The sequence below is a fragment of the Noviherbaspirillum pedocola genome, assembly GCF_016632335.1.
Classification (GTDB): Bacteria; Pseudomonadota; Gammaproteobacteria; order Burkholderiales; family Burkholderiaceae_D; genus Noviherbaspirillum_A; species Noviherbaspirillum_A pedocola.
Map to the genome: position 1 here is coordinate 1 of NZ_JAEPBG010000020.1, position 88,019 is coordinate 88,019.

At 61.4% G+C, this 88,019-nt stretch carries 74 protein-coding genes and 2 pseudogenes; 21 read left to right on the plus strand and 55 right to left on the minus strand.

The annotated features are described in order from the left end of the window. Positions 1-388: 388 nt before the first annotated feature. The 14 genes from JJB74_RS27290 to JJB74_RS27355 form a co-directional block, all read right to left on the minus strand. Positions 389-1,960, minus strand: coding sequence for a sensor domain-containing diguanylate cyclase (locus JJB74_RS27290; RefSeq protein WP_200597484.1), 1,572 nt, complete (start codon positions 1,958-1,960; stop codon positions 389-391). Between the two features lie 146 nt (positions 1,961-2,106). Then, positions 2,107-3,405 carry an HD-GYP domain-containing protein gene (locus JJB74_RS27295; RefSeq protein ID WP_200597486.1) on the minus strand — a complete coding sequence of 433 codons (1,299 nt, stop codon included), beginning with the start codon at positions 3,403-3,405 and terminating at the stop codon, positions 2,107-2,109. 300 nt (positions 3,406-3,705) lie between these two features. Continuing rightward, complete coding sequence (locus tag JJB74_RS27300; protein ID WP_200597488.1) at positions 3,706-4,461, minus strand: class I SAM-dependent methyltransferase; 756 nt, start codon at positions 4,459-4,461, stop codon at positions 3,706-3,708. Positions 4,462-4,533: 72 nt separating this feature from the next. Next, the gene (locus JJB74_RS27305; protein ID WP_200597490.1) at positions 4,534-5,343 is read right to left on the minus strand and encodes a helix-turn-helix domain-containing protein; all 810 of its coding nucleotides are present in this window, start codon (positions 5,341-5,343) and stop codon (positions 4,534-4,536) included. Positions 5,344-5,528: 185 nt separating this feature from the next. Continuing rightward, positions 5,529-7,841, minus strand: coding sequence for a DUF6351 family protein (locus tag JJB74_RS27310; protein ID WP_200597492.1), 2,313 nt, complete (start codon positions 7,839-7,841; stop codon positions 5,529-5,531). Between the two features lie 845 nt (positions 7,842-8,686). Further along, positions 8,687-9,508, minus strand: a complete 822-nt coding sequence (locus JJB74_RS27315) for a phosphate/phosphite/phosphonate ABC transporter substrate-binding protein (RefSeq protein WP_234484907.1) — start codon at positions 9,506-9,508, stop codon at positions 8,687-8,689. Positions 9,509-9,710: 202 nt separating this feature from the next. Continuing rightward, positions 9,711-10,868, minus strand: a complete 1,158-nt coding sequence (locus JJB74_RS27320) for an MFS transporter (protein ID WP_234484908.1) — start codon at positions 10,866-10,868, stop codon at positions 9,711-9,713. Positions 10,869-11,131: 263 nt separating this feature from the next. Then, positions 11,132-11,542 (minus strand): KGG domain-containing protein, encoded by a 411-nt coding sequence (locus JJB74_RS27325; protein WP_325170185.1) that lies wholly within the window; start codon positions 11,540-11,542, stop codon positions 11,132-11,134. Between the two features lie 169 nt (positions 11,543-11,711). After that, the gene (locus tag JJB74_RS27330) at positions 11,712-12,266 is read right to left on the minus strand and encodes a hypothetical protein (RefSeq protein WP_200597496.1); all 555 of its coding nucleotides are present in this window, start codon (positions 12,264-12,266) and stop codon (positions 11,712-11,714) included. 127 nt (positions 12,267-12,393) lie between these two features. Then, a complete protein-coding gene (locus JJB74_RS27335; protein WP_234484909.1) occupies positions 12,394-13,281 on the minus strand; it encodes a 2-hydroxy-3-oxopropionate reductase in 888 nt (295 codons plus the stop codon). A 10-nt stretch (positions 13,282-13,291) separates the two neighbouring features. Beyond that, positions 13,292-13,678 (minus strand): 4-carboxymuconolactone decarboxylase, encoded by a 387-nt coding sequence (gene pcaC, locus JJB74_RS27340; RefSeq protein WP_234484910.1) that lies wholly within the window; start codon positions 13,676-13,678, stop codon positions 13,292-13,294. 277 nt (positions 13,679-13,955) lie between these two features. Next, positions 13,956-15,161 carry an MFS transporter gene (locus tag JJB74_RS27345; RefSeq protein WP_200597502.1) on the minus strand — a complete coding sequence of 402 codons (1,206 nt, stop codon included), beginning with the start codon at positions 15,159-15,161 and terminating at the stop codon, positions 13,956-13,958. A 29-nt stretch (positions 15,162-15,190) separates the two neighbouring features. Next, positions 15,191-16,189: an asparaginase gene (locus tag JJB74_RS27350; RefSeq protein ID WP_200597504.1), complete on the minus strand. Its 999-nt coding sequence runs from the start codon at positions 16,187-16,189 to the stop codon at positions 15,191-15,193. Positions 16,190-16,212: 23 nt separating this feature from the next. Next, positions 16,213-17,112: a polysaccharide deacetylase family protein gene (locus JJB74_RS27355; RefSeq protein WP_200597506.1), complete on the minus strand. Its 900-nt coding sequence runs from the start codon at positions 17,110-17,112 to the stop codon at positions 16,213-16,215. Positions 17,113-17,273: 161 nt separating this feature from the next. On the opposite strand from JJB74_RS27355, the gene JJB74_RS27360 reads away from it, so the two are divergent. Next, the gene (locus JJB74_RS27360; RefSeq protein ID WP_200597508.1) at positions 17,274-18,047 is read left to right on the plus strand and encodes an IclR family transcriptional regulator; all 774 of its coding nucleotides are present in this window, start codon (positions 17,274-17,276) and stop codon (positions 18,045-18,047) included. 216 nt (positions 18,048-18,263) lie between these two features. Here the strand turns inward: JJB74_RS27360 and JJB74_RS27365 are convergent, their stop codons facing one another. From JJB74_RS27365 to JJB74_RS27390, 6 genes are all read right to left on the minus strand, one after another. Next, positions 18,264-19,577, minus strand: a complete 1,314-nt coding sequence (locus JJB74_RS27365) for a PQQ-dependent sugar dehydrogenase (RefSeq protein WP_200597510.1) — start codon at positions 19,575-19,577, stop codon at positions 18,264-18,266. Next, on the minus strand, positions 19,570-20,064 hold the full coding sequence (locus tag JJB74_RS27370) for a DUF2231 domain-containing protein (RefSeq protein ID WP_325170186.1): 495 nt from the start codon (positions 20,062-20,064) through the stop codon (positions 19,570-19,572). Before JJB74_RS27370 ends, JJB74_RS27365 begins: the two co-directional genes overlap by 8 nt. A 248-nt stretch (positions 20,065-20,312) precedes the next feature. Further along, on the minus strand, positions 20,313-20,708 hold the full coding sequence (locus JJB74_RS27375; protein ID WP_200597512.1) for a hypothetical protein: 396 nt from the start codon (positions 20,706-20,708) through the stop codon (positions 20,313-20,315). Positions 20,709-20,868: 160 nt separating this feature from the next. Further along, positions 20,869-21,885, minus strand: coding sequence for an alpha/beta hydrolase (locus tag JJB74_RS27380; protein ID WP_234484911.1), 1,017 nt, complete (start codon positions 21,883-21,885; stop codon positions 20,869-20,871). An 82-nt stretch (positions 21,886-21,967) separates the two neighbouring features. Beyond that, positions 21,968-22,711, minus strand: a complete 744-nt coding sequence (locus JJB74_RS27385; protein ID WP_200597514.1) for a hypothetical protein — start codon at positions 22,709-22,711, stop codon at positions 21,968-21,970. A 69-nt stretch (positions 22,712-22,780) separates the two neighbouring features. Continuing rightward, entirely contained in the window at positions 22,781-23,386 is a 606-nt protein-coding gene (locus JJB74_RS27390; RefSeq protein WP_200597516.1) for a PEP-CTERM sorting domain-containing protein, read from the minus strand. 285 nt (positions 23,387-23,671) lie between these two features. Between JJB74_RS27390 and JJB74_RS27395 the strand changes: the two genes are divergently transcribed. Then, entirely contained in the window at positions 23,672-24,358 is a 687-nt protein-coding gene (locus tag JJB74_RS27395) for a hypothetical protein (RefSeq protein WP_200597518.1), read from the plus strand. Between the two features lie 261 nt (positions 24,359-24,619). Here JJB74_RS27395 and JJB74_RS27400 read toward each other — a convergent pair whose 3' ends face one another. The 3 genes from JJB74_RS27400 to JJB74_RS27410 form a co-directional block, all read right to left on the minus strand. Further along, positions 24,620-26,245 carry a rhodanese-related sulfurtransferase gene (locus JJB74_RS27400; protein WP_200597520.1) on the minus strand — a complete coding sequence of 542 codons (1,626 nt, stop codon included), beginning with the start codon at positions 26,243-26,245 and terminating at the stop codon, positions 24,620-24,622. After that, positions 26,218-26,805 (minus strand): cysteine dioxygenase family protein, encoded by a 588-nt coding sequence (locus JJB74_RS27405; RefSeq protein WP_200597522.1) that lies wholly within the window; start codon positions 26,803-26,805, stop codon positions 26,218-26,220. The genes JJB74_RS27400 and JJB74_RS27405 overlap by 28 nt, the downstream gene beginning before the upstream one ends. Positions 26,806-26,896: 91 nt before the next feature. Beyond that, positions 26,897-28,075, minus strand: coding sequence for an MFS transporter (locus tag JJB74_RS27410; protein ID WP_200597524.1), 1,179 nt, complete (start codon positions 28,073-28,075; stop codon positions 26,897-26,899). A 112-nt stretch (positions 28,076-28,187) separates the two neighbouring features. On the opposite strand from JJB74_RS27410, the gene JJB74_RS27415 reads away from it, so the two are divergent. Next, the gene (locus JJB74_RS27415; protein ID WP_200597526.1) at positions 28,188-29,090 is read left to right on the plus strand and encodes a LysR family transcriptional regulator; all 903 of its coding nucleotides are present in this window, start codon (positions 28,188-28,190) and stop codon (positions 29,088-29,090) included. Between the two features lie 256 nt (positions 29,091-29,346). Here JJB74_RS27415 and JJB74_RS27420 read toward each other — a convergent pair whose 3' ends face one another. Further along, positions 29,347-30,180: an SDR family NAD(P)-dependent oxidoreductase gene (locus tag JJB74_RS27420; RefSeq protein ID WP_200597527.1), complete on the minus strand. Its 834-nt coding sequence runs from the start codon at positions 30,178-30,180 to the stop codon at positions 29,347-29,349. 228 nt (positions 30,181-30,408) lie between these two features. Next, positions 30,409-31,335 carry a LysR family transcriptional regulator gene (locus JJB74_RS27425; protein ID WP_200597530.1) on the minus strand — a complete coding sequence of 309 codons (927 nt, stop codon included), beginning with the start codon at positions 31,333-31,335 and terminating at the stop codon, positions 30,409-30,411. 152 nt (positions 31,336-31,487) lie between these two features. On the opposite strand from JJB74_RS27425, the gene JJB74_RS27430 reads away from it, so the two are divergent. Then, positions 31,488-32,489 carry a zinc-dependent alcohol dehydrogenase family protein gene (locus tag JJB74_RS27430; RefSeq protein WP_200597532.1) on the plus strand — a complete coding sequence of 334 codons (1,002 nt, stop codon included), beginning with the start codon at positions 31,488-31,490 and terminating at the stop codon, positions 32,487-32,489. Here JJB74_RS27430 and JJB74_RS34230 read toward each other — a convergent pair. The 9 genes and pseudogenes from JJB74_RS34230 to JJB74_RS27475 all read right to left on the minus strand — a co-directional run bounded on the left by JJB74_RS34230 (position 32,443) and on the right by JJB74_RS27475 (position 42,675). Continuing rightward, positions 32,443-32,841 carry a DeoR family transcriptional regulator gene (locus tag JJB74_RS34230; protein ID WP_200597534.1) on the minus strand — a complete coding sequence of 133 codons (399 nt, stop codon included), beginning with the start codon at positions 32,839-32,841 and terminating at the stop codon, positions 32,443-32,445. The genes JJB74_RS27430 and JJB74_RS34230 overlap by 47 nt on opposite strands. A gap of 198 nt (positions 32,842-33,039) precedes the next feature. Further along, positions 33,040-33,189 (minus strand): annotated as a pseudogene (locus tag JJB74_RS27440) (4-hydroxythreonine-4-phosphate dehydrogenase PdxA); the annotation flags it as partial. 75 nt (positions 33,190-33,264) lie between these two features. Then, positions 33,265-34,548 carry a phosphopyruvate hydratase gene (eno, locus tag JJB74_RS27445; RefSeq protein WP_200597536.1) on the minus strand — a complete coding sequence of 428 codons (1,284 nt, stop codon included), beginning with the start codon at positions 34,546-34,548 and terminating at the stop codon, positions 33,265-33,267. A gap of 43 nt (positions 34,549-34,591) precedes the next feature. After that, positions 34,592-36,010 (minus strand): pyruvate kinase, encoded by a 1,419-nt coding sequence (gene pyk, locus JJB74_RS27450; RefSeq protein WP_200597538.1) that lies wholly within the window; start codon positions 36,008-36,010, stop codon positions 34,592-34,594. A 249-nt stretch (positions 36,011-36,259) separates the two neighbouring features. After that, complete coding sequence (locus JJB74_RS27455; RefSeq protein ID WP_200597623.1) at positions 36,260-37,036, minus strand: SDR family NAD(P)-dependent oxidoreductase; 777 nt, start codon at positions 37,034-37,036, stop codon at positions 36,260-36,262. 14 nt (positions 37,037-37,050) lie between these two features. Continuing rightward, positions 37,051-38,925, minus strand: a complete 1,875-nt coding sequence (locus JJB74_RS27460; protein ID WP_200597540.1) for a TRAP transporter large permease — start codon at positions 38,923-38,925, stop codon at positions 37,051-37,053. A gap of 3 nt (positions 38,926-38,928) precedes the next feature. Further along, entirely contained in the window at positions 38,929-39,948 is a 1,020-nt protein-coding gene (locus JJB74_RS27465) for a TRAP transporter substrate-binding protein (RefSeq protein ID WP_200597542.1), read from the minus strand. Positions 39,949-39,990: 42 nt separating this feature from the next. Beyond that, complete coding sequence (locus tag JJB74_RS27470) at positions 39,991-41,391, minus strand: four-carbon acid sugar kinase family protein (protein WP_200597544.1); 1,401 nt, start codon at positions 41,389-41,391, stop codon at positions 39,991-39,993. 3 nt (positions 41,392-41,394) lie between these two features. Further along, positions 41,395-42,675, minus strand: a complete 1,281-nt coding sequence (locus JJB74_RS27475) for a ribulose-bisphosphate carboxylase large subunit family protein (protein ID WP_200597546.1) — start codon at positions 42,673-42,675, stop codon at positions 41,395-41,397. Positions 42,676-42,859: 184 nt separating this feature from the next. On the opposite strand from JJB74_RS27475, the gene JJB74_RS27480 reads away from it, so the two are divergent. Next, on the plus strand, positions 42,860-43,759 hold the full coding sequence (locus JJB74_RS27480; protein ID WP_200597548.1) for a LysR substrate-binding domain-containing protein: 900 nt from the start codon (positions 42,860-42,862) through the stop codon (positions 43,757-43,759). A 1,082-nt stretch (positions 43,760-44,841) separates the two neighbouring features. Here JJB74_RS27480 and JJB74_RS27485 read toward each other — a convergent pair. After that, entirely contained in the window at positions 44,842-45,129 is a 288-nt protein-coding gene (locus JJB74_RS27485) for a c-type cytochrome (RefSeq protein ID WP_234484914.1), read from the minus strand. 534 nt (positions 45,130-45,663) lie between these two features. Here JJB74_RS27485 and JJB74_RS27490 point away from each other — a divergent pair. Beyond that, positions 45,664-46,848: a thiolase family protein gene (locus tag JJB74_RS27490; RefSeq protein WP_200597550.1), complete on the plus strand. Its 1,185-nt coding sequence runs from the start codon at positions 45,664-45,666 to the stop codon at positions 46,846-46,848. A 29-nt stretch (positions 46,849-46,877) separates the two neighbouring features. On the opposite strand, the gene JJB74_RS27495 is transcribed toward JJB74_RS27490, so the two are convergent. From JJB74_RS27495 to JJB74_RS27500, 3 genes and pseudogenes are all read right to left on the minus strand, one after another. Next, positions 46,878-47,690: a crotonase/enoyl-CoA hydratase family protein gene (locus tag JJB74_RS27495; RefSeq protein ID WP_200597552.1), complete on the minus strand. Its 813-nt coding sequence runs from the start codon at positions 47,688-47,690 to the stop codon at positions 46,878-46,880. Positions 47,691-47,763: 73 nt separating this feature from the next. Beyond that, a complete protein-coding gene (locus JJB74_RS33510; RefSeq protein ID WP_325170187.1) occupies positions 47,764-48,207 on the minus strand; it encodes a nuclear transport factor 2 family protein in 444 nt (147 codons plus the stop codon). A gap of 24 nt (positions 48,208-48,231) precedes the next feature. Beyond that, a pseudogene (locus JJB74_RS27500) lies at positions 48,232-50,250 on the minus strand (oxidoreductase); the annotation flags it as partial. 133 nt (positions 50,251-50,383) lie between these two features. On the opposite strand from JJB74_RS27500, the gene JJB74_RS27505 reads away from it, so the two are divergent. The 3 genes from JJB74_RS27505 to JJB74_RS27515 all read left to right on the plus strand — a co-directional run bounded on the left by JJB74_RS27505 (position 50,384) and on the right by JJB74_RS27515 (position 53,273). Next, the gene (locus tag JJB74_RS27505; protein ID WP_200597556.1) at positions 50,384-50,914 is read left to right on the plus strand and encodes a PadR family transcriptional regulator; all 531 of its coding nucleotides are present in this window, start codon (positions 50,384-50,386) and stop codon (positions 50,912-50,914) included. Between the two features lie 477 nt (positions 50,915-51,391). Continuing rightward, the gene (locus tag JJB74_RS27510; RefSeq protein ID WP_200597558.1) at positions 51,392-52,858 is read left to right on the plus strand and encodes an ATPase domain-containing protein; all 1,467 of its coding nucleotides are present in this window, start codon (positions 51,392-51,394) and stop codon (positions 52,856-52,858) included. A 4-nt stretch (positions 52,859-52,862) separates the two neighbouring features. After that, positions 52,863-53,273 (plus strand): response regulator, encoded by a 411-nt coding sequence (locus JJB74_RS27515; protein WP_200597560.1) that lies wholly within the window; start codon positions 52,863-52,865, stop codon positions 53,271-53,273. Between the two features lie 193 nt (positions 53,274-53,466). Here JJB74_RS27515 and JJB74_RS27520 read toward each other — a convergent pair whose 3' ends face one another. Both JJB74_RS27520 and JJB74_RS27525 read right to left on the minus strand, forming a co-directional pair. Further along, positions 53,467-54,858: a hybrid sensor histidine kinase/response regulator gene (locus JJB74_RS27520; protein ID WP_234484915.1), complete on the minus strand. Its 1,392-nt coding sequence runs from the start codon at positions 54,856-54,858 to the stop codon at positions 53,467-53,469. Positions 54,859-55,002: 144 nt separating this feature from the next. Then, positions 55,003-56,508, minus strand: coding sequence for an ATPase domain-containing protein (locus tag JJB74_RS27525; RefSeq protein ID WP_200597564.1), 1,506 nt, complete (start codon positions 56,506-56,508; stop codon positions 55,003-55,005). A gap of 493 nt (positions 56,509-57,001) precedes the next feature. Here JJB74_RS27525 and JJB74_RS27530 point away from each other — a divergent pair, with 493 nt between their 5' ends. Both JJB74_RS27530 and JJB74_RS27535 read left to right on the plus strand, forming a co-directional pair. Beyond that, positions 57,002-57,814 (plus strand): cache domain-containing protein, encoded by an 813-nt coding sequence (locus tag JJB74_RS27530; protein WP_200597566.1) that lies wholly within the window; start codon positions 57,002-57,004, stop codon positions 57,812-57,814. A gap of 83 nt (positions 57,815-57,897) precedes the next feature. Next, positions 57,898-59,730 (plus strand): ATP-binding response regulator, encoded by a 1,833-nt coding sequence (locus JJB74_RS27535; protein ID WP_200597567.1) that lies wholly within the window; start codon positions 57,898-57,900, stop codon positions 59,728-59,730. Between the two features lie 90 nt (positions 59,731-59,820). Here the strand turns inward: JJB74_RS27535 and JJB74_RS27540 are convergent, their stop codons facing one another. Together JJB74_RS27540 and JJB74_RS27545 are read right to left on the minus strand one after the other, a co-directional pair. Continuing rightward, complete coding sequence (locus JJB74_RS27540) at positions 59,821-60,606, minus strand: SDR family NAD(P)-dependent oxidoreductase (RefSeq protein WP_200597569.1); 786 nt, start codon at positions 60,604-60,606, stop codon at positions 59,821-59,823. A gap of 137 nt (positions 60,607-60,743) precedes the next feature. Further along, complete coding sequence (locus tag JJB74_RS27545; RefSeq protein WP_200597571.1) at positions 60,744-61,286, minus strand: H-NS family nucleoid-associated regulatory protein; 543 nt, start codon at positions 61,284-61,286, stop codon at positions 60,744-60,746. A 266-nt stretch (positions 61,287-61,552) separates the two neighbouring features. Here JJB74_RS27545 and JJB74_RS27550 point away from each other — a divergent pair, with 266 nt between their 5' ends. The 3 genes from JJB74_RS27550 to JJB74_RS27560 all read left to right on the plus strand — a co-directional run bounded on the left by JJB74_RS27550 (position 61,553) and on the right by JJB74_RS27560 (position 64,713). Beyond that, positions 61,553-62,872 carry an ABC transporter substrate-binding protein gene (locus JJB74_RS27550; RefSeq protein ID WP_200597573.1) on the plus strand — a complete coding sequence of 440 codons (1,320 nt, stop codon included), beginning with the start codon at positions 61,553-61,555 and terminating at the stop codon, positions 62,870-62,872. A gap of 324 nt (positions 62,873-63,196) precedes the next feature. Next, positions 63,197-64,084 (plus strand): glutathione-dependent disulfide-bond oxidoreductase, encoded by an 888-nt coding sequence (gene yghU, locus JJB74_RS27555; protein WP_200597627.1) that lies wholly within the window; start codon positions 63,197-63,199, stop codon positions 64,082-64,084. Then, positions 64,081-64,713, plus strand: a complete 633-nt coding sequence (locus JJB74_RS27560) for a glutathione S-transferase family protein (protein WP_200597575.1) — start codon at positions 64,081-64,083, stop codon at positions 64,711-64,713. The genes yghU and JJB74_RS27560 overlap by 4 nt, the downstream gene beginning before the upstream one ends. 143 nt (positions 64,714-64,856) lie before the next feature. On the opposite strand, the gene JJB74_RS27565 is transcribed toward JJB74_RS27560, so the two are convergent. From JJB74_RS27565 to JJB74_RS27590, 6 genes are all read right to left on the minus strand, one after another. Continuing rightward, positions 64,857-65,435 (minus strand): peroxidase-related enzyme, encoded by a 579-nt coding sequence (locus JJB74_RS27565; RefSeq protein ID WP_200597577.1) that lies wholly within the window; start codon positions 65,433-65,435, stop codon positions 64,857-64,859. A gap of 571 nt (positions 65,436-66,006) precedes the next feature. Then, the gene (locus tag JJB74_RS27570; RefSeq protein ID WP_200597579.1) at positions 66,007-66,831 is read right to left on the minus strand and encodes an SDR family oxidoreductase; all 825 of its coding nucleotides are present in this window, start codon (positions 66,829-66,831) and stop codon (positions 66,007-66,009) included. Between the two features lie 30 nt (positions 66,832-66,861). Then, positions 66,862-67,446 (minus strand): NAD(P)H-binding protein, encoded by a 585-nt coding sequence (locus JJB74_RS27575; protein WP_200597580.1) that lies wholly within the window; start codon positions 67,444-67,446, stop codon positions 66,862-66,864. Between the two features lie 35 nt (positions 67,447-67,481). Next, positions 67,482-68,465, minus strand: coding sequence for an aldo/keto reductase (locus tag JJB74_RS27580; protein WP_200597582.1), 984 nt, complete (start codon positions 68,463-68,465; stop codon positions 67,482-67,484). An 18-nt stretch (positions 68,466-68,483) separates the two neighbouring features. Further along, on the minus strand, positions 68,484-69,476 hold the full coding sequence (locus tag JJB74_RS27585) for an aldo/keto reductase (protein ID WP_200597584.1): 993 nt from the start codon (positions 69,474-69,476) through the stop codon (positions 68,484-68,486). A gap of 11 nt (positions 69,477-69,487) precedes the next feature. After that, a complete protein-coding gene (locus JJB74_RS27590; protein WP_200597587.1) occupies positions 69,488-69,901 on the minus strand; it encodes a (R)-mandelonitrile lyase in 414 nt (137 codons plus the stop codon). 101 nt (positions 69,902-70,002) lie between these two features. Here JJB74_RS27590 and JJB74_RS27595 point away from each other — a divergent pair, with 101 nt between their 5' ends. Further along, a complete protein-coding gene (locus JJB74_RS27595; protein WP_200597589.1) occupies positions 70,003-70,896 on the plus strand; it encodes a LysR family transcriptional regulator in 894 nt (297 codons plus the stop codon). 288 nt (positions 70,897-71,184) lie between these two features. On the opposite strand, the gene JJB74_RS27600 is transcribed toward JJB74_RS27595, so the two are convergent. Further along, on the minus strand, positions 71,185-72,516 hold the full coding sequence (locus JJB74_RS27600) for an amidohydrolase (protein ID WP_200597591.1): 1,332 nt from the start codon (positions 72,514-72,516) through the stop codon (positions 71,185-71,187). A gap of 359 nt (positions 72,517-72,875) precedes the next feature. Here JJB74_RS27600 and JJB74_RS27605 point away from each other — a divergent pair, with 359 nt between their 5' ends. Both JJB74_RS27605 and JJB74_RS27610 read left to right on the plus strand, forming a co-directional pair. Beyond that, complete coding sequence (locus JJB74_RS27605) at positions 72,876-75,548, plus strand: PAS domain-containing hybrid sensor histidine kinase/response regulator (RefSeq protein WP_200597593.1); 2,673 nt, start codon at positions 72,876-72,878, stop codon at positions 75,546-75,548. Positions 75,549-75,550: 2 nt separating this feature from the next. Beyond that, on the plus strand, positions 75,551-77,701 hold the full coding sequence (locus tag JJB74_RS27610) for a sensor histidine kinase (protein ID WP_200597595.1): 2,151 nt from the start codon (positions 75,551-75,553) through the stop codon (positions 77,699-77,701). Between the two features lie 142 nt (positions 77,702-77,843). Here JJB74_RS27610 and JJB74_RS27615 read toward each other — a convergent pair whose 3' ends face one another. After that, positions 77,844-79,466: an MFS transporter gene (locus tag JJB74_RS27615; RefSeq protein WP_200597597.1), complete on the minus strand. Its 1,623-nt coding sequence runs from the start codon at positions 79,464-79,466 to the stop codon at positions 77,844-77,846. Positions 79,467-79,727: 261 nt separating this feature from the next. On the opposite strand from JJB74_RS27615, the gene JJB74_RS27620 reads away from it, so the two are divergent. Next, positions 79,728-80,192: a YaiI/YqxD family protein gene (locus tag JJB74_RS27620; protein ID WP_200597599.1), complete on the plus strand. Its 465-nt coding sequence runs from the start codon at positions 79,728-79,730 to the stop codon at positions 80,190-80,192. A gap of 176 nt (positions 80,193-80,368) precedes the next feature. Beyond that, the gene (locus JJB74_RS27625; RefSeq protein WP_200597601.1) at positions 80,369-81,064 is read left to right on the plus strand and encodes a class I SAM-dependent methyltransferase; all 696 of its coding nucleotides are present in this window, start codon (positions 80,369-80,371) and stop codon (positions 81,062-81,064) included. On the opposite strand, the gene JJB74_RS27630 is transcribed toward JJB74_RS27625, so the two are convergent. Continuing rightward, the gene (locus tag JJB74_RS27630; protein WP_200597603.1) at positions 81,061-81,933 is read right to left on the minus strand and encodes an NAD(P)-dependent oxidoreductase; all 873 of its coding nucleotides are present in this window, start codon (positions 81,931-81,933) and stop codon (positions 81,061-81,063) included. The two genes, JJB74_RS27625 and JJB74_RS27630, sit on opposite strands and share 4 nt — an antisense overlap. 274 nt (positions 81,934-82,207) lie before the next feature. On the opposite strand from JJB74_RS27630, the gene JJB74_RS27635 reads away from it, so the two are divergent. Both JJB74_RS27635 and JJB74_RS27640 read left to right on the plus strand, forming a co-directional pair. After that, a complete protein-coding gene (locus tag JJB74_RS27635; protein WP_200597628.1) occupies positions 82,208-83,131 on the plus strand; it encodes a DedA family protein/thiosulfate sulfurtransferase GlpE in 924 nt (307 codons plus the stop codon). Positions 83,132-83,237: 106 nt separating this feature from the next. After that, positions 83,238-83,903, plus strand: a complete 666-nt coding sequence (locus JJB74_RS27640) for an endonuclease III domain-containing protein (protein ID WP_200597605.1) — start codon at positions 83,238-83,240, stop codon at positions 83,901-83,903. A 227-nt stretch (positions 83,904-84,130) separates the two neighbouring features. On the opposite strand, the gene JJB74_RS27645 is transcribed toward JJB74_RS27640, so the two are convergent. The 4 genes from JJB74_RS27645 to JJB74_RS27660 form a co-directional block, all read right to left on the minus strand. Continuing rightward, positions 84,131-84,946 (minus strand): molybdate ABC transporter substrate-binding protein, encoded by an 816-nt coding sequence (locus tag JJB74_RS27645; RefSeq protein WP_200597607.1) that lies wholly within the window; start codon positions 84,944-84,946, stop codon positions 84,131-84,133. Next, the gene (locus JJB74_RS27650; protein ID WP_200597609.1) at positions 84,943-87,207 is read right to left on the minus strand and encodes a xanthine dehydrogenase family protein molybdopterin-binding subunit; all 2,265 of its coding nucleotides are present in this window, start codon (positions 87,205-87,207) and stop codon (positions 84,943-84,945) included. Before JJB74_RS27650 ends, JJB74_RS27645 begins: the two co-directional genes overlap by 4 nt. Further along, positions 87,204-87,710, minus strand: a complete 507-nt coding sequence (locus tag JJB74_RS27655; protein ID WP_200597611.1) for a (2Fe-2S)-binding protein — start codon at positions 87,708-87,710, stop codon at positions 87,204-87,206. The genes JJB74_RS27650 and JJB74_RS27655 overlap by 4 nt, the downstream gene beginning before the upstream one ends. 90 nt (positions 87,711-87,800) lie before the next feature. Next, a partial coding sequence (locus JJB74_RS27660; RefSeq protein ID WP_200597613.1) for a hypothetical protein occupies positions 87,801-88,019 on the minus strand: 219 nt, incomplete at its 5' end.

Genomic DNA, 88,019 nt, shown 5'->3' on the forward strand with positions numbered 1-88,019 from the left:
GTGCCGTCGATGCCCGGAGCGGGGCGCGGCTAAACTCGCTACGCTGCGCTTCGCTCAGACAGACGCCGCACCTTTTCCCGCTCCGGGCATCGCCGTCACGGCGCAATCAACGGGGGTTAAAGGCAACAGCAACTGCAACTACAACGACAACTACAAAGGCAACGGCAACGGCAACGGCAACGGCAACGGCAACGGCAACGGCAACGGCAACGGCAACGGCAACGGCAACGGCAACGGCAACGGCAACGGCAACAATCAGACTATCCGCCCTTATCTCGTCACGCCCGCAATCAACACGCGTGCGCAACGGAAGCTACCGCACGCCTGCGATCCGCGCGAGTCACCGCATCACGAGCGCCCTGCCAGGCGCCCAGGCTCCAAAACTGTTTCAGCCAGCCGCCTTCATGCCGGACGAACAGATCACCCTGCCCTTGCCCGCCGCCTTGGCCAGATACATCGCGGTATCGGCCAGCTGGAGTATGTTCACGCCCATCTGGTTGGCGTCCTCGCATCCGGCGATGCCAATGCTGGCCGAGATCCGCGCCGTTCCGCCTTCGATGTCATACGGCGCCGAGAGTACGGCAATGAGCTTGTCGGCAAGCTTTCTGGCGGCTTCGCCCGTTGTGTTGACCAGGACCACGGCGAACTCGTCCCCGCCCAGCCGCGCCGCCACATCGGATTCACGCAAGCTCGCGCGCAACCTGCGACCGACCGCGCACAGCACCGCGTCGCCGGCCGCATGCCCGTGGATGTCATTGACCGGCTTGAAGCCGTCGAGGTCGATGTACAGGATGGAAAAGTCGCTCCGGTAACGCTTCGCATGCGCTGCCTGCTTGGCGACGAAATCATTGAAGAAACTGCGGTTCGGCAGCTCAGTCAACGCATCGTGCGTCGCCTGGTACTGCGCGCGGGCCAGCATGGAGGATGCCTGCGTCAGCGCGACCGCCACTTCATCGGCTTCGAGCAAATTCAGCCGCGGTATCGTCAGCTCCCGGCCATGGCCCAGCGCCAGCGCGGGCGCGACCAGACCATGCACCGCCTGCGAAATGCTCCTGCCGATGACGTGCGCCACGACGACGCTGGCGCCCAGCAGCAAAAGAATCGTGCAGGCAAGCCAGCCCAGTTTCTGCGCCGCTGGCGCCGCGATCGACGCAGCCGGAATGCCGATGGCGATATACCAGTTCGACAGCGTCGACCGGCTGAACGCAGCAAGCACCGGGATGCCTTCGCTGGTCTTGCCCTCGAACCAGCCTTCGTTATCGAAAGACAGCGCTTCCTGCAGGTCACGCGACGCGGGCATGCCCAGATAGCGCGCCATGTCATGGCTGCGCGCGATCATTCGGCCGCCGCTGTTGAGCACGGCGACGATCCAGTCCGCCGGCAACTGCTGCTGATGCAGAAGCTGCGCGAACTGCTCGGCCGGCTGCACTGCACACAGGCTGTAGATGTGCTTGCCCTTATCGTGGATCGGAACACAGATCGCCACCTGCGGTTTGCCGGTGACTGCGCCAAGGATGAGGCCGGATATGACCGGGCCGTCGCCACGCGCCAGCGGCCGCAGCATTGCAGAGTCCGCCACGCGCGGCAGGCGCTCGCCGAAGGGCCGCAGCGTGTTGAGCAATTGCTGGCCTTCCGGGTCCATCAGCATCAGGTTCTGTATCGGCTGGCTCGGCAACACCTGCAGCGCCTGGCCATAGAAAGTCTTCAGGTTGCGGCTGGACAGCGCCGGCGACGTAGCCAACGCGCCCAGCGTCGCATTGATGCCGGAAAACTGCTGGTCGACCAGGGAAGCAATCGTGCGCGCGGTAATGACAGCACTGTCGCGCAGCGCCTCGCGGTTGCGGTAGTAGTCGTAGGAAAGCAGCGCTACCGCGATCAGCGAAGCGGGAATAAGGCATGCCGCGACGAGCAGGGCAAGACGCGATCGTATCGATGAAAGGAAACGGAACCGGTTGAGCATGGCATGGCCGAAACGGCAGAATTTCCGCAAGGATACACTGCCGCCACGCCGTCAGCGAGAAGAACAGACAGGCGATTCCCTGCCAATTGCAGTACACGGTCCCGGCGGCGCAGCGATCGTCTCCTGTTTGGCTCTTTCTTTGCGCCTCAGCCGTGCACCCACAGGTTTTCCAGGTTCTTGAACTCCCACTTCTCCGGGTCTTCCCAGTCGACGATCTTGTCGCGGGCATGCGGCACGCCGAGGTCGACCACCTCGGGCGGGATATGCGTCATCGATTTCGTCGAGAAAAACACGCGCACCCGCGGCTGCAGCAGCGATCTACCCAGCTGCTGCAGCACCACGCCGAGCCGGCCCGATTCGAGGCGCACCAGGGTGCCGACCGGATAGATGCCGACGCTCTTGACGAAGGCCTGGAACACCGCCGCATCGAAATGTCCTTTCCAGGTTGCCATGAGGCGGATTGCCTTCGTCGGGCACCAGCCTTCCTTGTACGGGCGGTTCGAAGTCAGCGCATCGTAGACATCGCAGACCGCGCCCATGCGTGCCAGGCGGCTGATCTGCGCGTCCGCCAAGCCATGCGGATAGCCGGAACCATCGATCTTTTCATGGTGATGCAGCACCACGTCCAGCGCACTGGCGGGCACGCCGCTGCCCTTGGACAGAATCCGATGGCCGGCGACCGGATGCGACTTGATCACCCGAAATTCCTCGTCGGTCAGCGTGCCGGGCTTGTCCAGGATGCCGTTGGGCACGGCCATCTTGCCGATGTCGTGCAACAGGCCGGCCAGACCGGCGTCGCGCACCTCGTCCTCCGGCATGCCGAGCTGGCGCGCCAGCGCCACCATCAGCGCGCACACCGCGACCGAATGCATGTAGGTGTAATCGTTCTTGGTCTTGAGCCGAACCAGGCCGAGCAAGGCATCCGAGTTGCGCAGCACCGACTGGGAAATCTCGTCGACCACCGGCAGCATGCGTTCCGCATCCACCGCCTGGCCCATGCGCAGTTCCTGGAACATTTCCACCATGGCGCGCCGCGCCTTGCCGCAAATCGCGGCGGCGCGGGCGCGCTCGGTTTCCAGCGGCGCCGGACGCGGCTCGTTGGGCGCAACCGGCAGCGGGTCGCCGAAGCCGTAGGACTCGGCGCGGCTCCTGGTTTCGATGTCGGGATTGGCAGACTGGGCGCTTGGCGCTTCAGCGGCCCGGCCCGACGCGGAAGCGGCGCTTTCGGCTTCCGTCTCTGGCCCGTTTGCAATCTCATCGGGATCCAGGCCCTTGCTGGTGTCGATCCAGACGCTGGTAAAGCCGTGATCGAGCAGCGTCTGGATATCCTTGTCCTTCGTCAGCAGGAAGGATGGGCGCCAGAAAGGCGATTCGAACCATTTTTCGCTGATTTTCGCGATGTACATACCGAGATGCAACTCGGTGGTTTCAATCTGCTTCAGCACGGAAAAACCGCTCTTTCACTGTTGTTGTGTCGCTCATCGGGCGCATGGAGCCGCGGCGAGCTGTTGCAGGATAGGCGGTGGCAATGCGTTTCCTGCCTCACTTCGTGCACTCTCCGGAGGTCATTCTTGCGTCATTCGTGCGTTTTCGCACCTCTTATAAGATATATATCCTAATGGAAATATTGATTACAGACAACTTGTTGGCGACAGGAAGGAGGGCGTTGTGGTATCGGCGTAACCGCGCGCGGGCGCCAGGGTGCCCGCGCCCGCCCGGCGGCGCGGTTTTACGCTTCATACAGGTTACCTGACCGCCTCGAAACGAGCGGCCTCGATCACGAAGGAGTCGTCCGCCTCAACCGCGAAGGCGCCGCGCACTTCCTCGGCGGCGGCGGCGAACACGCTGCGGATCGCCGCTACGCGCTCGGCCGGCGTGCGCATGCGCGCGATCCAGTCGTCGAAGGCCATGCGCAGCGGCCAGCGCGCCTCGCAACGCTGCGCGAATCCGGCGTCGGCGAGCATGACTTCCCATTCCGAGACGCGGTAGTCGCGCACATGCGAAGCGTCGCGCAACAGTTCCACTGTCTGCAGCACGGTATCGAACAACGGGTTTTCCGGAGCGACGATGTCGATGACCACCAGCGTGCCGCCCGGCTTGAGCACCCGATGCGCCTCGCGCAGCGCTGCGGGCACATCGCTCCAGTGATGCGCGGAAAAGCGGGTGGCGACGATATCGAAGCGCGCGTCGTCGAAAGGCAGGGCTTCCGCTGCGCCCGGCACGGTGACGATGTTGGCCAGGTTCCGTCCACGCGCCGCGGCTGCCACCGCCTGCAGCATGTTTTCGGACAGGTCGAAAGCCGTGACCGACCGGGCATGAGGCGCGGCCGCAAAGCTCAGGTGCCCGGCGCCGCAACCCAGATCCAGCACCTCGGCCCCGGCATGCCGCGCGGTCAGCGCGGCGACTGCCTGGAGATCAGCGCCGCTGGCATGGACGCTGCTGGAGAGATAGGCCGCGGCCGTGCCGCCAAACTGCCGCTCTGCGATTGCACTCTGTTTCATCATCGACTCCGGATGCTGTTGAAAAGGAGCACACAGCATAGCCAGGCGGGATGAGGCCAACCAGACCGTGTTTTATCCCGGTATGTTTTCTACCAGCGAGCCGTCCCGGTGCTCGTCTTCCAGCAGCACGGTTACCTTCAGATCCGGCCAGCCCTGCAACTGCAGCGTGACCTGCCGGAACACCAGGCGCCCTTGCCGCGGATGCAGAAAGCCGCGCATGCCGCCTTCCCTGGCCAGCACTTCCTGCGCTCGCCACCAGCGCGCGAAATCCGCGCTTTCCCGTTGCAGCAAAGCGATCAGATCGGCGAGCGGCGCGTCCTCGCCTGCCTTGCCGCATTCCGCGCGAAACTCGGCCACCAGCCGCCGCGCCCGATCCGGCCAGTCGTCGACGAAGCTGCGCGCCGACGGCTGCAGGAACATGAAACGCAGCAGGTTGCGCTGCGCCTCGCCGGTCTCGCCCAGCCAGTCCTCGAACAGCCATGCCGCCCGCGCATTCCAGGCGACGGCGTTCCATTGGCGGTCCAGCGCATAAGCCGGCGCGGCAATGGCATCGAGCAGTTGCGACACCTCGTCGATCACCGATACCGCCGGCGCGGCAGTCTTCGCTTCGGGATCGACCTTGTTGGCGAGCCTGAACAGATAGCCGCGCTCGGCGGCGGTCAGGCGCATCGCTTCGGCCAGGCGCGCAATGGTTTTCGCCGAGGCCGACACCGGCCGCCCCTGCTCGAGCCAGGTGACCCAGGTGACGCTGACGCCGCACAGCAGCGCCAGCTCTTCGCGGCGCAGGCCCGGCGTGCGTCGCCTCAGGCCGGGGGGCAGGCCGAGGGATGCCGGATCGATCCGCTCCCGGTGCGCGCGGACGAATTTGCCAAGCTCGCTCATCGACTTTCCTGCGGGATGTGAAGGAGGGAGCGTTATATCAGGACAGGAGAAAAAAACGAATCCTCGACGCCGATGGCGCAGCGCGTGACGAAAGCGAGCGCGCCCGGCGCAGCCTGCGCTGCAGCCGGGCGCGCCATGCCGCTTGCCTTCCCTTCACTCTGAAAGAAGCGAAGGCAAGCAGCGCGTTACTGCACCGCGTTCACATCAAAGATTTGATGCACCGGCGACGGGCCGACCGACGGCCAGGGCACCAGCCGGGTCTGGCTCACGCCCGGTTTGCTCCAGTCGCAGGTGCCGCTCGGGAAAATTCGGCGCAGGCGCGCCATTTCCGCCGGCGTAAAGGCGACCTGGTAGTCCGCCGCAGAGATTGCCTTCAACTCGCACTTGAACACATTCGCCGCCAGCGGGCCGCCGGCCTGGATGCGCGCATTGCTGTAGGACGGGAACATCGTATTGCAGGTCGAATTGTTCACGCCCAGCGTCTGCGTCTCGGGAATGAAGCGCATCGATGCATCGAAGCAGCCATCCACCGCCGCGGACGGCTTGTCGCGCAGCACCTTGTCGCGCGCCGAGCCGGGGCCGGTGTCGGCCAGGATCTTCTCCATCCATTGCTCGAAGGTTGCAATGGCCAGCGGCGTGCCGGTGGACACCGGCGCACTGACAGGGCCGCCGCGCCACATCACCTGGTTGTCCGCATTGCCATTGGCCTCGACCAGCCGAGCGCGCACTGCGAAATGCTCCCATTGCATGTGGTAGTTGGAATTGTTCTCGCCATAGATAGCGGTCGTATCCATGATCGGCAGCGAGGCCAGGCCGCCGCCGCCGGACAGCATCACGCCGGCCTGATACACCCGGCGCATCGCGCTCGTATTGCCGATGCTGCGCGTAGGCACCGGGTTGGCGTCGGTGTCGAAGCCGCCGACCGACTCGTTCAGGTCAAGGAACTGCGTGGTCGTGATCCGGCCGGCGTTGAGCGCGGCCAGGCCATACTGCACGCCGGCGTTGTCGAACGGACGCAATGCATAGGTCGAAGACTGCGAAGGATCGAGCGGATTCTTCGCGCGGCCGTAGACGTTGACGTTCTCGTCGAACACCGTGGGCCGGGCGCCAGCGAAATTCGGCGTCGGGCCGTTCGGGTTGTAGCGCAGCGAGGCCGGCACTGCCGCATTGAATACCGCCGGGTTGTAGTTGGCGATGCCTGGATACGTCGGCGCAAGGCGACCCGGCACCGGGTCGGTGCGGCCCATCTGGTTGCCGTTGGCGACCAATGCCATCGTGTTTGCATAGCCGGACACCGCGGCCTGCTGCGCCGGCGTGAAGCTCGCCGCGCTCGCAGAAGCCCCTAGAAAGTAATTCGACAGCAGGTGCGCATCCATGCCCGACATCGCGATGGCCAATGCATCCGGGAAGGTCGCGTCGATGAACACGCCGTCGAACAGGCCGGGGAAGGCATCCGCCACCTGCAGACTGGTATAGGCGCCGCCGGAGGTGCCGACGGTCATCGTGTAGGCCGGCACGCCATAGCGCTTGATGAAGTATTCCTTCGTCATCGACGTCACTTCGCCGGCCACGACCGGATTGCAGCTGTTGGTCGGATGGTTCAGCGTGTTGGTCGCCACTGCATAGCCGCGCGAGAGCCAGGTGTCGTTCAGCGGGCTGTAGCCGAAACCGGCGCCGGAGATGTACCAGCCGCCGACGCAGCCGGTGCCATGGCCATAGACCAGGCGCCCGTTCCAGTTGCGCGGGCGCGCGGTCGGCGACGGTTCGGCATCCCGGCTCGGATCGAACAGCATCGTCATCTGGCTCACGCCACGGTCGATGGTGGTGGTTTCCACGCGCACGATGTAGGGCACCTTTTCGCCGGAAGGCTTGGTGATCATCGCCAGATCGGCGGGAAGGCTTTTCGGATCGCGCAGCGCGACAAAGCTGCCCTTGGTGCTGCGGTAGACAAACTGCACATTGGTCGCGGCCGAGCAGTTCGGATCGTTCGGCGTGGTTTGCAACTTGCTGCCGTCCGGCAGGGAGAGCGAGCCGGTCTGGCAGATGAAGGGTTGGATCGGCGGCCCGGAGAACATCGGGCCGCTGATGGGATAGTTCGTCACCGTCAGCGACGTGGTCAGGCCGCGGCCAGTGCTGGGCGTAAGCACGATGGTGTTGGCGCCTTCGGTCAGGCCCTTCACGAGGCCGATGTATTCACCGTCGCCGACCGCGGTGAAGGCCGAGGTGACATCGTTCCTGCCGGCCATGATGGTGAAGCCCTGCTTCGCAATGCCGGGCGGCAGCGTGGCCTTGATCAGGGCGCTGCCGCCGCTGACGTATTCCGGTTTCGAGGAAAGGACCTGCAAGGATACGGAATCCCGTTCGGCGGCGGCCGATGCGGCCGAGGCCGCCGAAGCCGGCGCAGTCAGCGCAAGCGCGGACGCGCCGGTTGCGGCGAGAAGGATGGTGAAGGATGCAGAGGCTGCACGGCCGGCAAGGGCCGCAAGGGGGAATCGCATGAGTTGTCTCCGAATGTTGTAGATTGTGTGCCCGCTTATTGGTGCGGGGCATCAGGGACGAGGCCGTGACCAGGACCGTCAGCGTGAGAAGTGGCAACGCCGCTGGATGGCGTCGGCTCTTGCGACCGGCTTGCGGTAGGTCCGAGCGCGACGATGCTGTCTGTCGCTTACGGCTGGCCGCCTTGGCGCTTGCGCTGTGTTCCGCCTGTTGTGGCAACCGGCCGACCATGGTTGCGCGCACCGGAAACGAGCATGAAGCACTGAGCCCCCTTTTCTTCGCTTAACAAATTCTGCTCAGTAAGCGAACGCGAAGGATTGAACTTGCGCAAACTTTCCCGGTGCAATCTGATTGCGTGGTCAATTACCCCCTTGCGCCTGTGAAAGAGCGCCGGCGCAATCCCGGCGTCGGTTATTGCGCTGACGTCACCTGGAGGTGGCGCATGAAAAAGTGCGCGATGCGTGCGTTGAGTTCGGGAATCGAAGTTTCGCGGTCGAATCCCGGGGGGATTGCGCAACAGCTTATCGGCAATGCTGCCGAAGGAGCCCTTCCGCCGCAAGGTTGCCAAGCTGGTTCGACAAGCTGGTTCGACAATCTGGTGCGGGCACGATGCATGTTCGCGTCGCGCCGCCCATCAGCAAAGCGTGGAGTGTAATGCCCGCGCGGCAGCATGGGACTGCCGGCGGCGCAGTCCGAGCGGATGCTGCCCGCCCAAACTACGCAACGGCGCGAGCGAGCCACATCGACTCCGCTTGGCCACAAAGGCTGCAACACGCGAGGACCGGGGCCGGCCTGGTCCGATGCGCGTCAGGGCGTCGGGGCGTCAGGGTTTCAGGGCCTCAGAGCCTCAGAGCCCCAGTTCCGCCGTCGCCTCGTTCATTGCGCCGGCATCCCAGGGCGCGAACCCGGCGATGCCGATCTTCGCCAGGGCCGACCGGCCCTCGTCGCTGCCGGACAAACCGAGCAGCACCGCTCCTACCCGGCTGCGATCGGCATCGGCAAGCTGCTTCGACACGAGGAACTGCTTGATGGCGATGGGCCGGGTTTCACCGAGGATGCGGCCGCCGCCGCGCTTCCATTCATTGGCAACCGCGGCCGATCCGGTCACGCCGGCATCGACGAATCCCTGCGTGACCATGAAGGGCACCGCATCCTGGTAGCGGGTGGCGGTGAGCTGTTTCTCCGGCTGCGGCAGGTGCATCTGGCGCAGACTGGCGACGAACATGACCGTCGTAATCGATTCCATGCTCGGCACGCCGAGCTTCTTGCCGCGCAGGTCCGCCATGGTTTTCAGCGGCGAATCTTTTGCCACCAGCACGCGGGCGCGGTAATCGGTGTAGCCCTTCGCGGTACCGACGCCCTGGTAGGCGCCGCTCTTCACCGCGCGCAGCGCAATGTGCGCGGGATGAACGAACGCCATGTCGTATTGCTCTTCGGCCAGCCCTTTTTCGAGCCGGTCGTATTTGTCGACCTGCACCACCTTCACCGGCCGCTTCAGCTCCCTGGACAGCAGATCGGCCAAGCCCTGGTAGCGCACATGAAACGGTGCGCTATCCGGATCCTGGTAAGTCGTGCCCTCGTTAACGGCCAGCACCGTGTCGCGTGCGTATACCGGGCCAATCAGCATGGCCGCGGCGCTGGCCAGTAATAGTCTCCTTCCCCACTGCATGTTTTCTCCAAGGATGGCTATGGAATCTTGTGCGAAATACTTGATTTCGTGCGAATGGCGTATCGTCCCACTTTTTCTTTGCGGCAACAACGATTTTGACGTATTGCAACTTTGTTTGTACTGCGGGCGCTACGTCGGGCGGCGGATGCAGATACTGGCAAGGCGCGCGAGCGCGGCTGAAGCGCTTGCCGCTTTCGAACGCTTACTTCAGCAGCGCGGCACGCCCCGCGACGAAGGTAATTGCCATGCTGAGCAGGCCGACGAAGCCGATCGCCGCCGGCATACCGAAGTGATGCGCCACCGAGCCGATCACTGGAGGGCCCATCAGGCTGCCGCTGTAACCCATCGTCGCCACGCCGGCCAGGGCCATCGGACCCTGCCTGCCGGCCGCGCTGAACACGAACGGGAATACCAGCGCCAGACCAAGGCCGGCGGCGGCAAAGCCAATCAGCGCGAAATACGCATTCGGCGAAAACACCGCGAAGAACAGGCCGGCCGCGGAGACGATGCCGCCGGTCGACACCAGGCGCTGCGCGCTGTGCATTTCCTTCAAGCGGTCGCCGGCCAGCCGGGCGACGAGCATCATCACCGAGAACGAGGACAAGGCCAGCGGCGCGAAGCTATCGCCGACCGCGAAATGCTCCTTCAGGAATAGTCCGCTCCAGTCGGCAATGCTGCCTTCGGACATCGCGCTGAAAAAACCGAGCGCGCCCAGGAGGGCCAGCGGACCGCGCGGCAGGCAGAAGGTCCGCTTCTCGAGCTTTGCCGCTTCGTCGGCCACATCCAGCGATTCGCAAGCCAGCCACAACAGGCAGGCCAGCGGCATGGCCAGCATCATGAAATGGTGCGCCGGGGTGGTATGCATGCCGGCCATCAAGCTGCCCAGCGTCGCGCCGGCCAGGCCACCGGCACAGCCCCAGGCATGCAGCCGGGCCATCTGCGACTTGCCGCTGTCCTTCTCGAAGCGGGTCGCCACCGAGTTCAGCGCCACGTCCAGCGTGCTGGCAGTAATGCCCAGACCGAGCACAGCCAGCATCAGCAGCGGCACGTTCGGCGCCAGGCCGATTGCCACCAGGTCGGCCAGCAGCGCCAGGCCGGCAATAAGGGTGGTGCGCCGGCCGCCAAAGCGGGTCATCAGGCTCGATGACAGCGGGAAGGAGGTCACCGCGCCAAGGCCGCCACACAGCAGCACTAGGGACAGCGCGGAATGCGACACATGCATGCCATCGCGCAGCGCCGGGATGCGGCTGGCCCACGAACCCATGATGAGGCCGAACAACGCGAAGATGGCGGGAAGAGCGAGCGTCTGCGCGGAAACGAAAGACAGGGGCAGGCGCCGGCTGGAAACAGTAACTTGCATCTCTGAGGAAATAGGTTGGTCTTTGGAAACAGACGCATCCTACATTCCACAGATAAATAATTCGTTGGGGAAACGGAAAGCTTGTGTTGCTGCGACGATTTTGTTTCGTGATATCGCTTATTGCGTTGCGTCATTGCATCAGGGAAAGATGCTAAGTACGCAGGGGACGGATATGCCGAAAATGGCGTATCCGTCCCCTGTCCGATCAAACCATGCCAGCACCGCACGGCATGTTGCCGCTCGGGCCTCGTTACCGATCGGTCTTACTTCTGGTTCTTGTGGCTCTGGCTGCCGGCCTTCGCATGCTGCTCGCTCGAGCCGCCGCGCATGCCGGTCGATTCATTGCCGCGGCTGCCGGACTGCTGGTTGCCGCTGTTCTTGTGGCTCTGACGGCCGGCCTCGGCATGCTGCTCGCTGGAGCCGCCACGGGTGTTCGAGGTTTCATTGCCGCGATTGCCCGACGAACCGCTGCCGCCATCGTTCTTGTGGCTCAGCTGGCCCGCGGCACGTGCCTCTTCGGAAGTGAACTCATGGGCATTGCCGCTGCGGTGCGCCGCGCGGCCGCCTTCGCTGGCAATCTCGCGTTGCTTGTTCGGGTCCATCGACGCGAAACCGCGTTTGTCCTGACCGTTACCGCCTTGTTGATTGTTTGCCATGATGATTCTCCTTTTCATCCATCGTTGATTGAAACTGCTGCTGCCGTCGCCGCGATGGAGGTGCGGCGTCGACGTGGATGAAAGCTTATGACGGGCTGGCGATGCCCAGTATCGGACAACACCTCAACAATGTGTCGGAGAAGACGAGCACCGACGAAACACTTTTTCTGACACGAAATCAGCGCAGTCAGAAACGATATGTGCCCTGAATGAAGACGAAGGAAACGATTCTGCGATCGTCATAGCGTATCGACGGCGTGCCGGTCAGGTTGAATCCGAGCCCGGTTCTTGTGTCTTCCACCGACAGCACGGGCATGGGCAGGAAGGTCAGCTTGCGCGTGGCGGTCCAGTCAAGCGCGCGCCACGCGAGAAACGCGCCCAACCCCAGGCGGGCGCGGATACGCGCATCGTTCAGACGGTACTGGCGCACGATGCCGGCATAGGGCCCGACGACGCCATAGGAATCCTTTATCTCGCCAACCGACATCGTGGTAGACCAGCGCGTTGTCGCATCCTCGCGTATGTCGTACTGCAGACCGATACCGGTGTTGACGCTGTTCCACGAAGGATGGGCGCGATTATGCGTGCCTTGGAAATGATGCGTGAAACCGGAAACCTGCAATGCCCAGCGCGAACGCACACCCTCTTCGGCCGCCGCTAAGCGCGCCGCGCCGATGAGCGATATGCCGAGAATGAGGCCGCGCGCCATGCGGCCTCGTGGTGCTTGGCGCCAGCCAGTCATGCGGGCTCCGGAAATCGGGACATTGGCAACGAAGCCGTCGATTATCCGGACGCGTCATCCACCGTTTTCAGCCTAAATCAAGTGGCATGACGCGCGAGCCGCCGCGCGGCCCGCGATTTGACGCAGCTCAGTTGGCCGAGCCGATCTCGAAGTTGGCCAAAATCTCCAGCGCCCGGATCAGCGCCGAATGGTCCCAGGCCTGGCCGCCATGCGCGGCGCAGGCATTGAACATTTCCAGCGCGGTCGCGGTATTGGGCAAGGCCACGCCGAGTTCCTTCGCCCCGGCCAGCGCCAGGTTCAGGTCCTTCTGATGCAGCTCGATGCGAAAGCCCGGATCGAAAGTGCGCCGGATCATGCGCTCGCCATGCACTTCCAGGATGCGCGAGGCCGCGAAGCCGCCCATGAGCGCCTGCCGCACCCGGGCCGGATCGGCGCCTGCCTTCGCCGCGAATACCAGCGCCTCGGCCACGGCCTGGATGTTGAGCGCCACGATGATCTGGTTCGCCACCTTGGTCGTCTGGCCATCACCGTTGCCGCCGACCAGCGTGATGTTCTTGCCCATCAACTGCAGCAGCGGCAATGCCTTATCGAATGCTGCCTGCTCGCCGCCAACCATGATAGTGAGCGACGCAGCCTTCGCGCCGACTTCGCCGCCGGACACCGGCGCATCGAGGTAGTCGCAGCCCAGCGCCCGAATTTTCTCGGCAAAAGCCTTGGTGGCCATCGGCGAGATCGAACTCATGTCGATGACGATCTTGCCCGGCGACAGCCCCTCGGCCACGCCATCCTTGCCGAACAGCACCGCTTCGACCTGCGGCGTGTCCGGCACCATGGTGATGATGAATTCCGCCTGCCGCGCCACGTCGGCAAACGAGGCGCACGGCGTCGCGCCGCTCTGGAGGTCCGCCGGCAGGGGCTTGGAAGAATGCACGTATAACGCATGCCCGGCCTTGACGAGATGCGCCGCCATCGGCGCGCCCATGGTGCCCAGTCCAATGAAACCGATCTTGCTCATACCGTTCTCCTCATGCGGCCTGACTGGCGTCCCAGTCGCGGATGACTTCCTGCGCGATGCGAAACGCATTCACCGCCATCGGCGCGCCGCAATACACTGCGGCCTGCAGCAGGACTTCGCGTAGTTCTTCCTTCTTCGCGCCATTGTTGAGCGCGCCGCGCAGATGGCCCTTCAACTCATGGGTGCTGCCCAGCGCGGTCAGCATCGCCACCGTGACCAGGCTGCGGCTCTTCATGTCGAGCCCGTCGCGGCACCATACCGTGCCCCAGGCATTGCGCGTGATGAATTCCTGCAGCGGCATCGTGAACTCGTCGGCGCCGGCGAATGCCCGCTCGACAAAGTCCTCGCCCATCACCTGCTTGCGTTTCTGCAAGCCGTCCTCGTATTGCTGGTCCATGGATATCTCCGGTCGGTCCATGTTGATCGAGCTGATGATTATAAGGATTGGAACATTTCGCGCAGCACTGACAGCCACGCAAGAAAATTCTTACGCGGATTGGAGAGTTCGTCCGATGCGCCGACCGGCGACGCTCGGATATGCTAGAACCTGTCTCCTCCTCCTCACCTCTCCCATGAGGATGGATTAAGCCCGCCGAGCATGGCGGGCTTTTTTTCGGCCTTGCGCCGGCTTGCAGAAAACGGTCGAAGCCGGATCGCGGGATAGGACGCGACGCTTAGGCGTAAGCCATCTTGCGCCGCTGCCCTGCCGCAGCCGCCAGCGACAACAGCGCGGCAATGCACGCGCATCCCGCCACCTGCACCACGCCAGCGGTGGACCAGCCGAAGCTTTCCTTCAAGGTGCCCAGCAGATAGCCCGCGAATGCCGCAGGAATGTACAGGCTTGCCACGAACAGTCCCGAAGCATAGGAAGCCTTCGCGCGCATGACCGATTTGATGATGCCGGCCGACAGGTTCGCATACACCATGCCGCTGATGGCGCCGCCGAAAACAAAGGAAAACAGGATATGCATCGCCAGGGACTTGCCGAGCCCGGCGAACAGAATGCCGCCGCTGATTGCCGACACCACCAGCGACAGCACCAGCAGCCTGCGATAGTCATAGCGATCGCCAAGCCAGCCGCCGAACAGCGACAGCAAGGCGCCAAAACCGTAGAAGCTCACGGCCAGGCCCGCCTCCTTGGGCGTAAAGCCGAGCGCTTCCCGCAGATACGTGGGATAGAGACCGAGGTAGCCGTAGATCGCCAGTCCGGCGAAAACTGTGGCCAGCGCCAGCGTCATCGGCGTTCTTGCCCAGATGGTCTCGGCCACGCCCTCTTCCGCTGCCTGCGCCGCGGGCTGGTCATCGGCACGCACTTCGGTGAACCAGGGTTTGACGAACAGGAAGATCAGCACCAGCGCTACCACGCCCAGCAGGCCGAACACGATGAAAGGCGTCTGCCAGCGCGTTGCGCCCAGAATCGCAGCGCCGAGGTTGGGGCCAATCACCGCGCCGATGCCGAAGGTGAAATTCAGCGAACTGGCTGCCACCGCGCGGTGGTCCAGAAAGTAGGTGGTGCCTATGGCCAGCAGCGCAGTCAGCTGCATTGCTTCGCCGAGGCCGGAGATGAAGCGGTAGACCAGCAGTTCCGGCATGCCGCTGGCATAGGCCGTCAGATAGGTCGCCGCGGAAAAGATCACAAGACCGAGTATGACCACGCTACGGCGCGACATGCGCGACAGCAGGTAGCCCGTCGGTATGCCGGCCAGGCCCATGCCGAGCGTAAACACCGTCGCTGCCAGCCCGACCTGCGGCAGCGTCAGACCCAGCGCCTTGCGCACATCCGGCGCCAGCACCGAAAACAGCTGCCTGTCCATCGCATTGACGACATAGGACAGCAGCAGGATGACGAACATCCCCAGCGCGGCTTTGTTGCGATTCATGGTTGTCTCTCTCTTGTTATCAATTCTTGTCAGGCCAGCGCGGCGCGGCTGCGCATCACATAAGCCGAGCGCAGCGCTTCACCGCGCAATCCGCCGGCGATCAGCAGTCGCAGCAGCAGGCAGGCCTTGGGGCCGGGAAGGTAGCCGCCAGGAATCGCGCCGCGCGCGATCAGATCGGTCTCAGAACCGGTGAAGCCGTAGGTCCTTTCAAACACCGGGCCGGACGCGACCCGCGTGGCCAGCACCACCGGCATGGCCTGCGCCAAGCGCTGCAGGCGCTCGGCGCAATGCGCGGGAAGATGGCCGGCGCCCATGGCCTGTATCACCGCGCCGCGATAGCCCACGCCGGGCAAGGCATCGAACAGGCGGCCGTCGTCGCCGAGTGCCAGCGCAATCAGTGCAACCGGCGCCTCTTCCACCGCGTCCGGGCGCGCCATGGCCGGCAGGCGCGGCAGGCGCGCGTACAGATGCAGCGCGCCTTCGATGACGCGTCCGACCGGCGCGAAGCCCGGCGAGGCGAAGGCCGAAGGCGCGCCGGTATGCGCCTTCTGCACATGGCGCGCGGCATGGACTTCATCGTTGAGCACCACCAGCGCGCCCAGGCCGCGCGCGGCTTCGCTGCCGGCTACGGTCGCCGCAGCCAGCAGATTGGCCGGGCCGTCCGCGCCGGGCGCGCCGGCGCCGCGCATTGCGCCCGTCACGACCACTGGCCTGTCGGTCGCGACCACGGTGTCCAGCACGAAGGCGGTTTCCTCGATGGTGTCGGTGCCCTGCACCACGATGGCGCCGGCGAACGCCCCGTCCATGCCGTCGATGCGCTCGGCAATCGCGAGCAGATCGGAAAGCGTGAGCGATGCGCCGGGCTTGGTCGAATACGTCACCACATCGAGTTCGGCGCGCGCAGCCAGCTCCGGCACGGCGCGCAGCAGGTCCTCGCCGGTCAGCGTGGGAGCGATACCCGAGCCGGCGCCGGGGGTCATCGTAATCGTGCCGCCGGTGGAGATCAGCAGGATGCGCGGAAGCGTCATGATGGTTTTTCCTCGAGCCGCGCTCAAACCGCCGGGTTCTGATTGTTGAAGATATCGAGGATCTCTTCGCCAGTGCAAAGATGCACGCCGCTATGCGACAGGATGTGGTCGTAAAGCGCCTCGAGATAGCGGATGCGATGCGGCGCGCCGGTCAGGTAGGGATGGATGGAAATCGCCATCACTCGCGGTATCGTCGCGCCTTCCTTGTACAGCTGGTCGAACTGATCGCGGCCGCGGCGCAGGATTTCATCCGAAGGCTGCTGCTGTATCGCCGACATCACGACGTCGTTGATCTCGACCGTGTAAGGCACCGACACCATGCGCCCAGCCCTCGTCTTCAGCGCGACCGGCTGATCGTCGAGCACCCAGTCGGCGACGTATTCAATGCCGGCTTCGGCCAGCAGGTCCAGGGTTTCGCCGGTCTCGGTCAGGCCCGGACTTTCCCAGCCGCGCGGCGCCTTGCCGGTGAAGTCGCGTATGGCGTCCACGGTTTGCCGTATCGCGCCGGCCTGGTCCTCGACGCGATGCATCGGCTTCTGGACATAACCGTGGCCCATGAATTCCCAGCCGGCCTTCAGCGCGGCCGCGCAGGCCGGCGCATATTCAGTAATGGTGGAACCGTTCAATGCCAGCGTCGCGCGCAGCCCGCGCGCGGACAGCACATCGAGGAAGCGCCAGAAGCCCACACGCATGCCGTATTCATGCCAGGCCCAGTTCGGCACATCCGGCAGCAGTGGCTGACCCATCGGCGGCGGCAGCACCGTGCGCGGCATTGGATTTTCCGGAAGCCAGTTCTCGACATTGACGATGGTCCATACCGCCACGCGCGCATTGCCGGGCAAGGAGAAACGGCGAGCCGCGGTGATTGGTTGATAGTCGAGCCGGTCGCGCGCGGAAGTGGGCTTCGGTGTTTGTTCGCTCATGGTTGCTCTCATGTTTAAGCCTGTTCCACTATCTGGAACAAAAACGCTTGCACCACGCTCGGAACGAACAGGCGTGCAGGCAAATTCTTCAGGCCATGCTATTTTTCGGCGCACTGCAGTGTCAATCAGATCCACAATCATTCCATTATTTGGAACTTTTCATGAATTCCTTACCCGCTGTAGCCGGCGCACAGACCATCACGCGCGCGATCCGCGCATTGAAGCTGCTGGCCGAAGGCGCGCCGCGCGGCCTGCGCCTGGTGGAGCTGGCACAGGCGCTGGAACTGGAGCGGCCCACCGCGCATCGGCTGCTCAAGGCGCTGATGGCCGAAGGCATGCTGGTGCGCGATGACACCACGCGCCGCTACAGCCTCGGACCTTTGGTGTTCGAGCTGGGGCTGGCTTCGGCGCATCAATTCAATCTCAGCGAACTGTGCCAGCCGGCCCTGATGAGCCTGGCCAGCAAGACCGGCGACACCAGTTTCCTGTTCGTGCGCAGCGGCAATGACGCGGTCTGCCTTGCGCGGGTGCAGGGCACGTATCCGATCCAGACGCCGGCGGTGCCGGTCGGAAGCCGCCAGCCGCTGGGTGTCTCCGCTGGCGGCCTGGCTCTGTTCGCCAGCCTGTCCGACGAGGAAGCCAGGCGCGTGCTGGATGCGATCGCGCCGCGGCTATCGGTCTACAACCATTTCGATAGCGAAGACCTGCTGCAGCACCGGGCACGCGCGCAGGCCAAAGGCTACGCATGGATTGCGAATCATGCGGTGCCGGGCATCAGCGCGGTCGGCATGCCGATACGCAGCCGCACCGGCGCAGCAATCGCAGCGGTCACCGTAGCGGCGACGCAGGCGCGCATGAGCGAGAAGCGGGTACAGGACATCCTGCCGCTGCTGAGGGAGTCCGCGGAGATGATAGGAGGACTGTTGAAACAATAGGCGGCAAGCATGCGAGCGCAGGACGAGGGCTCGCATGCTTGCAAGTGCGATGGACTACCTCTTGAGGAAGTCGAGCCAGGCCATCGATCGAATGACAGGTTTTCATACCGACGGACTCTGCCGGCGCAAGCCATGCCCGGATGGGAGAAATCGACTCCCCGGCGGCTCAAGCGGCAGCGCGGTGCATCCCGCGCTGCGCAGAGGTACCCGGCGCGCCTATTGCGCCGTCACCCGCCACACCGCATCGCCCACGTCGTCGGCGATGAGCAGCGCGCCCTGCTTGTCCTGCGCCAGACCGACCGGCGCGCCGTACAGCGACTTCTCGTCTTCGGAGTGGAAACCGCTAACGACGACCTGAGGTTCGCCCGTCGGCTTGCCCTGTCCATCGAAATGCACGAATACCACCGCATACCCGCTGAGCGGCGAGCGATCCCAGCTGCCGTGTTCGCTGACGAAGGCGCCCTCGTGATACGCCGCCGGCAGCGCATTGTTCCCCGAGAACAGCAGTCCGAGCGCGGCCACATGCGAGCCGATGGCGTAATCCGGCTTCAAGGCCTTGGCAACGAGCTCCGGCCGCTGCGGCACGACCCGATGATCCACGTGCTGGCCGTAATAGCTGTAGGGCCAGCCGTAGAAGCCGCCTTGCTGCACCGAGGTCATGTAGTCCGGCACCAGGTCAGCACCGATCTCGTCGCGCTCATTAACGATGGCCCAGAGCTTGCCGCTGTGCGGCTCCCACTGCAAACCGGTCGGATTGCGCAGTCCCGCGGCATAGATGCGGCTGCCGCCGGTAGCCACGTCCACCTCCAGCACATCCGCGCGCCGGTATTCGATGTCCATCCCGTTCTCGGTGATGTTGCTGTTGGAGCCGACGCCGACATACAGCTTCTTGCCGTCAGGGCTGGCCAGCAGCGCCTTGGTCCAGTGATGGTTGACCGTATCCGGCAGGTCGGTGAATTCCACACCCGGCGCAGTGATCTGCGTGTCCCCGACGTGATAGGGGAACTTGACGATGTCGCCGGTGTTGGCAACGTACAGCGTGTCGCCGATCAATTGCACGCCGAAGGGTGAATGCAGATGCTCGATCAGCACATGCTTTTCCCACTCGCCGCCGCCGGGCTTCGGACGCAGCAGCGTGATCCGGTTGCCACCCTTGCCGGCCTTGCCGGAGCGGTTCTTGATCTTGCCGGCGATGAGCTGCTTCGGCGTCGTGACCGCTTCCTCTCCCGGGCCGTTGGATTCAACCACCAGCACATCGCCGTTGGGCAAAGCAAGCAATTGGCGCGGATGCTGCAGACCCGCGGCAACCTTCTCGATCTTCAGGCCTGCCGCCACCTTGGGGCTTTGCCCGGCTTTCCAGCCGGTCCCATCGGGAACCTGCATCGGCGGCATCAGGAAATCCTTCGCGCTCGGCAGCGGCGGATTGGCGCCCGACTGCTGTGCCGGATCGATGTTGGCTTTACCGCTGCAGCCGGCCAGTATCGCGGCCAGGCCCAGCGCCGAAGCGCTGCAAAGGACGATCTTATTCATGGACGAGCCCTCCAACGGAAGAACGCTGCACGGCCACGCCTATGCGGCCGATGGCCATGAGAAAGACGGTGAGGGCCGAAAGCAAGGCGCCGGTGGGCATGGATGCATAGGCGTCGCGGCTATGGACGAAGGCATTCACGATCGCGACGATGATGGCGACCAGGTTGAGCCAGAAGTCGATGCGGTCGGCGCGCAGCGCACCGCGTCGCGACGTGATCCAGACCTGGAACAGATTGACGAGACGCGGAATGATCGCAAACACCAGGCCGATGGCGATCAGCCACGCAGCGCCCTTGTCCCACTGCATCACGGCCGTGCGCAGATAAAGGACGTCGAACACAAGCGCAGCAACAAAGAATCCGAAGGGTATGGGATTGAGGACGCCATAAATGGCGTTGGCAACGGCTGAGCGCCGTACGGGGGCAGGGATACTCATGGAGACTCTCTCGTTCAAGGATGAAACGGTGTCGCTGAACGCGAGCGGCACTTGGGGGTGCGACCACGTTCAGCCCTATGTCCATGAGTTTAAGGTCCGTGAACGGCTACGCTGCTCGCTATGTGGAAAGCCTTATCTTTGAATCAAGCATCGTGGCATGGATAAGCTTGCAGGCCGGGTCCGCAATGCCGATGCATGAAGATCACCCATAAAGCCTTGCCCGCTTTGCCGCATACCGCAGACCGCTTGAGCCACGTGCGTTTCGATGCGGTCAACCGCCCGCCAGAGAATGCTCCCCGTCAGGCGTATCTGTGTTCAGCCTGCAGGAACCGGATGATGGAGCGGTATTCCCAATCGGTTGGCGCTCGTTGCTGCAGGCGCAAACCCGTGCTGTACAAGGCAATTGCCGCATTACTCTCCGCCCACAGGACCAGCATGGTGGCCTGCTGCGGCGTGATGTAGCTGAACAGCAGCCACTGGCCGTCATTGGTCAGATAGAGCAGATACATGATGTTGCCGATGAGGATGACGACACAGGCTGGTGCCGTGAAAAAGTCCCTTCCAAAGGCGATTCCGGCAATCGAGATCGGAAAAACCAGGACGACCATGACAAGCTGGCGCAGGATTGCGGCTCGTGCCTGGCGGATCTGGGCTGTCGAAGGCGGCCCCTTGCAGATGTCGAAGCTGAGTTTCATCGTCTCCTCCGCTTTGTTCTTTATGGCTGTGCTGCGGTGCTGAGCATACGCCAGGATGCGCGAACGAGGGCGCGCACGTCTTCACCCGCCCCGGCATTGCGCCTGCAGCCATGGGAGCAGGCACCTGCAGCAGGACGAGCAGGCTCATGATTGCAGGATTTCAATGTGATGGCGTATTGCCGAGCCGCTGCAGCTTTTTCACCGCGTCCACGGCTTGCGCCAATCCGGTCGGCTCCAGGGTGAGCGGGATGTGTCCGAGGCGCGGCACCATGTGCACTGGCCAGTTCTTGCCCTGTGCCCTGAACGCTTGCTCGAAGCGAGTCGCATCAAACACCTCGTCCGCCTCGCCGACCAGCACGGCGCATGGCAGCTGCGTCGATCGGATATCCGCCGTGTAATCGCGGTGCGGCCGGAAATTGCTCATGAGGGCGAAGGAATATGCCGGCGTCAGGAATGCCCTGGCTTTCTCGTTCAAAGCGAACGCTGTGACGGGCAGCTGATTGAACGCCGCGATGCCGATACGGTTGAGCAGATCGATGGCAATGACGCGCGCCATGCCAACGCTGACCCAGCCACCGCTCCCCGGACGATAGGTCGGCGCGTCCTGCCCGAGAAAAGGCGACAGCAGCAGGCAGCTCTGGAACTGATTCTGGCGCTGACTGCCCGCAACCCGCAGCACGAATCCGCCGCCCGCTGAAAACCCGGCCAGCGTGGATGGCTGCTCTGGCGAAGTCGCTCGGACGAAGTCTTCAAGATCGTCTTCGAGTTGCCCGACATACGAGATCGTGCCCTTGGGCCCCGAGGCGCCATGGCCGCGCATATCCAGCGCATAGACGGCGTAGCCCTTGCCGGCAAAGGCTTTGGCCAGCGGATGCATGCTGGCGCTGCTCGCCGATGAGCCATGGATCAGGATCACGCTGCCCACGGGCGCCGCGCCGGACCCGGCATATCTTCTGTATCGAAGCGCTGAGCCATCCCGTGCGATGAAGCTGGACAGCGGCGGCAGGTCGGTGAAGTCGACGTACCGGAAGGGATCGTTGATGCTGGCCATCGGCGCTACTGCCTTCGGGCCGCCGAATGCGAGCGCAATGCCGAGCATCACAATCGGTGCGAGCACCGCGATGAAAAGCAGCGCCATGGCGCTACCGAACTTGCTCCTGGCGCTGGATGTGTACATGCCACCCTCCGAAGACCTGACTGATTGCGCCACCGTACGTGGCCGGCGCTGTGGAGGCAAACGGCGTGCGACAGGATGCGGCTTACATGGAGCCAGCTGTCGGTTTCCTCAACCGGGCAGGAAGAGCATGCTTGCCGCGCGCCACAGCAGCGACGATGACTCCCAGCCCCAGCAGGCCGACAACGGGCGGCTCGGAGATAGGCGTGCCATCCGCAAAGGACACCGAGGTGACACGTGAGCTCGCGACAGCAACATCGGTCGCGGTATTGCGCACATCCTTTGCGATACCGAGGAAGAACACCCTGAAGCCAAAATCGCTCGCAGCGAGATCCGATGCACTCGGCAAAGAGGAATCAACAAATGGTGTCGTTCCCTGATACAAGCCCAGGAATAAATCGGCGACAGGGAGCGGGCTGCCGGACGAGGTCAGATTGTTGCCAAGGGCAGACGCATCGAATTCCAGGGAATTGAATGCGCCGCTGCCTACCCTGATGTTGATCGAGTCGGCAGTGGCGGCAATGCCGTTCACGGCAAGGAAAACCCCGGTGCCGCGATAAGTCTTCAGCAGGATGGTTCCCCCCGTTGAACCTTCGATGACGGAAGTGCTTGAGAGCGCCTGCGCTGTCGAGTCGTACTGAATGGAGCCGGAGAGAATCGATCCTGACGGGATCAGGCTATCAACCTGATCACGAATGGAAGACACGGCAGTTCCACCGAAGCCGGGAATCTCCGCAGTGAAGCGGATCTCAACTGCACGGGCAAGCGTGGAACAGAACGCAAGCGCCCACAGGACGATCAACAGTTTCATCGGGTCGGCAGATTTCATTTCGGGAATTCCTGGATGCCAGTCGTCCTTATCGGAGTGAGGGCCGAACATCGCGGGTTGCTGGACTCATCAAGGCATCCTGCGCCTTGTGCGCCATGCCCGGGTCGCCAGTGCCAACGCCGCAATGCCGAACAGCATCGATGACGAAGGCTCAGGCACCTGGCGAACGAGCCAGTGGTCGGCTGGCTGGGTGTTTCTCAGATTGACGAGCTGTGTGTCGAAGTCGACCAGCTGTGCATCCGTAAAGCGTGTGAGGTGCCAGAACTCTCCATAGACCATCGGAGTCTGCCCTTCGACAAACATGGGCTGAAACAAGCCGACCTGGTCGAAGGACTTGCCGAAGCGGTCCATGAATGCCAGCACCGGGCCGACATCCGTCGTATTCCCGGTATAGAGACATCCGCTCCGACCCAACTGGGGCGCGAACAGGCCGCAGGTGAGTTCAGTGACGGTGGCATAGCGATAGCCTTGCAGCAGTCCTCCGGGAGCAATCTGCGCAAAGACCTGATCAGGCGTTTCGCCGTCGGTTGCCGACAGCTTGAGCCATTCGAGTCCAGTGGAGGTGTCAAGCACCGCGGTGGACTGGCCCAGCGGGGAGCCGACGTCGACTAACGCTGCCCGCGCGGCAGAGAGCGGAACCAGCGCGGCGAAAAGGATAGTGGCGAATTGCTTCATCAGCTTGTCGTCCTTTGCTTGTTCAGCAGGGTATTGAAGGGCATTTGTTCTTGATACTGGAACGATCTTTCCCGCGCATTTCTGATCAAGGACAAATCCTGGAAGCGATGCTTCACGAAAAAGACCGCTTCACTGCAAGAACATGCATCTCCGTATTCGCAGCTCGGCTCCAGACCCGCGCCAGTCGTTTAAGACACATCAAAAACGATTTTCCCGGCCTTGGATTCCGAATAGCGAAGGCGCGTAGCCTGAACAAGGCCGATTCACGGCGTGAAGGAGACAGAAGTGGCTACGCAGATCATGAAAGGAATGGCCGCAACCATGTTGCTCGCAACGGCGCAAATGGCATGGAGCCAGAGCGGTATGCCGGCGCAGGGCTTGGTCCAGGCGAATACGTCATCCTCCGCGGCATCCGACCGAGACAGGAGCGCGGCTCAGGACACCCCGGTCAGGAGCGGCGTCGTGCCGGATAAAGTCTACGGAAACGGATCGGCCCGGCGCGGCAATGCCAGGCTGCGCCCGGCGGTCCTGGTGGACGCAAACGGCGAGCTCGTCGGTCGCTTCGTGGAGAACGCGGCACTGCTGGAGTATCAGGGCGATGCCATGGCGGTTCCACTGTCCTGGGATGCACGAGATCCGAATACTCAGTCGGGATACTTCACCTGGGGCAGTGTCGCCATCGTGTTCCTTACGGCGGATTGCTCGGGAAAGGCTTATGGCTATCCCAATTACCTCACCTACGGCACCCGGTATGTCGCGCAGGGCGTGTATGACCCCAATGCGAAAAGCTGGTCCGCCTATGTTTTCGACCACAACAACATGGAAGTCGTCACCATCGGAAGCAGGCTTCAGTACGACCAGTGGGCCAAGACCATGACCTGCTACACCAGCAGCGGGACCATGCTCTATATGCCCGCTGTCGACACCATTGCTTTGGATCCGATCGCGAAAATGCCGATGAAAGTCGAATGAGCAGGTGCAGGCGTTTCAAGCGCACGCAGCAAGCGCATCGTTTCCACAGCAGCCACGGAAGCGGCTACAGGCTGATGCGCTTGCTTGCTGACCGAATGCTTCGCCATTGAAGAAGCGGGCCGAGACATGCAAACGGCCATTCATCTCGGCTTCGCAAACCACCGTTACTGCCCGGCTCCCGCGGCATTTGAAACTGCAAGGAGAGAACAAATCCCTCGGACACGCTGGCAGTACCTGCATGCGCCATCAGTTGCATCGAGCTCAGGCCACCTTGAAGAAGTGCGTGCCATCGCGCTCCAATTGTGCGATCAGCCCGAATTCCCAATCCAGATACGCCTGCATTGCTTCGGCCGCGTTGTCAGTACCTTCATAAGGACGGCGGTAGCGGTCCGTGCGCGGCACGGCGAGCCGCGTCTCCCCTTCTTCCGTCGGCAGATCGGCATCAACCCATCCGCGGGTACCGCCTTCGAGCACCAGCACTTCGGCTTGCGTGAGGCGTTTCAGGTCGGATGCGGCGAAACAGGCCAACTGGCTGGCGTCACAGGTAAGCACATAGCGCTTGGCGGGCGGAATCGCCTGCAGTGCCTTCTCCATCTGCGCGCGAATCACAAACCATGCGCCGGGAATGTGGCGCCTGACATAGGTGGCGCTGGCGTTGAAGTCGAGCACGGCGGTGTCTTCTTCCTTCCCATCCTTCAGCCAGCTTGCCAGGGTATGAGGCTTAACCATCGCAACGGTTTCTGCTACCGGAATTTGTGGATGCGTAATGCCAGTTTCGCTGCGCAAATTTGAATCGACCGGATCTACGACCCAAACATCCCATCCCATCTGCGCAAGCCATGACGCGCTCATGTCGGCTCGCGTGCCATCGTCGTCGGCCAGCACGATGCGCGCGCCACGCACGGGGGCATTGTGGTCGGTTTCCTGAACCAGCTGTCCCCCAGGCGCATTGACGAAGCCAGGGAGGTGGCCCGCGACGAATTCTTCAGGCGTACGCACATCGAATTGGTACACGGTGCGGCCTGACGCGCGCAGCGACGGCAGCGCTTCATGAGCGACACGGCGCACGCCGGCCTTCACGGCAATCTCGCGGGCGCCTTTCCGTGCAAGGGCAAGATTGGTTCCGCTTACCGCAACGGGTGCGCGGCGGCTGGCGCCGTGATCGAGCGCCTGGCCGGCAAGCTTCCAGCCTATGGTGCCGTTGCGCAGCGCCGCCACGGGGTTGGGTAGCCCGGCGTTGATCAGCGATTGCGCGCCGACGATGCTGCGGGTGCGGCCTGCGCAGTTGACGATCACACGGGTGTTCGGATCGGGCGCGAGCTCGCGCACGCGCAATACCAGTTCCGCGCCCGGCACGCTGACGGCGGTGGGAATGCTCATGGTCTGGTACTCGTCGAAGCGGCGCGCGTCGACCACCACGACATCGGCATGCGCATCGAGCAAGGCTTGTACTTCCTGCGCGGGAAGCGATGGCGTGTGGCGCATGGATTCGACCAATTCGCCGAAGGCCTTGCTCGGCACATTGACGTCGCGAAAGGTCTCACCACCGGCGGCTATCCATCCGGCAAGTCCTCCTTCGAGGAGGTGCACATTGGTATAGCCAAGCTCACGCAACACCTTCGCGGCACGCGGCGCAAGATCGATGCCGTCATGCTCGCCATAGATGGCGATCACGGTGTCACGGCGCGGGATGCGTGACCACGCCTCGAGTTCCAGCTTCGACAGCGGAAAATTGGCCGCCCACAGTGGATGCGACTGCGCGTAAGGATCTTCTTCGCGTACGTCGATCAATGCGATTTCCTGGCGGTCGAGCAGGATCTGCCGGACAGCGGCGGGGGTGATGAAAGGAATGGCTGGCGTCATTGGAGTTCCCTGGAACGGTCCCATAAATTGGGGAGCTGTGTGTTGGAGTAACCGGAGATGAAGGACTTGCGCACGCCATCTTCGGCGTAGACGGAACGTTTTACGGCGCCGATATTGGCGCCGTAGACATGGATACTGATCGACACGCGGTCGCCGTAGGCGTTATGCACCTGGTGGATGTCGCCAATGGCAGGCGACACCGCTTCCACCTGTCCGGGATCGATGCGTACCGCTTCGCCTTGCGGCCTTGGATTTCCTTCCGCGTCGAGTGCGTAAGGCTGCGAATATTCCGCGCCCCTGAGCATGCCGATCAGGCCCCACACCGTGTGGTCATGAATCGGCGTGCGCTGCCCCGGCCCCCAGATGAATGCCACCACGCAGAAGCGTTCCGACGAATCACAGTGCAGCAATACCTGCTGGTAATGCTGAGGATGCGGCTGCGCGTAGATGTCGGGCAGCCAATCATCATGCTCGACCAGTTTCGCCAGCAGCGCGCTGCCTTCCTGCAGTATGCGTTCCTCGTCTGGACGCCCGTCGAGCAGTGCCGACAGGCTGATGATGAATTCACGTAGCGGTGCGACCATGTCATGTCTCCGGTGCTGTCTTGCCGACCCGATCGGGATCGTATTGTTTTGTCGCGCGGGAATTGGCTGCATAGTACATCGCTACGCTTCTTCAGATGGAAGAAGAACAGGAAGTCACAGAAGCACGGCGACGACCACGCTCGCCCAGCCAGACCAGCACCAGGCCGCCGGCAGCCAGCGCCGTGCCGACCAGTGGCACGGCGGCAAAGCTCAACCCTTGGCTGATGACAGCCCCGCCCAGAGCAGCACCGATCGCATTACCAAGGTTGAATGCGCCGATGTTGACGGATGAAGCCAGACCCGGGGCCTGGGCCGCTGCCTGCATGACGCGCATCTGCACCGGGGGCACGATGCCAAAGGCGGCGGCGCCCCAGACAACGAGTCCGATGGCCGCGCCTGCGTGGGTAGTCAGCACCAGCGGCAGCAAGGCCATCACGATCGCAAGCGTGGCAAGGATGAGCTTGGTGGCGCCGTCGAGCGACCAGTCGGCCAGGCGACCGCCCAGGCTGTTACCGAGCGTGAAGCCGATGCCGATCAACACCAGGGCGATTGCCACGAAGCTCGGGCTGGCATGGGTGATATCGGCCAGCACTGGCGCCACATAGGTATAGAGCGCAAACATCGCGCCGGACCCCAGTACGGTAGTGCCCATGGCCAGCAGCACATCACGGCGCATGAGCACCTTCAGCTCGCGGCGCACATCCGGACGCATGCCGGGCTCGCCCTTGGGCAGCGCCAGCCACAGCGCGGCGATGGCAAGGAGGCCGAGCGCGGCCGTCCCGCCGAAGGCCAGGCGCCAGCCTATCTGCTGCCCGATCCAGGTGGCAGCCGGAACACCGCCTACGTTGGCCACGGTCAAGCCCATGAACATGGCCGCAATCGCGCTGGCCTGTTTTTCCCGGGGAACGACACTGGCCGCCACCACGGACCCGATGCCGAAGAAGGCGCCATGATTCAGGCTCGTGATGAGGCGCGACAGTAGCAGTGTCGTATAGCCGGGAGCGAATGCGGACAACAGGTTGCCGATGGTGAAGATGAGCATCAGCGACATCAGGGCCGCACGTTTGCCATATCGGCTGAAGAGCAAGGTCATGACAGGCGCGCCGGCCATGACCCCGATGGCATAAGCGGACACGAGCATGCCCGCGCTGGGAATGCTCACTCCCACGCCGTCGGCGATGACGGGCAACAGTCCCATGGGCGTGAATTCAGTGGTGCCAATGGCGAACGCGCCTATGGCCAGGGCAAATAGAGCAGTAGAAGATTTCAACGGCACTTCTCCATGAAAGGAAGGGATTGATCTTTCGATGGCGCATTGTGCCGGCTTTATATTTGCAGATTAAGCGTAGCCGCCGCTAGAATCTTTTGATTTCAGGTCAAGAATGAAAACCACGCTCGACGAATTGCAGGCCTTCGTGGCCGTCGTGGACACGGGTTCCATCACCGCGGCATCGGAACTGCTCGGGCTGACGGTATCGGCCGTGAGTCGTACGCTGGGTCGGCTGGAAGAAAAACTGCAGACCACGCTTCTGCGTCGCACGACGCGGCGGCTGGAGCTGACTGAGGAAGGCGCAGCCTTCCTGCAGCACGCCCGCGCCATCCTTGCCTCGGTCGATGAAGCGGAAGAGCAGATGGCGGCGCGGCGCTTGCGTCCGGCCGGTCGGCTGCGCGTCGATGCCGCGACGCCTTTCATGCTCCACGTGCTCGTGCCCCTGATCGAAGGTTTTCGCGCCCGTTATCCCGAAGTGGACCTGGAACTGAATTCGAACGAAGGCATTACCGACCTGATCGAGAAACGTACGGACGTGGCCTTCCGCATAGGCGTCTTGAAGGATTCCACCTTGCACGCCCGGCCCGTCGGCGCCAGCCGCTTGCGCATGCTCGCCAGTCCCGCCTATATCGAGCGCCACGGTATGCCAGCCAAGCCGGCTCAGCTGCAGCAGCATGTGCTGTTGGGCTTTAGCCACCCCGACACACTGAACGACTGGCCGCTGCACGATGCCAACGGAAGCGTCCTGCACATCCAGCCAGACATCGCGTCTTCCAGCGGCGAAACGCTGCGGCACATGGCCCTGGCGGGCCTGGGCATTGCCTGCCTGTCAGACTTCATGACGCGCGAGGATCGTCGTCGTGGAAAGCTGGTGCCACTCTTTGCGAAACAGGCACTGGACGTACGCCAGGCGGTCAACGCCGTCTACTACCGCAATACCGCGCTGGCCGCGCGCATTACCTGTTTCGTGGACCATGTGGTGCAAACCTTGGGCAAGAAACCATTCGATGCCTGACGCTTGGGCGCCAGTACATTCATGGAACTGTTACCGGGTCTCGCCGCACGCGATACCGATGGCCATAAGGCTATGGTGGGTGACGACCTTAAGCAGACGTTCCTCACCACATCTACGGTCTGGAAGTTAGATTCACAACGCGTCAGAAGCTTCTCGTTTCCAGTCTTCAGTACGAAACCGTACGGCTTCGGCTGGTACGCCGACCGCACTTTGTACATCATGGCCTGACTGATTGCTATAGACCCAATGCCAGGATTTACTGGACGGTGGCTGATTGCCCAAGCAGCTTCCATTGTGCATCAGAGATGGCGCGATGTTCGCCAGCTTGGACTCCATACATCACGGCATCTATACCGGCAAGGATACGAACTGGAGGCGACTCCAGCTCGGCGAGCGCAAGCACCATGACAGCATGCCCTGCCGGATCGCCGAGATATGAACGGTATTCCGACGATTGCATCATCGCGATGGTGGCGCCAACCGTCTTGGCATAGGCAGGATCCGGCTCACTCACCGTGAGTGAAGAAGACTCCGCGAAACGGGTACGCATTCCGCCAGGCTCGACGGCCGTCACCTTGATGCCAAGCGGCCCGACCTCGAGCGCCAGGCTTTCCGCAAGTGCCGATACCGCAGCCTTCGAAGCGTAATAGAAGGCTGCGCCAGGCGTCGCGATACGCGCGCCAATTGACGAGATCAGGATGATGTGACCATGGCCCTGTCTACGCAGCGTCGGGATGATGGCCTGGCACGCATGCACTGCGCCGATCAGATTGGTATCAAGCAGGCGGCGGACGACCTCGACCGGTGTATTTTCGACAGGCCCTACCGCCCCAAAGCCAGCATTGTTCACCAGTACGTCGATCGCTCCGAAGCGGGTGACGCCTGCCGCGACCGCCGCATCCCAGGCCGGCCGGCAATGAACATCCAAGCCGAGGGCCAGCAGATTATCGGGGTGTCGTGCGGCAAGCTCATCAAGCGTTGAAACCTTGCGCGCTGTCGCGATAACGCGATGGCCAGCGGCGAGCGCGGCCTCTACGACCGCCCGGCCCAAGCCAACGGAGCTACCGGTAACCATCCAGACCTTTGACATGTCGCTTTCCTTTGACTTGATGACATCGCCCATTCTGGGGAGCGCTTCCCGCCAAACAAACAGCGAATCTGCAAATTCATCGTTTCGATTGGCGGAATGATGCCGTAGGCGTTCGCGTCAAACGCCCGCCAGCAATGAAGCTTTGCATGTCTAATGATGTCGCATCCGGCCAAGGGCGCGATCTGATCAAGGAAGCTGCAGCGGACGATATGCGCAGCCCATCCATCTTTACAGGGCGTCAGTCCCAGCGAGCATGCCGTGAGGGCGCGTCCGGAAAATCTCATGCAGGAAATCGACGAACACCTTCACCTTGGCAGCGCGCAGTTGCCGTTGCTGGAACAGCACCGCCACGTCCGGGCCTGGCGCCGTCCAGTCCGTCAATAGCGGCACCAACGCGCCGCTCGCGATCCTGTCCTGCACCGAGACCGACAGTACCTGGATAATGCCGCCGCCGGCGATCGCCGCGCCGATCAGGCTCTCGACGTGATCGGTGACGAAGATGCCCCGCGGGGCGATCGAGCTGACCTGGCCATCGCGCTGGAAATACCAGGGCCGGACACGGCGCGACTTCGGGTAGAGGAAATTCAGGCACGCGAAGCGGTCCAGGTCTTCCGGCGATGTCGGGCTGCCGCGCCGGGCCAGGTAATCCGGTGAGGCGCAGCAGACGTAGCGCGTGCCTGCCAATGTCTGCGCCACCAGGCGGGAGTCAACCAGATTCCCGATTCTGACGAGCACATCGATGCCTTCGTCGACCATGTCGACCAGCCGGTCATTGGCGCTCATGCGTACCGTAACTTCCGGATAATCCGTCAGAAAGCGCGGGAGCGCCGGAGAGATGATCCTGGTGCCGATAATCCCGGGCATATCGACCCGCAATAGGCCGCTCGGGGCTGTCGTCGAGTGGCGTAGGACGTCTTCCAGCTCGTTCATGTCCGCCAGCAGGCGCATGGCGTTTTCGTAGCACTGGCGCCCCTCTTCGGTGACGGACATGCTGCGCGTCGTCCGATTCAGCAGTTTGACGCGAAAGTGTGCCTCGAGCGCCGCTACTTGGGTGGTGACCGAGGTCGTGGAGATCCCGAGCCGGTCGGCGGCACGCCTGAACCCTCCCGCATCCACGACACTGCAGAAGACTTTCAACGCATCCAGGCGATCCATTCTCTTCTTTCTCTGATTGCTCCACGACGGCCGAGAATTGTAGCAGCGCCCTTCGACTGTTCTGGAATCCGGAATTCTGCATTGGCCACTGCCCCGTTTTTTCGCAGCGGCGCGGCCCGTACACTGGATCGCATCCATTGAAAGGAGTGATCATGACTACCCCCACCACCATGCAAGCAGTCGTCCTGCAATCCTTCGGCGAGCCGATGATGCTGACCGATGTCGCGCGCCCCTCGGCAGGTCCCGGCCAAGTGCTGGTCCGGATCGAAGCGAGCGGCGTCAACCCGCTGGACACCAAAATCGCCGCCGGCAAGGCCGACCATGCCCGTACTGTCCTGCCGGCGATTCTCGGCATCGACATGGCTGGCGTGGTCGAAGCAGTCGGCGGTGGCGTTGCCGGATTCCAGCCGGGCGACGAGGTGTACGGCATGAGCGGCGGCATCGCCGGCGTGCAGGGTTCGCTGGCCCAGTACGCAGCGGTCGATGCGGAACTGCTCGCCCACAAGCCGAAGACGATGTCGATGCGCGAAGCCGCCGCCTTGCCGCTCGTCTTCATTACCGCCTGGGAAGGCCTGGTCGACCGCGCCCAGGTTGGGCATGGCGCAAAGGTGCTAGTGCATGGGGGAGCCGGTGGCGTCGGCCATATCGCCGTGCAGATCGCGCGTGCATTCGGCGCCGAGGTCTACGCGACCGGCGAGGCCAGCCAGCGTGCCACTATCGAAGGGTATGGCGCGACCGCCATCGACTTCAGGGCCAACACTGTGGAAGATTATGTCGATCGGTACACCGCGGGCGACGGCTTCGACATCGTGTACGACACGGTCGGCGGTGCGACGCTGGACGCATCCTTCCGCGCGGCGCGACTCTACGGCGGACATGTTGTCAGCTGCCTGGGCTGGGGCACCCATGCACTGGCGCCGCTTTCCTTCCGCGCGGCGACCTATTCCGGGGTGTTCACCCTGCTGCCGCTCATCCGCGGCAAGGGGCGCGCCGCGCATGGTGCCATCATGCGCGAAGCCACCCGCCTCGTCGAGGCCGGCAAGATCAAGGTGCGGCTCGATCCGACGAGGTACACCCTGGGCGACGTGACTGCTGCACACCGCGACCTCATCGATGGCAAAGCCGACGGCAAGCTCGTGATCTCGGTTGCCTGAAAAGGAAAGCATGAGCGACCACAGGAAAGTGCAAGAGGTGCTCGCAAAATATGCGTGAACAGCGGACAGGCGGGATGGGACGGCGATGAGCAGCTTGTTCATCGAAGAGGTCCGGGTCGAGATCAAGGGCAACACGCTGATTGACTGCCAAATGAGGCAGAAGCGCAGGCGACGGGGCGGCGGCGCCGTAGGTCCGTACGATACAGCCGTCGTTGGCAAGCTCGGCAAGATCGCGGCGGATCGAGGACTCCGAAACCCCGAAGCGGCGGCTCAGTGCTTCGGCGTTCGTCGCCTCCTTGTTGACGATGTCGAGGATCACTTCACGGCGTTTTTCAGTTTTTGTCATTGCCATCCAACGTTGCGGCGCATGGTGGTCAGACTGAACGGCCCCAGCGCAAAGCAGCCGCGAACAGAGGGCGCCGACAACCGCATTGTCTGCAACAGGCCCGCGCGCAGAGTCGTATTTTCAGGTGCCTAAGGCTGGTTAATGTGCCCGGCGAAGCCAATACGTCAGACATGCCGTCATATCCCGGAATAGTTGGACCGGGCGTCAGCCGCGCCGCGTGGCTAGGGCGATGGCCTTGCGCCTTGCTTCCAGCATGCTGCCTTCGTCGGCGAAGCCTGTGCCTGCGATGTCGAAAGCCGTGCCGTGGTCCACCGAGCTGCGATTTACCGGCAAGCCAACGGTGATGTTGACCCCCGGTCGGTAGGATGTCTCACCAGATTTTTGCGCTAAGCCTTCTTGACATGGGAAGAGCTTTTTTACGAGACGTACTCAATTAATGTTGAAAAACGCTTCGCGGCCCGGATAGCTGGCGATATCGCCCAGATCTTCCTCGATGCGCAGCAACTGGTTGTATTTCGCCATGCGATCCGAGCGCGACATCGAGCCGGTCTTGATCTGCAGCGCATTGGCGCCCACCGCGATGTCGGCAATCGTGCTGTCCTCGGTCTCGCCGGAACGGTGCGAGATCACCGCGGTGTAGCCGGCGCGCTTGGCCATTTCGATGGCGGCAAAGGTCTCGGTCAGGGTGCCGATCTGGTTGATCTTGATCAGGATGGAATTGGCGATGTTCTTCTGGATGCCTTCCTTCAGGATCTTGGTGTTGGTGACGAACAGGTCGTCGCCCACCAGCTGGATCTTGCCGCCCAGGGTCTTGGTCAGCGTGGCCCAGCCGTCCCAGTCGTTCTCGGCCATGCCGTCCTCGATCGAGATGATCGGATACTTGTCGCACCAGGTCGCCAGCAGGTTGGTGAAGTCGGACGAAGACAGCGTCAGGCCTTCGCCATCGAGGCGATACTTGCCATCCTTGTAGAACTCGGACGCGGCGCAGTCCAGGCCCAGCGCGATCTGGGTGCCCGGCTCGTAGCCGGCCTGCTCGATCGCCTGCAGGATCAGCTTGATCGCGGCTTCATGATTGGCCACGGACGGCGCGAAACCGCCTTCGTCGCCGACCGCGGTGGTCAGGCGGTTGTCATGCAGGATCTTCTTCAGCGTGTGGAACACCTCGGCGCCATAGCGGATCGCCTCGCGGAAGCTGGGCGCGCCGACCGGGATGATCATGAATTCCTGCAGATCAAGGTTGTTATCAGCGTGCGCGCCGCCGTTGATGACGTTCATCATCGGCACCGGCATCTGCATCGCGCCGGAACCGCCGAAGTAGCGGTAAAGCGGCAGGCCGGCTTCCTCGGCCGCGGCTTTGGCTACCGCCATCGATACCGCCAGCGTCGCGTTGGCGCCGAGGCGGGCCTTGTTGTCAGTGCCGTCGAGGTCGATCAGGGTGCGGTCCAGAAAGGCCTGCTCATTCGCATCCAGGCCCATGATTGCTTCGGAGATTTCGGTATTGATGTTCTCGCAGGCCTTGAGCACGCCCTTGCCGAAGTAGCGGCTCTTGTCGCCGTCGCGCAGCTCGATTGCTTCGCGCGAACCGGTGGAGGCGCCCGACGGCACCGCGGCGCGGCCCATCACGCCGGATTCCAGCAGCACGTCGCATTCCACGGTCGGATTGCCACGGGAATCGATCACTTCGCGGCCGATGATATCTACGATAGTGCTCAACTCTTTCTCCTTGAAACAGTTTGAATTCGGGACCAGGGCAAACTCATTCAACCTGTGCAATACGCAGTAAGTTTGTCGTCCCTGGTGTGCCAAAGGGCATGCCCGCCGCGATAACAACGGTCTGGCCTCTTTTTGCCAATCCCTCGCGTGCTGCGGTTTGGCATGCAAATATGGTCATCTCCGAGACGGCCGCGACATCGTGGGTTAGAACTGGGTGTACTCCCCATACCAGGGCAAGCTTGCGGGCGGTACTGAGCTTGGGCGTCATCCCGATAATGCGTGCCTTTGGACGTTCCCGCGCCATGCGCAAAGCGGAATAGCCAGAGCTGGTGTAAGCGACAGTGGCGGCAGCATCCAGCAGGTCCACGACATTGCGCATTGCCAATCCAATTGCGTCGGCAATCTCAGCACGCGCAGGGCTATGGGATGCCTTCATCGTCTCGATGAAAAATGGATCGGCTTCGGTCTGATCGATAATGCTGCTCATCATGCGAACTGCCTCAACCGGAAACTTTCCCGATGCGGACTCGGCTGACAACATTACCGCGTCAACTCCGTCGTAGATGGCGGTTGCAACGTCCGACGCTTCTGCGCGGGTTGGCACTGGCGCATTGATCATCGACTCAAGCATTTGCGTAGCCACAATCACGGGCTTTCCCAACTGTCGGCACATGCGCACGATGCGCTTTTGAATGGCCGGCACCTGCTCGGCAGGCATCTCCACACCGAGGTCGCCCCGAGCCACCATGATGGCGTCGGAAGCATGCACGATCTGTTCGAGCTGGTTGATGGCCGCCGGCTTTTCCAGCTTCGCCATGATTGATGCCCGGCCTTGTATGACCTCCTTGGCTTCTTCGATATCTTCGGGCCGCTGCACAAAGGACAGCGCAACCCAATCGATACCCAGCGCCAGGCCGTAGTCGAGATCTCTTCTGTCTTTCTCTGTCATTGCGGACATGGGCAGCACTACACCGGGAACATTAACCCCCTTGCGCTCCGATAGCATGCCGCCGTTGATTACTCTGGTATCAGCGAAGTCCGGACCGCAACGTTCGACTTGCAGATCGATCTTGCCGTCGTCGAGTAGCAATCTCGCGCCTTCAGTCAATGCAGCAAAAATTTCCGGATGGGGAAGTGAGACGCGGCGCTGATCTCCTGGCTTTTTATTGTCCAGATCGAGACGAAACCGGGCACCGTTCTCCAGCATGACCGGTCCGTCCGTAAATGTGCCGATACGGAGTTTGGGCCCCTGCAAGTCAAGTAGCACCCCAATAGGGCGCCCTACCTCTGTTTCAACCGCCCGGATGATGTCGAGCCGTCTCTTGTGATCCTCGTGCGTGCCATGGCTGAAATTCATCCGGAATACATCGACGCCAGCATGAAATAAGGCTTCAATGGTTTCCTTTGTATTGCTTGCCGGCCCGATGGTAGCGACAATTTTTGCCTTGCGGTTGCGGTGCATGCCAGTCTCTCTCTAGTCCGTCGCCGTGATCAATATCACGCGCAAATCATTCACTTCCTGAGGCTTGGCCCGGCGAGGAACTCGCCACCGGGCGCTCCGGGGCGCCTCTGCTCGTCGCCATACAGCGGAGTCCGATTCAGGGCCATGACGCTCGTTTTGTCCTGGACGCCAGTCCTGGATGACGGCTGGCGTGCTTTTTCCTTGATGCCGTGTGCGCTCTCTGCTTGCTGAGATGCGCAAGTCCACGCCTTACGCCAGCTTGCGCGCTCCCGATGCCAAGAAGCCACCATCCACCGGCAGATCCACACCTGTGGTGTACCCGGCCTCTTCTCCGACGAAATACATCACGGCCGCAGCGATTTCCGCAGTCGATCCATAACGATCCATGGGAATGGCGTGGGTATATTCCTTGCGGAACTGGTCCGTGTGGAGCACGCGGGTCATCGGCGTGTCGACCGGACCGGGCGATACCGTGTTTGCGGTGATGCCATGCTCGGCGAGTTCCACGGCCATCTGCCGCGTCAGCGCAATGACCGCTCCCTTCGATGTGCCGTAGGCAGTGCGCCCCGTGCCCACAGAACGCTGGCCTGCAACCGATGCCAAGTTCACGATACGTCCCCATTTATGCTTGAGCATCAGCCGGGCTGCATGCTGAGCGCACAGTAGCGTGCCGGTGACGTTGACATTCATCGTTGCGAGGAAATTCTCAAGCGGGAATTCGAGGAAAGGAAAGACCTTTGCGATGCCGGCGCAGTTCACCAGTACATCGCAGCGGGCATGCCGGCTTTCGATTTCGCTGAAGGCCTGTGCCACGGATGCAGCATCGCCTGCGTCGATCTGCTGGGCCTCGGCGCGCAAGCCTGTTGCGCTGAGTTGCCCCACGCGTTCCTTTGCGGCTTCCATGTCGCGATCTGCGACGACCACTGTGTAGCCCGCTGCGCCAAGGCGCTGACAGACTTCCGCGCCTATGCCCATGGCGCCGCCGACGACGACGGCAACGCGATCCTGATTGCTCTGATTCTGCATAGTGTTCTCCTGTGTTAAAGAAAGCCGATGGAAATCCATGGCACTGCCGCGACGATGATCAATCCCACGACCATGGCGGCGATATATCCGAAGATGGGGCGGATTCCTTCGTCCGGGTGAACTTTCGAGATTGCGCATGCGGCGTAATAGCCGACCCCGAACGGCGGGGCAAAAAGGCCAATGCCCATCGACAGAATCACGACCATCGCGTAATGGACTTCATGGATGCCCATGGCACGGGCTATCGGAAATACCAGAGGGCCGAACAGTACGATGGCCGGTATCCCTTCCAGTACGCTGCCGAGGATCACGAAAGCCAGGATGGAAACAGCCATGAAACCTGCGGCGCCGCCTGGCAGCGAGCGCATCGCATCGGCGAGCGTACGCGAGAAACCGGACTGGGTAAGCCCCCAGGCCATCGCCGTGGCCGCGCCGATGATCAGAAGGATTGCACCGGACAGACTCGCCGTCTCTACCAGCATCGGGTACAGGCGCCGGAAGTCGAACTTGCGATAGATGACAAGTCCGGCGACAACTGCGTAGACAATGCCGATCGTCGATACCTCGGTGGCCGTCGCGACGCCCTCGACCACGGCGGCACGGATGATGAAGGGAAGCGCGATTGCGGGAACGGCCACAACGAAGGACTTTGCGATCTCGGCCCGGTTTGCCCGCACCACCTGCGACAAGTCCTCGCCACGATAGCGCCAGAACACCACGCCGATCAATCCGATGGCGAGCACGACGCCCGGCAGCATGCCCCCTGTGAACAGAGCCGAGATCGATACGCCCGTCACCGAGCCGATCGTGATCAGCACAATGCTCGGCGGTATCGTCTCTGTCTGGGCGCCGGTTGCCGATAGCAGCGCAACCAGATCGCCTTCCCTCGCACCGCGGTTTTTCATTTCGGGGAACAGCACCGGCGCGATCGCAGCCATGTCGGCTGCCTTGGAGCCGGAAATTCCTGATACCAGGTACATGGCGCCCACCAGCACATAGTGCAGGCCACCGCGCACATGGCCCAGCAGGCTCGCCAGGAAAGCCACCATCGCGCGCGCCATGCCAGTCATCTCGATCAACTGACCCAGGAACACGAACAAGGGCACCGAAAGCAGCATGAGATGGCTCATTCCTTCGTCCATGCGGCCAACCACGATCATTACCGGCGTCGAGGTGGTCAGCATGATGTATCCCAGCGTCGCCAGGCCAAATGCGAATGCGATCGGTACGCCGGCAAACACGCAGGCCGCGACCACGATGACAAAGAAAATCACCAGGTTCACATTGCCGAGCTTATGAAATACCGGTTGTAGCATCCACATGCCAATGACTAACATCGCTGCGAGCGCAAACGCCTTGACCACGGTCTTTCTATCGGCGAACTGTGCCAGGCGCAACACGGACAGTAGCGCCATCATGCCAAAGCCCACGGCCATGGCCGCCACGCGCCAGCTGTTTGCGATATCCAGCGCCGGCGTGCTGATCACGGCTTCCTCCTGCGCATATTCCAGCGCATGCGGCAGCACCAATGCCAGGAACACCAGCGCGGCCACCGTTGCCAGCACGTCGACGAATGCGCGCGTGGCTGGGGAAAGCTTGCCGACCACGGCTGTCATGCGCATGTGCTCGCCTTTTTCGAACGCCACAGCCGAGCCGAGCATTGCCAGCCACAGGAACAGGATGGAGGCAAGTTCATCCGACCATACCAGTGGGGCGTGAAAAACGTAGCGGCCGATCACTCCGGCCAGCAGCACGAAGATCTCAACCGCCACCAGCAGCGCGGCCGGCACTGCCAGGCAGTGGCCGAGCAGGCGTTGTATGCGTGCCGCGCCGGCGCTGATGGCATTCCGCGGCTGGTCTGCCGCGGCATTCGTGTGTGCGATGTGCATGGCTCACCCCAATTTCCCGGTGTACTTCTCCAGCATCTCCCATGCTTCGTCGCCGTACTTCTTGCGCCACTCGGCATAGAAACCCGACTTCGACAGCATGGTGCGGAACGGCGCTGGATCCGGCGTGTTGAACACCATTCCCTTGGCCTGCAGATCGCCTTTGAGCGAGACATTCAGCTTTGCGACGTCGCCACGCATATCCAGAGCGGAGCGGTTCAGATTTTGTGCGACGATGGGGCGTACTTTTTCTGGCAAGCGATTCCATGCTTTCATGCTGCTCATGCACCAGAAGCCATCCCACATGTGGTTCGTCATCGAGCAATACTTCTGCACTTCGTAAAGCTTGGCGATCGAGATGATGGACAGCGGGTTTTCCTGGCCATCAACGACCTTGGTCTGGAGCGAGGAGTACACTTCGGCGAAATTGATCGAAGCTGGCGCTGCACCGAGATGCTGGAACAGTGATGTCCAAAGCGGACTCACTGGAACCCGTATCTTCAGGTTTTTGAGGTCATCGGGCGTAGTGATCGGCCGAACGCTGTTGGTGATCTGGCGGAAGCCCGAACTCCAGATATTGTCCATGGCCATCAGCCCTACCTTGGTGAACTTACCGCGCAGGTATTTGCCCAGGTCCCCGTCCAGTGCCCGGTGTACAGTGTCCTCATCAGAAAACGCAAAACCCAGCCCGTATATCGACGACACCGGCACCATCTGGGACAAGACATTCACGCCGGAAACTGTAAAGAAGTCGATTGCGCCAGCTCGCAATTGCGACAGCATGTCGGCATCGTTGCCAAGCTGATTGTTGGGGAAAACATTGAGTTGAACCTGTCCTCCCGTTTCCTTCAGGATGCGTTCGGCTGCCTCGTTGGCGCGGATGTTCAGCGGATGGTTCGCCGGCAGATTGGTGCCGAACTTGAGATTGATTTCAGCGGCGCGGGCAAACTTCGGCATGACCAGCGCTGGAGCGGCCACTGCAGCTGCAGTGCTGATCAAGAATTGACGGCGTGTGAATTGATTCATGGTTCCTGTCTCCTTATCGTTCTGAAAAAAATTTCCGGGTAGTTATGCTTGGGTGCCTTGTAGGGCTTTAATGAAATAATCGGCCTGGCCCATCTGCCCGCCCTTCAGTGCAATCTCCAGGCCGGCAAGATGCGGCTGATCCGAAAGCACGCGGCACAGCGGCGCACCGGGCGCAAGGCGGGCGGCAACTACCAGGGCGTCGGGTGCCAAGTGCTGAGTGACATGGCTGGAGGTGTCGCCACCCGAGACCAGAAGGCGCTCGATGCGCACCACACGTAATACGCCATCGACAAAGTGACCCAGGCGCTGTGCCAGCAATCGTCCACCAACGTGTTTGGCCATTTCCTTGCTCATGCCTTGCGCAACCAGCTGTGATGTCATTGCCGCGATCCGATCATCGTCGGGACCGCGTGCGGTGTGTGCGATCACGCTGCGCCCCGCACGCAATGCCACCACTGCCTGGCCCTGCAGGCGCTCCAGTTCGGTTTCCCAGCGTTCATCCGCGACCAGGCTGGAGGCATCCACCGCAAGGTCGAAGAATCCGTGCGCAATGGCGGCGTCGACCTGCATCCTGCTTAGTGGCGAAGCGCTGCCCGACACGGCGAGCACCTGCGGGACGGCTTCGAAGGTTTCATATTGCGTGGTAGCCCCGGCAGTTGCCTCGCCAGCCTCGCGCCACCACTGGGTCACCGCATATTCCAGTCCCGATGAGCCGACACAGAACAGCGGACGGGAGCGGCCGGCGCTGAGACGATCGAGCAAGCGTCCGACTTGCGTCAGATGGGCCGAGGTAGTGCCGTCGAAAACGACGCCGCCTGACTTGTCCAAAGCGATGCGTGCGAGTTCGCTATCCATTGCTGGCTCCCCTGCTTCGTACAGCGGCAGCGTGAACTTGGTAATTGCCTGACGCGTTTGCGCTCCCAAGTGCGCTGCAAGGTCTGCTTCGGACATCGGCGTGGTCGGATGGCGGCTCATGATGGGATGGCGATCCAGCCGATACACCAGGCCATCCGTGCCGGAGCGGGCAAACAGATTACCGAAGGCGCAGTACCTGCCCAGTGCAGGCGTCGCCGCCACAATTGGAATCGGACCTGCACCAAATGCTTCGCGAGCAATGTCCATGACCCGGCCGATACTTCCGACCGCGGCAGAACTGTCGAAGGTTGAACAAACCTTGTAGTGCACCAACGGCACAGGTAATGCTGCCAGCGCACCCAGCGTGTGCGGCAGGGTTTGATCCATTTCTTCGGGAGACATGCTCCGGCTGTCGCCGGCGACGCCAATGGCATCAAACGGGCCCAGCGTGTCAAGCGTCTCGACACTGGGCGGCTTGAGGAACAGAGCACAACGCAGTCCGGCGAATGCAAGCACTTCCAGCGCATCGGTGGAGCCGGTGAAGTCGTCGCCATAAAAAGCCAGGCGCAGCTGTGGCGTGGCATTCATGTTTCACATCCGTCCGAAGTGAGAGAGCGCGCGGGACAACGCCGGGTGGGTTAAGGCATAGGAATCAAGGCTTTTCCCGGCGACTGCGGCATCCCAGCCTTCGCGCATGCTGGCCACACCAGCATGAATGCCGTCCGGATGGCCGATGATGCCGCCCCCGGCAAGATGCATGAGGTCCGTAGACTGCAACTGTCGGTACATATCCGGCGCCTGGGCGGCCCATTGGCCAGAAGAGAACACCGGCATAAGTGCCGGCACGCCGGCAAATGGGGACAGGCAGGCGCGTGCAGAGCGCAGCACCGACTCATCCGCTTCCCAGAATTTGCTGCGCAAGCCGTTGACATGCAGATGGTCGACACCGGCCAGACGCCAAAGCTTTTGGTAGGCCTCGAAGCTGAATCCGAGCGCAGCATGGCGCGTCAGGCTGCCCCAACCGTTGCGGTGGCCATGGATCGGCAATTGCGAGTGCCGCCGCAGGTGTTCCACACCGGCGAATCCTGCCCAGTTGACGCTCACCATCACGCATGTGCCGCCGGCCTGCAGTACCGTATCGTGGTGGCGCAGCATGTCATCGATCGAGCCCGAGATATTGAATGCGTACATCGGCATGCGCCCGAGGCGGTCGGCATGCTTGTGCAGCACCGGCATTACAGCCGCGACGCGACGCTCGAACGGTTCGTACGGGGGGTTGGCTATCAGCTCATCATCTTTGATGAAGTCGATGCCGGCACCGCAGAGGTCGTCAACCATTGCGGCGGTCTGCTCGGCGGTGAGCCCGATGCTGGGCTTGATGATGGTACCGATCATTGGCCGGCCATGAACGCCCGCCAGGCGGCGGGTGCCTTCGATACTGAATGCGGGCCCCGGAAACTGAGATGCATAGTTCACCGGCATATCCAGATCAAGCAGACGGAGACCCGTTACTTCACCCAACTCGAACAGGTTGCCGGCCAAAGTGGCGAGCAGCACCGGCAGATTACAGCCAACATTTTCGACCGGGAAAGCGATCTCAATTTCGGCGCGGTGAAATACGCCATGGCTGCCGCGGCGTTCGACATAAGCGCTCTGCAGTGAAGGCTCCAGCGCTGGAGGTAATGAATGGATATTCACGACACGGGCGCGGGAGCGCTCCTTGAGCTGTGCAGTTTCGCCGGGAAGCGACAAAAAGGTGCCGCTTGATTGCTCGCCGGCGATGACTTGCGCCATCTTCTCGGCGGGAACCGAGCTTTCAACGAAATACCGAGCAGTGAACTCGGCGCGTGAAACGGTAGTATTCATGGACATCCTCTGAGTTTTTCTCTCGGCAATTGCCGGTCACTTGTGACACTGAAGCTTGCGAATGACCTGATACTAGGGAGGGCAAGCACTTCTCAGCAAGCGATATAATTTTTCCAGTCTGTGAGAAAATCTCACATTGCTGCGCAGCGTGCCGGAGTGGCGTGCAACTGTTTATTGAAGGAGAGAATGGATGGTCGCTTCACGCGTTTCATTGAATGCGCTGCGTGCCTTTGAGGCCACCGCTCGGTGTCGCAGTTTCAGTGCTGCTGCAGATGAATTGGCAGTCACCCATGGTGCTGTCAGCCGCCAGGTTCGCATGCTTGAGGAAACGTTCGGTGTACTACTGCTGCAACGCACGGCCCAAGGCGCGGAGCCCACACCAGAAGGTGAGCGCCTTGCGGCAGGTCTGAAACGTGGCTTCGATGAAATCCAGAACAGCGTCGATCAGCTTAAGCCCGGGCCGCTAACGCTTGCCTGCTCAACGTCCATCATGATGTACTGGGTGCTGCCGCGACTGTCCCGCTTCCAACAGAAAAATCCTGATGTGCTCCTGCAGTACCACATGACCTCCGGGCCGCTTGACTTCACGCGCGACAAGGTAGGCGTAGCCATTCGCCTGTCGTCGCAGGAGATGCCGCGAGACGTCGTCCGCACAGATGTCTGCAGCGAATGGGTAGGCCCGGTGTGCTCGCCCGAATACCTAAGGACACTCGAAATACGCACGACCGCAGATTTGCAGCGAGCCCGGCTGATCTATTCACACACTCGTGAGCGTGCTTGGTCTGAATGGAAGCAGTGTTATGCCCCCGAGATGAACGAGCCAAATCTGGATGAAGGCTTTCCGCATTTTTATCTGCTGATTCAGGCAGCCCGCTGCGGATTGGGCATCGCTAATGTGCCGCGCATGCTCGTTCAGGACGATCTCACCAGTGGCACACTAGTTGCGCCGTTCGGCTTCGTTGCCGGTCCCAACAGGCTTACGATTTGGGTCGCATCGCATTTAACGGAGCGTTCCGAAGTCAGGCGATTGGTCAATTGGCTAAGTGAAGAGCTGCGTGCAGATGAGAGGCAGAATCGAGCACAGACTTAGCCTGTTGACATTTGGCAGGGCCAAATAACAGACCCGCTGCAGCATCCGGTTAGGGCACTTGGCTTCGTTCGGCGCATTCAGTGCTCATCTGCCTTGTCAGTAACGCCGATGAGCCGGTAGGCGGTAGGTGCAGTAGCACTTGCCGCGAAAGTAAAACCCCGTTTCTCGCCCCCTGCATGTTCAACCGCAGTATGCAATTCATCTTTCAACAGATGGGCAAATGATTGAAACGTCTTCTCGACTTACAGGAACCTCGCAGCAGAGTTCCGCTGTGAACCAAACGGCAGGGACGCGCGACTTCTCCGCTGAAATGGATGAATGGAATCATGGGCTCACAATTACGGTATTACCAGGAAATATCGTTTCGTTTTTAAGCCCTCATCTTATTCGCTTGGTTAATACTTCTTATAAGGAGACAAAATTGGACTGAATATGCCCATATTTTTATACTGGGAAATGTTGAAATATCAGGAACGGAAGGTTTTATAATGTCGACATTTTCTCTTGCGCTTTCGATTGCTCCTGTGCTTGTAGCGATTGCTACGCGTACGCTAACGAGCATTTTCAAATAAAAATAATTCTTACGGTTTCTTTCGGCTGTGTGGACGCTCAAATGCTCTTGTCGAATTATCGAGGATCAAAGTGGCAGCAGCGAATCCGCTTCTGGCCAGGATTGCGTGAAAGCCGCTTGCACAAAGAATTATTGATTTTTGCTTCACTTTGATGGAACCCGATACGGTCCAATCCGAAAATGTTCAGGTCGGTAGTCGTACCTAGAACATGCATTGATGTCCGCTACGGAATGGCAAGCGGACGAAGCAGGTGCGGCGATAAAATGACTGCTCCTGGCCGACTGCCGCCGCCGGGCCGGAACGGGGAAAATCGTCCCATTGCTGTCTATCAGGGTTAGCCTGCTGAACGTCGCAATAGGGTCCTATGACTGTCATATGGTTTTCTGGCAAGCGTAAGCTCAGCGTGCCGTTCAGCCAATGAAACACGCAGTCAAAGCTTCCGTAGGTAGGTGATGATCTTCCAGGTCTCATCGTCCTTGAAGTCATCCTTGAATCGTGGCGTGGCACTCCCTACCGGCACGCCGCCTCGCAATTGGTCCAATACAGATAACCATCTTCCGCTATTGGCATCTTGCTCGTTGTTGCCACGTTCGCAGCAGGCGGGGAGAGGTTTCCTCCAGCTGGCCCATCGCCTCTCCCCGTTATGCCGTGGCATCGGGCGCAGTTCTGCTCAAACAGCTTTCTCCCGCTTTCAATGTTCTGCTTCGTTGGCTGAATGGGATTTGCCTTCGAGGCGAATTGTGGGCTAATGCCATCCATCAGGAAGTAATGATGCCGCGCCATCGACATCTCCATCATGGGACCAGCTCCCATCATATGGCCGGACCCCGTTCTCCCTACCTGACCGTATGTAGGCACAGATGAGCCGACGAATCCCACCGTCAAGATGTTGATCACAAGTTTGCTCACATCTCCCTCCAAAGACTTTTGGAAGTCCTCGCGTTATCAGTCGTCAAGATAGCTGGCTGAAAAAGAAATCTGATCGTGATGGCTTATCAACGCGTCTAACCTCTTGCACCCGTGGTGGCACCGCGCAAACCTGAGCGTGCGCGCAATACCACTCCGACAGCATCAGAGCGTCGATTCTTGGCAGTGCCCATAGCACCCCAGCTTCCCTGTCACATGTGCTCAACTTTCAAAGTAGCTCAACAAATGGACATTGGGTATTCGCGCTCGTCGCAGCGGCGGTGTACAACAAAGCGCAACAATAAAATTCCCGCAACTGCTGAACGTCCGGGCGGCGTGCGTGTTGGTGCATTGCTGAAGGCATGTCCGATGAGACAGTTCCTTCGCCTCGTTATCCCGGCTCAACAACGCATCCAGGAGACTGTCATGAATGCACGCGATGTGGTGATCTGCGAACCGGTTCGCACGGCTATCGGGACCTACGGCGGAAGCCTCAAGGACATAAGCGCCCCGACACTGGGAGCAACAGCCATCCGGGAAACAATGAACCGATCTGGCCTTGCATCCAGCAAAGTGCAAACCGTAGTAATGGGAAACGTTATCCAGGCCGGCGTGAAAATGAACCCGGCACGCCAGGCAAGCATAGGCGCAGGCTTGCCGGTCGAGGTACCTGCCCTCACCGTCAATCGTGTTTGCGGCTCGGGCGCACAGGCAATCGCAAGCGCCGCGCTGGAGATTTGGGCGGGCATGATCGATTGCGCAATTGCAGGAGGCATGGAAAACATGGACCGCGCGCCGTATCTGATGCCCCAAGGGCGCTGGGGTGCGCGCATGGGTGACGTCGCCATGTGCGACAGCATGCTGATGGATGGACTGAACGATGCATTCAGCGGACAGCATTCCGGGTGGCACACCGAAGACCTGGTGGCCAGGTTCAGCATTTCCCGAGAAGACCAGGACCGCTGGGCATTACGCTCTCAGCAGCGCTTCGCCGAGGCCAAGGGCGAAGGCCTGTTTGATGGTGAAATCGTTCCGCTCGAAGTGCCAAGCCGTAAGGGACTTATGCGGTTTGCACAGGATGAACATAACCGCCCGGAGACCACGGCCGAGTCCCTGGCGAAACTGAAACCGGCCTTTCGCAAGGATGGCACCATCACGGCGGGGAATTCACCTGGATTGAATTCGGGCGCGGCTGCGATGGTCGTGGCCGAGCGCGGCTGGGCCGAGCAGAACGACCTGAAGCCAATGGCGCGCCTCGTCAGTTACGGCGTGGCGGCGGTCGAACCGGGATTCTTTGGGCTCGGGCCGATCCCATCGGTGCGTGAAGCCCTCGCCAGAGCAGGCTGGTCAGTGCGTGATGTCGAGCGGGTCGAGATCAACGAGGCCTTTGCAGCGATCGCACTGGCGTGCCTGCGCGAAATCGGCTTTGCCGAGGAGATCGTTAATGTCCAGGGCGGTGCCATCGCGCATGGCCATCCGATCGGCGCCACGGGCGCGGTGCTGACAACGCGGCTGCTGCATTCGATGCGGCGAGATGGCTGTAAGCGGGGCGTCGTCACCTTGTGCATCGGCGGTGGCCAGGGAATTGCACTGGCCCTTGAACTGCTTTGAGTCGAGACCTGACCTGATTGAGAACTCGCTCAATCCTTGAAGCTCGGCGCCCTCTTGGCCATGTTGGCCGTCATGGCTTCGGTGAGGTCCTCGCTCATGAGCATGGCGGCATTCCACGTGGCGATGTAGTTGAGGCTGTCGGCCACTGAATGGTCGCGGGCGTAGGTGATCATCTCCTTGGTGCCACGGATAGCCAACGGCGACTTGGCGGCGATGGTGGCGGCGATATCGTGCACGCCCGCATACAGCGCTTCGCGCGAATCAAACACGCGATTTACCAGGCCGATCTCCCTGGCCTCCTGCGCGTCGAACCTGCGGCCGGTGTAGGCCAGCTCGCGCACGATGCCCTCGCCCACCAGCTTGGGCAGGCGCTGGAGTGTGCCGACATCGGCAGTCATGCCGATGTCGATTTCCTTGATGATGAAGTAGGCATCGCTGCTGCAGTAGCGCATGTCGGCGCAGGTGATGAGGTCGATGCCGCCGCCTATGCAGCCGCCATGGATGGCCGCGAGCACGGGCTTGCGGCATCGCTCCAGGCTGGTCAGCGTGTCCTGCAGGTCGCGGATGACGCGGCGCAGCGCCTCGCGCGTGCGGCCGTCGCAATCGTTCCGGATCTGCGGCCCCAGGCCCGTCATCATCTGCAGGTCGATGCCGGCGGTGAAGAGCTTGCCCTCGCCTTGCAGCACGGCGACGCGGGCTTCGGGCGTGGCGTCCACCCACTGGAAGGCCTGGCGGATTTCCTGCCACATGGTGGCGCTCATGGCATTGGCCTTCGCCGGGCGGTTCAGGCGCACGGTCGCAATGTGCTTCTCCAGCGAGACGGACAGGGTTTCATACTGCATGGGTGACTCCTTTGTTATGGGGCTGCAGCGCCCGGGAACCAGGCGCCTGCAGCGTCAAATCCAGATGGCAGGCTCAGGCCTTTACACCTTTCATCGCGGCGAGATAAGGTGCCAAGCGCTTGCCCATTTCATCGCCCAGGGCCTGCAGGCCGCTCATGGGGCGCACCATCACTTCGAAATCGACGATCTTGCCCTCTTCATCAAAGCGCACCATATCGATGCCCTTAAGTTCCTTGCCATTGACCTTGGCCGAGAACTCCAGCACCACGCCATGGCCATCGGCGTCGGCGAACTGGCGGTGGTAGTTGAAGTCCTCGAACACCTTGACCACCGTGCCCAGGATCAGCTGCACGGCCTGCGCACCGGGGTACGGCGTGTGCGCCATGGGCGAGCGGAACACGGCCCTGGAATGCAGGATGGCGGGCAGCTCGGCCAGGTTGGCCTCGGCCACCATGGCGTGCCATTTCTCCAGGCTCTCGGCCACGGCCGGGGCCAGGCGCGAGGTCGCAGCAGTCACTTCCTGCTTGCGCGCCGTGGTGTCCAGGTTCAGCGCCAGTTCCGTGCCCTGCCTGATGGCGCGCTTGGCATCGAGTTCGACAGCCTTGTCGGCGCCGCCGATCAGATGCACCGTGCAGCCCGCGGCCAGCAGTTCGGCCTGCAATTCGCGCTGCGGATCCTGGCCGGCGCAGAGGATGACGTTGTCCACGGCGAGCACGACGTCTTTGCCATCCACGGTGATGTGCAGGCCGGCGTCGTCCACCTTGCGGTACTGCACACCGGGGATCATCTCCACGTTGCGGTTTTTCAGCGAGGTGCGATGGATCCAGCCCGTGGTCTTGCCCAGGCCGTCGCCGACCTTGCTGGTCTTGCGCTGCAACAGGTACACCTTGCGCGGGATGGCGCCAATGTGTGCCGGCTTCAGGCCGCCGCGCGCGCTGCCCGTGGTGTCCACGCCCCATTCGGCGAAGAACCTGGCGGCATCCAGGCTGGGGCTGGTGCCCTCGTGCAGCAGGTATTCGGACACATCGAAGCCGATGCCTCCGGCGCCGATCACGGCCACGGTGGGTCCAACGGGCTTCCTGTCGCGCAGCACGTCGAGGTAGCCCAACACCTTGGGATGGGAAACACCCTCGATCTCGGGCGTGCGCGGCACGATGCCCGTGGCCAGCACGACATGGCGATAGCCTTCTTGCACCAGGTCCTGCGCGCTGACCTTGCGGCCCAGTTGCAGCTTCACGCCGGTGAGTTCGATCTGCTTGCCGAAATAGCGCAGCGTCTCGCAGAACTCTTCCTTGCCCGGCACCTGCTTGGCGATGTTGAACTGGCCGCCGATTTCCTTGGCGGCATCGATCAACGTGACGTCGAAGCCGCGCCGGGCCGCCGTGGTGGCAAAGGCCAGTCCTGCCGGCCCGGCGCCGACCACCGCGATGCGCTCCCTGCTGGCGGCCGGTTGCTCGATGAAGATGGTTTCGTGGCAGGCGCGCGGGTTGACCAGGCAGGAGGTGATCTTGCCGCCGAAGGTATGGTCCAGGCAGGCCTGATTGCAGCCGATGCAGGTGTTGATCTGGTCTGCCAGGCCGGCGGCGGCCTTGTTCACGAAGTCGGGGTCGGCCAGGAAGGGTCGCGCCATGCTCACCATGTCGGCGCAGCCCTCGGCCAGCACTTGCTCGGCCACCTCGGGCGTGTTGATGCGGTTGGTGGCCACCAGTGGAATGCCCACCTTGCCCTTGAGCTGCTTCGTCACCCAGGCGTAGGCCGCGCGCGGCACCTTGGTGGCAATGGTGGGAATGCGCGCTTCATGCCAGCCGATGCCGGTGTTGAGGATGGTGACTCCAGCCTTCTCCAGTGCCCGTGCCAGCTCGATCACTTCCTCGGTGGTGGAGCCGCCTTCCACCAGGTCGAGCATGGACAGGCGGAAGATGATGATGAAGTTCGGTCCCACGCGCTCGCGCGTGCGGCGCACGATCTCCAACGGGAAGCGGATGCGGTTGGCGTAGGAACCACCCCATTCATCGTCGCGCTGGTTGGTGTGAGCAGCAATGAATTCGTTGATGAGATAGCCTTCGGAGCCCATGATCTCCACGCCGTCATACCCGGCGCTCTGCGCCAGGACGGCAGCATTGGCATAGTCCTCCACCGTTTGCGTCACTTCTTCCGTGGTGAGGGCATGCGGGCGGAACGGGCTGATCGGCGCCTTGATGGCGCTGGGCGCCACCAGCTCGGGATGGTAGGCATAGCGGCCGAAGTGCAGTATCTGCATGCAGATCTTGCCGCCCGCCTCGTGCACGGCCCGGGTGACGATCTTGTGCTTGTCCGCTTCCTCCTGCGTCGTCATGGCGGCCCCGCCAGGCATGGGCCGCGCGCGGTCATTGGGAGCAATGCCGCCGGTCACGATCAGTCCGACCCCGCCGCGGGCGCGCTCGGCATAGAAGGCGGCCATGCGCTGAAAGCCGTCCCTGGCTTCCTCCAGTCCCACATGCATGGAGCCCATGAGCACACGGTTCTTGAGAGTGGTAAAGCCCAGATCGAGCGGGGCCAGCATGTGGGGGTAAGCGTTCATGGCGGGTTCCTTGTATGGCCGTGCCTGGTCGGGGGAGTAAGTGGACTATGCAATCAGTTGCATAGTCTAGAGTGGGATGGACATCTATGCAACCAGTTGCATAAACACTTTCCTGCGCCTAGACTTGCGGCCTATGTCGCTCGCCCATGCCGTTCTCACTTCCTTGCTGGAAAAAGCCACCTCGGGTTACGACCTGGCACGTCGCTTTGATAAGTCCATCGGCTATTTCTGGCACGCCACCCATCAGCAGATTTACCGCGAGCTGGCGCGCATGGAGGCCGCAGGCTGGATCGAATCCAGTTCGGCGCCGGATGCCGGCAAGACCCGCAAGCGGGAATACCGCGTGCTTCCCGCCGGCCGTGCGGAACTGATTCGATGGGCCAATGACTCCTCGCCGGCAATGGATTTTCGGGACGAATTCATGGTGAAGTTGCGTGCCGATGCCGCATTGAGTGAAGTCGATCTGCGCCCTGAAATTCGGCGCCAGATTGAACGGCACCAGGAAAAGCTGGCGCACTACCGGGCCATCGAAGCGAAGGATTTCCTTCATGGCGGCGCTCTCACGCGCGAAGCACGCATCCAGCACATGATTCTCAAGAAGGGCATCCTGTACGAAAAGGTTTCCATCGAATGGGCACAGGAGATGCTGGACGTTCTCGCATAGAAGTCTTCAAGCCATGGCATGGATAAAGCAGGGTTGCCTGGTTATGAACACCACGGCAGAACGCTCAGCAAAAAATCAGTTCTCGTCCTGCTGCTCGTTGTTCACGCTGAATTTGCCGTACGGGTAATCAGCCGCGCACACGCATTTCTTGCATGCCTGTGACACTGTACAAAGCGGCGTGTGATGGGCTCCTTGCGACCACAGAACCTGACGCGCGCTGCGGCCCGCTGATTCCAAGCACTGTTGGCATATCCAATTGATCAGCTCGCAACTGATAGACTTGCAAGATTGTCTGATCGGCAGAACGCCCAATTCAGCTTTAACCAAGGCTTTGTTTGAGAAGCGTAGCGAGCAGTCCGGGGTTGGACCGAGCAGCGGACTCTTGCTGGAGCAAGGCGAGCAGCGCAGGTTCAACCCCGTGACGCGCAGTAGCTCATCAAACATAACCAGGCCGCAAACACACTTTTCGAGTAAGCGATGGAACAAGCCCAACACGACACCGCGCCCCGTTCAAGCGGTGCCCGGCTTCTGACCACTGGAATCCCAGGTCTGGACACCGTTCTCGGCGGCGGCTTTCCGGCCAGACACCTTTTCATGATCCAAGGTTTGGCTGGCAGCGGTAAGACCACACTGGCATGCCAGATCGGTTTCGTTCAGGCCCAGCAGGGCAGCAAGGTTCTGATCGTTACGCTGATAGCCGAGTCACATGCGAAGTTATTGCAGCATCTGGCCAACTTCGCATTCTTCGACGAAGGCCTGGTCGGTCGCCAAGTGCTCTTCTTTGGCGGCTATCCGGCCTTGGCTCAAGGCGGATTGCGTGAACTCCTGCATTTCCTTTCCACTTGCCTGGACCAGCACAAGCCGGATGTCATGATCATCGACGGCTTCCGCTCGGTGCGGGAGTCGCGGCCGTCGGATCTTGTGCTATCCGAGTTCATGCATTCACTCAACGCCCTGGTCGCGGCGATGGAATGCACGACCTTCCTGCTCTCGCCCACCGAAGGCAATATCGCCGAGTCTGAAAATACCCTGGTTGACGGTCTGGTCGAACTCAGCCAGTTCGAGGACGGCGTGCGTACTGTCCGGGAAATGCGGGTATACAAGGCGCGCGGCGCGGATCATCTGCTCGGCAAGCATGCATTCGAAGTGAGCCGGACCGGTGTAGTGGTTTATCCGCGCCTGGAAGCTGTCGCCACACGCACCAACATCGCCTCCACGGCCTCGGACAGGCGCGTTGCCTTTGGCATTCCCTCATGGGATGCGCTGACAAACGGCGGTGTAGCGCACGGATCCATCACCAATCTCGTCGGTACCCCTGGCGTGGGCAAAACCATCATGGGTCTTCACTTCATTCAGCAGGCGCTGCGGGATGATGAGCCCTGCCTGATCCTCGGATTCTTCGAATCCCCGCCTCGTCTGCTGCACAAGGCAAAAGCGGTCGGCATCAATCTCGACGATGCCATGAGCGATGGTCGCCTGGAAATGCTGTGGTACCTGCCGCTGGAGATGTTGATGGATCGGCTGGCGGTGGAGCTATTTGAAAACATCGACCGCCGCAAAGTGACGCGACTGGTGATAGACGGCGTCGAAGGCTTCCGCGACGTTGCAGTTCACCCGCACCGCATCCGGCTGTTTCTGATTGCTCTCGTCAATGGCCTGCGCATCCGCAATGTCACCACCATCATCACGCAGGAACTTCCGTATTTCAGGGAGTCGTACGCGCGCTCGGATTCGTCCGAATCGGTGCTGTACGAAAACATGATATTGCTCAAGGCGATAGAAATTGATGGCGTCGACCACCGACTGATTTCCACCGTGAAGCTGCGTGAGGGTGGCTATGACCCGTCACGGTATGAAATGATTATTTCCGACACCGGCATCAGGATTGGGGAACGCGCTTCGGCACTGTTGCACAGTACCGAGCGATCCAAAGGGGTGCAATAAAGGTATGTCGGACGATACAACGTCGATCGTCGACGACGCAGCTGTCGCAGGGAAGACCAGGCGTATTCTGGTCGTCGACGACGAGATCGATATCACAGCGATCTATTCCATGCTGTTCGAGTTGCATGGCTTTGAAGTCCTTACCGCCGCGAACGGCCGGCAGGCACTTGGCCTGATCGGCACCGAACCGCCTGACATCGTGCTGTCCGACTGCATGATGCCGGTAATGGACGGGATTGAACTGACCCGCATACTCAGAAGCGATCCGAAGACGGCCGAGATCCCGATCATCCTGACGAGCGCATTGCCAGACCCGGAAAGGCTGGGCAGCAGCAAGCACGACCTGTTCATACAGAAGCCTGCGAATTTTTCCGCCTTGCTGAAGTCCGTGAAACGCATGCTGAGCAAAACCTGAATGCCGCCTTGCTCCTGAAGGGTTTCCCATATCGAGCCGTACCCGGTATCCGCGAAGCTTTACCCTTCGCTCGCCAAGCAGACCTGTGAGCTTCTGCCTCAACCGGAGCCTGGCCAAGCATAGCCAGACACGCCGGTTGTACGGCTCAATCAATAAGATGCCGCGTCGCTTGGCCCATCCGATATGTCCGACCTCAGCGCAATTGCGACATGATGCGCAGCAGGTCGTCCATGTTCACCGGCTTAACCAGGTGATGGTCGAACCCGGACTCAGTGGTCCTCTTTCTATCCTGTTCCTGCCCATACCCGGTAATCGCAATCAGGATGGAGTGCGCCGTTTCCGGTTGCGTCCGCAGTTGCTTCGCCAAAGCATTCCCATCCAGATCAGGTAGGCCGATATCGAGCAGGCAGACTTCAGGCCGCTCCTTACGGGCGCGTTCCAGGGCGCTTTTGGCAGTATGTTCCACCACGGTTTCGTGTCCCATGGCGTCGAGCAGCAGCGACAGCATGTGCGCGGCGTCGATATTGTCGTCCACCACCAGCATGCGCAAGCCCGTTGCTGGCGCGGGTGTACTGACCGGTTTGTCTGGCGCCTCTCGCGGCTTCTGCGTCGTCAGGCGCGGAAGAGAGACAGTGAACTGGCTGCCTTTTCCAATCCCGATACTGGATGCGTCGACGGTGCCTTCATGCTGTTCCACCAGGCTCTTGACCAGGGCCAGCCCGATCCCCAAGCCCCCTTGCGAGCGGTCCGATGTCCGTTCGGCTTGCGTGAACATTTCAAAGACATGATCGATCGTTGCCTGCGCCATGCCGATGCCATCGTCGACCACTCGGATGATCACCTTGTCGGGCTCGAGCTCCAGCGAGAGCGTGATATTGCTGCCTTCGGGAGAATACTTCGTTGCATTGTTCAGGAGATTGGAGATGACCTGGATGAGGCGTTTCTGATCACCATGGATCATGGCTGCCTCGGGCGGTGTCTGTACCGTCAGCCGATGACGTCTTACATCAATGAGCGGACGTACCTGCTCAACAGCGCTGCTCACCAGTTGCCTTGCGTCGACTTGCGATCGTTCCAGCTTGACCAGCCCACGAGATACGCGCGAGGCATCGAGCAAGTCGTCGATCAGGCTGGTCATGTGCTTGACCTGGCGGGCGATGATTTCACTGGTCTGCTGAATGCGGACGGGATCGAGATGCGCCACCCGGAGGAGATCGGACGCTGCCCCTATTGGCGCCAGGGGATTGCGCAGTTCATGCGCCAGCATCGCAAGGAACTCGTCCTTGCGCCGATCGATCTCGCGCATTTCATATTGGCGACTGCGACCGCGCAGCGCCGAGATCACCGCCATGACAAGCGTAACGCTTTGCACCGGCCGTTCGAGCAGCGTCACGTTGCCAAGTTCGAGATAGATGCTGCGCATCTCGGATGAATCCAGTCCGCGCTTGCTCAGGACCAGAATGGGCAGATCAGACCAAGTCGGCTGTTCCTTGAGAAACGGCGTAATCGCCTTCATGAAATCCGTCGTCAGCGCATCGTCCGCGATCAGGATGCAGCCGGCGCCGCGCTCCAGTTCTCCGATCATTTCACCGGCGGCGCGGCATACCTGGCATTCGATGGTGGCGCGCTCCAGCAGCTTCGCAATCAGCAGCCCATCCTTGCCGGTGGGCGTGTACACCAATACTCGACGTTCCACGAATGACCTTGATTTGAAGAGAAGTGAGAAGCGTCAGGTCGGGCTGAGAGGCTCGCCGTCATCCATGTCGCATGCATCCACCAGGGTGGGCACTCCCGTCAGTACCCCCTGGAAGTCTTTCAGCACTGCGCCCACTTCAAGGCCGGCGGAGGTAATGCGAAACCGCCGCAAGGTGGTCTCATGCGCGCTGCCGCGCTTCTTGAATACCGATATTGCCTTCTCGACTGCTCCGCGCGCTTCGAAATATCGCAGGATCAGTACGTTGTCGGCCATGTAGCTCACATCCGCGCCGGTCGTCATGACCCCAACCATGCCTGCCTGAACGCCGATGACGAAAGTCGCCACGCCACGCTGCTCCAGGTAGGTAAGCACTTCATGCAAGTGGGTATTGAGGAATCCCGCGCCCGGCATTGCATTCAGGTAGCCATTCAAGCTGTCGATCACGATGACTTTGGCGCCGGCATCCGCCGCGCGGCACACCGCATGCGTGAACTCTCCGGGCGACAGCTCCGCGGGATCGATCTGATGCACGAACAGCTGCCCCGAAAGGTAGGGCGTATGCAGATTCATGCCGATGCCCTCGCTACGGTTCAGCAGAGAGTTGAATGATTCCTCGAACAGGAACAATGCCGCCCGACTGCCTCGTGCCAGCGCCGCCTGCACGAACTGTACTGCCAGGCTGGACTTGCCGGTACCCGGAGGACCGGAAATCAGTGTGCTTGAGCCTTCTTCGATGCCACCGCCAAGCAGCAAGTCAAATGCAGGAAGACCGCTCGACAGCTTCACGCGCTTGACGAGCGCCCTCGTCTCTGCAGCAACGAGCCTTGGATAAACGATGATTCCTCCGGTGATGATCGAATAGTCATGCGGCCCGCGCCGGAACGCGATGCCGCGATACTTGAGGACTCTCACCACGCGCCTGTCCGCACCGTAATCGGACTCATGGTGATGAAGCGAAATGACGCCATGGGCAATGCTTCGTACCTGCTGATCGCCGCCAATGGCAGTCTTGTCGTCAAGAAGCAAGGCGGTGCAGGAACGCTTTGCGAAATACTGCTTGAGCGCCAGCACATGGCGGCGATATCGCAACGGGTTACCGGAAAGGAGCTGCAGCTCCGAGAGCGAATCCAGCACTACCCGCGTCGGGTTGAGCCGTTCGATCATTTCCAGGATCCTGCTGTTGGTCTCGGTCAGTTCCACTTCGGATGGATGCAAAACGGTATATTGCTCGTCCGGATCCAGGATGCTTTCCTCGGGAATGACTTCATGCACGGTGACGCCATCCATCGAAAGACGGTGGGCCTGCGCGACGGAGCGCAGCTCGATGTCGTTCTCGGCCAGGGTAATGTAAAGAACCGGCTCACCTTGCCTGGCGCCTTCGATCAGAAACTGCAGCGCCATGGTGGTCTTGCCTGCGCCCGGATCGCCTTCGAGGAGATAGAGACGTTCCTTGGTCAAGCCACCGCCAAGAATATTGTCGAGCCCGGGAATTCCAGTGGAGATGAAGGCATTACTGAGCGCATTTTGTGTAGTGGCCATGAGAAACCTTAAGGAACGAGTGCTTGGCGGTATAGAGAAAAGGCAACCCCTGGCTCGCGGAACACAAGGCGATTGGTATGAAGTATCCGCATTCTACTTGGAAGAGCAGAGACGATTTGCAACCATGGATACAAGACTTGCGCCTCGACTACAAATGACATGACCTCACGTAGACGCTGGTCTGATGCAGCGTGAAATTCGTAGCCTTTCCGGCGGCCATCGATCACCTGCTTGTGGGCTGCCCCCTTCTTTCGACAACAACGTCGTAGCCAAACTTCAGCAGCCAACGCAAGGGAATTGCGCCAACGGTTGTGTGCCGGTCTCGCCTGTTTGCATTGATCCTGAACAAACCGGGGCCTTTTGCCGACGTCGTCAATGCCTCAAGCGCCAAAGTTTCCAAGAGCAAACTGCACAATAAGGTATTCTCTGCTTACCGAGGAAACGACTGACTCGCTTCCCGAACGCGTTAAATCGTGAACAGGCTCCAGAAGCAATGAATAATCCGCTCGCGATACGCAACCCCAAACCGAATCGATTTCGCCCCAGCCTGCGCGTTTGGCTGGGGTTGGCGCTTGGCTCATTGATCATCTTGCTGGCGGTGACCATCGCCGGCGCTTTGGAACGCGTAGCGCGCCGAGAAGTCATGAAAGTGTCTTCTCAAAATCTGGAAAACATCAGCCAGCAGATGGCGAGAGAAATCTCCTTTGGCATGACGCGCTTCGGCAAGGAAGTCATGACCGAGGCGCTCCTGCCAACGCTGCGCAACCCTCTATCGTCTCCCGAGCAAATTCGGCCGCTGCTGGATCAATTCGTCGCGCTCCATCCGGAATTCTCTTACCTGGGCGTAGTTGATATTCCTTCTGCCACCGTCGTGGCGTCGAACGCGGGATTGTTTGAAGGAGGCAGTGCAAAAGGTCGGCCTGTTTTTGAGAACGGACGCAAGGGCCTTTTCCTCGGCGATGTGCATCCCGCAGCAAGGCTTGCCGAGCTTCTTCCAAAAGCCAGCAATGGAGACGCACTGCGCTTCCTGGATGTCGGCGCACCCATCATGGATGCCGAGGGCGTCAAGATACGTGTCCTCGCCGCCCATATCAGCTTTGAGTGGACGCGGCAAATACGGGAACAGATCCTTGCACCAACCAGAGACTTGCGCGGTGTTGAGGCACTCCTGGTTGATAGCGCTGGCAAAGTGGTTCTGGCTCCCAACGATTCCATCAAGGTTGGAGAACCGATCAGGGAATTGGTGAGGGGCAAGTGGGCGATATTGCTTCAATCCGTACATGGTCGGATGGCGCGTCATATATAACAGTGTCCAGCGCAGTACTTCCGAACGGCGCCTTCGACGGCTTCGGTTGGCGCGTGGTGACGCGCCAGCCCGAACACTTGGCCATGGCGCCGGCTGCCAGCCTGCGTTCATCCTTCTTTCTGGGCGCCTCGTGTCTTGGATGCCTGGCAGCCACACTCGCCTGGTTAATTGCAAACCGGGTTGCGCGGCCGGTCACGGCACTTGCCGAAGTCGCCAGGCGGATTGGCGTCGACAGTGGCGAGCTGCACGCAGCGCCTTCTGGAATCGGCGAGATCGATCAGGTGCGCGAGGCGCTGGTCGAGCTTGCCCAGGACCGCAGGCGACACAGCACGGCACTCGCGGACCGCGAAAGGCGCTTTGCCGTTTTTGCGGACCTTATGCCTCACCTGGTCTTCGAAACGGATGCAGACGGTCAACTGACATACGCCAACCGCCAATGGATAGCGCAGCTGGGCCCCTTCGATGGCATGAGCCTGACGAAGCTCAGCGCAGGCATGCTCAAGGAAGACCGCGAAGCCTTTCTGGAATCGTGGGATCAAGCGCGGATTGATGGCGGTGAACTTGATGCGCTCGCGCGCCTGCGTGTCGCCGGACTCGGTGAATCGCGGTGGTTCAGGGTGCTGGCGCGGCCCGTGTCTGGCAAAAGTGGCGCGGTCGAGCAATGGTTGGGAACGTTAAGCGATGTGAACGAGACCATCCTGATCGCCAATGGCCTGGAAAAAGCGCTGGAGCGGGAAAAGGCGGCTCGCACGGAACTTGAGCAGGTCATTGCCATGAAAGACGATTTCCTGGCAACGCTGTCGCACGAACTACGCACACCACTCAACGTAGTAGGCGGCTGGGCACAAATGCTTGAAGCACGCGCCAACGATCCCGCCTATGTGGTACGAGGTGCCGGTGTCATTCGGCGCAACATTGACTTGCAGGCGGCGTTGATCAACGGTCTCTTGGACATGAGCGCGATAGCGGCTGGCAAGGTGGTCCTGGAGATTCAAGCAACGGATTTGGGTCAGCTGCTTGGCAGCGAGCGCGATGCGTTCACGAAGCTCGCCCATGACAGGGGCGTGAACTTGAGCATCGAGGCGCCGGAGCTGCCGATCACGATTCAAGTAGACGCGAGACGCGTAAGCCAGATTCTTTCCAACCTGTTGTCCAACGCGATCAAGTTCACCGAAGCCTCAGGATCCGTCCGCGTTCGCGCATGGGAAGAAGGAGGGTGGGCAAGCGTGGAAGTGAGCGACACTGGCTGCGGCATAGACCCGCAGTTCTTGCCTCATGTGTTCGATCGTTTTCGCCAGCAGGACTCCTCGATGTCGCGGAAAAAAGGTGGCGTCGGCTTGGGCCTCGCTATCGCGAAGAGCTTGACGGAGCTGCAAAATGGCAAGCTCTTCGCCCACAGCGAAGGCCCCGGCAAAGGATGCGTATTCACGCTGAAGTTTCCTTGCAATGCAGCGGCGATGGGCCTTCCTTCCGCCGATGATAGCGACGAGCCGCCGCTGGCCAATTTCGGCAGTGCGCATGTGCTGTTAGTCGAGGACAATCCGGATGCGCGGGAAATTACGGCCGACGCTCTGCGAACCCTGGGCGCGACAGTCGACTCGGCCGAGGACGCTAAGACCGCCCTCAAATGGCTTGCTGTCAATAAGTTCGATCTGCTTGTCTGTGACATAGGCATGCCGGGAATGGATGGCTACGCGCTGATGGAACGCATACGCGCGAGCTCGGACCCGAGAGTGGCTCAACTGCCCGCCATAGCACTCACTGCCTACGCGATGTGCGATGACGTAGCCCGCGCCAAGGAGGCCGGCTTTCAGTGCCATGTCTCCAAGCCTTTTGGTTTGCTTACCCTGAGCACTGCCGTCGAAGCTGCTCTTGAACCGAGCGGATTGGCCACGCGCCGCGAACGACACACTTGAGCTTGCGGGTACGAATGCACTTGAAGCAACCAGAGTGAACATAGTTTGGCGGCCATCTTCGGCCGACGTTTGCCCGACTCTTCGCCACCTTCATTGAGCCAGAAAACCTCCATCTACTGGCAACGTATGGCCGGTCACCATGGAAGATGCCCGACTCGCAAGGAATAGCACCGCTCCAACAATGTCATTGACTTCTGCGATTCTTCCCATCGGCGTCATCTTCTGAATTTCGGTAATTAAATCCGGCTGCTCGAATAAGGATTCCGTAAAGTTGGTGCGCACCCAGGTAGGCGCAACCGCATTCACCCTTATGCCCTTCCGGGCCCACTCCACTGCGAGCGCGCGGGTCAGATTCACCACCGCGCCTTTGCTCGCCTGATACGAAATATTCGGGTACAGACCGCCGCCAGACATGCCCATGATCGATGCCACGTTAACGATGCGCCCTGCCCTTTCCTGCAGCATATAGCGCGCTGCAACCCTGCAGCACAGGAACACACCGGTGAGATTGACATCGATGACCTTATTCCAGTCCTCTAAAGTCAGGTCTATCGTAGGGCGCCTGATTGCAATGCCGGCGTTATTGACCAACACATCTACACGGCCGTGCCGTTGTTCAATCGCAGCAAATACCGCTTCGACATCCGACTCCCGTGTGACGTCGAGCTCGAACCAGTCAGCCGATCCACCAGTATTCACGATGCTCATCGCTGCATTTTCAGCAGCCGCCCTGTCTTTATCCAGCACAATCACTTGTGCGCCAACGCTAGCGAAGCATTGCGCAAAGGCGTAACCAAGTCCATTTCCTGCGCCGGTGACAACGGCCACCTCGCTATCCATTCTGAACAAATCAAGGGGCTTGAGAGGATCACTCATTATTCAGTCGCTTATCCATGTCGTAATCGATGATGCAAAGCCTGCTGTTCCAACGCATGTAGATGACAGAAGAAACGATGATTCCAGAAACGAAATGAGATATGGCGCTGCATCGACAGTGCAGCGCCTCTACTCACTTAATGCACCGAAGACGATGCGGTCGTCTGATGCGGAATGTTCGGGGACTGAATCAGGTATTGAGAAGCATCGCCCACGAACCATGCCGGGCGACGTCCACGGCCGGACCAGGTTTTATCAGAATTCGGGTCCTTGTATTTCGCTTCAATCTTTCGCGCGTTCCCCTGCACAGCCGCTTTTTTTGCCTTCGTGGCTCGTCCCGTTTTGCCGCCTTGCACAAGGCTCGGGCTACCATCCGCGGATCGACTTTGCGATCTCGCACGCTGCTGTTTTGCGCCGCCTGCCCTGGTGGTTTCTGCTTTTGCCTTCCGGCCGCCCCGCGTTGCGTCCAATGCGTTTGCAGACGCAAGGCGTGGCGCAGTGCTTTGGCCTCCGGCGTAATTTTCCTTGAGTGCTTTGCGCGATTCGCCGACCGCATCAATCTGTTCCAGCGCGTGCTCCAGATCCATCACCTGCTGTGTCCACAACTCGAGGACTTTTCTTGCATGGTCAAGATCAGCTTGTATCAATGCACGCGCGGATTGGAGATTACTAATCATCATTGCTCCTCGTTGTAAAGAAAATCGTAAAAAGGCAGAACATTCGGGGGACGTACTCTGGCGCTGATATTAGACCTGTTCTCTCAGCCAGACACGGAAAAAATCAAGGACGAATACCTTGGGTAACGATTGATTTATCGCAAACACCTTAAACGCATGATGATTGAATATCAGCAACACGATCTGCCCCTGCGATGCTAATGAAAAATAAATGGGCACGACACCTCGGTTGCAAGCTAACGACGAGCAAACCTTGAAAAGGAGGAGACATGAAGAACTATACCCGCCGCCAGTTCATGCAGACTGCGACAGCGCTTACCGTGGCATCAACCTGCAACCTGGATGCCTTCGCCACAGACTTACCGAACCAGCGTTATGCGCCTGAGAAGGGCGCCAAACTGCGCATGCTGCGCTGGAAGCGTTTCGTGCAAGGCGACGAGGATGTATGGCTGGCCAATACCAGGAAGTTCAGCGAGATGACTGGCGTCGAAGTTCGCGTCGATAGCGAAAGCTGGGAGGACGTGCGGCCGAAAGCAGCGGTGGCTGCGAATGTAGGCAGCGGACCGGACATCATTTGCGGCACCTTCGAAGATTCGCATTTGTACCCGGACAAACTGGTCGACCTGACAGACCTCGCCAATTATCTGGGAGATAAATACGGTGGCTGGTACGACTCCGCCAAAGCCTACGGCATGATCGACAAGAAGAAATGGAATGCGATCCCGATGGGTGCTGCCGGAAGCTGTATGGTCTATCGCGAAAGCCACATGAAGGCAGCCGGATTCGATACCTTTCCGAGAGATACTGCCGGCTTCCTGAAACTGTGCCAAAACCTGAAGGCGAAAGGCACACCGGCCGGATTCGCACTCGGCAACGCCACCGGCGATGCGAACCAATGGTGCCACTGGTTGTTGTGGGCTTTTGGCGGGAAGCTGGTAGATGCCAATAACAGGGTCGCCATAGATAGCCCGGAAACGGTGGCGGCGCTCGAATATGCACGGGAGCTGTATGCGACCTTTGCCCCTGGCACCTTGTCCTGGCTGGATCCGAATAACAATAAGGCTTTCCTCGATGGCCAGATCAGCCTGACCAACAATGGCATTTCGATTTATTACGCCGCGAAGACGTCCAAGGATCCGAATCTCGCCGCAATGGCCCCGGACATCAATCACGCCAACATGCCTGTCGGCCCGGTCGGTCACCCGACGGAACTCGCGCTGATTTTTCCGATGATGGTGTTCAAATACTGCAAGTACCCGAATGCGGCAAAGGAATATCTGCGCTTCATGATGGAGAAGGAGCAGTATGAACCCTGGCAGGCAGCGTCCATTGGCTATGTCACCCAACCATTGAAAGCCTATGAATCGAATGCGGTCTGGACTTCGGACCCGAAGCACACGCCATACCGCGACCTGATGAAGGTCATGCAAAGCAATGGCTACGCCGGTGACCTGGGTTATGCCTCTGCATCGGTGATGGCCGACTTCATCGTCGTGAACATGGTTGCGGAAGCAGCCAGCGGCGCGAAAACACCCAAGGAAGCCATCCAGAGGGCTGCAAGCCGGGCTGAAAGGTACTACAAGCTGTGATCGGTGCGTAATGAATGATGTGGCAGGCCGGGCTTGGGAGAGCCCGGCCGAAATCATTATGGATTTTCCGCTCGCCTGACCTGGCAGAAGACTGGGCGGCGAGTACACGAGCCCGCGCAAAGAAAGCCTTGCCTGCAATCGAAGCTCAGGGCTCGAGATTTACCATCGAGTCATGCGTCGATTGCCCAGCCCTTACACCGTGCTCCTTGCCTGACCTCCACCGTGCATTGTTCGGCACGGATGCTTGTGGCTGAAACCTGTTAGCTTATGGCCGCACCTGACAAAATCCTTTGCCGGAAGCGGCATGCCCTTGAGGAGCTACCAATGAGCAGCGAGACCGAATACATCCCACCAAGAGTCTGGACCTGGGACAAGGAAAGCGGCGGCAAGTTTGCCAGCATCAACCGGCCTGTTGCAGGCCCCACCCATGACAAGGAACTGCCAGCAGGACGCCACCCCTTGCAGCTCTATTCGCTTGCCACGCCGAATGGGGTCAAGGTGACGGTCATGCTTGAAGAATTGCTCGAATTGGGCCACGGCGGCGCTGAGTACGACGCCTGGCTGATACGCATCAACGAAGGCGACCAATTCGGGAGCGGGTTCGTCGCAGTCAATCCAAATTCCAAGATTCCAGCGCTGGTTGATCGCAGTGGTGAAACTCCAGTACGGGTATTCGAGTCCGGAGCCATCCTGCAATACCTGGCCGAAAAGTTTGGCGCCTTTCTTCCAGCAGGCGGCCCTGCGCGCGCCGAATGCCTGTCCTGGCTTTTCTGGCAGATGGGCAGCGCGCCCTTTCTGGGCGGCGGTTTCGGGCATTTCTATGCTTACGCTCCCGCCAAGTTCGAGTACCCGATCAATCGCTATGCAATGGAAGTCAAGCGCCAGCTCGATGTATTGGACCGCCATCTGGCGGAACACCATTATCTTGCAGGCGACGCTTATACCATCGCCGACATGGCGGTATGGCCGTGGTACGGCACCCTGGTCAAGGGCCAGCTTTACGAGGCGGGTGAGTTCCTCAGTGTCCATGAGTACAAGCATGTGCTGCGCTGGACTGACGAGATTGCCTTGCGTCCGGCCGTACGGCGGGGACGCAAGGTCAACCGCGCATGGGGCGAGCCATCCAGCCAGCTTCTTGAGCGTCACGACGCAAGCGACTTCGACACCCGGACCCAGGACAAGCTGGCGCCTTCCGTCAAGGACCATCCATGATCACCCTGTACGACTGCGCCACTGCGCCGAGCCCGCGTCGCGCGCGCATTTTCCTGGCCGAGAAAGGCGTGCCTTACGAGACTGTGGAGATCGACCTTCGCAGCGGCGAACATATGGGAGAAGCCTATCGCCGGATCAACCCTCAGTGCACCGTACCGGCTCTGCGCACCGAAGAAGGGGATCTGCTGACCGATAACGCCGCCATCGCCGCTTACCTCGAAGCCCGTTACCCGGAGCCGCCATTGATGGGCCGCACGCCGCAAGCCAAGGCCGAGATCGCGAGCTGGCAGTGGCGCGCGGAGTTCGAAGGCCTGCTGGCCGTTGCTGAGGCATTTCGCAACAGCAGCCCGGCCATGGTGAACCGCGCCTTGCCAGGCCCGATGAACTATTCGCAAATTCCCGAGCTGGCGCAGCGTGGGTTGGCCCGGGTTCAACAGTTCTTCAAGCTTCTCAATGATCAGCTTGCCGGCCGCGATTTTATCGCCGCAGGCCAGTTCAGCATCGCAGACATTACGGCCGTGGTGGCAGTGGACTTTGCGCGCGTGGTCCGGATCAAGCCCGGAGAGGATCTGCCGCATCTGCTGCGTTGGCGCGCTGCAATGGAAAAGCGATCGAGTATGGCGCGCTGAAGCAAGCCTCCGGGCATGGCAGCAGCGACCATGTATGCGACTCTTGCGCTTCCCTCGTAGAGTGCGAGGCCGATTGGCTAGGTGTTCATTCCACCATTGCGGCACAAACTCCAAAGCCTCGGGAAGGACTGAGCAGGATAGTCTTATCGGCCGAGTGCATAAAACTCGGCGTTGGGCCGCATGCTGCTCACATTAGCGAGACGATTGGACATGCCGAAAAACGCTGAAATGCCGGCGATGTCCCAGATGTCCTCTTCGGTGAATCCGTGCGACTTAAGCGTATCGAAGTCCGGCTCGCCCACCAGGTGCGCAGACTGCGAAACCTTCATCGCGAAATCGAGCATTGCCTTCTGACGGTCGCTAATGTCGGCTTTCCGGTAGTTCGTCGCCACCTGATCGGCAATGAGAGGATTCTTGGCGCGTATGCGCAGGATGGCTCCGTGGGCGATGACGCAGTACTGGCACTGATTGACGGCGCTGGTAGCCACAACAATCATTTCGCGCTCAGCCTTGCTCAGATTGCCCGGCTTTTCCATCAGCGCGTCGTGATACGCGAAGAATGCGCGAAACTCATCCGGACGATGGGCGAGCGCAAGGAACACGTTCGGAATGAACCCGGACTTTTCCTGGACAACGAGGATACGTTCGCGAATGTCGTCAGGCATATTCTTCAGTTCCGGGACGGGAAAACGGCTCGCTGCGTGTTGGTTGGCTTGCTTCATTGTTGTCTCCATTATCGATGCCGTTTTCTCAGCGCCGTGGAACGGCGCTATCTGGCGCATACGCTTAACTCTACCTCGTCACCACCGCGAGCAGCATGGCTGATGCCGCCAACAGCGACAGCGTGTCAGTGTACGTCATAAGGTTTCTTTCAACGGCCGGATGAGGTAGGCAGCATTCGATCAGGGTGCCGCGTACCGGCACCTTTTAATCTTCTTGCATGAGTGAACTGATAGATCGCTATTGGATACGGTTGAGTGCAGTGGTGAAACGGTGATTCACTGTCTGCCGCATCATTACCAGCGCGCTTTATCGATCCACTGATACCTGATTGCGTGCAGCGACAAAAGGACCGAACACGACCCATACCGGTCTTTTGGCGTTCAGCAATCCAAAGTCTGCAATGTTGGAAGAAGCGGACATTCGAATTGCCAAACGCTTTCGTTGCCTTATGCCTCAGTGCCCAGCCGAAGCGGGGGTAAAGACAATGCCTTCGAAGTAGAGAAGTTCAGTAGAAGCAATCCCTGCCCCTTCTGGAAAGCGATTACGAGATAGAAATACGTCCCATTCTTGTCAGGGAGCGAGTTCGCTAAACCAATAGGAGGCTGTGACACCGCCATCCATCAAGAAATCGCTCCCAGTAATGAATCCGCCTTCTGGCCCCATGAGCAACGCGGCGACATTCCCCACTTCGTCCGGCGTGCCAGCGCGCTTTGCTGGGCAGCCATCGATCATGCGTCGGTAGCCTGAACCTCGCGGTCCGGACAGTTCATCCTTTGCAAGGGGCGTGATGATAATGCCTGGACTGATGGTATTGATCCGTGCACTACGTTTGCCCCAACTCTCCGCTTCGAACATCACGCGCAAGGAGTTTCCGCGCTTGGAAAGTTGATAGGCATGCAGAGGATCTTTTACCTGGTCAGGTTGAAGCATTGGCAATTCAAGCAACTTTTCCACTGGCGTCGTTGCGAGCGCCTTGCTCTGCTCTGTCGTTAGGGGCGGCAAGCGGTGGCCGGACTGAGATGCGATCACGACACCCGAACCACCTTCCGCGATCACCTTGCCGAACTCTTCGAGAATGAGCGCCGTGCCGTAAAGGTCGATCTTCAAAATCGTCTCCGGCGAAGCCTGCGATGGAGATACGCCCGCCGCGTGGATGACACCGTGGACAGCGCCCAGAGCGGTTGCTCGCGCAACCAAGGCTTCGACTGACGGGCGGCAGGAAACATCAACGACCTCTGTCGTAACCTCGAATCCTGCCTCGCTGAGAGTCTTGGCGGCAGCTTCAACATTTTCCTTGCGCAGGTCTGCAAGCAAGACATGTTTGCCCGCGCCAACACGGCGCGCAATGGCTTGGCCAATCGATCCTGCGCCAATAAGGACAATCACTTTCTGCATGGTGTTTCCTTTCCCGGAAGCTTGCATAGATCAACCGTCACTCACGCCGATACTGTTGCGAACATAGAGGTTCGGCGTGATGACGATCTTTGCGACTAGAGCGGACAGACTGTCTAGCGCAATCTCATGACCTTCAAATGGCTGTCCCTTTTGAGTCGTTCGGTAAGGCCCCTCGGGAGCATGGGTAAACCATCCTGGTCGTAGGATCGTGTAATCGAGATCCGACTGCTCAATCAGTGCCGCAGAGTTGCGATAGGGGTCGAGAATGCTCCGATACCTTTCACCTGGCACTTCGCCATAGATGCCCATTGAGCTAATGAAGACCAGCCGCTTCAGACCGGCAGCATGCATTGCGTCGATGATGCTTCGTGCCTGCGTAGCCATGTCGCCAGCGAGATTGGCATAGACGATATCCTGCCCTTGCATAGCATTCCGCAATGTGACTGGATCAAGCACATCCCCTTCGACAATCGTGATCCTGTTCGGATTGTGATTGGTAAGCCGACTCGCCCTGCGCAGATAGAGCGTCAGGTCTACATCGGTCCTCTCAAGGAGCAGCTTGGTTGTATTGCGTGCAAGCTGCCCGTTCGCACCGAGAATCAGAACTCTAGTCATCTTGAGATCACCTTCCAATCAGCCTTGTTTGAAGATTAGCGGCCAACCCGAGCCTGTAGATGGGCGGGATAGCGGTCGCCCTGGACAGTGATCTGCGACAAGGCGGTTTCGATTGCTCGCAGGTCATCCGCACTGAGCTTCACTGACGCGCCACCGATGTTTTCTTCCAGGCGATGCAGTTTGGTAGTTCCAGGGATGGGAACGATCCAGGGTTTCTGCGCGAGTAGCCAGGCAAGAGCAATCTGCGCCGACGTCGCTCCCTTCCGTGATGCAATCTGTCCCAAAACCTCGACTAGGCCTTGGTTCGCTTTGCGGTTCGCTTCCGAAAAGCGCGGCACAATGTTGCGGAAGTCAGTCTTGTCAAAGCTGGTAGATGCATTGATTGCGCCTGTCAAAAAGCCCTTGCCGAGAGGACTGAAAGGTACGAAGCCGATACCCAGTTCTTCCAGCAGTGGCAGGATCTCCTTCTCGGGTTCACGCCACCACAGGGAATACTCGCTCTGCAGAGCGGCCACCGGCTGCACAGCGTGTGCGCGGCGGATTGACTCGACACCAGCTTCGGAGAGGCCGAAATGCTTTACCTTGCCCTGCTGTATCAATTCCTTCACCGTTCCCGCGACATCCTCGATCGGTACATTCTCATCAACACGGTGCTGATAGAACAGATCGATGCGGTCAGTCCGTAACCGTTTCAGGGCGGCATCCGCAACCTCACGGATGCGCTCGGGCCGGCTATCCTGACCCTTGCTGACATCGCCGTCTCGAAAGCCAAACTTCGTCGCGATCACAACTTGGTCGCGGAATGGTGCAAGCGCCTCGCCCAGCACGTCCTCATTTGCGCCTTGCGAATAAGCTTCCGCCGTATCAAAGAACGTAACGCCGCGCTCGAAGGCCGTTTGAATGAGCTTAATGGCCGTCTGCTTTTCGGTAGCTGGACCGTAGCCGTAACTCAGTCCCATGCAACCCAATCCAAGGGCTGATACTTCGAGCCCGCTTTTACCAAGAATACGTTTCTGCATCGTCTTCTCCTTTTGAATTCAACGGTCAATGGCAGCATCTAGGGCCACTGAAAGCGGTGCGCCTTTGATATCTATTTCAGCGAACGCCTGATCGATGTCACGCCGGTCAGCAGGCGTCAAAAGCAGCTCAGCGGCCGGAAGATTGTCATCGAGATGTTCGATCTTCGTACCGCCTGGGATGGGCACGATCCATGGTTTCTGGGCGAGCAACCAAGCGAGTGCAATCTGAGCGGGCGTGCTGTTTTTGCTCCACGCTAGTTCCTTCAAGAAATCGACGACTTTGAAGTTGGCTTCCATCGCCTCGGGCGTGAACCTGGGGAAGTCCTTGCGTAAGTCGTTTGGATCGTCAAACGTCATGCCGCGTGTGATTTTCCCAGTCAGAAAGCCTTGCCCAAGCGGTCCCCATGCAACGAGACCGATACCAAGTTCCTCACAGAGGGCAAACTTGGTTTGCTCCGGCTCGCGCATCCAGAGCGAGTAGTGGTCCTGTATTGCCGTCACCGGTTGCACTGCATGCGCCTTGCGGATGGTGGCAGCGCTCGCTTCGGAAAGGCCGAAATGCAAAACCTTGCCTTCAGCAATCAGGTCCTTGACTGTGCCAGCCACATCCTCTATCGGAACATTCGGATCAACGCGATGTTGATAGAGCAGATCGATGTGGTCGGTTCGCAGTCTCTTCAGCGACGCCTCGACTACCTCGCGGATATGCTCAGGCCGGCTATCCAGCCCCGTCATTTCGCCTTTATCGTTGATGGCAAAACCAAACTTCGTACAGATAAGCACCTGGTCCCGAACCGGCTGCAATGCCTCGCCTACAAGAGCCTCATTGGTGAATGGGCCATAACCTTCGGCCGTGTCGAAGAGGGTAACGCCGCGTTCGGCGGCCGTGCGGATGACCTGTAGCGCATCCTTGCGATCGGTGGCCGGGCCAAGGCCAAAGCTCAAGCCCATGCAGCCAAGACCGATCGCCGAAACCTCAAGCCCGCTCTTTCCGAGAATACGTTTTTGCATCACATAGTTCCTTATTCGTTAAGGCGAGAACCGCCGTGGTATTGCTCATCCGAGACTTTCTCCATCCAGGAAACGGGGCTGCCGTTCAGGATTTCCGCAATGGCGATATGGCTCATTGCCGTGGTGGAGGTGCTGCCGTGCCAATGCCTTTCTCCAGGCGCGATCCATACAATGTCGCCTGCACTGATCTCTTGGATAGGGCCATCTTCGCGCTGAACCCATCCAAGGCCAGAAGTCACAAGCAAAGTCTGGCCAAGCGGGTGGGTATGCCATGCCGTGCGTGCACCCGGCTCAAAAGTCACCGTCGCACCCCCAATGCGGGCTGGTTCTTCGCCTGCGAACGGCGCATCAACCCTCACGGTTCCAGTGAAGTATTCAGAGGATCCTTTCGTGGACGGCTGCGAGCCGCATTTCCTGATTTCCATGGAGGCTTCCTGCGTTGAATTGCGATGACCGACAATTTAACAGTGCGTCGTCGTGCGATTAAGAGCTAAAATCGGCATGACTTTATAAGGCTGGCTAATGAATGGCACGTTCTGATCTCTCTGACATCACTGCTTTCCTGTTGATCGCTCGTGAGGGCAGCTTCACGAAGGCGGCGGCAAAGCTCGGTGTTTCGCAATCAGCATTAAGTCAGACAGTAAGAAACCTAGAAGCAAGGCTAGGAATACGACTTTTGACCAGGACGACGCGTAAGGTCGCGCCGACAGAAGCCGGCGAGCGCTTGATTCGGGCGGTTGCGCCGAAATTGGAAGAAGTAGAGGCCGAACTGGCTGCTCTAACGGCGTTGCGGGACAAGCCTGCAGGTATGGTACGCATCGCGGCCGGTGAGCACGCTGCAGAATCGATTCTCTGGCCAGCCATCGAGCGTCTTCTGCCTGACTATCCTGATATCAGCATCGAAGTCGTAGTGGACAATGGATTGACGGATATCGTCGCCCAACGGCTAGACGCAGGCGTGCGGTTGGGCGAACAAGTTGCCAAGGACATGGTCGCAGTGCGCATTGGCCCCGATATGCGTATGGCTGTAGTTGGCACGCCCGACTATTTCAGGCGCCACCCGAAACCACGCACTCCTGACGATCTCACCGCGCATAACTGCATCAACATCCGTCTGCCAACAGCCGGGGGCCTCTATGCCTGGGAACTAGAAAAGGCCGGACGTGCGCTCAAGGTACGTGTCGAAGGCCAACTTGTATTCAACACCGCGACCATGGCAGTCAAGGCTGCTCTGGCTGGATCCGGCCTTGCTTTCGTACCGGAAGACCGCGTTCTTCCGTATATCGCGAACGGAAGCCTGGCTCGTGTGTTGACCGACTGGTGTCCATTCTTTCCGGGGTTCCATCTTTACTACCCGAGCCGACGACAGCCAACACCTGCTTTTGCCGTACTCGTTAGCGCTTTACGTCAGCATCAATAGCTCGAAGCAGCGCGATTTTGCGCGCTCAAAGAAAGTTGTAATGCTTTGGCGGCTATATCAGCCAAAGCAGACGGACAACGTCCTACGCATGGTTTGGCAGCGACGTCTGCTCATGGCCGATGGCGCTCTTCCATATCTCGACGCAACTCCACATGCGGATGACTTCTGCAAGCCGTCCCACACGAAATAACGGCTGTCGGCAGCGTTATCCTACCGACAGCCAGCAACACAAAAGGGCCGAAGTCCTCTGCCCGCTTGCAGGCATCGGCATCCGCGCTCGCGCACGGATTATTGGGCCTTGCCCATCAGATCGAACAGGATCGCGGTTTCCGCGGCAATGGTGGCCTTGAGCGTGGGCTCGTATTCCGGCGCCCACTGCGGCGAGTGCGTGCCCGGCAGCGGAATGCCGCGCTTCTTCGCCGCCTCCAGCTTCTCGGCGGGCACGGCGCCTACATGCAGCAGCACGGCCTTCACGCCGTTCTGGCCATACACCGAGAAGTCTTCGGAAGTCATCTTGGCCGGCATCTCGACCACGGCTGCTACTTTGTCCTTGCCCACGGCGCCTCGCACCGCATTGGCCATGCGCTCGGTCAGCGCGGGGTCGTTGTAGACCGCATCCGTGCCGCGCTTGATGTCGACGATAGGCTCCTTCTGCGCATTCGAGGCCAGCGCTTCGCCCTTCACGATGCGGGTAATCGCAGCGTGCACCTTGTTGCGCACCGCTTCGCTGAAGGTGCGTATCGTCAATTGCAGCTTGACCTGGTCCGGCACGACATTGCCGGCGGTTCCGCCATGGATGCTGCCAACCGTGATGACCGCCGGATCGACGGGATTGTTTTCCCGCGAGATGATGGTCTGCAGCGCCATCACGGTCTTGGCGGCCATGACGACCGGGTCTATGGTTTCCTGGGGCGCTGCGCCATGGCCACCCTGCCCGAACAGGGTGATTTCCGCCGTGTCCGAAGCGGCGCGGAAGTAGCCGGGGTGATAGCCGACCACGCCGCTGGGCAGCGTTCCCTCGTCATGCATCGACAGCGCATAGTCCGGCTTCTTGAACTTGGTGAACAAGCCATCCTTCACCATGGCAGCCGCGCCGGCGACGAGTTCCTCGGCCGGCTGGCCCACCAGCATCAGCGTGCCGCTCCATTGTGACCGGTTCTCCGCCATGATCTTGGCCGTGCCGTACCAGGAAGACATGTGGATGTCATGCCCGCAGGCATGGGCCACGGGCGTCATCTCGCCCTTCGCGGTCTTTGCGCTGGCCTTGCTGGCGAACGGCAGATCGGTCTTTTCCTGCACCGGCAAGGCGTCGAGTTCAGTGCGCAGCATGACGACCGGGCCCGGGCCGTTATGCAGAATCGCGACCAGGCCATGGCCGGCGATGCCGGTGGTGACTTCATAGCCAAGCGGCTTGACGAGATCGGCCAGGGTCTTCTCGGTGCGTTCCACATCGAAGCCGAGCTCGGGATGACTGTGCAAGTCCTTGTAGACCGTTTCGACCGAGGGATAGACCGCGTTGATGCGATCGGCGTTTACATCGGCGGCGATGGCGGCATGCGCGCCGAAAGCGCACGACAGCGCCACGGTGAGTGATTTCAGCGGGAAGCTCGGGGATTTCACTTCTATGTCTCCTTAAAGGTAAGGCGGCAATCATGCATCGTGGATTGCCGGAGTGGGCGAGCTTACCTCCGCATTCTTCGAACCGGGTCAACTCTCTGAGAGACGCAAGCATGAATCGACACTGCAGGGGGCTTGCAGCTGTCGAGCGCGCGAGCCGTAAAACTGAAGCGACATGCGGATCCGTCAAGTCGCCAACGCCAAGGATTAGGTAAGCTTTAGCCCAACCGCGGGCCCCTTGGGGGCTTTAGCCTTCTCATCCATTTCCAGGCAAGTCCCAAAGGCAGGGAAAACATCCACCTGCCACCAGCACAGCCGCGCCATTTCCAAGAATGAATTCACCTAAGAAAAGTCATACTCCGATGTTTGCAACAGGCTCGGAAAACACCGGGCTTTCCGCCTTCGATTCGGTGCTGTTCGAATGCAGTCCGGACTGCGTGAAGCTGCTTGATCTCGACGGCCGTCTGCTGGCCATGAACCACAATGGCCAGTGCGTCATGGAGATCGACGACTTCGGCGCCGTCGCCAACTCCCCGCTGGCGATGCTGTGGCCCGAAGCAAGCCGCGAGACCGTGCAGTCCGCCATAGCCAGCGCGCGCGCCGGCCAGACGGGTCGCTTCCGCGCGTTCTGTCCCACCGCGAAAGGCACGCCGAAGTGGTGGGATGTGACGGTGATGCCGGTTCCCGCCGCGAACGGGGAAGCCACGCGGCTGCTTTCGGTATCCCGTGACGTCACCGTCGAGCACGACGCCTGGGAGAGACTGCAATTCAGCCAGGCGCAGTTCGCGCGCCTGCTCGATTCGTCGGCCGAAGGCATCTACGGCATGGCGCCGGATAACAGCTGTACCTTCATGAACCGGGCCGGTGCCGCGATGCTCGGTTACGAGCCGGATGAGCTCATCGGCCGCCAGCTCCATGCGCTGATTCATCATCATCACGCCGATGGTTCGCTCTATCCGGCAGTGGAATGCCGCCTTCTCAATGCGGTCGCCAAAGGCGATTCGCTACGCGTGGAGAACGAAGTCTTCTGGCGCAAGGATGGCACGCCGATCGCTGTCTCCTACTCGGTCGCGCCGACGATGCAGGATGGCGCCTACGTGGGCGCCGTCGTCACCTTCACCGATGTAACCCAGCGCAAGGCTTCCGAGCGTGCCCTGCAAGACAGCGAAAAGCGTTTCCGCTCGATGGCGGACGCGATTCCGCAAATCGTGTGGTCGATCGACGATCAGGGTCGGGCCGTGTTCTTCAACAAGCAGTGGACCATCTATACCGGCGCGGCTATCGCTCCCGACACCCCCGCCGATGTCTCGGCCCAGTTCGTGCATCAGGACGATCACGAGCCCACCATGCGAGCGTGGCAGAAGGCATGGGAAGAACGCATCACCTTCACGATGGAACACCGCATACGTTCCGCTTCAGGGGAATACCGCTGGTTTCTCGTGCGCGCAGAGCCCTTCTTCGACGCCGCCGGGAAGATCGTGCAATGGTTCGGCACCTCTACGGACATCCATGACCGCAAGCAAGCCGAGGTGGAACTGTTCGCCAGCCGCGAGCGGCTGGAAAAAATCATCAGCCAGGCGGCCACCGGCGTGGTCGAGGCCGATGCCCATGGCCGCATCGTGCTGGTAAACGGCAAATACTGCCAGATGCTCGGATACACCGAAGAAGAATTGATCGGAACCTCAATACTCGAGGTGACCGCACCCGACTCGGTGGAGCAGACCATGGCTGTGCTGCAGGGGCTGGTGGAAGGCGACAAGGGATACACCATCGACAAGCAATACCGGCGCAAGGACGGCTCGCTGCTGTGGGCCACCAGCAGCGTGACGGCGCTGCACGGCCCCGAGCATCAGTTCCAGGGGCTGGTGGCCATCGTCATCGATGTCACCGAACGCAAGCGGGTGGAAGAGGCGCTGAAGGGAGCCGATCGACGCAAGGACGAGTTCCTGGCGATGCTCGCGCATGAGCTGCGCAATCCGCTGGCGCCGATCGGCGCGGCGGCCGAGCTGTTGCAGCTGGCGCAGCTCAGCGAGGCGCGGGTGCGGCAGACCAGCCAGATCATCGCCCGCCAGGTCAGGCACATGACGGGCCTGGTAGACGATCTGCTGGATGTCTCGCGCGTCACGCGCGGCCTGGTGGAGCTGGACAATGCGCCGCTCGACATCAGCCATGTGATCACGGACGCCGTCGAGCAGGTGACGCCGCTGATCCGCTCGCGCCGCCATCAGCTCGGCATGCAGCTCACGCCCGAAGCGCCGCTGGTCATGGGCGACAAGAAGCGGCTGGTGCAGGTGCTTGCGAATCTGCTCAACAATGCCGCCAAGTACATGCATGAAGGCGGCCGCATCCTGTTGAAGACCGAGGTGCGGAATGACAGCGTCGTCATCGACGTGCAGGACGAAGGCATAGGCATGACGCCGGAACTGGTCTCACGCGCCTTTGATCTTTTTGCGCAGGCTGAGCGCAGCTCGGACCGTTCTTCGGGCGGGCTGGGACTGGGGCTGGCGCTGGTCAGGAGCCTGGTGGAATTGCATCACGGCACGGTGACATGCGAAAGCGCGGGGCTGGGCAAGGGAAGCCGGTTCACCGTGCGCCTGCCGCGCCTGGCGCCGCGCGACAGCGGCAATGCACCGGAATTCGCCGGCAGCGCCATGCGGCACCCCGTTGCTTCGCTGCGCATGATGGTGGTGGACGACAACGTCGATGCAGCCGCAATGCTTGCCATGCTGCTGGAAACGCAGGGACACCGGGTGGCGGTCGAACATGACTCGCGCAGCGCATTGCAGCGCGCCAGGGAAGAAGCGCCGCAGGTCTGCCTGCTGGACATCGGCTTGCCGGAAATGGATGGCAACGAACTGGCGCGGCGGCTTCGCGCCCAAGCCGAGACGGCGCATACGGTGCTCATCGCCGTTACCGGCTATGGCCAGGAAAGCGACCGCGCGGAGATGATGGCAGCCGGCTTTGATCGGCATCTCGTCAAACCGGTCGATACCGGCAAGCTGGCTGCCATTTTGGCGGAGGTGGGCAGGCGCTGACCGTGCGGGCGAAGCTCCACAGCGTCGATGATGCATATTGGCATTGGAGGAATGGCGGATACCTGGTCTACTTGCAGGGTTCTATCCGAAGCGCCTGCATTGCCTTTCTGTTTCGCTTTCTCCCGCCTCGGCCTTCCTTGCTGCCTATCACTGCGACCATGCGAACCACCCTCAACAATAGTGGCACCACAGACTCGTCCGAGCTTGACCAGATCCGAGACTGGAAAGCTCTCCACCGCCTGAGTACGCAACTGCTGAAGACGAATTCCACGACTGCCAAGCTGGCGGAGGTCCTGGCAAGTGTTGTGGCCTTCCATCACACTTCGCGCGCTGTCATATCCATTCATGATCCTGGACTGGAGTGTCTGACCGTCAGGGCAAGCATAGGCATGACGAAGCAGGAGGTCGAGGAGCTGAACCGCATCAAGCTTAGCGAAGGCTGCTCCGGCGCGGCCTTTGCCGAGCGCGACCGCATCGTCGTTGAAAATTTCGATAAGGATGAGCGCTTCGAGGCCTTTCATCCATGGGCAAAGGCCAATCATGTCGGCGCGGTGTACTCGACACCTTTCTATGACGACGACACGGCGATTGGCGTGGTTACGGTCTACTTTGGCATGCCGCATACCCCGACGGCGCGCGAAATGGAACTTACCGATATTTGCGCTGGCACCATCGCTCTCATTCTCGGGCGCGAACTCGCTGATGCAAGCTCGCGGCAGGAACGGGAACGCCGCAACAAGGTACTCGCGCACATGGACGAAGGTTATATCGTGCTTGCCCATGATTTCACCGTGCGGGAAATGAATCATGCGGCTGTGCGGATGTGCCAGCGCCCGATTGCCGACATGATCGGCAAAAGCCATTGGAAGGTCTGGCCGGAAGTCAACGACACGGAAATGGGGACCATGTTTCGCAGGGCAATGAGTGAACGCATTCCGCTGTGGATAGAAAATCGTTGGGTTTCGCCTTCCGGCGACGTGGGCTGGTATGAAGTGCATGCGCAGCCCATCGACGAAGGGATGGCGATTTACTTCCGTGACATCACACGTCGCAAGACCGCAGAACAGGCCGTTGCCGATAGCGAGGCAAGGTACCGGGCACTTGCCGAAAACACCTCCGAAGTCGTCTGGCGAGCGGATGCCACCGGCATGGTCTGCGAGATGAGCCCGGGATGGGCAAGATTCACTGGCCAGACGAGCGCCGAATCGAGTGGCGAAGGATGGGCCAATGCCATCCAGCCGGATGATCGGGCAGGCCTGCTCGCCGAATGGCATGCCGCGGTGGCGACGGGGATGGATTACATGACAACCTACCGCATGCGCCGCAGCGATGGCCAGTACAGGAACATGATTTCTCACGGCGTGCCCTTGAAGGACAAGGATGGACATGTCCGCGAGTGGATCGGACTCTGTCAGGACGTCACCGCGCTGCGCGAGGCGGAAGAGATCGCCAGGCAGGAGAATGTTCACAAGGATGAATTCCTTGCCATGCTCGGCCATGAATTGCGCAATCCGCTATCCGCCGTGCGGATGGCTACCGACCTGCTGGAGAGAACCGATTTCGGCCCCGAACGCACCGCGCACTTCGCCAGGGTGATCAACCGGCAGGTCGCGCACATGACGCGCCTCGTGGAAGACCTGATGGATATTTCGCGCATCTCGCGTGGTCAGGTTTCTCTTGAAAGGAACCCGGTGGACTTGTGTGCCGCCATCACTGCCGCAGCGGAACAGTTGCGCCCGATGATGAACGCCAAGCAGCACAGACTGACACTGGATTTGCCGGAAGAGGCGTGCATCGTTTTCGGCGACCATGTCCGGCTCGTGCAAGTCGCCGGCAATCTCATCGGCAACGCCGCCCGCTATACGCCTGCCCACGGCGACATCACGGCCCGATTGCTGATCGAAGCAGGGAAGGCCCTATTCACCGTGAGCGATACCGGGATCGGCATCGAGCCGGCGTTACTGCCGGAGATTTTCAACCTCTATACGCAAGCGAAGATGACGAGTGACCGTCAATCGAGTGGCCTCGGGATGGGCCTTACGCTTGTCAAAAGCCTTGTTGAACTTCACGGCGGCACCGTCACCGCCATGAGCGATGGCCCGAACATGGGAAGCATGTTCAGTGTCACCCTGCCTTGCGCGGCCACGAATTAGGACGCCCGGGAAGAAAACCTCACAGCCTGCGCGATAGCATCGCGAGCCGCTAGAGCGTGTTCGCCCTGACACTGTCTTCACTGACTTCGACATGCGGAAAACGGGTGGGAAAGCCAAACGACATGAAGAATGCGACCCGAGCCTAGCGCCGCGCCAGCCTCTCTGCGCTTTCCAGGGCTGACGCATCCAGCAGCTCCTGTATCTCTTCCAGCCGCCTGCCCCGGGTCTCGACACCGCTTCTGGCCAGCAGCAGCGCCGCCATGGCCATCGGCGCCGCGATGACGATGGCGGCCAGCGGCATGCTGCCGAACAGGCCAATGACGCCGAAGCCCGCGCCCAGGATGCCGCCCAGCTTCGACGCCGCGGCGATCAGGCCGGCGCCGGTGGCGCGCAGATGCACCGGGTAGATTTCGGACGCATACGGCACCAGCGTGGCGATCACGCCGCTTGCTGACACCAGCAGCGCCACCGTCGCCAGCACCATGGCGGCAACCGAGCCGACGCCGAAGTGACCGAGCAGGAAGAAGCCCAGCAGGCTCGCGGCGCTCAGGCCGATGAAGGCCACGAGCGTGCGTACCGTGCTCCATCGGTGGTAGAGCCAGATCACGAGCAGGGTGCCGGGCAGCGCGAGGAACGCGGACTTGGCCAGCAGGCTGGTGGCAGCGGCCGGGTCCATGCCCATGGCGCGCAGATTGGTCGGCAGCCACAGCAGGAAACCGAAGTTCACCAGTCCCCAGGCAACGCCTGCAACGGTCATGCCTATCGTCAGCGGGCCGTAACCGCCCTTGAGCAAGGCGCGCATGCCTGGCGGCGTCTTCACGCCATCCGCCGCTGCCTGTTCCTCGACCACGTCGCCAGGGCCGGCAAACTGCGCCATCACGGCGCGCGCTTGCGCATGCAATCCCTGGGTCGCGAGAAAGCGCGGGGATTCGGGCAGCATGCGGCTCAGCAGCAGGATCATCGCGCCGGTAGGCAGGCCCAGAAGCCACAGCACGCGCCAGCCGAAGGCCGGCTCCAGCAGGCTCGCCGCCCAGGCCGCGGCCAGATAACCGGCCGAGTTGCCGATGCCGCCCAGCGCAACCAGCAGCCAGCCGCGATGCGCCGCCGGGATCATTTCCGCCATCAGGGTGAAGGCGATCGGCAGCAGGCCGCCGGCCGATGCGCCCATCAGGAAGCACATCACCAGGTTCCATTGAAACGACGGCATCGCGCCGCAGATCGCGGTGCCGATGAACATCAGCGCTGACAGCAGAATGGTGGCGCGACGTCCGACCCGGTCGGCGGCCATGCCCCAGATCACCGAGCCGACCGTGGTGCCGGTCAGCGCGACGAAGGCCAGCAGGCCCGCATACTGGCCGCCGAGTCCGTATTCCCTGGTCATGCCCGGCATCACGAAGCCGAGCGTGGCCGGCTTCATCACATCGATGGTCAGGGCCACGACCAGCACGGCGACCAGGGACCAGTGCTGGCGGTTGAGCGGAATGCGGTCGGCGGCATGGAAATGCGGGCCCGCATGCGTGGATGCCTTGCGCAGCTGCGCCATGCGCGGGATGAGGCCGTAGGCCGCCAGCAGCAGACCGAAGGGGATCAGCGCCATCCCGGTCAGCATCATCGCATCCATCTCCATGCCGACCATCTGGTAGCCCATATCGGAAGCGCATACGAACATCGGCATATGGGCCAGCACGCCGGCGACGATGGCAAGCGTTCCGAGCCAGAAAGCGAGGGGATGGTGCAGGGTGAATTGGTTGGACTTCTTGTTCATTCTGAAATGCGCGGGACTGACGGGGTGTCGCGGGTTCGCGGAAAAGTGCGGCGAGTATAGTTCATCGAGACCATTGCGCGGCCCCTGCGGTCGACATTTGGTCGCTGCGCTGCGTGACCGATGCCGGCCCGCGTCGCTGAAGTGGCAATGACGCGGCATCCAATGAAGAGCGAACGGCGATGTACGCGCATCGTCCGGGACGCTTGCCGTTACAATGCCCCAGCCCCCCGCTTCCCTTTTCCTTCTTCCTTATTCTTCATCATGCCTATCTGGGTCGACGCCGACGCCTGCCCTGCAGTCATCAAGGACATCCTGTTTCGCGTAGCCGACCGGCTGCAGATCCCTGTCACGCTGGTCGCCAACCAGTTGATCCGGGTCCCCGGCTCGCGCTTCATCCGCGCGCTGCAGGTCCCGGCAGGCGCCGATGCGGCCGACGCGGAAATCGTGCGGCGCATGGCTGCCGGCGACATCGTCGTGACCGGCGACATACCGCTGGCCGCGCTGGTGCTGGAAAAGGGCGGCTTGGCGCTGAATCCGCGCGGCGACTGGTACACCAAGGACACGATTGCCCAGCAGCTGACGATGCGGGCTTTCATGGAGGAGCTGCGCGGCAGCGGTGTCGACACCGGCGGCCCGGCCGCGTTCAGCCACGCCGACCGGCAGCGCTTCGCCAATGCGCTGGATCGGGAACTGGCGCGCGGAAAGCATAGAGGTCCAACCGATTGAGGCTGTCTTGCCGATATGAAGGCATCCGGGTTGCGTGGTGCATCCCGTCATGAGGCCCGCCCCGCATAACGGGACAGGGGCTGAACTTGGACCTGTTTTCACTGTCCGCCAAGGATTGCGTGCGGCCAGAGATGCGTCGGTGGACACAAGCTTGGAGCAGCTGCCAGGGAGAGCGGATGAGCAAGTCGAATGAAAATGGCGACAGACCGAAGGTAAGGGGCGCAGGCTATGGGAATGACGTCGCCACGCAGCGCGGCGATTTCCTCGATGGCAGCGCCGTACGGCACATCCGCAGCCTCATCGGCCGACCGGATGGCGGCGCGGTGCGCGCACTCGATGCCGCGTGCGCTGCCGGCGGACAGGCGCGCCGCATGGCAAGGGCGGGTGCGCTGGTGACGGCTGTGGATCTGCTGGACCATCGCCAAGACATTCTCGATGCCGATGCCGGCGAAGACCCGATGGGCATCGAATTCGTGCAGGCGGATCTGCGACAGGTGGACCTGTACGCAAGGCTCGGGACATTCGATGTCATCGTCGCGCAGCGCTTCATTCATTACCTGCCGTTTGCGCAAGCCGCAGACGTGATGCGGCTTTTCAGAAGCGCACTTAACGCGGAGGGGAAGCTGTATCTGTCCGCATCTGGGCTGCGCAGCGAGCTCGGCCGGCATTACGAAGGCACGAGCGCGCTGGCTACGCGGTATGCACCCTTGTGGCAGCCGATGGCGGACAAGCATCGCATCCACGGAAACGTATGCCTTTACGAGGAAGCCGACATCCTTGCCCTGCTCGATGCCGGCGGGATGGAGGCCGAAAGGATCTACACCACGCCATTCGGCAACATCAAGACCATTGCCCGAGTCAGGCTGGCTTAGCGCCCTGCCCGGCGCGCGGCCACCCTGCCCAGCACCGCGAGATCCTTGTCGCCTTCCTGATGGGCCAGTGCGTCGAGGAGACTGTCGCGCACCAGGCTGGCGATCGGCATCGGCGTGGCCTTGTCGTCGCTTGCCGCCAGCGCCAGCCGCACATCCTTGAGCGCCAGGCCCGCCTTAAAGCCGGGCGGATCAAAACGGTCTTCGACGATCAGCTTGCCGTAGCCCTGGTACACCGGACCGGGAAAGGTGCTGTTGCTGATGATCTGCAGCAGGTCGGCTGCGGCAACGCCATGGGCTGATACGAATGTGGCGGTCTCTGCAATGGTCTCTACCGCTGATGCGAGCAGCACATTCGCGGCAAGCTTGATGACGTTCGCATGCGATGCCGTCTCGCCGAGGCGCCAGGTCTTCTGGCCGAGCACATCGAGCAATGGCTGTACCCGATCGATCGCCGCCGCCGGACCCGCGGCCAGAATGTTGAGCTTGCCGGCGGCCGCCACATCGGGTCGGCCCAGCACTGGCGCGGCAATGTAGGTTATGCCAAGTTTCTCGTGCTGCGCGGTCAATTCCTGCGCGTAGGCCACCGAGATCGTCGACATGTTCACATGCACGCTTTCCTTCGCTGCCTTCGCCATGACGCCGCTATCGATGAGCACCGCGCGTATCGCATCGTTGTCGGCCAGCATCGAGAACACGATGCCTGTGCCGAGCGCCTCCTCCGGCGTCGTCGCGATCTGCGCGCCCTGCGCCGCGAGGCGTTGCGCCGAAGCCTGTGAGCGGTTCCATATGACCAACCTGTGCCCGGCCTTGAGCAGATTGGCGGCGAGCGGCTCGCCCATGTGGCCCAGTCCGATGAATCCAATGTCCATGATTTCCATCCTTCAGCATGCGGACCGCAGCCGGTCCGATCAAGCGCCATACGATAGCCCCATCCCGCTCATCCTTCCATCGGACAAGAGCCACAGCGCATGTAGGAAGATTGCCGAGAACACGGTTTTTGCTGTCGAGCATGGGCGACTCGGGGTATCTCGATTACGTGCCTTGAAGGCAAGCGTCGCCATGTCGCGCGGCAAAGCGGATATCGCCGTATCATGTCAGCCCGCTCCCGCCGCGCCGTGCTCCGATTCCTTCTTCTTCATCGCCATGTCCCATCTACAGCAACTGATCGAGCACTATGGCCTGGCCGCGATCTTCCTGAATGTGCTCATCGAACAGCTCGGCGCGCCGCTGCCAGCCTATCCGTCGCTGGTGGTCACCGGCGCGCTGCTCGGCCACACCAGCTATTCCGGCGCCACGCTGCTGGCCACCGCGGTAGCCGCCGCGCTCATGGCCGATCTGTTCTGGTTCCTGGCCGGACGGCGTTACGGCCGCAGCATCATGGCGCGGCTGTGCCGCATCTCACTGTCACCGGATGCCTGCGTACGGCAGACCGAGAACCTCTATCTGCGCTTCGGCGCGGCGTCGCTCCTGGTGGCGAAGTTCATTCCCGGCTTTGCTTCGATAGGCAGCGCTCTTGCCGGCACCCTGGGCACGCGGCGCACGGTATTCCTCCTGTGCGACGGCCTCGGCGCGGCGCTATGGGCCGGATCGGCAATCTGGCTCGGTTCGCTGTTCCAGGCCGCGGTCGGCGATCTGCTGGCGGTGCTGGCGCAACTGGGCAAATGGGGCATGCTGCTGGTGCTGCTGGCGCTGGCGGCCTTCGTCGCCCGCAAATGGTGGCAGCGCGACCGCTTCCGCAAGTCCCTGCGCATGGCGCGCATCTCGGTCGACGAGCTGCATGCGCTGCACAGCAGCGGCGCGGCGCCGGTGATCGTGGACGTCAGGCCGGCGCGCGACCAGGCCGAAGGCCGCATTCCCGGCGCCATTGCGCTGGCGGCGGAAGACATGCGCCGGCTCGATCTCGATGTTCCCGAGGATGCCGAGCTCATCATTTACTGCGCCTGCCCGAATGAGGCATCGGCCGCCATCGTTGCGCGGCAACTGATGCAGAAGGGCTATCGCCGCGTGCGGCCCTTGCATGGCGGCATCGAAGCCTGGGTGGCGGCCGGCCATGCGCTGGAGAGCTGAAGCAGCGCCCGCCTTGCGCCTGCGCTAGCGGCATGTCCGCGCAGGCCTGCCCTGCGCCGGGCTGCGGCTATCGTTGGCGCATGAGCTCAGACCAGGACTCGCGCCGATGAAAACCCGAGACTTCGACATCGATACCGCGCTCGCCCGCATCGAAACCGCCGTGCGGCCCTGGCCGAAAGCGGCGCTGTTCCAGCTCGCCGAGGAAGGTTACGGCTCGGTGTTCGAGCAGCTGATGGCCTGCATCATCTCGATACGCACCTTCGATGAAGTCACGCTGCCGGCATCGCGGCGGCTGTTCGAGCGCGCACGCACGCCGACCGCGCTGGCCCGGCTAACCGACGAAGAAGTCGACGCGCTGATCAATCCCAGCACCTTCCACGAGCGCAAGGCGCAGCAGATGCGCGAGATCGCGCGCCGCGTGGAACAGGACCACGGCGGCGCACTGCCCGCCGATCGCGATGTGCTGCTGTCCTTCGCCGGCGTCGGGCCAAAATGCGCGAACCTGGTGCTGGGCGTGGCCTGCGGCGAGCCCATCATCAGCGTCGATGTGCATGTGCATCGGGTCACCGGACGCTGGGGCTATGTGCATGCCTCGTCGCCGGAACGGGCGTTGTCGGCACTTGAAGCCAAATTGCCGCGGCGGCACTGGATAGACATCAACCGCCTGCTGGTGCCCTTCGGCAAGCACATCTGCACCGGCAGGCTGCCGCACTGCTCGACCTGCCCGGTGCTGGACATGTGCGAGCAGGTTGGCGTGAGCGGGCATCGGTAGCACATCGCCACTCTGAGCGATCGTAGGTTGGGCTGCCATGCCCAACATCAGACGCCTGTGGCCCGCGAACCGTGGGATTCCTTCGGTTGGGCTGGACGGCAAGCCCAACACCGAGTTTTCGCGGACCGCGTGCATGTTGGGCTTGGCAGCCCAACCTACGCGTTGCCGGGCATTTGCGATCGGTCGGGAAAGCGGGCATCCCCGGCCCACAGTTCCGCGGCACCGTCTCACTCCGGCGGCCGCAAGCCATCCGCGCGCAGCCGCGCGCGCTCGGCGGGCGACGTTGCCAGCGCCGCGAAAGCCCGCATCGCCGCCGGTGCATCGGCCGGCATCCACAATGCGTAATCGGTCGCCAGGTCGTACGGCGCCGCAAACGGCCCGAGCAGGCACGCCGGATCGGCCTGCAGGATTTCGCTGATCTGCGTCACGCCGAGATCGGCGCGGCCTTCCTCGACCAGGCGCATCGTCTCCACGCCGTTCGGCGCGAGCACCACCTTCTTCATTACCGCGTCGCGGATACCAAGCGCCTCGATGACGCCAAGAAAATGCCTGCCGACCGTCGCGCCGCGTGCCGGATCCGACAGCGCGATGCGCGGCGCGGCCAGCAGCGCATCGCGCAGATGCCGCGCATCCGAGATATCCGGCTTGACCGCGCCGCGCGGAACCGCCAGGCCGCCGACAGTCGCGCCTATGACTGCCGTGGCGCCGTCGCGCAGCCTGCCGGCATCCTGCGCGGCATGCACGCGCACGGCGCTGGTGACAAGGGCGCTCGCTCCACGGTCGGCGAGAAAGCGTTCCTCGGCGCCGCCGGCGGTATCGAAGACGAGCGTCACATGTCCGCCGCCGGAGGCTTCGAAGTCCCGCGCGATGCGTTCCAGCGGCGCCTTCACGCCGGCCGCGGCATACAGCTTCAGGTCCGCGGCCAGCGTGTGCTGCATGGCGCAGCACAGCGCCAGCGCCGCGCAAGCTCGCCAGGCGTGCAGGACATGAACGCCAATAAAGCGATGCGCGCCGGCGAAGGCACGAACTCGCCAGCGCCTCATGCCGGCGTGCCCTGCGCCAGCGCGGCGCGCACGCGCTGCGGCGTGAACGGATATTCACGCAAGCGGATGCCGGCGGCGTCGAAAATCGCATTGCCGATGGCCGCGGCCACCGGGCAGGTCGCCGCCTCGCCGGAGCCGACCGAAGGCTGGTCCGGACGATCGATCAACTCCACCGCAACCGTCTCCGGCACGTCTTCGAAACGCGCAATCGGATAGCCCATCCAGTCGCTCGCATCGACGCCGCCGCGATGAAACGTGACTTCCTCGAACAAGGCGCGGCTCATGCCCTGCACCAGGCAACCCTCGACCTGATTGCGCGCGCCATCGGGATTGACGATCAGTCCGCAATCCTGCGCGGCGAACAGGCGCGTCACCCGAACCCGACCGCTGTTGGCATCGACCTCGGCTTCGGCGACCACCGCGACATAGGCATGCGCGTTCTCATAGCGGCACCAGGCGATGCCGCGCCCGCGCTTGGCGTTCATGCCGCGTGCCGATGTTGAAGGCGCGACTGCTTCGCGCTGCGACAGCGGGGCCGCGCCGCTCTGCCATTGCGCAATGCGCGCAACCGTCTCCAGCACTGCACGGGCGCGCTCGTCCGTCACATAAGCAAGTCGATAGGCCAACGCATCGGCGCCGGCGCGCGCGGCAAGCTCGTCGATGAAGGATTCATTGGCAAAGGTGTTCGGATAGGCGGCCAGGCCACGCAATGCGGACGGGCGCAGTGGACTGGACTCGTGATAGCGCATGCGCACCCGCTTCGCGTCGAACGCATAACCGACATCGGCATTGCGCTCGCCATTGGACAGTGCATGCGCCGGCGCGAAGCCGATCAGCTGCCCGGCAAGGGTATTGCCGGCATGATGGCGCGGCCGGGTGCTGTGGGTCGCGGTCAGGTTCAGGAAATCCCAGGCAACGATGTTGCCGTTCGCATCGACACCGGCCTTCAGGTCGATGAGCATCGCCGGGCCCTTCGGCTCCCAGCGGTGTTCGTCCTGGCGCATCCACTGCACCCGCACCGGCTTGGCCGTAGCCTGCGACATCAGCGCCGCATCGAGCGCGGCATCGTCCGAGCCATTGTGGCCATAGCAGCCCGAGGCTTCGGTCCAGGCGATGCGCACCCGTTCCGGCGCCATGCCGAGCGCCTGCGCCACTGCGGTGACCAGGCCGAAGCTGTGCTGCGTGCCGCACCAGACCGTCGCCCCATCCGTCCGCACGTCGGCCACAGCGCAGGACGGCCCGATCGAGCCATGCATCTGGAACGGCGTGGCATAACTGGCTTCGATAACGGCAGCCGCGTGCCCGAAGCCGGCATCGATGTCGCCCTTTGCAGCGACCGGTTTCAACCTGCTCGGATAGCCGCGCATCTCCGCATGGACATCGACCGGCTCGCGCGCGCCTTCCGGCAGCTTCCATTCGACACGCAGGCGCTGCGCGGCCAGGATCGCGGTTTCCTCGCGCGCAGCCACCACGCCAACGAAATTGCCGCGCACTACCACGCGCGCGCCGAGCCCGCGCACCGAAGCGTCATCCACGCGCACCAGCGTCGCGCCGATGGCGGCGGGCCGCACCACGCGGCCATGCAGCATGCCGGGCACGCGCACGTTCTGCACATATTCGAAATTGCCCATCAGCTTGGCCGGCAGATCCACGCGCGGAACCGGCTGGCCAACGATGCGGTATGCCGCGATCGGCTTTTCCGCCGGCTTGCCGATGCGGCGCTCGAAGCGCCGGCCGCCGATCAGCTCGGCAAAGGACAGGCGGCGCTGCGGCGCGTCGCGGTCAAAGGCGTAGCCGTCGCGCACCGCGATGCGTTCCGTCGCCAGGTTCAGCCGCGCGGCGGCAAGTTCCGCCAGCGCCGCGCGCGCTTCGGCCGCGGCACGCCGCAGCGGCGGGCCGCCAAGCTGTATGGTCTTGCTGCCGGTGGTGGTGCCCTGGTCCGGGACCAGCGCGGTGTCGCCCATGATCATCGTGATCGATGCCATCGGCAGATCGAGTTCCTCGGCGACGATCTGCGTCAGGCCGGTGCGCACGCCGGTGCCGAGCTCGACCTTGCCGCAGTACACCGTCACGCGTCCGGCTTCATCGACCGCCAGCCAGGAATCGAGGCCGCGATACAAGTCCAGCTTGTCCTTGGGCGTTGAGGTCTGTGCCGCAAGCGGGCCAGTGAAGGCGAAGGACACGACGATGGCGCCGCAATCGCGCAGGAAGGCGCGGCGAGAGGGCCGTTGCGGCCGTCCGGCATGGATGGGGGCCGTCATGCTGCCTCCTGCTTCATCGCCGCGGCCGCGCGCTTGACCGCGCGCAGGATGCGCACATGGCTGCCGCAGCGGCACAGGTTGCCGTTCAATGCGGCGCGAATATCGGCGTCGCTGGGGTCGGGATTGTCGCGCAGCAGCGCTGCCGCGCTCATCACCATGCCGGAGAGGCAGTAGCCGCACTGCCCGGCCTGTTCAGCGATGAAAGCCGCCTGGACCGGATGCGGCTGGCCTTCGCGTCCCAGGCCTTCGACGGTGGTGATGCGCATACCGACGGCAGCGGACACCGGCGTGACGCAGCTGCGCGCGGCGGCGCCATCGAGATGCACGGTGCATGCGCCGCATTGCGCCATGCCGCAACCGAATTTCGGGCCATTCAGGCCGAGATCATTGCGCAGCGCGTACAGCAGCGGCGTATCGCCCGTGCAGTCCACGGTCTGGCTGCGGCCGTTGATATTGAGTGTGGTTTTCAAGCTGTCTCCTCGGTGGTTCTGCTTGCGCGGCATGGGGCGCTTCTGTGAGCGCTGCCCGGCTGGCAAGGGCCAAATCTTCGCGGATTTTTGCCGGGTGAGGTTTGCTGCGGTCGGCAGTCAGGCCTAGCGTTTGCACGGCGTGATAACAGTATGTCGCTTGTGCAGTTGCAGTTGCAGTTGCAGTTGCAGTTGCAGTTGCAGTTGCAGTTGCAGTTGCAGTTGCAGTTGCAGTTGCAGTTGCAGTTGCAGTTGCAGTTGCAGTGCCTTTGTAGTTGCCGTTGCTTTTAATCCCGTTGATCGCGCCGTGGCGCCGGGCCCTGAAGCGGATAAGGTGCGGCGTCT

What these genes read in the sequence shown, in the direction of transcription:
- JJB74_RS27525 (WP_200597564.1), bottom strand. Translation starts at nt 56,508, where the DNA reads ATGGCCACTACACAAAATGCGCTCAGTAATGCCTTCATCTCCACTGGA.
- JJB74_RS27605 (WP_200597593.1), top strand. Translation starts at nt 72,876, where the DNA reads ATGTTTGCAACAGGCTCGGAAAACACCGGGCTTTCCGCCTTCGATTCG.
- JJB74_RS27300 (WP_200597488.1), bottom strand. Translation starts at nt 4,461, where the DNA reads ATGAAACAGAGTGCAATCGCAGAGCGGCAGTTTGGCGGCACGGCCGCG.
- JJB74_RS27520 (WP_234484915.1), bottom strand. Translation starts at nt 54,858, where the DNA reads ATGATCGGAGAACTGGAGCGCGGCGCCGGCTGCATCCTGATCGCGGAC.
- JJB74_RS27430 (WP_200597532.1), top strand. Translation starts at nt 31,488, where the DNA reads ATGACTACCCCCACCACCATGCAAGCAGTCGTCCTGCAATCCTTCGGC.
- JJB74_RS27350 (WP_200597504.1), bottom strand. Translation starts at nt 16,189, where the DNA reads ATGACGCTTCCGCGCATCCTGCTGATCTCCACCGGCGGCACGATTACG.
- JJB74_RS27460 (WP_200597540.1), bottom strand. Translation starts at nt 38,925, where the DNA reads ATGCACATCGCACACACGAATGCCGCGGCAGACCAGCCGCGGAATGCC.
- JJB74_RS27465 (WP_200597542.1), bottom strand. Translation starts at nt 39,948, where the DNA reads ATGAATCAATTCACACGCCGTCAATTCTTGATCAGCACTGCAGCTGCA.
- JJB74_RS27620 (WP_200597599.1), top strand. Translation starts at nt 79,728, where the DNA reads ATGCCTATCTGGGTCGACGCCGACGCCTGCCCTGCAGTCATCAAGGAC.
- JJB74_RS27645 (WP_200597607.1), bottom strand. Translation starts at nt 84,946, where the DNA reads ATGAGGCGCTGGCGAGTTCGTGCCTTCGCCGGCGCGCATCGCTTTATT.
- pcaC (WP_234484910.1), bottom strand. Translation starts at nt 13,678, where the DNA reads ATGGACCAGCAATACGAGGACGGCTTGCAGAAACGCAAGCAGGTGATG.
- JJB74_RS27480 (WP_200597548.1), top strand. Translation starts at nt 42,860, where the DNA reads ATGGTCGCTTCACGCGTTTCATTGAATGCGCTGCGTGCCTTTGAGGCC.
- JJB74_RS27570 (WP_200597579.1), bottom strand. Translation starts at nt 66,831, where the DNA reads ATGCAGAAAGTGATTGTCCTTATTGGCGCAGGATCGATTGGCCAAGCC.
- JJB74_RS27470 (WP_200597544.1), bottom strand. Translation starts at nt 41,391, where the DNA reads ATGAATGCCACGCCACAGCTGCGCCTGGCTTTTTATGGCGACGACTTC.
- JJB74_RS27320 (WP_234484908.1), bottom strand. Translation starts at nt 10,868, where the DNA reads ATGCAAGTTACTGTTTCCAGCCGGCGCCTGCCCCTGTCTTTCGTTTCC.
- JJB74_RS27375 (WP_200597512.1), bottom strand. Translation starts at nt 20,708, where the DNA reads ATGAAACTCAGCTTCGACATCTGCAAGGGGCCGCCTTCGACAGCCCAG.
- JJB74_RS27575 (WP_200597580.1), bottom strand. Translation starts at nt 67,446, where the DNA reads ATGACTAGAGTTCTGATTCTCGGTGCGAACGGGCAGCTTGCACGCAAT.
- JJB74_RS27585 (WP_200597584.1), bottom strand. Translation starts at nt 69,476, where the DNA reads ATGCAAAAACGTATTCTCGGAAAGAGCGGGCTTGAGGTTTCGGCGATC.
- JJB74_RS27650 (WP_200597609.1), bottom strand. Translation starts at nt 87,207, where the DNA reads ATGACGGCCCCCATCCATGCCGGACGGCCGCAACGGCCCTCTCGCCGC.
- JJB74_RS27495 (WP_200597552.1), bottom strand. Translation starts at nt 47,690, where the DNA reads ATGCAGTATGAAACCCTGTCCGTCTCGCTGGAGAAGCACATTGCGACC.
- JJB74_RS27485 (WP_234484914.1), bottom strand. Translation starts at nt 45,129, where the DNA reads ATGATGGAGATGTCGATGGCGCGGCATCATTACTTCCTGATGGATGGC.
- JJB74_RS27355 (WP_200597506.1), bottom strand. Translation starts at nt 17,112, where the DNA reads ATGAGCGAACAAACACCGAAGCCCACTTCCGCGCGCGACCGGCTCGAC.
- JJB74_RS27580 (WP_200597582.1), bottom strand. Translation starts at nt 68,465, where the DNA reads ATGCAGAAACGTATTCTTGGTAAAAGCGGGCTCGAAGTATCAGCCCTT.
- JJB74_RS27425 (WP_200597530.1), bottom strand. Translation starts at nt 31,335, where the DNA reads ATGGATCGCCTGGATGCGTTGAAAGTCTTCTGCAGTGTCGTGGATGCG.
- JJB74_RS27420 (WP_200597527.1), bottom strand. Translation starts at nt 30,180, where the DNA reads ATGTCAAAGGTCTGGATGGTTACCGGTAGCTCCGTTGGCTTGGGCCGG.
- JJB74_RS27305 (WP_200597490.1), bottom strand. Translation starts at nt 5,343, where the DNA reads ATGAGCGAGCTTGGCAAATTCGTCCGCGCGCACCGGGAGCGGATCGAT.
- JJB74_RS27475 (WP_200597546.1), bottom strand. Translation starts at nt 42,675, where the DNA reads ATGTCCATGAATACTACCGTTTCACGCGCCGAGTTCACTGCTCGGTAT.
- JJB74_RS27615 (WP_200597597.1), bottom strand. Translation starts at nt 79,466, where the DNA reads ATGAACAAGAAGTCCAACCAATTCACCCTGCACCATCCCCTCGCTTTC.
- JJB74_RS27365 (WP_200597510.1), bottom strand. Translation starts at nt 19,577, where the DNA reads ATGAATAAGATCGTCCTTTGCAGCGCTTCGGCGCTGGGCCTGGCCGCG.
- JJB74_RS27385 (WP_200597514.1), bottom strand. Translation starts at nt 22,711, where the DNA reads ATGAAATCTGCCGACCCGATGAAACTGTTGATCGTCCTGTGGGCGCTT.
- JJB74_RS27415 (WP_200597526.1), top strand. Translation starts at nt 28,188, where the DNA reads ATGAAAACCACGCTCGACGAATTGCAGGCCTTCGTGGCCGTCGTGGAC.
- JJB74_RS27505 (WP_200597556.1), top strand. Translation starts at nt 50,384, where the DNA reads ATGTCGCTCGCCCATGCCGTTCTCACTTCCTTGCTGGAAAAAGCCACC.
- JJB74_RS27390 (WP_200597516.1), bottom strand. Translation starts at nt 23,386, where the DNA reads ATGAAGCAATTCGCCACTATCCTTTTCGCCGCGCTGGTTCCGCTCTCT.
- JJB74_RS27630 (WP_200597603.1), bottom strand. Translation starts at nt 81,933, where the DNA reads ATGGACATTGGATTCATCGGACTGGGCCACATGGGCGAGCCGCTCGCC.
- JJB74_RS27550 (WP_200597573.1), top strand. Translation starts at nt 61,553, where the DNA reads ATGAAGAACTATACCCGCCGCCAGTTCATGCAGACTGCGACAGCGCTT.
- JJB74_RS27455 (WP_200597623.1), bottom strand. Translation starts at nt 37,036, where the DNA reads ATGCAGAATCAGAGCAATCAGGATCGCGTTGCCGTCGTCGTCGGCGGC.
- JJB74_RS27655 (WP_200597611.1), bottom strand. Translation starts at nt 87,710, where the DNA reads ATGCCGCGCAAGCAGAACCACCGAGGAGACAGCTTGAAAACCACACTC.
- JJB74_RS27535 (WP_200597567.1), top strand. Translation starts at nt 57,898, where the DNA reads ATGGCGCCGGCTGCCAGCCTGCGTTCATCCTTCTTTCTGGGCGCCTCG.
- JJB74_RS27625 (WP_200597601.1), top strand. Translation starts at nt 80,369, where the DNA reads ATGAGCAAGTCGAATGAAAATGGCGACAGACCGAAGGTAAGGGGCGCA.
- JJB74_RS27405 (WP_200597522.1), bottom strand. Translation starts at nt 26,805, where the DNA reads ATGGTCGCACCGCTACGTGAATTCATCATCAGCCTGTCGGCACTGCTC.
- JJB74_RS27515 (WP_200597560.1), top strand. Translation starts at nt 52,863, where the DNA reads ATGTCGGACGATACAACGTCGATCGTCGACGACGCAGCTGTCGCAGGG.
- JJB74_RS27315 (WP_234484907.1), bottom strand. Translation starts at nt 9,508, where the DNA reads ATGCAGTGGGGAAGGAGACTATTACTGGCCAGCGCCGCGGCCATGCTG.
- JJB74_RS27560 (WP_200597575.1), top strand. Translation starts at nt 64,081, where the DNA reads ATGATCACCCTGTACGACTGCGCCACTGCGCCGAGCCCGCGTCGCGCG.
- JJB74_RS27310 (WP_200597492.1), bottom strand. Translation starts at nt 7,841, where the DNA reads ATGCGATTCCCCCTTGCGGCCCTTGCCGGCCGTGCAGCCTCTGCATCC.
- JJB74_RS27380 (WP_234484911.1), bottom strand. Translation starts at nt 21,885, where the DNA reads ATGTACACATCCAGCGCCAGGAGCAAGTTCGGTAGCGCCATGGCGCTG.
- pyk (WP_200597538.1), bottom strand. Translation starts at nt 36,010, where the DNA reads ATGCACCGCAACCGCAAGGCAAAAATTGTCGCTACCATCGGGCCGGCA.
- JJB74_RS27400 (WP_200597520.1), bottom strand. Translation starts at nt 26,245, where the DNA reads ATGGGACCGTTCCAGGGAACTCCAATGACGCCAGCCATTCCTTTCATC.
- JJB74_RS27635 (WP_200597628.1), top strand. Translation starts at nt 82,208, where the DNA reads ATGTCCCATCTACAGCAACTGATCGAGCACTATGGCCTGGCCGCGATC.
- JJB74_RS27565 (WP_200597577.1), bottom strand. Translation starts at nt 65,435, where the DNA reads ATGAAGCAAGCCAACCAACACGCAGCGAGCCGTTTTCCCGTCCCGGAA.
- JJB74_RS27640 (WP_200597605.1), top strand. Translation starts at nt 83,238, where the DNA reads ATGAAAACCCGAGACTTCGACATCGATACCGCGCTCGCCCGCATCGAA.
- JJB74_RS27540 (WP_200597569.1), bottom strand. Translation starts at nt 60,606, where the DNA reads ATGAGTGATCCTCTCAAGCCCCTTGATTTGTTCAGAATGGATAGCGAG.
- JJB74_RS27325 (WP_325170185.1), bottom strand. Translation starts at nt 11,542, where the DNA reads ATGAAAAGGAGAATCATCATGGCAAACAATCAACAAGGCGGTAACGGT.
- JJB74_RS27330 (WP_200597496.1), bottom strand. Translation starts at nt 12,266, where the DNA reads ATGACTGGCTGGCGCCAAGCACCACGAGGCCGCATGGCGCGCGGCCTC.
- JJB74_RS27530 (WP_200597566.1), top strand. Translation starts at nt 57,002, where the DNA reads ATGAATAATCCGCTCGCGATACGCAACCCCAAACCGAATCGATTTCGC.
- yghU (WP_200597627.1), top strand. Translation starts at nt 63,197, where the DNA reads ATGAGCAGCGAGACCGAATACATCCCACCAAGAGTCTGGACCTGGGAC.
- JJB74_RS27335 (WP_234484909.1), bottom strand. Translation starts at nt 13,281, where the DNA reads ATGAGCAAGATCGGTTTCATTGGACTGGGCACCATGGGCGCGCCGATG.
- JJB74_RS27345 (WP_200597502.1), bottom strand. Translation starts at nt 15,161, where the DNA reads ATGAATCGCAACAAAGCCGCGCTGGGGATGTTCGTCATCCTGCTGCTG.
- JJB74_RS27360 (WP_200597508.1), top strand. Translation starts at nt 17,274, where the DNA reads ATGAATTCCTTACCCGCTGTAGCCGGCGCACAGACCATCACGCGCGCG.
- JJB74_RS27545 (WP_200597571.1), bottom strand. Translation starts at nt 61,286, where the DNA reads ATGATGATTAGTAATCTCCAATCCGCGCGTGCATTGATACAAGCTGAT.
- JJB74_RS34230 (WP_200597534.1), bottom strand. Translation starts at nt 32,841, where the DNA reads ATGGCAATGACAAAAACTGAAAAACGCCGTGAAGTGATCCTCGACATC.
- JJB74_RS27490 (WP_200597550.1), top strand. Translation starts at nt 45,664, where the DNA reads ATGAATGCACGCGATGTGGTGATCTGCGAACCGGTTCGCACGGCTATC.
- JJB74_RS27510 (WP_200597558.1), top strand. Translation starts at nt 51,392, where the DNA reads ATGGAACAAGCCCAACACGACACCGCGCCCCGTTCAAGCGGTGCCCGG.
- JJB74_RS27590 (WP_200597587.1), bottom strand. Translation starts at nt 69,901, where the DNA reads ATGGAAATCAGGAAATGCGGCTCGCAGCCGTCCACGAAAGGATCCTCT.
- JJB74_RS27290 (WP_200597484.1), bottom strand. Translation starts at nt 1,960, where the DNA reads ATGCTCAACCGGTTCCGTTTCCTTTCATCGATACGATCGCGTCTTGCC.
- JJB74_RS27595 (WP_200597589.1), top strand. Translation starts at nt 70,003, where the DNA reads ATGGCACGTTCTGATCTCTCTGACATCACTGCTTTCCTGTTGATCGCT.